95 protein-coding genes and 1 pseudogene (1 of these 96 cut by a window edge) are annotated in these 115,343 nt (G+C 72.6%); 57 read left to right on the plus strand and 39 right to left on the minus strand.

The genetic code is table 11. From position 1 onward, the window contains the following. Positions 1-158 precede the first annotated feature (158 nt). Positions 159-1,004: an inositol monophosphatase family protein gene (locus tag GTY67_RS29990; RefSeq protein WP_161281104.1), complete on the plus strand. Its 846-nt coding sequence runs from the start codon at positions 159-161 to the stop codon at positions 1,002-1,004. 204 nt (positions 1,005-1,208) lie between these two features. Further along, a complete protein-coding gene (locus tag GTY67_RS29995) occupies positions 1,209-2,627 on the plus strand; it encodes an NAD(P)/FAD-dependent oxidoreductase (RefSeq protein ID WP_161281105.1) in 1,419 nt (472 codons plus the stop codon). 16 nt (positions 2,628-2,643) lie between these two features. Here GTY67_RS29995 and GTY67_RS35385 read toward each other — a convergent pair whose 3' ends face one another. Beyond that, the gene (locus GTY67_RS35385) at positions 2,644-4,074 is read right to left on the minus strand and encodes a threonine/serine exporter family protein (RefSeq protein ID WP_343238789.1); all 1,431 of its coding nucleotides are present in this window, start codon (positions 4,072-4,074) and stop codon (positions 2,644-2,646) included. Between the two features lie 268 nt (positions 4,075-4,342). On the opposite strand from GTY67_RS35385, the gene GTY67_RS30005 reads away from it, so the two are divergent. The 3 genes from GTY67_RS30005 (at position 4,343) to GTY67_RS30015 (ending at position 6,995) form a co-directional block, all read left to right on the plus strand. Beyond that, positions 4,343-4,879, plus strand: coding sequence for an O-acetyl-ADP-ribose deacetylase (locus GTY67_RS30005; protein WP_093693832.1), 537 nt, complete (start codon positions 4,343-4,345; stop codon positions 4,877-4,879). A 117-nt stretch (positions 4,880-4,996) separates the two neighbouring features. Further along, positions 4,997-6,469, plus strand: coding sequence for an AlkA N-terminal domain-containing protein (locus GTY67_RS30010; RefSeq protein ID WP_161281106.1), 1,473 nt, complete (start codon positions 4,997-4,999; stop codon positions 6,467-6,469). Positions 6,470-6,485: 16 nt separating this feature from the next. Continuing rightward, positions 6,486-6,995: a methylated-DNA--[protein]-cysteine S-methyltransferase gene (locus tag GTY67_RS30015; protein WP_093693830.1), complete on the plus strand. Its 510-nt coding sequence runs from the start codon at positions 6,486-6,488 to the stop codon at positions 6,993-6,995. An 83-nt stretch (positions 6,996-7,078) separates the two neighbouring features. Here the strand turns inward: GTY67_RS30015 and GTY67_RS30020 are convergent, their stop codons facing one another. Beyond that, on the minus strand, positions 7,079-7,663 hold the full coding sequence (locus GTY67_RS30020) for a TMEM165/GDT1 family protein (RefSeq protein ID WP_093693829.1): 585 nt from the start codon (positions 7,661-7,663) through the stop codon (positions 7,079-7,081). Positions 7,664-8,092: 429 nt separating this feature from the next. On the opposite strand from GTY67_RS30020, the gene GTY67_RS30025 reads away from it, so the two are divergent. Beyond that, positions 8,093-8,500, plus strand: coding sequence for a (2Fe-2S) ferredoxin domain-containing protein (locus GTY67_RS30025; protein WP_093693828.1), 408 nt, complete (start codon positions 8,093-8,095; stop codon positions 8,498-8,500). A gap of 51 nt (positions 8,501-8,551) precedes the next feature. On the opposite strand, the gene GTY67_RS30030 is transcribed toward GTY67_RS30025, so the two are convergent. Together GTY67_RS30030 and GTY67_RS30035 are read right to left on the minus strand one after the other, a co-directional pair. Then, the gene (locus tag GTY67_RS30030; RefSeq protein ID WP_093693827.1) at positions 8,552-9,283 is read right to left on the minus strand and encodes a Sir2 family NAD-dependent protein deacetylase; all 732 of its coding nucleotides are present in this window, start codon (positions 9,281-9,283) and stop codon (positions 8,552-8,554) included. A gap of 73 nt (positions 9,284-9,356) precedes the next feature. Continuing rightward, positions 9,357-9,854, minus strand: coding sequence for an NUDIX hydrolase (locus tag GTY67_RS30035; protein WP_161281107.1), 498 nt, complete (start codon positions 9,852-9,854; stop codon positions 9,357-9,359). Positions 9,855-9,994: 140 nt separating this feature from the next. On the opposite strand from GTY67_RS30035, the gene GTY67_RS30040 reads away from it, so the two are divergent. Beyond that, positions 9,995-11,110, plus strand: coding sequence for a glycerate kinase (locus GTY67_RS30040; RefSeq protein WP_161281642.1), 1,116 nt, complete (start codon positions 9,995-9,997; stop codon positions 11,108-11,110). A gap of 93 nt (positions 11,111-11,203) precedes the next feature. On the opposite strand, the pseudogene GTY67_RS30045 reads toward GTY67_RS30040, so the two are convergent. Beyond that, positions 11,204-11,545 (minus strand): annotated as a pseudogene (locus GTY67_RS30045) (helix-turn-helix domain-containing protein); the annotation flags it as partial. A gap of 382 nt (positions 11,546-11,927) precedes the next feature. Between GTY67_RS30045 and GTY67_RS30050 the strand changes: the two are divergent. Genes GTY67_RS30050 through GTY67_RS30070 form a run of 5 tightly spaced genes read left to right on the plus strand, consistent with a single transcriptional unit; the run spans position 11,928 to position 16,815 of the window. Continuing rightward, complete coding sequence (locus GTY67_RS30050; RefSeq protein WP_161281108.1) at positions 11,928-12,725, plus strand: ABC transporter ATP-binding protein; 798 nt, start codon at positions 11,928-11,930, stop codon at positions 12,723-12,725. Then, positions 12,713-13,528, plus strand: a complete 816-nt coding sequence (locus GTY67_RS30055; protein WP_176727600.1) for an ABC transporter ATP-binding protein — start codon at positions 12,713-12,715, stop codon at positions 13,526-13,528. Before GTY67_RS30050 ends, GTY67_RS30055 begins: the two co-directional genes overlap by 13 nt. Then, a complete protein-coding gene (locus GTY67_RS30060; RefSeq protein WP_093693822.1) occupies positions 13,525-14,415 on the plus strand; it encodes a branched-chain amino acid ABC transporter permease in 891 nt (296 codons plus the stop codon). Before GTY67_RS30055 ends, GTY67_RS30060 begins: the two co-directional genes overlap by 4 nt. Further along, positions 14,408-15,568 carry a branched-chain amino acid ABC transporter permease gene (locus GTY67_RS30065; RefSeq protein ID WP_161281109.1) on the plus strand — a complete coding sequence of 387 codons (1,161 nt, stop codon included), beginning with the start codon at positions 14,408-14,410 and terminating at the stop codon, positions 15,566-15,568. The genes GTY67_RS30060 and GTY67_RS30065 overlap by 8 nt, the downstream gene beginning before the upstream one ends. Beyond that, positions 15,565-16,815, plus strand: a complete 1,251-nt coding sequence (locus GTY67_RS30070; protein WP_093693821.1) for an ABC transporter substrate-binding protein — start codon at positions 15,565-15,567, stop codon at positions 16,813-16,815. Before GTY67_RS30065 ends, GTY67_RS30070 begins: the two co-directional genes overlap by 4 nt. A gap of 68 nt (positions 16,816-16,883) precedes the next feature. Here the strand turns inward: GTY67_RS30070 and GTY67_RS30075 are convergent, their stop codons facing one another. The 3 genes from GTY67_RS30075 to GTY67_RS30085 form a co-directional block, all read right to left on the minus strand. Further along, positions 16,884-19,247, minus strand: coding sequence for a discoidin domain-containing protein (locus GTY67_RS30075; protein ID WP_161281110.1), 2,364 nt, complete (start codon positions 19,245-19,247; stop codon positions 16,884-16,886). Between the two features lie 185 nt (positions 19,248-19,432). Further along, entirely contained in the window at positions 19,433-21,592 is a 2,160-nt protein-coding gene (locus GTY67_RS30080; RefSeq protein ID WP_161281111.1) for a bifunctional serine/threonine-protein kinase/ABC transporter substrate-binding protein, read from the minus strand. Between the two features lie 68 nt (positions 21,593-21,660). Then, positions 21,661-22,503: a hypothetical protein gene (locus tag GTY67_RS30085; RefSeq protein ID WP_161281112.1), complete on the minus strand. Its 843-nt coding sequence runs from the start codon at positions 22,501-22,503 to the stop codon at positions 21,661-21,663. A gap of 440 nt (positions 22,504-22,943) precedes the next feature. On the opposite strand from GTY67_RS30085, the gene GTY67_RS30090 reads away from it, so the two are divergent. Genes GTY67_RS30090 through GTY67_RS30100 form a run of 3 tightly spaced genes read left to right on the plus strand, consistent with a single transcriptional unit; the run spans position 22,944 to position 25,531 of the window. Continuing rightward, a complete protein-coding gene (locus tag GTY67_RS30090; protein WP_161281113.1) occupies positions 22,944-24,128 on the plus strand; it encodes a hypothetical protein in 1,185 nt (394 codons plus the stop codon). Positions 24,129-24,139: 11 nt separating this feature from the next. After that, entirely contained in the window at positions 24,140-24,760 is a 621-nt protein-coding gene (locus tag GTY67_RS30095) for a DUF1796 family putative cysteine peptidase (RefSeq protein WP_161281114.1), read from the plus strand. A gap of 30 nt (positions 24,761-24,790) precedes the next feature. Then, positions 24,791-25,531: a PIG-L family deacetylase gene (locus GTY67_RS30100; protein WP_161281115.1), complete on the plus strand. Its 741-nt coding sequence runs from the start codon at positions 24,791-24,793 to the stop codon at positions 25,529-25,531. 73 nt (positions 25,532-25,604) lie between these two features. Here the strand turns inward: GTY67_RS30100 and pssA are convergent, their stop codons facing one another. The 8 genes from pssA to GTY67_RS30140 form a co-directional block, all read right to left on the minus strand. Next, entirely contained in the window at positions 25,605-26,465 is an 861-nt protein-coding gene (gene pssA / locus GTY67_RS30105; RefSeq protein WP_030571980.1) for a CDP-diacylglycerol--serine O-phosphatidyltransferase, read from the minus strand. Continuing rightward, positions 26,452-27,099, minus strand: coding sequence for a phosphatidylserine decarboxylase (locus GTY67_RS30110; RefSeq protein ID WP_018513492.1), 648 nt, complete (start codon positions 27,097-27,099; stop codon positions 26,452-26,454). Before GTY67_RS30110 ends, pssA begins: the two co-directional genes overlap by 14 nt. A 180-nt stretch (positions 27,100-27,279) precedes the next feature. Continuing rightward, the gene (locus tag GTY67_RS30115) at positions 27,280-28,494 is read right to left on the minus strand and encodes an acyl-CoA dehydrogenase family protein (protein ID WP_161281116.1); all 1,215 of its coding nucleotides are present in this window, start codon (positions 28,492-28,494) and stop codon (positions 27,280-27,282) included. A 46-nt stretch (positions 28,495-28,540) separates the two neighbouring features. Beyond that, positions 28,541-29,044 carry a MaoC family dehydratase gene (locus GTY67_RS30120; RefSeq protein WP_161281117.1) on the minus strand — a complete coding sequence of 168 codons (504 nt, stop codon included), beginning with the start codon at positions 29,042-29,044 and terminating at the stop codon, positions 28,541-28,543. 2 nt (positions 29,045-29,046) lie between these two features. Continuing rightward, a complete protein-coding gene (locus GTY67_RS30125; RefSeq protein WP_093812564.1) occupies positions 29,047-30,021 on the minus strand; it encodes a CoA ester lyase in 975 nt (324 codons plus the stop codon). Further along, entirely contained in the window at positions 30,018-32,030 is a 2,013-nt protein-coding gene (locus GTY67_RS30130) for a protein meaA (RefSeq protein ID WP_161281118.1), read from the minus strand. Before GTY67_RS30130 ends, GTY67_RS30125 begins: the two co-directional genes overlap by 4 nt. A gap of 9 nt (positions 32,031-32,039) precedes the next feature. Then, entirely contained in the window at positions 32,040-33,377 is a 1,338-nt protein-coding gene (gene ccrA / locus GTY67_RS30135) for a crotonyl-CoA carboxylase/reductase (RefSeq protein WP_093693809.1), read from the minus strand. A 357-nt stretch (positions 33,378-33,734) separates the two neighbouring features. After that, the gene (locus GTY67_RS30140) at positions 33,735-34,541 is read right to left on the minus strand and encodes a GNAT family N-acetyltransferase (protein WP_161281119.1); all 807 of its coding nucleotides are present in this window, start codon (positions 34,539-34,541) and stop codon (positions 33,735-33,737) included. 157 nt (positions 34,542-34,698) lie between these two features. Here GTY67_RS30140 and GTY67_RS30145 point away from each other — a divergent pair, with 157 nt between their 5' ends. Next, positions 34,699-35,454 carry a restriction endonuclease gene (locus GTY67_RS30145; RefSeq protein ID WP_161281120.1) on the plus strand — a complete coding sequence of 252 codons (756 nt, stop codon included), beginning with the start codon at positions 34,699-34,701 and terminating at the stop codon, positions 35,452-35,454. Here GTY67_RS30145 and GTY67_RS30150 read toward each other — a convergent pair. Together GTY67_RS30150 and GTY67_RS30155 are read right to left on the minus strand one after the other, a co-directional pair. Next, the gene (locus GTY67_RS30150; protein WP_093693806.1) at positions 35,441-36,256 is read right to left on the minus strand and encodes a TetR family transcriptional regulator; all 816 of its coding nucleotides are present in this window, start codon (positions 36,254-36,256) and stop codon (positions 35,441-35,443) included. The genes GTY67_RS30145 and GTY67_RS30150 overlap by 14 nt on opposite strands. A gap of 91 nt (positions 36,257-36,347) precedes the next feature. Further along, positions 36,348-38,129, minus strand: coding sequence for a 3-hydroxyacyl-CoA dehydrogenase (locus GTY67_RS30155; protein WP_093693805.1), 1,782 nt, complete (start codon positions 38,127-38,129; stop codon positions 36,348-36,350). A 338-nt stretch (positions 38,130-38,467) separates the two neighbouring features. Between GTY67_RS30155 and GTY67_RS30160 the strand changes: the two genes are divergently transcribed. After that, positions 38,468-39,058, plus strand: coding sequence for an adenylosuccinate lyase (locus GTY67_RS30160; protein ID WP_093693804.1), 591 nt, complete (start codon positions 38,468-38,470; stop codon positions 39,056-39,058). A gap of 19 nt (positions 39,059-39,077) precedes the next feature. Here the strand turns inward: GTY67_RS30160 and GTY67_RS30165 are convergent, their stop codons facing one another. Beyond that, positions 39,078-40,673 carry an alpha/beta hydrolase gene (locus GTY67_RS30165; RefSeq protein WP_161281121.1) on the minus strand — a complete coding sequence of 532 codons (1,596 nt, stop codon included), beginning with the start codon at positions 40,671-40,673 and terminating at the stop codon, positions 39,078-39,080. Positions 40,674-40,829: 156 nt separating this feature from the next. Next, positions 40,830-41,864, minus strand: a complete 1,035-nt coding sequence (locus tag GTY67_RS30170) for an Rv2578c family radical SAM protein (protein WP_161281122.1) — start codon at positions 41,862-41,864, stop codon at positions 40,830-40,832. Between the two features lie 185 nt (positions 41,865-42,049). Between GTY67_RS30170 and GTY67_RS30175 the strand changes: the two genes are divergently transcribed. Continuing rightward, on the plus strand, positions 42,050-42,493 hold the full coding sequence (locus tag GTY67_RS30175; protein WP_161281123.1) for an SRPBCC family protein: 444 nt from the start codon (positions 42,050-42,052) through the stop codon (positions 42,491-42,493). Between the two features lie 222 nt (positions 42,494-42,715). Then, complete coding sequence (locus GTY67_RS30180; protein WP_161281124.1) at positions 42,716-45,136, plus strand: MFS transporter; 2,421 nt, start codon at positions 42,716-42,718, stop codon at positions 45,134-45,136. A gap of 66 nt (positions 45,137-45,202) precedes the next feature. On the opposite strand, the gene GTY67_RS30185 is transcribed toward GTY67_RS30180, so the two are convergent. Further along, positions 45,203-46,114, minus strand: a complete 912-nt coding sequence (locus GTY67_RS30185; protein ID WP_161281125.1) for a LysR family transcriptional regulator — start codon at positions 46,112-46,114, stop codon at positions 45,203-45,205. Between the two features lie 112 nt (positions 46,115-46,226). Between GTY67_RS30185 and GTY67_RS30190 the strand changes: the two genes are divergently transcribed. The 3 genes from GTY67_RS30190 to GTY67_RS30200 all read left to right on the plus strand — a co-directional run bounded on the left by GTY67_RS30190 (position 46,227) and on the right by GTY67_RS30200 (position 50,017). Then, entirely contained in the window at positions 46,227-47,228 is a 1,002-nt protein-coding gene (locus tag GTY67_RS30190; protein ID WP_161281126.1) for an aldo/keto reductase, read from the plus strand. 253 nt (positions 47,229-47,481) lie between these two features. Then, positions 47,482-48,663 (plus strand): ABC transporter substrate-binding protein, encoded by a 1,182-nt coding sequence (locus tag GTY67_RS30195; protein WP_161281127.1) that lies wholly within the window; start codon positions 47,482-47,484, stop codon positions 48,661-48,663. Between the two features lie 151 nt (positions 48,664-48,814). After that, a complete protein-coding gene (locus GTY67_RS30200) occupies positions 48,815-50,017 on the plus strand; it encodes a fumarylacetoacetate hydrolase family protein (RefSeq protein WP_161281128.1) in 1,203 nt (400 codons plus the stop codon). A gap of 98 nt (positions 50,018-50,115) precedes the next feature. Here the strand turns inward: GTY67_RS30200 and GTY67_RS30205 are convergent, their stop codons facing one another. After that, the gene (locus tag GTY67_RS30205) at positions 50,116-51,171 is read right to left on the minus strand and encodes a LacI family DNA-binding transcriptional regulator (protein WP_161281129.1); all 1,056 of its coding nucleotides are present in this window, start codon (positions 51,169-51,171) and stop codon (positions 50,116-50,118) included. Positions 51,172-51,431: 260 nt separating this feature from the next. Between GTY67_RS30205 and GTY67_RS30210 the strand changes: the two genes are divergently transcribed. The 4 genes from GTY67_RS30210 (at position 51,432) to GTY67_RS30225 (ending at position 56,236) form a co-directional block, all read left to right on the plus strand. After that, positions 51,432-52,628 (plus strand): CoA transferase, encoded by a 1,197-nt coding sequence (locus GTY67_RS30210; protein WP_161281130.1) that lies wholly within the window; start codon positions 51,432-51,434, stop codon positions 52,626-52,628. A 101-nt stretch (positions 52,629-52,729) separates the two neighbouring features. Continuing rightward, positions 52,730-54,115 carry an MFS transporter gene (locus GTY67_RS30215; RefSeq protein ID WP_161281131.1) on the plus strand — a complete coding sequence of 462 codons (1,386 nt, stop codon included), beginning with the start codon at positions 52,730-52,732 and terminating at the stop codon, positions 54,113-54,115. Positions 54,116-54,117: 2 nt separating this feature from the next. Further along, positions 54,118-54,555, plus strand: coding sequence for a MaoC family dehydratase (locus tag GTY67_RS30220; protein ID WP_093693793.1), 438 nt, complete (start codon positions 54,118-54,120; stop codon positions 54,553-54,555). 91 nt (positions 54,556-54,646) lie between these two features. Further along, positions 54,647-56,236, plus strand: coding sequence for an aldehyde dehydrogenase (NADP(+)) (locus GTY67_RS30225; RefSeq protein WP_161281132.1), 1,590 nt, complete (start codon positions 54,647-54,649; stop codon positions 56,234-56,236). Between the two features lie 56 nt (positions 56,237-56,292). On the opposite strand, the gene GTY67_RS30230 is transcribed toward GTY67_RS30225, so the two are convergent. Further along, on the minus strand, positions 56,293-57,720 hold the full coding sequence (locus GTY67_RS30230; protein WP_161281643.1) for a hypothetical protein: 1,428 nt from the start codon (positions 57,718-57,720) through the stop codon (positions 56,293-56,295). Between the two features lie 272 nt (positions 57,721-57,992). Between GTY67_RS30230 and GTY67_RS30235 the strand changes: the two genes are divergently transcribed. The 8 genes from GTY67_RS30235 (at position 57,993) to GTY67_RS30270 (ending at position 67,170) form a co-directional block, all read left to right on the plus strand. Then, positions 57,993-58,826 carry a M55 family metallopeptidase gene (locus GTY67_RS30235; RefSeq protein ID WP_093693791.1) on the plus strand — a complete coding sequence of 278 codons (834 nt, stop codon included), beginning with the start codon at positions 57,993-57,995 and terminating at the stop codon, positions 58,824-58,826. After that, positions 58,819-60,162 carry a M20/M25/M40 family metallo-hydrolase gene (locus GTY67_RS30240; protein ID WP_161281133.1) on the plus strand — a complete coding sequence of 448 codons (1,344 nt, stop codon included), beginning with the start codon at positions 58,819-58,821 and terminating at the stop codon, positions 60,160-60,162. The genes GTY67_RS30235 and GTY67_RS30240 overlap by 8 nt, the downstream gene beginning before the upstream one ends. 93 nt (positions 60,163-60,255) lie before the next feature. Continuing rightward, positions 60,256-62,271, plus strand: a complete 2,016-nt coding sequence (locus GTY67_RS30245; protein ID WP_161281644.1) for a prolyl oligopeptidase family serine peptidase — start codon at positions 60,256-60,258, stop codon at positions 62,269-62,271. 17 nt (positions 62,272-62,288) lie between these two features. Then, entirely contained in the window at positions 62,289-63,215 is a 927-nt protein-coding gene (locus GTY67_RS30250) for an LD-carboxypeptidase (RefSeq protein ID WP_161281134.1), read from the plus strand. A gap of 219 nt (positions 63,216-63,434) precedes the next feature. Next, positions 63,435-65,192, plus strand: coding sequence for a CocE/NonD family hydrolase (locus tag GTY67_RS30255; protein WP_161281645.1), 1,758 nt, complete (start codon positions 63,435-63,437; stop codon positions 65,190-65,192). A gap of 137 nt (positions 65,193-65,329) precedes the next feature. Continuing rightward, positions 65,330-65,569, plus strand: coding sequence for a LapA family protein (locus GTY67_RS30260; RefSeq protein ID WP_161281135.1), 240 nt, complete (start codon positions 65,330-65,332; stop codon positions 65,567-65,569). 59 nt (positions 65,570-65,628) lie between these two features. Beyond that, positions 65,629-66,228, plus strand: a complete 600-nt coding sequence (locus tag GTY67_RS30265) for a GNAT family protein (protein WP_161281136.1) — start codon at positions 65,629-65,631, stop codon at positions 66,226-66,228. A 42-nt stretch (positions 66,229-66,270) separates the two neighbouring features. After that, complete coding sequence (locus GTY67_RS30270; protein ID WP_161281137.1) at positions 66,271-67,170, plus strand: arginase family protein; 900 nt, start codon at positions 66,271-66,273, stop codon at positions 67,168-67,170. A gap of 22 nt (positions 67,171-67,192) precedes the next feature. Here GTY67_RS30270 and GTY67_RS30275 read toward each other — a convergent pair whose 3' ends face one another. From GTY67_RS30275 to GTY67_RS30285, 3 genes are all read right to left on the minus strand, one after another. After that, on the minus strand, positions 67,193-67,546 hold the full coding sequence (locus tag GTY67_RS30275) for a VOC family protein (RefSeq protein ID WP_093693784.1): 354 nt from the start codon (positions 67,544-67,546) through the stop codon (positions 67,193-67,195). A 111-nt stretch (positions 67,547-67,657) separates the two neighbouring features. Then, complete coding sequence (locus GTY67_RS30280; protein WP_093693783.1) at positions 67,658-68,467, minus strand: methyltransferase domain-containing protein; 810 nt, start codon at positions 68,465-68,467, stop codon at positions 67,658-67,660. A 105-nt stretch (positions 68,468-68,572) separates the two neighbouring features. Beyond that, the gene (locus tag GTY67_RS30285) at positions 68,573-70,078 is read right to left on the minus strand and encodes a bifunctional phosphatase PAP2/diacylglycerol kinase family protein (protein WP_093693782.1); all 1,506 of its coding nucleotides are present in this window, start codon (positions 70,076-70,078) and stop codon (positions 68,573-68,575) included. Positions 70,079-70,344: 266 nt separating this feature from the next. Between GTY67_RS30285 and GTY67_RS30290 the strand changes: the two genes are divergently transcribed. Beyond that, positions 70,345-71,550, plus strand: coding sequence for an aminotransferase class I/II-fold pyridoxal phosphate-dependent enzyme (locus GTY67_RS30290; protein ID WP_161281138.1), 1,206 nt, complete (start codon positions 70,345-70,347; stop codon positions 71,548-71,550). A gap of 13 nt (positions 71,551-71,563) precedes the next feature. Here the strand turns inward: GTY67_RS30290 and GTY67_RS30295 are convergent, their stop codons facing one another. Together GTY67_RS30295 and GTY67_RS30300 are read right to left on the minus strand one after the other, a co-directional pair. Next, on the minus strand, positions 71,564-72,214 hold the full coding sequence (locus GTY67_RS30295) for a DedA family protein (RefSeq protein ID WP_161281139.1): 651 nt from the start codon (positions 72,212-72,214) through the stop codon (positions 71,564-71,566). After that, positions 72,211-72,993, minus strand: coding sequence for an MBL fold metallo-hydrolase (locus tag GTY67_RS30300; protein WP_176727599.1), 783 nt, complete (start codon positions 72,991-72,993; stop codon positions 72,211-72,213). The genes GTY67_RS30295 and GTY67_RS30300 overlap by 4 nt, the downstream gene beginning before the upstream one ends. Before the next feature lie 275 nt (positions 72,994-73,268). On the opposite strand from GTY67_RS30300, the gene GTY67_RS30305 reads away from it, so the two are divergent. After that, a complete protein-coding gene (locus tag GTY67_RS30305; protein WP_161281646.1) occupies positions 73,269-75,476 on the plus strand; it encodes a phage holin family protein in 2,208 nt (735 codons plus the stop codon). Between the two features lie 144 nt (positions 75,477-75,620). Here the strand turns inward: GTY67_RS30305 and GTY67_RS30310 are convergent, their stop codons facing one another. The 3 genes from GTY67_RS30310 to GTY67_RS30320 form a co-directional block, all read right to left on the minus strand. Continuing rightward, positions 75,621-76,670 (minus strand): LacI family DNA-binding transcriptional regulator, encoded by a 1,050-nt coding sequence (locus tag GTY67_RS30310; RefSeq protein ID WP_093693778.1) that lies wholly within the window; start codon positions 76,668-76,670, stop codon positions 75,621-75,623. Between the two features lie 33 nt (positions 76,671-76,703). Then, positions 76,704-77,309: a DUF305 domain-containing protein gene (locus GTY67_RS30315; RefSeq protein WP_161281140.1), complete on the minus strand. Its 606-nt coding sequence runs from the start codon at positions 77,307-77,309 to the stop codon at positions 76,704-76,706. Between the two features lie 84 nt (positions 77,310-77,393). After that, positions 77,394-78,332, minus strand: a complete 939-nt coding sequence (locus tag GTY67_RS30320; RefSeq protein WP_093693776.1) for a DUF1996 domain-containing protein — start codon at positions 78,330-78,332, stop codon at positions 77,394-77,396. A 256-nt stretch (positions 78,333-78,588) separates the two neighbouring features. Here GTY67_RS30320 and ligA point away from each other — a divergent pair, with 256 nt between their 5' ends. From ligA to secD, 4 genes are all read left to right on the plus strand, one after another. Beyond that, the gene (ligA, locus tag GTY67_RS30325) at positions 78,589-80,883 is read left to right on the plus strand and encodes an NAD-dependent DNA ligase LigA (protein ID WP_237502953.1); all 2,295 of its coding nucleotides are present in this window, start codon (positions 78,589-78,591) and stop codon (positions 80,881-80,883) included. Positions 80,884-81,303: 420 nt separating this feature from the next. Continuing rightward, positions 81,304-82,083 (plus strand): rod shape-determining protein, encoded by a 780-nt coding sequence (locus GTY67_RS30330; protein ID WP_343238814.1) that lies wholly within the window; start codon positions 81,304-81,306, stop codon positions 82,081-82,083. Between the two features lie 602 nt (positions 82,084-82,685). Then, positions 82,686-83,312 carry a hypothetical protein gene (locus tag GTY67_RS30335; protein ID WP_161281141.1) on the plus strand — a complete coding sequence of 209 codons (627 nt, stop codon included), beginning with the start codon at positions 82,686-82,688 and terminating at the stop codon, positions 83,310-83,312. A 35-nt stretch (positions 83,313-83,347) separates the two neighbouring features. Beyond that, a complete protein-coding gene (secD, locus tag GTY67_RS30340) occupies positions 83,348-85,678 on the plus strand; it encodes a protein translocase subunit SecD (RefSeq protein WP_161281142.1) in 2,331 nt (776 codons plus the stop codon). A 63-nt stretch (positions 85,679-85,741) separates the two neighbouring features. On the opposite strand, the gene GTY67_RS30345 is transcribed toward secD, so the two are convergent. Next, the gene (locus GTY67_RS30345) at positions 85,742-86,542 is read right to left on the minus strand and encodes a helix-turn-helix transcriptional regulator (protein WP_161281143.1); all 801 of its coding nucleotides are present in this window, start codon (positions 86,540-86,542) and stop codon (positions 85,742-85,744) included. Between the two features lie 64 nt (positions 86,543-86,606). On the opposite strand from GTY67_RS30345, the gene GTY67_RS30350 reads away from it, so the two are divergent. After that, positions 86,607-86,912, plus strand: coding sequence for a 4a-hydroxytetrahydrobiopterin dehydratase (locus GTY67_RS30350; protein ID WP_093693739.1), 306 nt, complete (start codon positions 86,607-86,609; stop codon positions 86,910-86,912). A 39-nt stretch (positions 86,913-86,951) separates the two neighbouring features. On the opposite strand, the gene GTY67_RS30355 is transcribed toward GTY67_RS30350, so the two are convergent. Together GTY67_RS30355 and GTY67_RS30360 are read right to left on the minus strand one after the other, a co-directional pair. After that, positions 86,952-87,914, minus strand: coding sequence for a LysR family transcriptional regulator (locus GTY67_RS30355; protein WP_161281144.1), 963 nt, complete (start codon positions 87,912-87,914; stop codon positions 86,952-86,954). A 127-nt stretch (positions 87,915-88,041) separates the two neighbouring features. Next, complete coding sequence (locus GTY67_RS30360; protein WP_237502955.1) at positions 88,042-88,986, minus strand: NAD(P)H-binding protein; 945 nt, start codon at positions 88,984-88,986, stop codon at positions 88,042-88,044. 192 nt (positions 88,987-89,178) lie between these two features. Between GTY67_RS30360 and GTY67_RS30365 the strand changes: the two genes are divergently transcribed. Both GTY67_RS30365 and GTY67_RS30370 read left to right on the plus strand, forming a co-directional pair. After that, positions 89,179-90,144: an AraC family transcriptional regulator gene (locus tag GTY67_RS30365; protein WP_161281146.1), complete on the plus strand. Its 966-nt coding sequence runs from the start codon at positions 89,179-89,181 to the stop codon at positions 90,142-90,144. Positions 90,145-90,164: 20 nt separating this feature from the next. Continuing rightward, positions 90,165-91,106 (plus strand): class I SAM-dependent methyltransferase, encoded by a 942-nt coding sequence (locus GTY67_RS30370; protein WP_161281147.1) that lies wholly within the window; start codon positions 90,165-90,167, stop codon positions 91,104-91,106. A gap of 26 nt (positions 91,107-91,132) precedes the next feature. On the opposite strand, the gene GTY67_RS30375 is transcribed toward GTY67_RS30370, so the two are convergent. From GTY67_RS30375 to GTY67_RS30390, 4 genes are all read right to left on the minus strand, one after another. Then, entirely contained in the window at positions 91,133-91,606 is a 474-nt protein-coding gene (locus GTY67_RS30375) for an RICIN domain-containing protein (protein ID WP_161281148.1), read from the minus strand. Between the two features lie 79 nt (positions 91,607-91,685). Beyond that, positions 91,686-92,522, minus strand: coding sequence for an aldo/keto reductase (locus tag GTY67_RS30380; RefSeq protein WP_161281149.1), 837 nt, complete (start codon positions 92,520-92,522; stop codon positions 91,686-91,688). A 98-nt stretch (positions 92,523-92,620) separates the two neighbouring features. Then, positions 92,621-94,420 carry an AMP-dependent synthetase/ligase gene (locus GTY67_RS30385; protein WP_161281648.1) on the minus strand — a complete coding sequence of 600 codons (1,800 nt, stop codon included), beginning with the start codon at positions 94,418-94,420 and terminating at the stop codon, positions 92,621-92,623. A 292-nt stretch (positions 94,421-94,712) separates the two neighbouring features. After that, a complete protein-coding gene (locus tag GTY67_RS30390; RefSeq protein WP_161281150.1) occupies positions 94,713-95,594 on the minus strand; it encodes a LysR substrate-binding domain-containing protein in 882 nt (293 codons plus the stop codon). A 127-nt stretch (positions 95,595-95,721) separates the two neighbouring features. Between GTY67_RS30390 and GTY67_RS30395 the strand changes: the two genes are divergently transcribed. Continuing rightward, positions 95,722-96,756 carry a bile acid:sodium symporter family protein gene (locus tag GTY67_RS30395; RefSeq protein WP_161281151.1) on the plus strand — a complete coding sequence of 345 codons (1,035 nt, stop codon included), beginning with the start codon at positions 95,722-95,724 and terminating at the stop codon, positions 96,754-96,756. A 13-nt stretch (positions 96,757-96,769) separates the two neighbouring features. Here the strand turns inward: GTY67_RS30395 and fdhD are convergent, their stop codons facing one another. Continuing rightward, entirely contained in the window at positions 96,770-97,618 is an 849-nt protein-coding gene (gene fdhD / locus GTY67_RS30400; protein ID WP_161281152.1) for a formate dehydrogenase accessory sulfurtransferase FdhD, read from the minus strand. A gap of 266 nt (positions 97,619-97,884) precedes the next feature. On the opposite strand from fdhD, the gene GTY67_RS30405 reads away from it, so the two are divergent. From GTY67_RS30405 to GTY67_RS30465, 13 genes are all read left to right on the plus strand, one after another. Continuing rightward, positions 97,885-98,844, plus strand: coding sequence for a beta-ketoacyl-ACP synthase III (locus GTY67_RS30405; RefSeq protein ID WP_093693748.1), 960 nt, complete (start codon positions 97,885-97,887; stop codon positions 98,842-98,844). A 159-nt stretch (positions 98,845-99,003) separates the two neighbouring features. Next, a complete protein-coding gene (locus GTY67_RS30410) occupies positions 99,004-100,185 on the plus strand; it encodes an ROK family transcriptional regulator (RefSeq protein ID WP_015612553.1) in 1,182 nt (393 codons plus the stop codon). Between the two features lie 279 nt (positions 100,186-100,464). Beyond that, positions 100,465-101,988 (plus strand): sugar ABC transporter ATP-binding protein, encoded by a 1,524-nt coding sequence (locus GTY67_RS30415; protein ID WP_161281153.1) that lies wholly within the window; start codon positions 100,465-100,467, stop codon positions 101,986-101,988. Continuing rightward, a complete protein-coding gene (locus tag GTY67_RS30420; RefSeq protein WP_093693750.1) occupies positions 101,985-103,040 on the plus strand; it encodes an ABC transporter permease in 1,056 nt (351 codons plus the stop codon). The genes GTY67_RS30415 and GTY67_RS30420 overlap by 4 nt, the downstream gene beginning before the upstream one ends. Positions 103,041-103,122: 82 nt before the next feature. Then, positions 103,123-104,160, plus strand: a complete 1,038-nt coding sequence (locus tag GTY67_RS30425; RefSeq protein WP_093693773.1) for a substrate-binding domain-containing protein — start codon at positions 103,123-103,125, stop codon at positions 104,158-104,160. Positions 104,161-104,231: 71 nt separating this feature from the next. Further along, positions 104,232-105,458 (plus strand): Gfo/Idh/MocA family oxidoreductase, encoded by a 1,227-nt coding sequence (locus GTY67_RS30430; RefSeq protein ID WP_161281154.1) that lies wholly within the window; start codon positions 104,232-104,234, stop codon positions 105,456-105,458. A gap of 13 nt (positions 105,459-105,471) precedes the next feature. Beyond that, a complete protein-coding gene (locus GTY67_RS30435) occupies positions 105,472-106,476 on the plus strand; it encodes a sugar phosphate isomerase/epimerase family protein (RefSeq protein WP_093693752.1) in 1,005 nt (334 codons plus the stop codon). Positions 106,477-106,759: 283 nt separating this feature from the next. After that, positions 106,760-110,479 (plus strand): ThuA domain-containing protein, encoded by a 3,720-nt coding sequence (locus GTY67_RS30440; protein WP_161281155.1) that lies wholly within the window; start codon positions 106,760-106,762, stop codon positions 110,477-110,479. A gap of 92 nt (positions 110,480-110,571) precedes the next feature. Next, positions 110,572-111,744 carry an inositol-3-phosphate synthase gene (locus GTY67_RS30445; RefSeq protein ID WP_343238791.1) on the plus strand — a complete coding sequence of 391 codons (1,173 nt, stop codon included), beginning with the start codon at positions 110,572-110,574 and terminating at the stop codon, positions 111,742-111,744. Between the two features lie 68 nt (positions 111,745-111,812). Then, entirely contained in the window at positions 111,813-113,072 is a 1,260-nt protein-coding gene (locus GTY67_RS30450; RefSeq protein ID WP_237503039.1) for an SCO3242 family prenyltransferase, read from the plus strand. After that, positions 113,069-113,941, plus strand: a complete 873-nt coding sequence (locus GTY67_RS30455) for a sugar phosphate isomerase/epimerase family protein (protein ID WP_161281156.1) — start codon at positions 113,069-113,071, stop codon at positions 113,939-113,941. Before GTY67_RS30450 ends, GTY67_RS30455 begins: the two co-directional genes overlap by 4 nt. Then, positions 113,935-114,588, plus strand: coding sequence for an EboA domain-containing protein (locus tag GTY67_RS30460; RefSeq protein WP_161281157.1), 654 nt, complete (start codon positions 113,935-113,937; stop codon positions 114,586-114,588). Before GTY67_RS30455 ends, GTY67_RS30460 begins: the two co-directional genes overlap by 7 nt. Further along, positions 114,588-115,343 carry the 5' portion of a TatD family hydrolase gene (locus tag GTY67_RS30465; RefSeq protein WP_161281158.1) on the plus strand. It continues 93 nt past the right edge of the window, so 756 of the gene's 849 nt are visible here — the first part of the coding sequence; it begins with the start codon at positions 114,588-114,590; its stop codon lies beyond the right edge, outside the window. The genes GTY67_RS30460 and GTY67_RS30465 overlap by 1 nt, the downstream gene beginning before the upstream one ends.

A 115,343-nucleotide genomic window follows, 5' to 3' on the forward strand; every position in this document is an offset into this window, starting at 1 on the left:
CGGATTTATAAGCCGCTGTCGAGAATATGCTGAAGAATTGACGCAGTCTTTGTTCCGGGTCGGACTTTGCGGTTCCTGTCCGGCATCCGACCGTGAGTCGCAGATGTCCGGGTTCACCCGGGGCGTGGGGGCCCGGCGGGCCGTGCTTAGCTGGAGCCATGATCCATGACTTCCTGTACGGGACCGCCGGGCGCACCGGACCGCCGGCCGAGGTCGAGGCGGCCGTGCGCGCCGCGGCGGCGGCCGAGATCATGCCCCGCCACCGGAAGCTCGCCGCCCACGAGATCATCGAGAAGAGCGGCCCGCACGACCTGGTCACCGCCGCGGACCGGCTGGCCGAGGAGCACCTCACCGCCGCCCTCACCGAGCTGCTGCCCGGCTCGGTCGTCGTCGGCGAGGAGTCCGTGCACGCCGACCCGGCGGTCTACGACGCCCTCGGCGGCGACGCCCCCGTCTGGATCGTCGACCCGGTCGACGGCACCCGCCAGTTCGTCCGGGGCGAGGCCGGCTTCTGCACCCTGGTCGCCCTCGCCCACCACGGCGAGGTCCACGCCTCCTGGACGTACGCACCGGTCCTGGGCCAGATGGCCGTCGCCGTACGCGGCCGGGGCGCCACCCTGAACGGCATGCCGATACGTTCCGGCGCGCCCGCCCCCGGCGCCGTGCTGAGCGTGGCGATGTCGCACCCCGACTACACCACCGAGGCCCAGAAGCGGGCCCTGCTCGGCCTGCGCACCGAAGGCATCGCCTCCCGCCCCTGCGGCTCGGCCGGGCTCGAATACCTCGCCGTCGCCCGCGGCACCCAGGACGCCGTCGCCTTCAACTGGGAGCTGGCCTGGGACCACGCGGCGGGCCTCCTCCTGGTCACCGAGGCGGGCGGCGCCGAGTCGACCCTGTCCGGCGTCCCGTACCGGATCGCGGGCGGCAACGACCTGCCGTTCACGGCGGCCCGCGACGAGGCCACCGCCCAGCGCATCCTGACCGCCCTGCGCACGGGCGGCTGACACACGCCCAGGCCGTGGGGCGGCCCGCGCGTCCGGCCGCCCCCGGATCGCCGAAGGGTTACGGACAGTCCGCCCGCCCCGGATCGCCGAAAGGCTCCGGACAGTCCGCCCGCCCGACCGGCTGCCCGGGGTCCCCGCGTCCGCGCTGTCGGTGCGCCCGAATATCCTGGGTCTCCGCCTGCCGGCCGACGAAGGAGTCCCAAGGTGCCGTCGATGCTTGATGCGGTGGTCGTGGGGGCCGGGCCCAACGGGCTGACGGCCGCGGCCGAACTGGCCCGCAGGGGCTTCGCGGTGGAGGTCCACGAGGCGCACGGCACCGTCGGCGGCGGCGCCCGCACCGAGGAGCTGACGCTGCCGGGGTTCCGGCACGACCCCTGCTCCGCCGTGCACCCGCTCGGCATCGGCTCGCCCGCCTTCCGGGCGATGCCCCTGGCCCGGCACGGCCTGGAGTGGCTGCACCCCGAGGTCGACCTCGCCCACCCCTTCCCGGACGGCACCGCCGCCGCGCTCACCCGCTCCGTCGGCGAGAGCGCGATGACGCTGGGCGCCGCCGACGCGGGCGCCTACCGCCGCCTGGTCGCCCCCTTCGTCGGCCGCTGGGACACCCTGGCCGCCGACTTCCTGCGCACCCCCTGGGACGGGCTGCCCCGCGACCCGTACCGGCTGGCCCGCTTCGGTCTGCTCGGCCTCCAGCCCGCCACCTGGGTCTCCCGGCGCTTCCGGGGCGAGAAGGCCCGCGGCCTCTTCGCCGGGCTCGCCGCCCACGCCATCGCCCCCACCAGCGGCTTCGCCACCTCGGCGATCGCCCTCGTCTTCGCGCTCGCCGCCCACGAGAACGGCTGGCCGGTGCCGCGCGGCGGCTCGCAGGCCATCGCGGACGCCCTCGCCTCCTACGTACGCGAGCAGGGCGGCACCATCCGCACCGGCAGCGAGGTCAAGCGGCTGGACGAACTCCCGCCCGCCCGCGCCTACATCTTCGACACCTCACCCTCCGCGCTCGCCCGCATCGCCGGCCTCGGATCCGCCTACAGCCACTACCGCTACGGCGCCTCCGCCTTCAAGATCGACTACGCGCTCTCCGGGCCCGTCCCCTGGACCGCCGAGGCCGCCCGCCGCGCCGGCACCGTCCACATCGGCCCCGACGCCCGCACCATCGACACCGCGCTCAGGGCCGCCGTCGAGGGCCGCGACCCCTCCGCCCCCTTCCTCATCACCGCCCAGCCCAGCCTCACCGACCCCACCCGCGCCCCCGAAGGACGCCATGTCTTCTGGGTGTACGGGCACGTCCCGGCCGGCTGGGAGGGCGACGCCACCGACGTCATCGAACGCCAACTGGAGCGCTTCGCCCCCGGGTTCCGCGACCTCGTGCTCGCCCGCGCCACCTCCGGACCGCCCCAACTCGCCGAGCGCAACGCCAACTACATCGGCGGTGACATCGCCTGCGGAGCCTTCTCGGGCCTCCAGACCCTGATCCGCCCCAAGCTCGTCCGCGTCCCGTACGCCACCGCGCACCCCGCCGTCTTCCTCTGCTCCTCCGCCACCCCGCCCGGACCAGGCGTGCACGGCATGTCCGGCCACCACGCCGCCAAGGCCGTATGGCGACAGCTGCGCGCGTCCTCCTGAACCCTCGGGTGCCGAATCAGCCGGTGCCGGCCGCCGGAGCCCAACGCCGCTGCGCCGCACCGCCGATGTGGTTGCCCAGCACGGTGCCCACCCCGATCGCGGCCGTCGTGACGAACGCCAGCACCGCGTAACCGCCCGCCCCCGGCACATGCAGCCCGTACTGGAGCAGGCTGCGGTACACATCCGGGCCGGGCAGCAGGGCCCCCGCGATACCCGGTACCACCAGCGAGCGCGACGGGATCCGCAGGACCGGCGCCGCCGCGCCCGCCGCCGCGCCCAGCACCGCCGCCGCCCCCAGGACCGCCAGCGGCGTCGGCTGCCCCAGCTCCTGGTGCAGGACGCCGTTGACCAGCCCGGCCAGCACACCCGCCCCCATCGCCCACGGCAGCAGACGCGGCGGCCCGCCCATGAAGATGGCGTTGCCGAGCGCCCCGACCGCCGAGGTCACCAGGGAGAGCACCAACGGCAGCGCGCGGAAAGCCGTGTTGCGGGCATCCACATCGGCGTCCCGCAGCAGGAACGCCACCAGGGAGATCCCGCCGACCATCGACGCCAGGAACATGCCCACGCTGATCAGCCGCCCGGCCGCCATCGCCCGGAACCCCGAGATGGCGTCCTCCGCGAGGCTCACCACCGACAGGATCGGCAGGAGCAGCACCATGTTGGCCGCGGCCACGCTCGCCGCCTCGCCCCCGGTCAGCACATGCGTGTCGGCCAGCAGCATGGTCAGCCCGATGACGGCGGCGGTCTGGAGCCCGGTGACGTAGAACGAGGGCAGGCCGTTGGTCGACAGCGCCCAGCCGAACCGGTTGCCCACCAGGAACACCAGGGGAGCGGCCACCGCCGCCTTCGGCGTCCCCGACGCCAGCACACAGAGCATCGCCGCCAGCAGCGCCCCGCCCAGCACCTTGGTCCACCAGGGCCAGTAGCCCTTCAGCGAGATGATGCGGGTCAGTTCACGCTCGGCGGCCAGCGGCTCCAGCCCCTCGTCCAGCACCCGGTGCGTCAGCGCGCTCAGATCGTCCAGCTGCCGCAGGTCCCGGCTGTCCTCCGAACCCGTCTCCATCATCATCGTCAGCGGCCGGGCGCCCGGCGGCGCGTACTGGGCCTGGACGGTCCGCGCCGTGACGTCGACCGTCATATGGTCCATGCCCCAGCGCGCCGTGACCGCGACGATCGCCGACTCGATGGCCCGGGTCTCCGCCCCGGCGAGGAACAGCTCCCGCCCGTGGCGCAGCGCGAACCGCATGCACGCGACGGCGGTGCGCCCGTCCACGTCGTGCGGCTCGGGGAAGGCGTACCCCTCGAACTCCGTTCCGTACAGCCGGTCCAGCAGCGTCGACTCGTTGTCCCGCAACCTGGCCAGCTGCTCCCGCCGCGCCCGGCGCCGGGAGAGGAGCGTGGCGCCGGGCCGCCGGCCGCCGGTGGACGCATCGTACGAGGACACGGACGCGCCCCTCCCCTGGGTAGCCACCGCCGACAGCGCGGGGAATGTTGATGTACCGGGACATTCTGCCCGTCGGGCGGGCGGCGTGGCGGCAACGAGGCGCCGCGCGTCACCGCACGGCGACGGCCCGCCGCATCCCACCGGACCGGGGCACTCCCGCTGCCCGGACCGGATCACTCCGGGCCCGCGGCCCGGGCGCGTACGAGTGACCGGACCCGGTCCCTCCGAGCGGGCGGCACGGGCGCCCCGGGCGCGGCATGATGTCCGCATGAGCACCTCCGTCACCCCCGCAATCCGCCTGGTCCGAGGGGACATCACCGACCAGTCCGCCGACGTCGTCGTCAACGCCGCGAACTCCTCGCTCCTCGGCGGCGGCGGCGTCGACGGCGCCATCCACCGGCGCGGCGGCCCCGAGATCCTCGCCGCCTGCCGGGAGCTGCGCGCCTCGCAGTACGGCAAGGGCCTGGCCACCGGCCGGGCCGTCGCCACCACCGCGGGACGCCTGTCGGCCCGCTGGGTGATCCACACGGTCGGCCCTGTCTTCTCCGGAGCCCAGGACCGCTCCGCGCTGCTCGCCTCCTGTTACCGCGAATCGCTGCGCCTGGCCGCCCAGTTGGGAGCCAGGACCATCGCCTTCCCGGCGATCTCGACGGGCATCTACGGCTGGCCGATGGACGACGGCGCGCGGATCGCCGTGCGCACGGTGCTCGCGGAGACGGTGGCGCCCGTCGAGGAGGTGCGGTTCGTGCTCTTCGACGCGCACGCGTACGTGGAGTTCGAGGAGGTCCTCGCGATGCGCGGCTGACGCCCGGGGGACGCCAGGGCCCCGGAGCGTGGCGGCCGACACGGTCCCTCGCCGCCCCCGAGGCCCATGTCGGATTTCCGCCAGCCAGGCCCCTGACCGGTGGCCCATCCTGGAACCATGCACACCGACACCGAGCGCTGCGTGCGGGCCGTCCACTCCAAGGACGCCCGTTTCGACGGCTGGTTCTTCACCGCGGTCCTCACCACCCGGATCTACTGCCGCCCCAGCTGCCCCGTCGTGCCGCCCAGGGTCCGCAACATGACCTTCTACCCGAGCGCCGCCGCCTGCCAGCAGGCCGGATTCCGGGCCTGCAAACGGTGCCGCCCCGACACCAGCCCCGGTTCCCCCGAGTGGAACGCCCGGGCCGACTCGGTGGCCCGCGCCATGCGGCTCATCCGGGACGGCGTCGTCGACCGGGAGGGCGTCCCGGGCCTCGCCGCCCGCCTCGGCTACTCGGCCCGTCAGATCGAACGCCAGCTCCTGGCCGAACTCGGCGCGGGCCCCCTGGCCCTGGCCCGCGCCCAACGGGCCCAGACCGCCCGCCTCCTCATCGAGACCACCACCCTGCCCCTGGCGGAGGTGGCGTTCGCCGCCGGGTTCTCCTCCGTCCGCACCTTCAACGAGACCGTCCGCGAGGTCTTCGCCCTGGCCCCCGGCGAGCTGCGCACCCGCGCCGCCCGCGGCCCCCTGGCCCCCGCCACCCCCGGCGTGATCGCGCTCCGCCTCCCGTACCGCGCCCCGCTCAACCCCGGCAACCTCTTCGGCCACCTCGCCGCGACCGCCGTCCCCGGCGTCGAGGAGTGGCGGGACGGCGCCTACCGCCGCACGCTGACCCTCCCGTACGGGCACGGCACCGTCGCCCTCACCCCGCAGCCCGACCACATCGCCTGCCGGCTCTCCCTCACCGACCCCCGCGACCTCACCCAGGCGATCAGCCGGTGCCGCTGGCTCCTCGACCTGGACGCGGACCCGGTCGCCGTGGACGCCCAGCTGCGGACCGATCCGTTGCTGGCCCGGCTCGTCGACGCCGGGCCCGGCCGCCGGGTGCCGCGTACGGTGGACGGCGCCGAGTTCGCCGTACGCGCGGTCCTCGGCCAGCAGGTCTCCACCGCCGCCGCCCGCACCCACGCGGCCCGCCTCGTCACCGCGTACGGGGTGGAGGCCGAGGACCCCGAGGGCGGGCTCACCCACCTCTTCCCGACCCCGCAGGCCCTGGCGGAGCTGGACCCGGAGTCCCTGGCCCTGCCCCGGAGCCGCCGCACCACGCTCACCACCCTGGTCGCCGCCCTCGCCGACGGGACGCTCCGCCTGGGCACCGACACCGACTGGGAGCGAGCGCGCGCCGAACTCTCCGCGCTCCCCGGATTCGGCCCCTGGACGGTCGAGGTCATCGCCATGCGCGCCCTCGGCGACCCCGACGCCTTCCTCCCCACCGACCTCGGCATCCGCCGGGCGGCCGAACGCCTCGGCCTCCCGGCCACCCCGGCCGCCCTCACCGCACGGGCCGCCGACTGGCGTCCCTGGCGCGCGTACGCCGTCCAGTACCTCTGGACCGTGGACGACCACCCCATCAACCACCTGCCCGCCTGACGAAGGAAGCCCCCCCATGCCTGCCAAGCAGCACACGGTCGTCGACAGCCCCTACGGCCCGCTGACGCTCGTCGCCACCGACGGCGTTCTCTCGTCCCTCTACATGACCGACCAGCGCCACCGCCCACCCGAGGAGACCTTCGGCGTCCCCGACCCGGAGCCTTTCCCCGAGGTGATCCGCCAGCTCACGGCGTACTTCGCAGGCGAGCTCACCACCTTCGACCTCCCGCTCCACCTGCACGGCACCCCGTTCCAGCGGAGCGTCTGGGAGGAGCTGCGGAAGATCCCGTACGGCGAGACGCGTACGTACGGTGAACTGGCCGAGCAGCTCGGCAGGCCGGGCGCGTCCAGGGCGGTCGGCCTGGCCAACGGCAGGAACCCGGTCGGCATCATCGTGCCGTGCCACCGGGTCATCGGCGCCTCGGGCAGCCTCACCGGATACGGCGGCGGCCTGGACCGCAAGCAGCGGCTGCTGGCCTTCGAGGGCGCCGGCCGGCGGAGCGACGGGGTGCAGGCGCTGTTCTGAACGGGAAGAGGGGCTGGGGTCGTACCGGCACTGCTCCGGTACGCCCCCAGCCCCTTGGTCCCATCTCCCTCAGCCGGTGAAGATCAGCCGGTGAAGATCTCCACGGCCGTCCAGACCGCCAGACCCAGCATGCAGATCCCGCCGATGCGCTGCACGGTCTTCAGCGGTACGCGCTTGGCGATGAACTTCCCCGCCAGCAGCGCCAGGGCCGAGACGGACATCAGGGCGGCGGCCGAACCGATCGCGGTGGACCAGGTGCCGTTGCTCGCCGCCAGGTTGGCGGTGGTGATCTGGGTCAGGTCGCCCCACTCACTGATGAAGACCGCCATGAACGCGGTCGAGTAGACCGGCCAGAAGCCGGTCACGGTCTTCACCTCGGTCTCGTCATCGTCGTCCCCGCCGCTGCCGCGCAGCAGGATGAACGCGCCGAACGCGAACAGCGAGGCCGAGACGAGCTTGACGGTCCAGTCGGGCAGCAGCCCGATCAGGCTGCCCGCGCCCACGGCGATGGCGACATGCACGATGAACGCGGACGACGTGCCGAACCACACGTAGAGCGGGCGCATCCGCGTGCCCATGGCCAGCGACGCGAACATCGTCTTGTCGGGGAGCTCCGCGAGGAAGATCAGCCCGAAGGCGGTGATGATCGCCAGGGGGTCGAGGTGCATTCCGGGTGGCTTTCTGTGCGAGCCGGGCCCCGGATCTTCGCGAAGCGCCGCTCGGGCTTTTCGGAGGACCACTCGGCCCGGCATGACGGCGGCGCCCACAGGGCGTGGACGTGTCATACAGGACCGAAGGTCTCGCCCGCCCGTGGGATGAACCCGATCAAGGTTCCACGAGCCCGGCCACCGGGAACCCGGGGGCTCCAGTGTGTCGACGACCGGTTTGCGGGGCTACTCCCCTTCGCAGCCGTCAACGATACCGCACCGGGCTCGGAAGGGGCGCGGGTGTTCGAGGCGGGGGAGCCTCGGTAGAGTCGCGGTGATCACCGTCGCCCCTACCGCGACCAGCGATGGCCGTGTCACCGTTCCCCCTCCGCGACCAGCGATGGCCGTGGTCCCGTCCTCGTTCCCCTCGCGCCGACCCGGAGTGCCCGCATGAGCCGCCGCCCCCGCAAGGACGTGCCCGCCCAGGGCGTCCCCCGGCCCACCGTGAGCGTCTGCCGGGGCTGCTGCTGCGGCACGGAGAAGATCCCGGGCGTCGACCACGCCGCCCAGCTCGCCCGGCTCCGCGCCGGGCTGGAGGGCGCCGCCACCGTACGGGCCGTCGAGTGCCTGGACGCCTGCGAGCAGGGCAACGTGATCGTCGTCCAGCCCTCGCCGGAGGGCCGCCGCGCCGGGGGCCGCCCGGTCTGGCTGGGCCTGGTCAACGACGAGCACGCCGAGCAGGACGTGATCACCTGGGCGACGGCCGGCGGCCCGGGCCTCGCGGACGCCCCGGACATCCTCGACCTGTACGTGTTCCAGCCCTCGCGCCGGGTCCGGGCGGGGCTGGACACCCCGTAGGGGCGTAGGGCTGGACCGCTGATCACCCCCCGTCGCCCAGCTGCCTGCCGCTCAGTCGCCCCGGCCGCCGCCCAGGGCACGCAGCAGCCTCGGCAGCGCCGTACCGATCGGTTCCCGGACGACCTCGTCCGCGAGTGCGTCGTACGGGGTCGGCTCCGCGTTCACCACGACCAGCCGCGCCCCGTGCTCGGCCGCGATCCCGGCGAGCGAGGCGGCGGGCTGCACCTGGAGCGTCGAGCCGACGGCGACGAAGACCTCGCACGCCTTGGCGACCGTCATCGCGTCGGCCAGCACCCGCGGGTCCAGCGGTTCGCCGAACATCACCGTCGCCGACTTCAGGATGCCGCCGCAGACGGTGCACGCCGGGTCGTCCTCGCCCGCCTCGACGCGCTCCAGGGCCTCGCCCATGGTGGAGCGGGCGTGGCAGCGGGTGCAGGTCACCTCGCGCGCGGTGCCGTGGAGTTCGAGGACCTTGCGGGCGGGCAGGCCGGCCAGCTGGTGCAGCCCGTCGACGTTCTGGGTGATCACCCGGACCGGGGTGCCGGACCGCTCCAGCTCCGCCACCGCCCGGTGGGCCGCGTTCGGCTCGGCGTTCCAGGCTGAGCTGGAGCGGCGCATCTGCCAGGAACGGCGGCGGATCTCCGGATCGGCCATGTAGAAGTCGTACGTGACGAGCTTCTCGGCCTCCGGATCCTTGCGCCACACCCCGCTCGGCCCCCGGTAGTCGGGGATGCCCGAGTCCGTGGAGATACCGGCGCCACTGAGGATCGCGACAAGCGTCATACGCCGAGCGTACGGAGGTGGGAACACGCCCCGCGAACGCATTTCGCCCGATGACTCCCCCCACGCGCCTGCCCTACGCGACCGGCTTCCCGTCCTCCAGCTCCGCCGTGCCGCCACCGGACTCCAGCACGTCCAGTGCTGCCCGCACCCTCGACTCCAGCGGTCCCAGCAGATGGCCGCCCAGGTCGGCCGGGGCGACCAGCTTCCAGGAGAGCAGCTCCTCCTCCTGGAGCCGGATCGCCGCGAACTGCTCCGGGGTGAGCACCCCGCCGTCGTACAGGTACGCCACGATCGGCGGTCGGCCGACGCCCCGCGCCCAGTCGACGGCCAGCAGTCGGCCCGGCGCCAGGTCCAGCCCGATCTCCTCCACCGTCTCGCGCCGGGCGCCCTGCCGGGGGCCTTCGCCCGTCTGCGACTCGACCGTCCCGCCGGGCAGCGCCCAGCCCTTGCGGTAGTTCGGCTCCACGAGCAGGACCCGTCCCTCCGCGTCCCGGAAGAGGCACGCGGCGGCGGCCAGGACCCGGGGGAGCCCGGCGATGTACGTGGCGTAGTCGGCATCGGTTGTCGTCACGGCCGACAGCGTAGTGAGTGGGGGAGGGGGCGGGCGGCGGTTCCGGACGGCCATGGGCAGATCAGGGGGCGTGCGGATAGGGTCGGGGCGGCGCGACTCTGTTCGAAGGCAAGGGATGCAAGGTGACGGACGGAGCAGATGTGGAGACCGCCCGCGTGCTCGTCGCGGCGGACAAGTTCAAGGGCTCGCTCACGGCCGTACAGGTCGCGGAGCGGGTGACGGCCGGGCTGCGGCGCGTCGGGCCCGGCGTACGGGTGGAGACCCTGCCCGTCGCGGACGGCGGCGACGGCACGGTCGCGGCGGCGGTGGCCGCCGGGTTCGAGCGCCGCGAGGCGCGGGTGACCGGACCCGTCGGGGAGCCGGTGACGGCGGCGTACGCGCTGCGTGACGGAACCGCCGTGGTGGAGATGGCCGAGGCCTCGGGCCTCCAGCACCTGCCCGACGGGGTGTTCGCCCCGCTCACGGCCACCACGTACGGCTCGGGCGAGCTGCTGAAGGCCGCCCTGGACGCCGGGGCGACGACGATCGTGTTCGGGGTCGGCGGCAGCGCCACCACGGACGGCGGCGCGGGCATGCTCGCCGCGCTCGGGGCCCGCTTCCTGGACGCGGACGGCAAGCCCGTCGGCCCCGGTGGGGGAGGGCTCGCCGAACTGGCCGAGGCCGACCTGTCCGGGCTGGACCCGCGCCTGAAGGACGTCGATCTGATCCTGGCCAGCGACGTGGACAACCCGCTGACCGGGCCCAAGGGGGCTCCCGAGGTGTACGGGCGGCAGAAGGGCGCGAGCGAGGAGGACATCGCGGTCCTCGACGCGGCCCTGGCGCACTACGCCTCGATCCTGGGGCCCGAGACCGCGGCCCTGCCGGGCGCCGGAGCGGCCGGAGGCATCGGCTACGGGGCGCTCGTCGCCCTCGGCGCCCGCTTCCGGCCCGGCATCGAGGTCATGCTGGACGTCCTCGGCTTCGCCCCCGCGCTCGCCCGCGCCACCCTGGTCATCACCGGCGAGGGCTCGCTGGACGAGCAGACCCTGCACGGCAAGGCCCCGGCCGGGGTCGCCGCGGCGGCCCGGGAGGCCGGGATCGAGGTCGTCGCGGTCTGCGGCCGCCTCGCCCTGTCCCAGGAGGCCCTGAACGGGGCGGGCATCGCGCGCGCCTACGCCCTGGCCGAGCTGGAACCGGACCCGGCCGTCTCGATGGCCCAGGCCGGACCCCTGCTGGAACGGGCGGCCGAGTCGATCGCGCGGGACTTCCTGAGCTGAGCGACGGATCAGGGCCGGTCGTACGGAACGTACGACCGGCCCTGCCGCCTCCCGCGCTGCGGGCAGACGCTCCAGAGAGCCACCGGTCGCTCATCACCCCCGCGTCGCCCGCAGCCGCAGCGCCTCCAGCGCCAGCACCGTCTCGACCAGCTCGCACGGGTGCGACAGCGACCGTGAGGTCAGCCGTTCCAGCCGCCGCAGCCGGTTGAACACCGTGTTCCGGTGGCACCGCAGCCGCACCGCCGCCCGCCCCACCGAACCCCCGCACTCCAGCCACGCCTCCAACGTCCCGACCAGCAGCGCCCGTTCCGCCGGGGCCAGCGCCAGCAGCGGGCCGAACACCTCCGCGAGCAGGCGCGCGGAGAGCTCCGGCGCGCTCGCCACCAGGACGGCCGGCCACCGGTCGTCCGGCGTCACGACCTCCCGCGCCCCCGGATCTCCGCCCGGCGGCCGCACCTCGGCCGGCGTCCGCTCCCCGGCCCGCGTCTCCCGCCGCATCCCCGCCTCCGTCCGCCGGACCGGCGACCGGCCCCCTCCCAACCGCTGCCGGGACAGCCGACGCCACACCGCCACGGAGGCGGTCACCGGGGCCGGTCCAGCCGGTGACCGACGAGGATGCCACCGGCCGCGCGGGCGGGAGCCCGCCCGTCGCCGCCTCTGTGCGCGTGCACAACGAGGCCCTTCGATCGCTGGTCACCCGCATCGAGTCCGCCCCGTGCCGTGGACGCGCGCTCCGCCCGGTGCTGGTCTGTGGCACCACACGACGCCACACCCCCACAGATGAGCACGACACGAGAAGGCGGAAGGAGGAGGACGCATGGCAACGCTGGAGATCCGCGCACTGTCCGTCGGCTACGGCCCCGTCCGCGCCCTGCGCGACATCTCGGTCGATGTCCCGGACGGCGCGATCACCGCCGTACTCGGCGGCAACGGCGCGGGCAAGACCACGCTGCTGCGGGCCGTATCGCGGACCCTCGGCTTCCACCGAGGTACGGGCACCGGCACCATCCGGTTCGACGGCCGCTCCCTGGAGGGGCTGCGGCCCGCCCAGGTGGTGGCCGCGGGAGTGGTCCAGGTACCGGAGGGCCGGCAGGTCTTCGCCCGGATGACGGTGGCCGACAACCTGCGCGCGGGCGCACTCGGGGCGCGCGGCGGGCGCAAGCAGACGACCGCCGCCCTGGCCCGCGTCCACGAACTGTTCCCGGTCCTCTCCGACCGGGCCCACCAGCGCGCCGGTCTCCTCTCCGGCGGCGAGCAGCAGATGCTGGCGATGGGCCGCGCCCTGATGGCGGGACCCCGGCTGCTCCTGCTGGACGAGCCCTCGCTCGGCCTCGCCCCGCTGATGGCGGCGAGGATCGCGGAGACCGTGCAGGAGATCAACGCGGGCGGCACCTCCGTCATGCTCGTGGAGCAGAACGCGGCCATCGCGCTGCGCCTCGCCTCGACCGCGTACGTCCTGGACGTCGGCGAGGTCGCCCTGCACGGGCCCGCCGCCGAACTGGCCGCCTCCGACGAGGTGCGCCGCCGCTATCTCGGCGTGGTCGACGAGGAGGCCGCCGCCGATGCCGACGTGGCGTCCCGCAACCGGCGCACCCTGAGCAGGTGGTCCGCGTGAAGACCGCACCGGCACCCCCGACCGGCGCCGACAACGCCACGGCCGCCCTCACCGTCTCCGGCGTGACCGTACGCTTCGCCGGGCTCACCGCCCTGGACGCGGTCTCCTTCACCGTCGAACCCGGCAGCGTGCACGCCGTCATCGGCCCCAACGGCGCGGGCAAGTCCACCTGCTTCAACGTCCTCTCCGGCGTCTACCGCGCCTCCGCCGGCACCGTCCACCTCGGCACCACCGAACTCACCGGACTCGCGCCGCACGCCATCGCCGCCCTGGGCGTCGCCCGGACCTTCCAGAACATCGCACTCCCGCCGCACGCGACCGTCGCCGACAGCCTGCTGCTCGGCCGCCACCGGCTCACCCGCTCCGGCTTCATCGCCACCGGCCTGCGGCTGCCGTCCGCGGCCCGCGAGGAGCGGCGCCATCTGGACCGGGTCCGCGAGATCGCCGCGTTCATCGGCCTGGAGAAGGAGTTGGGCCGCCCGGCGGGCTCGCTCCCGTACGGACAGCAGAAGCTCGTCGAGTTGGGCCGGGCCCTGTGCATGGAGCCCCGGGTCCTGCTCCTGGACGAGCCGATCGCCGGGATGACCGCCGACGAACGCCGCCGTACGGCAGCGGTCGTGGCCGATGTCCGCGACAGCCTCGGCATCTCCATCGTGCTGGTGGAGCACGACATGGGGGTGGTCATGCGGCTGGCGGACGCGGTGACCGTACTCGACTTCGGACGCAGGATCGCGGGCGGCACCCCCGCCGAGGTCCAGAACGACCCGGCCGTCGTCCAGGCCTACTTGGGAGCACAGGAATGACCACGTTCATCGAACTCCTCCTCGGCGGCCTGTCGATCGGTTCGGTCTACGCACTGATCGCCCTCGGCTTCGTCGTCATCTTCAAGGCCACCGAGGTCGTCAACTTCGCCCACGCCTCACTGCTGTTGGCGGGCGGCTACGTCACCGCCGTCCTCCACGACGACATCGGCTTCTGGCCCGCGCTGCTCGTCGGGATCGCCGGGGCCGCGACCGTCGGCGCGGCCATCGAGTTCTTCGTGATGCGCCGCTACCGGGGCAGCGACCACAGCGTCCTGGCCATCGTCACCATCGGCGTCGACATCCTCCTCATCACCGAACTCACCCGCCGCATGGGCACGGACGTCCTCGCGCTCGGCGACCCGTGGGGCAACGAGGTCGTCCAGATCGGCGGGGTCACCCTCGCCCAGACCAGGATCGCCGCGTTCCTCGCCGCCGGGCTCCTCATCACCGTCTTCCTGCTCGCCTTCCGCTACACCTCGTGGGGCGTGTCGATGCGGGCCGCCGCCGAGAACCCGCAGACCGCCGCCCTCATGGGCATCAAGCTCGGCAGGGTCTCGCTCGCCGCCTGGGCCGTCGCCGGAGCCCTCGCCGCCGTCGCCGCCCTCTTCCTCACCGTCTTCCCCACCCCCGGCCTGGAGCGCGCCACCTCGCTCGCCGCGCTCAAGGCGTTCCCCGCCGCGATCCTCGGCGGACTCGACTCCACCACCGGGGCGCTCGCAGGCGGGCTCATCGTCGGCGTCACCGAGTCGCTCGCCACCGGCTACCAGAGCGACCTCTCCTTCCTCGGCCGGGGCATCGGCGATCTGGCGCCCTACCTGGTGATGGTCGCGGTGCTGCTCATCCGGCCGGCCGGACTCTTCGGCACGAAGGAGCTGGCCCGTGTCTGACACCACCGCCGAAGCCGCCCCCGAAGCTACAACCACGCCCGCTGCCAACACTGTTGGCGCTTCGAGCCTCACCGACCGGCTGCGCCGACCCCGTACGTACGCCGTCCTCATCGCCTCCGTCCTGCTCCTGGCCCTCCCCTTCTACCTGGACCGCTTCTGGCTCCAGGCCGGACTGTTCGCGATGGCGGCGGCGATCGGTGCCATCGGGCTCAACATGCTCACCGGCGCCACCGGCCAGCTCTCCATGGGCCACGCCTTCTTCCTCGCCGTCGGCGCGTACAGCTACTGCATCCTGGCGGGGGAGTCCAGTACCGAGAACGGCCACGCACTGACCGGTCTCGGCCTGCCCACCTGGCTGGCCGCGGTCCTCGCCGTCCTGATCGCGGGTGGAGCCGGTGGGCTGTTCAGCCCGATCGCGGGGCGGTTGCGCGGGGCGTACCTCGGTATCGCCACCCTCGCGCTGATCTTCATCGGGCAGCACGTCCTGTTCAACGCGGGCTCCCTGACCGGGGGTTACAACGGCCGGGCCGTACCGCCGCTCTCCCTCTTCGGGTTCACCTTCGACGACACCGAAGTCGTCATCGCGGCCGTGCCGTTCGGCTCCTCGGAGAAGCTCTGGTACGTGGGCCTGGCCGCCCTGCTGCTCAGTGCCCTGTTCGCCCGCGGAATCCTGCGGGGCAGGCCGGGCCGGGCGATGAACGCCATCCGCGACCATCGGATCGCGGCGGGCGTCATGGGCGTACCGGTGGCGCGCTACCGGGCCGGGGTCTTCGTCCTGTCCTCGATGTACGCGGGCCTCGCGGGCGTCCTGCTCGCGCTGGTCTTCCAGCGGACCGTGCCCGAGTACTTCGGCATGATCCTCTCCCTCGAATACCTCGCCATGATCGTCATCGGCGGGCTCGGCAGCGTCGCGGGGGCCGTCGTCGGCGCCTTCTTCGTCTCCCTGCTCCCGCAGGTGCTCACGCACTACAGCGACTCCCTCCCGCTGGTCTCCGCGCCCGGTACGGGCGGTCTGGCACCCGGTGAGGCGTCCCGCTATCTGTACGGCGCCGCGGTGGTCGCGGTGGTCCTCTTCCTGCCCGGCGGCCTGGCCCGCCTCGGCATCGCACTTCCGCGCGTCACCCGTCCGAAGAAACCAGGGGAGAAGAAATGAAACTCAGAGCGCTCACGGCCGTGGTCGCGGCTCTCGCCGTCACCCTCGTCGGGTGCAGCGGCAAGGCGACCGAAGGGAAGGGCGACGACCAGGACAAGGCCGGGATCAAGACGGGTCCCGGGGTCTCCTCCTCGACGATCTCGCTCGGTGTCCTCACCGACATGACCGGGGTGTACGCCTCGCTCGGCAAGAGCGTCACCCAGGCCCAGCAGCTGTGGGCGAAGCAGATCAACGCCAAGGGCGGCATCTGCGACCGGAAGATCGAACTCACGGTACGGGACCACGGCTACGATCCGCAGAAGGCCATCGCGGGCTACACGGAGCTGGAGCCGAAGGTGCTCGGCTTCGCCCAGTTCATCGGCTCGCCGTTCGTCGCCGCCGTGGAGCAGCGCATCGACGGCAAGGACAAGGGGCTCGTGCTGCCGCAGGCCTGGTCGGCGAACCTGCTGGGCTCCCCGTACATCCGCGTCGTCGGCGCCACGTACGACATCGAGACCATCAACCTGATCGACCACCTGCTCAAGGAGAAGCGGATCGCCGAGGGCGACAAGATCGGTCACGTCTACTTCGAGGGCGACTACGGCGAGAACGCGCTCACCGGCTCCAAGCACGCTGCCAAGGAAGCCGGGTTGACGGTCGTGGAGCAGAAGATCAAGCCGACCGACAACGACATGACGGCCCAGGTCGCCGCCCTCAAGCAGGCCGGGGTGAAGGCCGTCGTCGTCAGTGCCGGTCCGCGCCAGGCGGCCTCGCTGGTCGGCGTGGCGGCGGCCACCGGCTTCAACGTCCCCGTCGTCGGCAACAACTCGGCCTACGCGCCACAGCTGTTGAAGACCCAGGCGGGCCCGGCCCTGCTGAAGGACTACTACATCGCCTCCTCCACCCTGCCCATCGGCGACCCGGGCGACGGGCCGTCGCTGCTGGCCAAGGAGTACGCCTCGCAGTACCCCGACGATGTCCTCGACAACGGCGTCGTCGCGGGCTGGACGGCGGCCTCCATCTTCGGCGAGGCGCTGGACAAGGCGTGCGACGACAAGGACCTCACCCGCGAGGGCGTCGACAAGGCGCTGCTCACGATCAAGGGGTACGGAACCGAGTTCGGGGTCACCCACGACTTCTCCGACCCGGCGGCGCCGTCCACCCGGGAGAGCGTCATCATGAAGCCGGACGCCACGGTCCCCGGCGGACTGAAGGTCATCAGCCCGGCGTCGGTCTCCGATGCGGCGAAGTCCTTCACCGTGAAGTGACGCGCTGAGCAACGGGGTCGGGCCCGGCCGCCGTCCCGCGCGGCCGGGCCCGACCCCCGTACGGCTGCTCAGCTCGTGTACGCCTCCACCTCGGAGAGCTGGGCGGCCGGCCAGCCGGTGTTGCCGGTGAACGTCAGCCGCAGATAGCGGGCCGAGGTGCCGGGCAGCGTGACGGTGGCCGTGTTGCCGTTCGACGGGTTGAAGGTGTAACCCGCCGACGCCTTCAGGGTGTTGTACGTGGTGTTGTCAATGGACCCCAGCACGCTCAGGGTCTGGGTGCGCGTCGCCCAGGCGGCCGCCGGGGGCAGCTTCAGCACCACCCGCTTCACCGCCTTCGCCGAGCCCAGGTCGACGGTGATCGACTGCGGGAAGGCGTTGTTACGGCTCTCCCAGTACGAGTTCGGGTTCCCGTCCACCGCGTTGCCCGCGCCGTACACATCGACGTGGCTGGTCGCGGTCACCGCACGCCCCTGCGCGAGGTTGCCGGTCTCCTCCGGCGGGTCGGTCGGCCCGGGCGGGTCCGTCGGACCGCCGGAGCCGCCTCCCGGGACGCCGCCGTTGGTCCACACCGGGTCCGGCCAGACGCCCGTGCAGGCGGGCGGATCGGCGTACCAGCCGGAGTTGCCGGAGCCCCGGGTGATCTGGAAGCCCGCGCCGACACAGTTGTGGATCGGGTTGGACTGGGCGATGTGGGTGGCGACGACATCGGTGAACGTGGCCCGGCCCGGCGACTGGATCTGGAGCGCGTAGGTCCCCGCCCCGTCGATCTTCACCCGGTTGAAGTTCAGCCCGTTGCTCGCTCCCTCGATGAGGTGGATCGCGGCGTAGGAGCTGTCCAGGATCTCGGTGTCGGTGACGTTGACGGTCGCGCCCTGGATCGGTTCGTTGAGGCCGCTGAACCAGACCGCGCCGACACCGAACTTCCAGTTGTAGTCGTTGTTCCCGGTCCGGATGAGGGTGTTGCGGGCGGCGGTGTGCGTACCCGAAACGGCGGTGCCACGGCCGGAGTTGACCCCTGGGTAGCGGTTGGCGATGTGCAGGCCGCCGCCGTTGGTGATGGTGTCCGACATGACGTTGTCGGAGATCGTGATGTCCTTGCCGCCGTACGTCACGATGTTGTTCGCCAGGATCGGCAGGATGACGGTGTTGAAGGTGAACTTGTTGTTCACGTTCGGGATGTTCTCCGCCCACATGGCGAGCCCGTCGTCACCGCTGTTGCGGACGAAGGTGTTGGTGACGGTGGAGTTGGTGACGCCGTAGTGGAAGTTCACCCCGTCGGCCGTCTGGTCCAGGATCCGGGTGTTCTTCATGGTGAAGTTGTTCATCGGGCCGGTCAGCCAGGCGCCGCACTTGGTGTGCTGGAGCCAGAGGTTGTCGACCACCGAGTCCGACAGGGCGCCGCCGATGGCGTTGACCTGGTCGTCGTCGATCCGCTCGCGGATGTCACCGATGATCGCGAAGTCCCGCAGCGTCACATGCGAACTGCCTCCCTGGGACGCGTACTTGCCGTAGACGCCGACAGCCTTCGAGCGGTCGGTGGGGTGCCGGCCGGTCAGCACGCTGTACCAGGGGCCCGCCCCGCGCAGCGTCACCTTGTCGACGATGATGTGGTCCTGGACCTTGAACGTGCCCTGCGGGATGTACACCTCCCGGCCCTGCGTGCGGCCCGCGTCCACCGCCGCCTGGATCTTCGCCGTGGCGTCCGCCGCACCCGTCGGGTCGGCGCCGAAGTCGCTCACCACGTCCAGCGCCCCGGAGGGCCTGCCGATCGGCGCGGCCACGTGCTCGAAGTCGGCCAGGTCGATGGTGAACGCGGGCGACTGGGCGGTGGAGGAGACCTGGAGGCGGATTTTGGTGCCGGTCGGCAGGGTGGAGCCGAACATGGTCCGGGTCTCGTCGTAGAAGTGGTGCGGGTCGGTGTCACCGGGGTTGTTGTTGAACGGGTAACCCCCGTAGAACCAGCCGTACTTCGAGGTCACGGGCACGCTCTTGAGCTGTGTCCCGTCGACCCGCACGTCGATCGAGGCGTCCCGGCCCGTCCCGGCGGCGTTGTCCGGCAGTGAGTAGCGGAAGGTCATCGCGTTCGCCGGTGCGGTGAGCGTGAACTCCACGTACTCACCGACGGCGTCGAGGGTGACGGCCTGGCGGCCCGATGCCTCCGAGGGCAGCGTGCCGTAGAGCCGGTCGGGGCCGATGAGGGTGCCGTTGGTCGCGGCGTACTCGGCCTCGTGCTCCTTGAACGGGACACTCGCCCCGCGTCCGGGGACGTTCAGCGGGGAGGGCGCGGGGACGGCGGCGGCAGCGGCGGGCGGCGCACCGGCCACGACGAGCGTGGTGGCGGCTGCCAGCGCGGTGAGGGCCAGCGCCAGGGAGGCGGACAGGGAGCGCCGCAGGATGCGGCCGGGGCGTGGGGGTGGTGGGGGAGGGGTCACGGGAGGTCCGTCCTTGCGGCTCGGGGGCTCTGCGGACGCCCTGAGGCTAGGAGAGACCCCGCAAGGAAGTCTATGGTGCTGCGCAAAATACTGCCTTGAGTGCTCAAATTAGCGACTCAGGGCGGGATATGGCAGGTCGTCACACCGGACGGGCCCCCAACAGCCCTCCGGAACGGCCGACGTGATCAGACCTCGCGCCCGTCCATCCCGATGTACCGGAAACGGCCCCGCTCCACGCGGTAGATGAAGACCCCGGTGCCCGCGTACATCCCGTTGGCGGGCTCGAACGCATAGCTCTTCGACACGCCCTTGTACCGCGTCGTCCGCAGCACCGGCAGCATGTCCTGCCGCGTCACGCTCTCCCGGCCCAGCCCCTCCGCACAGGCCGCGATCAGCCCGACCGCGTCGTACGCCTCGGCGGCCAGCAGCGGCGGCGCACCGTCGAAGCGCTTGCGGTACGCGGCGGCGAAGGCGTGCACGGACGGTACGGAGGCGGGGTCGGCGGCCGTCGACACGACCAGCCACCCCGCCGCGGCCTCGCCCGCCTCCGCCAGGAACCGGGGATCGTGCACGGCCTGGGTGCCGATCCTCGGCCCCAGGAACCCCGCCTTCGTCAGCGCCCGGGCGAACCGGCCGGCATCCCGCCACCCGCCCCCGTACACCACCGCCCCCGGCTTCTTCGCGACGATCCGCTCCGCCTCGGCGTCCAGGTCACGGGTGCCCTCCCGCACCGTCTCCGCGAGGACCGTCCGCCCGTTGCCCCGCAGCCCCGCGTCCAGGAACCGCGTGGTCTGGCGGCCGTACTCGGTCCCGTCGTCCACCAGGGCCACGGTGTCGATCTCGTGCGCCCCCAGGAACTGCGCCACCGGCAGCATCTGCATGTCGTTGCGCGGCCGGGCGCAGAGGAAGATCCGGTTCAGGTTCCTGGTGTCCCCGTCGACCACGCTGAGCAGCGGCAGCGCCGCCTCGTCGTACGCCACCAGCGCCTCGCGCGCCGCGTCCGCGCCGGTCGCCCCGATCGCCGCCACCAGCAGCGGATCCTCGGCGAACCGCCGCACCGCCGCCTTCGCCTTCCCCTCGTCGCCGCCGTCGTCGGCCGTGACCAGGCGCAGCGTGAACGGCGCGTCCTTGCGGGCGTTGTGCTCCTCGACCGCCAGCAGCGCCGCCCGCTCCTGGCCCTTGCCGATCGCCGCCGAGGGGCCGCTGAGGTCGGCCTGCAACCCGATGTGCAGCTCCGGCCGGCCGGTCGCCGTCTTGTCGCCGTCCCCCTCGCCGTCGCCGTCCGGGTCCTTCTCGCCCCCGAACGCCGTGGCCAGCCAGGCGGTGGTCCCGCCCGCCGCGAGGACCGCGCCCCCGGTGACGTACGCGAGGAACCGCCGGCGCCCGGGGGCCGGCACGGCCGTGGTGTCCCGGCTCCCGGCGCCCGTCTCCACCGTGGCACCGGCGTCCAGGCTGGTCGCCTCGATGTCGGGCAGGGCCAGCATCCGCGCCGAGCGCTCGGCGATCAGATGGGTCACCGGAGCGGGCAGCCAGCTGCCGCCCGACGCGTCCTCGGCGAACGCCCGCCGGATCTCCCCGGCGGTCGGCCGCCCCGCCGGGTCCTTCGCCAGGCACCCCTCCACCACGGGCCGCAGCCCCGGCGGCAGCGCGCCCAGATCCGCCGGGTCGTGCACCGTACGGAAGAGCATCGCCTCGACCGGGCCGCTGCCGAACGGGCGCCCGCCGGTCGCCGCGTACACCAGGACACAGCCCAGCGAGAAGATGTCGCTCGGCGGGCCGATCCGCCGCCCCTGCGCCTGCTCCGGCGAGAGGAAGCCGGGCGAGCCGACGATCGCGTCCGTCGCCGTGAGGACCGTGTCGTCCAGAGCCCGCGCGATCCCGAAGTCGATCAGCCGGGGTCCGTCCAGACCCAGCAGAACGTTGCCGGGTTTCACGTCGCGGTGGACGAGCCCCGCCCCGTGGACGGCCTCCAGCGCCTCCGCCAGCATGGAGCCGAGCGCCCGCACACTGCGCTCGGGCAGCGGCGCCCCGCCCCCCACCGCCTCGCTCAGCGGCGGCCCCGGCACGAACTCGGTGGCCAGCCACGGCGCGGCCGCCTCGGTGTCGGCGTCGACCACGGGCACCGCCCACCGGTTGCGCACCTGCCGGGCGATCGCCACCTCGCGCCGGAACCGGGTGCGGAACCCGGCGTCGTCCGCGTACTCGGCCCGGATCAGCTTGATGGCCACCAGCGCGCCGCCGGGCGACCGGCCCAGCAGGACCACGCCCATGCCCCCGGCGCCGAGCCGGCCGAGGATGCGGTACCCGGCGATCCGCGCCGGGTCGGTGGAGCGGAGCGGTTCCATGAGGGGTTACGTCCTCGCGTCGTGTCGTGCGCCCGAGGACGCTTCCTTCAACAGGACCGGCCCGAAGGTCACTTCAGTTCCAACTCGACGCGGTAGAGCACCTTGGCGCCGCCCTCGGCGGCGATCCGCAGCAGGTCGGCGTTCTGGTAGCCCTCGGCGCCCTTGACCGAGACGGCCGTGGTGACCGGGCCGATCCGGGACTTGGACCAGACGTAGTCCTGCGTCCCGCCCGAGCCGGGGCCGGTGAACTTCCCGGCCTCGAAGAGCGAGGCGTCCGCGTTGCGCACGTCCTTCTGGTCGAACTGGAGCGACATCAGCCCGCTGAGCCGCTGCCCGCCGCCCAGCTCCTGCGACGGGCAGCGGAAGCTCTCCTGGACGGTGTCCTTGATCTCCCGGTCGGCATCCTCGACGGTCTTGTGCACCGTGACGGTCACCGCCCCCCGGACCCGCCCCTTGCCGTCCTGCGCCGGGATGTCGAGTCGCCGGGTGAAGGAGTCCAGTACCCCGTCGGGCAGCGCGCTCCGGCTCCAGACACAGGAATCGGCCAGTACGGTCCAGGTCCCTGCGGTCTCGTACGGTGTGCCGCGCACCATGCCCGCCGTCCAGTCGGCCTCCCCGAGCGCGGCGTTACGCGTCAGCCTGCGGGCCTCGGCCGCCGTCTTCGGCACCCGGGCCGGGTCCGGAGTGAACTCGTACGCGCTCGGCAGCGCGCCCGGCTCCTTGGTCTCCCCGGGCTTCTTCGGCTCCGGCGTCCCGGACGGGTCCACCGGCTCCCCGGCCTGCCGCACGGAGTTCGACGGCTTCGGATCCTCCCCGGACTTCGTCCCCGCGTTTCCGCAGCCCGCCAGCAGGACCCCCGCCGCCGCGACCGCCACCACACGTACCCCGTTGCGCCTGTGCTTCGTCATCATCGGACCCCCGTCGTCCCCCTGCCCCGCGCCCCGCCCGAGTCGTCGGGGCGTCGGATGCGAGGTGATTCTAGAAGCCCGGCGCGCCGGTTTGACGGCAACCCGGTACTCATGCGGCTTCCGGAACTTCTCAGCCACCGGGAGGGGTTCGCCTCTGGCGCGAGGGGGCGGGCCGTGGTATGCGCTGCCGTCAGAGGGCCCCCTTGGCTGAAATCAGGCCCTGGCGGGCGGACGGAACTCCCCTACGGCAGGGGCGGCAGCGGGGGCCCGGACATCCCGTAACCACCCTGTACGGGTTCCGTGTTCGGCGGAAAATTGGTCTGGACCACCTGTGGTGGCGGTGGTTAGCTCAACTCCGGACCCGGGGCTCCCGGGCTGCGGGCCGTCCCGTTCCGGCCCGCGTTTCCGCCGCCTGCCCGCGTCCTGCTGAGGGGATCCATCCCGTGATCGACATCGTGGCCGTGCTCCGGGCCGAGGACGCCGTACTGGACTTCCTCTCCGTGCTCACCGCCCCCGAGTCCGTCCACCGGCAGGACGAGGGCCACGAGGTCCATGTCCTGCTCGGCGACACCGGCGAGCACCTGGTGCTCCCGGCGGGCCTGCCGCTCGCCGACCGCCTCGCCGCCCTCGCCCGGCACATCCGGCCCGTCGACGAGAGCGCCGCATCACCGGGGCCACAGGCGCTGGCCGCCCTGATCGAGGCCGCGGCCCAGGGAGCGGAGGCCGCCCGGCTCTGGACCCACTCGCCCGCCGACACCCGCCGCAGCCGGGGCCGCCTCGGCCGGGACACCGCCGCTGCCGTCGCCCCGGGCGGGCCGCCCGTGCTGCACGCCGTAGGCCACTCCCCGTACCTCCAGTTCATCAGCGACCTCGACCGGCCGCTGAGCCGCGCCGAGGCCGGGGCCAAGCTCGCCTTCGTCAACCGGCACTGCGGCCACCTGCTGGGCACCGAATCGGCCGAGTACGTCGTCCGGACCGGCCGGGTCCATGCCAGCGAGCGGTTCTTCGCCGCAGGACCGGCGGAGGAGCGCGAGCGGCTCTTCGCGCTGCTGGCCAGCCTCGACGAGGACGCGGCCACGGTGCCGGACCCGTGGGAGTTCGCGACCTCCGCGTACGAGGCGGAGCGGCTGGACTCCACCGTCGCCTGGATCGCCGGGCACTGTCCGCCAGGCGGCGGCCCCCTCATCGAGGTCGGCGCCTGCGAAGGGGCGCTCACCACCCGGCTCGCGGAGAAGGGCTTCACCGTCCACGCGACCGAACCCAACCCCGTCTTCCGCCGACGGCTCACCGAGGCCGTCGGTGACACCGCCCAGGTCCATGCGGCGTCCCTGGAGGAGCTGGCCGCCCGGCCGGAGCTCCCGGGCGCGGCGTACCTCCTGATCGAGATGCTCTACTACGGCCAGGACCTCGCCCTGCTGGACCGGCTCCCGGCCGACCTGGTCTTCGTCGCCCTCGAACCCGAGACGCTCGCCACCCGGCTGACCCCCTGGCTGGAGAGCGCCCCGGACTGGGAGAAGGCGGACGAGACCCCGCTCGTGGCCCCGGCCCTGGAGACGGTCTGCGGCGGCCGCGCCTACCTCAGCAAACGCGGCAGCGTCGGCGTCCTGCTCCGCCGCACCGGCGCCTGACGGAGTCCGCCATGTACGACGTCTGCGTCGGGCTCGGCTACCACTGCGAGTCGACCTACCAGCTCCGCCGCATCACCGGCCAGGACCGGGCCCACTTCTTCGACTGGCTGGACCTCGACCTCGTCGCCGTACGGGAGGTCATCGCGGCCGACTTCGCCAACGTGCTCCGCCCCGGCCTGAGCGAACCCTTCAGCAACGGCCTCTGCGTACGGGACCGGGGCTCGAACATCCGCTTCTTCCACGACTTCCACGCCCCGGACGGCACCCCGCTGACCCCCGCCCTCATCGCGGAGCAGCATCCGGGGGTCCGGGAGAAGTTCGCCTACCTCGCCGACCGCTGGCGGGCCCTGACGGCCTCCCGCTCCCGGGTCCTGTACGTCCACCAGGACGCGTTCGACGAGAGCGGCCCCGGCGACCTGGCGGCCCTGCACGGGCTCCTGCGCTCCCGCTACCCGGACCACGATTTCGATCTGCTCTGGCTGCGCCGTACGCCCCCGGAGGACGCCGCCGCCCTCCCGCCCGGGATCACCTGGTCCACGGTCGCCGCCCAGCCCGGCCGCTGGCAGGGCAGCGACGCGGCCTGGGACGCCGCCCTGGCCCCGCTGGACATCCCCCGGGCCCCCGCGCCCTGAGTACCTGCTTCTGCCCCCTCCGGAGGAACCGTGCCCGTACCGCCCCCCTGGCGCACCCTCGTCGTCTCCCCGCACTTCGACGACGCCGCGCTCTCCCTCGCCGGGCTCCTGCCCACCCTGCCCGGCCCCCTCGCCGTCGTCACCGTCCACGGCGGACCCCCGCCGCCCGGTTCCCCCGTCTCCTGGTGGGACAGCGTCTGCGGCTTCACCACCGCCGCCGAGGCCCACCGGGTCCGCAGCGCCGAGGACGCCCGCGCCTGCGAGCTGCTCGGCGCCGAGCAGCTCCTGATCGACCACCCCGACGGGCCGTACGTCACCGAGGGCGAGGGCCCCGCCGCGCTGGACGCCCTCCTGAGCACCCTCGCCCCCACCATCCGGGTCCTTCTCCCGCTCGGCACCAACCAGCCCGACCACGAGGCCGTACGCCTCCGCGCCCAACGCGCCCTCGCCGCGGCCGGCGCCCCCGCCCCCTGGGTCTACGCCGACCTGCCCTACACCGGGCACCTGCCGGAGTGGGGCACCCCCGAGGCCTCCGGGGCGCTCGCCGCCAGCCAGAAGTGGGGGACCGCCTACCAGGAGCTCACCCGCCGCCACCGGGTCACCGTCCGGCACGAGCTGGTGCTCTCCGACGAGCAGTGGGCGGCCAAGCGGGCGGCGGTCCTCAGCCACGCCTCCCAGCTCGCCGCCCTCGCCCCCGACCACGGCAACTTCCTCGCCCGCTCCGGCCCCCTGCGCGCCGAGCTGATCTGGAGCCTGGAGCCGCACGGCTGAGCGCGCCCGGAACGCACGAAGGCCCGGATGCCGGGGAGCATCCGGGCCTTCGCCCTGTTCTGTGTCCGTACCGCTACGGCAGCTGCGCCGCCCGCGCCTCGCGCCGGTTGTCACGGAAGGTGTTGACCCGTCGCGCCGTGGCGAAGAGCGGGATCACCGCACCGAGGACGACCTGGAGCGCACAGCCGGTCTGGAGCAGCAGCTGACCGCCCGGCGCGTCGAACGCCCAAGCGGCGAGAAGCCCCATCGCACCGACGATCCAGCTGAGCATCGCCACCGCGAGGATGCCCCGCGGCTTGGGGTACTCGACCCGGCTCACCATCAGCCACGCCACCCCGATGATCGCGAGCAGCGTCGGGACGAAGGGCAGCTCCAGGAGCACGATCGAGACGACCGTCAGCGCTCCGAAGGGGCTCGGCATGCCCTGGAACATGCCGTCCTTCAAGGTCACACAGGAGAATCTGGCCAGCCTGAGCACCACCGCCAGCAGCACGACGATCGCCGCCAGCGCCGACACCCGCTGGTGGGCGTCGTCCGCGACCATCCCGTACACGAGCACGAAGTAGGCCGGGGCGAGCCCGAAGCTGATGAGGTCGGACAGGTTGTCCAGCTCGGCCCCCATCGGCGAGGAGCGCAGCTTGCGTGCCACGAGCCCGTCGAAGAGGTCGAAGATCGCCGCCATCAGCATGAGGATGACCGCGGTGGCCGCCGAGTGGCGGGCCATCCCCGTCTCCTCGCTGCCCGTGAGGTGCGGGATGAGGATCCCGGTGGTGGTGAAGTACACCGCCATGAATCCACACGTGGCGTTACCGAGGGTGAGCGTGTCCGCTATCGACAGCCGCATCGAGAGCGGCATGTCCTCCGCGTCCGTGTCGCTCGCCTCGCCGGCCTCCGGAACCCAGTCGGCCTGGGTATCGGGATCAACTACGGTCAATTCGAGTCACCCCCGCGGTGGTGGCCTGGCCGACCTCGACCGCGACATCGATACCTTCCGGAAGGTAGATGTCGACGCGCGAGCCGAAGCGGATCAGGCCGATGCGCTCGCCCTGCTCCACCTTCGTGCCCTGGGGGAGGTACGGCACGATCCGACGGGCGACCGCTCCCGCGATCTGCACCATCTCGATGTCGCCGAGCTCGGTGTCGAAGTGCCAGACGACGCGCTCGTTGTTCTCGCTCTCCTTGTTGAACGCCGGAACGAAGCCGCCGGGGATGTGCTCGACCGACGTCACGGTGCCCGCCAGCGGCGCGCGGTTCACGTGGACGTTGAGCGGGCTCATGAAGATGGCGACCCGGGTGCGCCCGTCCTTCCACGGCATGATGCTCTGCACCACACCGTCGGCCGGGGAGATGACCCGGCCCTCGGCGATCTCGCGCTCGGGGTCACGGAAGAACCACAGCATGCCCGCCGCGAGCGCGGTGGTGGGCACGGCCGCTGCTGCCCAGCGCCCGGACTTACGGGCGCGGGCGAGGCTGAGGGCCGCGGTGGCGACGGTCGGGAGGAGCCACGGCGATGCTCCGCGTGCGATGCGGACCCCGCCGCGGTTTGCGGAGGTAGGGCTGTCGGGCATGGATGACCTTCGTAGCGGATGATGCCGCGCTGGCAACGGGGGACGGCGGCTTTCCGGCGATGCTATCGGTTGCCGGGCGCAACTGGGCAAGCCAGCAGCCGAGTCGGACTGCCGAATGGCACCCGCCGAGGGTGACCCGGTGTGATGTTCTTCGCCACCAAATCACCTCGAAAGGGACAATCAGCCCTGGAATCGGTACTCCTCCAGGAGGCGCCGGCCAATGATCATTTTCTGGATCTCGGCGGTACCTTCACCGATCAGCAGCATCGGGGCCTCGCGGTAGAGGCGCTCGATCTCGTACTCCTTGGAGAAGCCGTAACCGCCGTGGATACGGAAGGCGTCCTCGACGACTTCCTTGCAGTATTCGGAGGCGAGGTACTTCGCCATCCCTGCCTCCAGGTCGTTACGTTCCCCGGAGTCCTTTTTGCGTGCCGCGTTCACCATCATCGCATGGGCGGCCTCGACCTTGGTGGCCATTTCGGCCAATTTGAACTGGATCGCCTGGTGCTGGGCGATCGGTTTGCCGAAGGTGTGGCGCTGCTGGGCGTACGAAACACCCAGCTCGAATGCACGCTGAGCGACGCCGCAGCCACGCGCGGCGACATTTACCCGGCCGACCTCGACACCGTCCATCATTTGGTAAAACCCTCGGCCGGTCGTGCCCCCGAGGACTCGATTGGCCGGAATGCGCAGGTCGTCCATGATGAGCTCGGTCGTGTCGACGCCCTTGTAGCCCATCTTGTCGATCTTCCCGGGGATGGTCAGGCCGGGCCGGACCTCTCCGAAGCCGGGCTCCTTCTCGATCAGGAAGGCCGTCATCGACTTATGGGGCGCGGTGGCTGTTTCCTGGCTGGAGTGGCCTTCGTCACTTCGGCAGAGAACGGCCACCAGCGTCGACGTTCCGCCGTTCGTCAGCCACATCTTCTGGCCGTTGAGAACGTACTCGTCGCCGTCCCTGACGCCCTTCGACGTGATCGCCGAGACGTCGGAGCCGAGCGCCGGCTCCGACATCGAGAACGCGCCCCGCACCTCACCGAGCGCCATCCGCGGCAGGAACGTGTCCTTCTGCTCCTGGGTGCCGTGCTGCTTGAGCATGTAGGCCACGATGAAATGCGTGTTGATGATGCCGGACACGCTCATCCAGCCGCGCGCGATCTCCTCCACGCACAGCGCGTAGGTGAGCAGCGACTCACCCAGACCCCCGTACTCCTCGGGGATCATCAGCCCGAACAGGCCGAGTTCCTTGAGCCCCTCCACGATTTCCGTTGGGTACTCGTCGCGGTGCTCCAGCTGGGTCGCGACCGGAATGATCTCCTTGTCGACGAAATCCCGGACGGTGGAAAGGATTTCCCGCTGGATGTCGTTCAGACCGGCTGTCTGGGCGAGTCGCGTCATGGCTGCTTCTCCTGTGGCTTCACGCGGTTTAGGTGGGGCGACGCGGCTAGTTGGCGGGCGTCGGGCGGCCCGGCTGCTCGCCGCCGCGCTCCTTGATGTACGTCTCGGTGGGGACCATCACCTTGCGGCGGAACACGCAGACCACGGTGCCGTCCTGCTTGTAGCCCCTGGTCTCCACGTACACGATCCCGCGGTCGTTCTTGGACTTCGACGGGGTCTTGTCCAGCACGGTCGTCTCGCCGTAGATCGTGTCGCCGTGGAAGGTCGGCGCGATGTGCTTGAGCGATTCGACCTCCAGATTGGCGATGGCCTTTCCGGAGACGTCCGGCACCGACATGCCGAGCAGCAGCGAGTAGATGTAGTTGCCGACGACGACGTTCTTCCCGAAGTCGGTCGTCTTCTCGGCGTAGTTGCTGTCCATGTGCAGCGGGTGGTGATTCATGGTCAGCAGGCAGAAGAGGTGGTCGTCGTATTCCGTGACCGTCTTTCCGGGCCAGTGCTTGTAGACGGCACCGACCTCGAACTCCTCAAATGTGCGTCCGAACTGCATGATCAGGCCTCCGGGGCTTCGAACTTGGAGGTGCGCTGCATTCCGGCGGCCCGGCCCTTGCCCGCGATGACCAGGGCCATCTTGCGGCTGGCCTCGTCGATCATCTCGTCGCCGAGCATCGCCGAGCCCTTCTTGCCGCCCTCCTCGGAGGTGCACCAGTCGTAGGCGTCGAGGATCAGCTCGGCGTGGTCGTAGTCCTCCTGCGAGGGCGAGAACACCTCGTTGGCCGCGTCGACCTGGCCGGGGTGCAGCACCCACTTGCCGTCGAAGCCGAGGGCGGCGGCCCGGCCGGCCACCTCGCGGTAGGCGTCCACGTCACGGATCTGGAGGAACGGGCCGTCGATCGCCTGGAGGTCGTGGGTACGGGCCGCCATCAGGATGCGCATCAGGATGTAGTGGTACGCGTCCGCCGGGTAGCCGGGCGGCTGCTGGCCGACCACCAGGGTCTTCATGTTGATCGACGCCATGAAGTCGGCCGGGCCGAAGATCAGCGTCTCCAGGCGGGGCGAGGCGGCGGCGATCTCGTCGATGTTCACCAGGCCCTTGGCGTTCTCGATCTGCGCCTCGATGCCGATCTTCCCGACCTCGAAGCCCATCGTCTTCTCGATCTGGGTCAGCAGCAGGTCCAGCGCCACGACCTGCTGGGCGTCCTGGACCTTCGGCAGCATGATGCAGTCGAGGTTGGGGCCGGCGCCCTCGACGACCGTGATGACGTCCCGGTACGTCCAGTGCGTCGTCCAGTCGTTGACCCGCACGACCCGGGTCTTGCCGCTCCAGTCACCGTTGTTCAGCGCGTCCACGATGGTGTGGCGGGCGCCCTCCTTGGCGAGCGGCGCGCAGGCGTCCTCCAGGTCCAGGAAGACCTGGTCCGCCGGGAGGCCCTGGGCCTTCTCCAGGAAGCGCGGGTTGGAGCCCGGCACGGCCAGACACGAACGCCGGGGGCGCAGCCGGTTCACGGGGGTGGTGGGCGTGGTCATGCGGAGACCTCCAGAGGGTCGAGCTTGTTCGCTTTCCGGATCTCGTCGACGATACGGCCGATGATCTCCGTGATGCCGAAGTCCTTCGGGGTGAAGACGGCGGCCACACCGGCTTCGATGAGCGCCGCGGCGTCCGCCGGCGGGATGATGCCGCCCGCGATCACCGGGATGTCCGGCGCCCCGGCCTCCCGCAGCCGGTGCAGGACGTCGGGGACCAGCTCCGCGTGCGAGCCGGAGAGGATGGAGAGCCCCACGCAGTGCACGTCCTCGGCGAGCGCCGCGTCGGTGATCTGCTCGGGGGTCAGCCGGATCCCCTGGTAGACCACCTCGAACCCGGCGTCCCGGGCTCGTACGGCGATCTGCTCGGCCCCGTTGGAGTGCCCGTCAAGACCCGGCTTGCCGACCAGCAGGCGCAGCCGTCCCACGCCCAGGTCGGCAGCGGTCCGGGTGACCTTCTCGCGGACCAGCGAGAGCGTGCTGCCCGGCTCGGCGGTGACCGCGACCGGGGCCGAGGAGACCCCGGTGGGCGCCCGGAACTCGCCGAAGACGTCCCGCAGCGCCCAGGACCATTCGCCGGTGGTGACACCCGCGCGGGCGCACTCGACGGTGGCCTCCATCATGTTCTCGGTGCCCGCGGCGGCCTTCTTCAGCGCGGCCAGCGCCTCCGTCGCCCGGGCCTCGTCGCGGTTGTCCCGCCACTCGTGCAGGGCGGCGACGACCCGGGCCTCGTTCTCGGGGTCGACGGTCATGATCGCGCCGTCGAGGTCGGAGGTGAGCGGGTTGGGCTCGGTCGTCTCGTAGATGTTGACGCCGACGATCTTCTCCTCGCCGCCCTCGATCCGGGCCCGCCGCGCCGCGTGCGAGGAGACCAGCTCCGACTTCAGGTAGCCGGACTCGACGGCCGCCATCGCGCCGCCCATCTGCTGGATCCGGTCGATCTCCGCCAGCGACTCCTCGACCAGGGACTCGACCTTGGCCTCGATGACGTGGGAACCGGCGAAGATGTCCTCGTACTCCAGCAGATCGCTCTCGTGCGCCAGCACCTGCTGGATACGGAGCGACCACTGCTGGTCCCAGGGGCGGGGCAGCCCCAGCGCCTCGTTCCAGGCCGGGAGCTGCACAGCGCGGGCGCGGGCGTCCTTGGAGAGGGTGACGGCCAGCATCTCCAGGACGATGCGCTGGACGTTGTTCTCCGGCTGCGCCTCGGTCAGACCGAGGGAGTTGACCTGGACGCCGTAGCGGAAGCGGCGCTGCTTGGGGTCGGTGATGCCGTACCGCTCGCGGGTGACGCGGTCCCAGATGCGGCCGAAGGCGCGCATCTTGCACATCTCCTCGATGAAGCGGACGCCCGCGTTCACGAAGAACGAGATCCGGGCGACCACATCACCGAACTTCTCCTCGGGCACCTGGCCCGAGTCGCGGACCGCGTCGAGTACCGCGATGGCGGTCGACATGGCGTACGCGATCTCCTGGACCGGGGTGGCCCCCGCCTCCTGGAGGTGGTAGCTGCAGATGTTGATCGGGTTCCACTTGGGGATGCGGTTGACCGTGTACGTGATCATGTCGGTGGTCAGCCGCAGCGAGGGCACCGGCGGGAAGACGTGCGTCCCGCGCGAGAGGTACTCCTTCACGATGTCGTTCTGCGTGGTCCCCTGGAGCTTGGCGGGGTCGGCCCCCTGCTCCTCCGCGACCACCTGGTAGAGCGCCAGCAGCCACATGGCGGTCGCGTTGATCGTCATCGAGGTGTTCATCTGCTCCAGGGGGATGTCCTGGAACAGCCGGCGCATGTCTCCGAGGTGCGAGACGGGAACACCGACGCGGCCCACCTCGCCGCGGGCGAGAATGTGGTCCGGGTCGTATCCGGTCTGCGTCGGCAGATCGAAGGCGACCGAGAGACCGGTCTGGCCCTTGGCGAGGTTGCGGCGGTACAGCTCGTTGGACGCCTCGGCGGTCGAGTGACCGGCGTACGTCCGCATGAGCCAGGGCCGGTCCTTCTGACGTTCGGTCATGGGAGAACCTCAGACGTTGCGGAAGCGGTTGATGGCGTCGATGTGCTGCTCGCGCATTTCCTGGTCGCGCACGCCCAGACCCTCGCGGGGTGCCAGTGCCAGGACGCCGACCTTGCCCTGGTGGGCGTTGCGGTGGACGTCGTGGGCGGCCTGGCCCGTCTCCTCCAGGGTGTACGTCTTGGAGAGCGTCGGGTGGATCTTGCCCTTGGCGATGAGGCGGTTGGCCTCCCACGCCTCGCGGTAGTTGGCGAAGTGGGAGCCGATGATCCGCTTGAGGGACATCCACAGGTAGCGGTTGTCGTACTCGTGCATGTAGCCCGAGGTGGAGGCGCAGGTCGTGATCGTGCCGCCCTTGCGGGTGACGTAGACCGAGGCGCCGAAGGTCTCGCGGCCCGGGTGCTCGAAGACGATGTCGATGTCCTCGCCGCCGGTGTACTCGCGGATGCGCTTGCCGAAGCGCTTCCACTCCTTCGGGTCCTGGGTGCGCTCGTCCTTCCAGAACTTGTAGCCGTCGGCGTTGCGGTCGATGACCGCCTCGGCGCCCATCTTCCGGCAGATGTCGGCCTTCTCCGGGGAGGAGACGACACAGATCGGGTTGGCGCCGCCGGCCAGCGCGAACTGGGTGGCGTAGGAGCCGAGTCCGCCGCTGGCGCCCCAGATCAGCACGTTGTCGCCCTGCTTCATGCCGGCGCCGTTGCGCGAGACGAGCTGGCGGTACGCGGTCGAGTTGACCAGGCCCGGAGCCGCCGCCTCCTCCCAGCTGAGGTGCTTGGGCTTGGGCATCAGCTGGTTGGACTTGACGAGCGCGATCTCCGCCAGGCCGCCGAAGTTGGTCTCGAAGCCCCAGATGCGCTGCTCGGGGTCGAGCATCGTGTCGTTGTGGCCGTCGGAGGACTCCAGCTCCACGGAGAGGCAGTGCGCGACGACCTCGTCGCCCGGGTTCCAGGCGTTCACGCCGGGGCCGGTGCGCAGGACGACGCCCGCGAGGTCGGAGCCGATGACGTGGTACGGCAGGTCGTGGCGCTTGGTGAGCTCGCTGAGCCGTCCGTACCGCTCCAGGAAGCCGAAGGTGGAGACCGGCTCGAAGATGGAGGTCCACACGGAGTTGTAATTCACCGAACTGGCCATCACGGCGACGAGGGCCTCGCCGGGGCCGAGTTCGGGGACCGGGACCTCGTCCAGGTGGAGCGACTTGCGGGGGTCCTTGTCGCGGGAGTCGAGTCCCGCGAACATCTCCGCCTCGTCCTTGTGCACGGTGATCGCGCGGTAGGACTCGGGGAGGGACAGGGCCGCGAAGTCCGCGGCCGTGCTGTCCTGCGATTGGATCGCGTCCAGGATTTCCTTCACGGTGTTGCCTCCGGTGATGCGGCGTCGAGGGAACGCTTGAGGGGCCCTGCTGGCAGGGGAGCGGTGCGGTGTGGAGGTGTATTGCCGTCGGTTCGGCGGGTGGAGCTTCGGCTTTGCTCGGGTGGAGCGGAAGGGTGCCTGTGACGCAGGCGTCCGGGCGCGCAGCACGGTGGTTGCGGGGACAGCCGGCGTACGTGAGATCCCAGCACGCCGGCCGCCCGGACACCTTCAACGTATGGCACTCCGTGACACCTGACAAGGCACCCAGTGCCAACAATTTCTCTCACTTGTCATCTCGTAGGCACGCATGAGCAACACGATGGGCGTTACGAGCCGTTCTGTCCTGCTGGCAGGCGGTTACCGCCCCGGTCGGTACACATACGGCGTCGTCGTCCCCAGCTCCGTGAAGCCCAGCCGGGCCAGGATCGGGGCGGACATGTCGGTCGCGTCGACCTGGAGGTACCGGTAGCCGCGCTCGGCGGCGATCCGCGCCCGGTGGGCCACCAGCGCCCGGTAGATCCCCTTCCCCCGCCAGGCGGCCACCGTCCCGCCGCCCCAGAGCCCGGCGAAGCCCGTACCCGGGTACAGCTCCATCCGCCCGGAGCAGACCGGCTCCCCGCCCCCGTCCACCGCCATCACCGCCACGAAGTCCTCGGGGGCCTCCTCCAGCCGCTTCACGACCTGGTGGAGTAGCCGGGTCCCGTCCGTCCCGAACGCCCGCTCATGGGCCCGGGCCATCAGCTCGGCCCCCGCCGCATCGGTCACCGGCCGCAGGGTGATCCCCTCGGGCAGCTCCACCGGCCCGGCCAGCAGCCCGGCAGGCGCCACCAGCAGGGTCTCCGGCTCCTCCGGCACGAATCCGGCCGCCCGCAGCCGGTCGCCCAGGTCGGCGGGGCGGTCGTGGGCGTACAGCTTCCACTCGAACTCGGGCAGCCCGAGCGCCGCGCAGTGCGCGACCTGGTCGGCGATCGCCGCGTCCGCCCCCGCCGCGTCCAGCCCCGGGGCCGACCACACCACCCCGTTCCAGTCGTCGGGGCCGCCCACCTGGCGTACGACGGGCCCGGCGCGCTCCACGCGTACGCCGGGCCCGTCCGGGCGGGCATGCTCCCGCATCGCGCGGTCGAACAGGTCACGGATCTCGATGGCGCCCTCACTTGATCGCATCCGCGCACCTCAGCACAGCGGTGATCGGTGAACCAGCGGATTTCGGCCGTCGCTCGGGCGCGATGGCCCGGCCCGTACGCGTCGAAAGGCCAGCTCGGGGCAGGTGTCCGGGACCAAGTGATCTTGAAGGGGTCAGGAAGGCAGGGGTGGGGCACCGATGGGCATACCGATCCGCAGAGGGAGCGTCCGGAAGCGCCGGCGCCCCTTCGACCTCCGCCGCACCACCTTCGGCTTCGCCCTGATCGCGCTGATCCTCGCGGGCGGCGGGATGGCGCTGCGGGCCGCCTGGCGGAGCGCCGGACGCCACCCGGTCGCCGCCGGGGCCCTGATGGTCCTGGCCCTCGCCGCCGCCCTCGTGGTGCTGCGCCGCCGTCGCGCCCGGCGGCTCGCGGAGAGCGTCACGGATGCCGCGTACGGGATCGTCGACGCCGGGCTGGCGGAGCTGGACGCCGCCGAGGCCGCTCGCGCGCAGGCCCGCCCCGAACCCGCCCACCCGGTCGACTACGCGCAGCTGGACCCGTACGCCTTCGAGGAGGCCGTGGCCGAGCTCTGCCGGCGCGACGGCTGCGCGGACGCCGAGGTGGTGGGCGGCGCCGGGGACCTGGGCGCCGACGTCGTGGCCACCACCCCGGACGGCCGCCGCCTGGTCGTCCAGTGCAAGCGGTACGGGCCCGGGAATCGGGCCGGATCGCAGGACCTCCAGCGCTTCGGCGGCACCTGCTACGCGGTCCACGAGGCGGACATCGCGCTCGTCGTCTCCACCGGCGGCTTCACCGAACCCGCCCTCGACTACGCCGAGCAGTGCGCCATCCTCTGCTACGGCCCCGAGGAGCTGGCCGCCTGGAGCGAGGGCGGCGCACCGCCGCCGTGGGTCCCCGCCGAAGAGCCGGCCCCCGGGCTCAGCGCTCCTTGAGGGCCTGCTGGATCGTCCGCATGACCTCGTCCAGCGGGGCGTCCGTACGCGCCACGGCGACGAGCACCTCGCCCTCGGTCGCCACCGTCGCCGCCGGCGCCCTGGCGGGCTCGGCCTGGGCGGTCCTGCCCGCCCCGATGCCGGTGCCGAAGGTGTCGCGCACGATGGCGAACGCCCGGTCCAGCTGGGCCTCCACATCGCCCTGTCCGCCCGCCCGCAGCCAGCGGCGCAGGACGTGGTTGTGCGCGGTGACCACGGCGGACGCGGCCACCTCCGCCAGCAGCGGGTCGTCGTTGCCCACGTGGTGGTCGCGCTCGTCGAAGTGGCCCAGCAGATAGCGGGTGAACAGCCGCTCGTAGCGGGCCACCGACGCGATCTCGGCCTCCCTGAGGGTGGGCACTTCGCGGGTGAGCTTGTAACGGGCCACGGAGACGGCGGGCTTGGCCGCGTACATCTTCATGACTTCCTTGATGCCGCGGCAGACCGTGTCGAGGGGGTGCTCGTGCGCGGGGGCGGCGTTGAGGACGGCCTCGGCCCTGACGAGGGTGTCGTCGTGGTCCGGGAAGATGGCCTCTTCCTTGGAGCGGAAGTGGCGGAAGAAGGTCCGCCGGGCGACGCCCGCGGCGCCCGCGATCTCGTCGACGGTCGTCGCCTCGTACCCCTTCGTGGCGAAGAGTTCCATCGCGGCTGCGGCCAGTTCGCGGCGCATCTTGAGCCGTTGGGCCGCGGCGCGCGTTCCCGCGGCGGTCTCCGGGGCGTCGGGCGCGGCGGTGGCACGGGGTGACTTGGCGGGCTGGGACATGGCATGAACGTAACGCATCGGTGCAGGAGAGCGCGCCTTCGGGGGCGGACCGCCGGAGGGTCCCAGCAGCCCGCCCCACCCGGCTCCCGGGTCAGCGACGGGCATATTCGCGGAAGCCCCGGCCCGTCTTGCGGCCGAGGCAGCCCGCGGCCACCAGGTGCTCCAGCAGCGGCGCCGGAGCGAGCCCCGGGTCGCGGAACTCCTTGTGCAGCACCTTCTCGATGGCGAGGGAGACGTCCAGCCCGACGACGTCCAGCAGTTCGAACGGGCCCATCGGGTAGCCGCCGCCCAGCTTCATCGCCGCGTCGATGTCGTCCAGCGAGGCGTAGTGCTCCTCGACCATCTTGATCGCGTTGTTGAGGTACGGGAACAGCAGCGCGTTCACGATGAACCCGGCCCGGTCCCCGCAGTCCACCGGGTGCTTGCGGATCTTCGTGCAGACGGCGCGGACCGTGGCGTGCACATCGTCGGCGGTCAGGACCGTGCGGACGACCTCGACCAGCTTCATCGCGGGCGCCGGGTTGAAGAAGTGCATCCCGATGACGTCCTGGGGCCGCGCGGTCGCCCGGGCGATGGCGATGACCGGCAGGGACGAGGTGGTGGTGGCGAGGACGGCGCCCGGCCGGCAGACCTTGTCCAGGGTGGCGAACAGCTGCTGCTTGATCTCCAGGTCCTCGGCGACCGCCTCCACGGCGAGGTCGACCTCGGCGAACGCGTCCAGCGATCCGGCGGCCGTGATCCGGCCGAGCGTCTCGTCCCGCGCCTCGGCGGTGAGCCGCCCCTTGCTGACCGAGCGCTCCAGCGACTTGGCGATCCGGCCCTTGGCCAGGTCCGCCTTCTCCTGGCCGCGTGCCGCCAGGACCACGGTGTACCCGGCCTTGGCGAAGACCTCGGCGATGCCGGAGGCCATGGTGCCGGAGCCCGCGACCCCCACGGAGGTGATGGAGCGGCCGCCACCGGCCGCCGCTTCCGGGGACGGGGTCAGGGTGTCGGGCACGACCTCCTGGCCGCCCGGTCCGTCGTACGTGTAGAAGCCGCGCCCGGCCTTGCGCCCGGTCAGGCCCGCGCTGCTGAGCTGCCCGAGGACGGGGGCCGGGGCGTGCAGCCGGTCGCGGGACTCGGCGTACATGGCCTCCAGGACCGTGCGGGCGGTGTCGATGCCGATCAGGTCCAGCAGGGCGAGGGGGCCCATCGGCAGGCCGCAGCCCAGCTTCATCGCCGCGTCGATGTCCTCACGCGAGGCGTAGTTCGCCTCGTACATCGCGGCGGCCTGGTTCAGATAGCCGAAGAGCAGCCCGTCCGCGACGAACCCGGGCCGGTCGCCGACCGCGACGGGCTCCTTGCCCAGCTCCCGGGCCAGCTTGGTGACGGCCTCCACGGCGGGCGGCGCGGTGAGCACCGAGGAGACCACCTCGACCAGCTTCATCGCGGGCGCGGGGTTGAAGAAGTGCAGGCCGAGCACGCGCTCGGGGTGGAGCGACTCGGCGGCGAGCCGGGTCACCGACAGGGCGTTCGTCCCGGTGGCGAGGATCGCGGTGGGGGAGACGACGGCGTCCAGCTCCCGGAACACCTGCTGCTTGATCTCGTACGTCTCCGGCACGACCTCGATGACCAGCTCGGCCTCGGCGGCGGCCTGGAGGGCGTCGGAGGTACGGAACCGGGCGAGCGCGTCGGCCCGCTCCTGCTCGGTGATCCGCCCGCGCCCGACGGCCCGTGCGGTGGAGGCTTCGAGGGAGGTGACGGCCTGCCGGGCGGCCGCCTCGCTGATGTCGATACCGATGACCTCGCGGCCCGCGAGGGCCAGGACCTCGGCGATGCCGGTGCCCATGGTGCCGAGGCCGACGACGGCAATGGTGGAGAGCGGGGTGTCCATCACGGGACTCCAGGGTGAGTGACGACTGTGGGGAGCAGGCGGCGCGCGGCGATGAGGGAGCGGCGCGTGTGCGTGCGCGGATGCGTGTCGTGAAGCGCGGTGGCGGGGCGCTGGAAGCACGCCCGGCCGGGGAGGGTGACGGACTCTGTCCCGGAGTCGCGTCGCACTGGAACTGCCGAACCGACAAGCACTCCGGGTGGCTGCGTCACCAGGCCACCGGAGTCGCGGGGAAGTGTGTTCCCGCTCAGATGAGATTAACCGGCGAGTAACGAGCGCGCCACCCCTGAGTCTTTGTGCGCTGGACCACATCGGCTCTCCCGGCCCGGCCCCCACGCAGCGTGTTCATCGATACGCTGAGCGTCATGGATGAGGAACTCCGTTCGCTCCTGGACCGGTTACGGGACGAGGCGGCCGGGTCCGCCGCGTACGACCTGCTGGCGGCGACCGACGACAACGAGGTGCTGGCCCGGGTCCTGGTGGAGCCCGGACGTCCGCTGTGGGCCCGCGAGATCGCCGCGTTCCGGCTGGGCTGCGCCGGCGACCGGCGGGCGTTCGAGGCGCTGGTGCTCCTGCTCAACCACCGCGACCCCGAACGCTGCGTCTCCGCCTGCCACGCCCTGGCCGAGCTGAACGACCCCCGCACCTCCCGGGCCGCCGCCGCGCTCGCCACCAACGCGCTGCGCACCGCGTACGCCGTGCACCCGGTGCGCCTGCTCACCATCCTGCGGACCCCGGAGGCGGTGCCCGCGCTGGTCGCCACCCTCCACCGGCTGCTGGCCCCGGGGGAGCCGCACTGGAGGGTGGCGCTCGCCTGTGTGGAGGGGCTCGGCCAGCTCGGCGACCGGCGGGCCCGCACCGTCCTCACGGCGGCCCTTCCGCACCCGCGCCTGGGCACGGCGGCCTCGGAGGCGCTGGGGCGGCTGCGGTAAGGGCCCCCGGGGCGGGCTGTCAGTGGCGCGGCCCCAGCAGCCCGTGCAGACGGCTGCCCGCGCTGTTGTCCACCGACTGGGCCGCCGCCTTCGCGGCCGGCAGCGGCTTCGGGTCCGGGAGCGCCGCGCAGACCGCGTCCGCCTCGCCCTCGCCCCGGCCGCGCGGGACGGTCCCGTCGGTCAGATAGGCCGTCAGGTGCTTGTCCAGGCAGGGGTTGCCGCTGAGCGTGATGCCGTGGTTGCCGCCGCCCTCCTCCACCACGAAGCTGGAGCCCTTCAGCTTGCGGTGCATGGAGACCGCGCCCGCGTACGGGGTCGCCGCGTCGTCGGTGGCCTGGAGGATCAGGGTCGCCGGGAGGCGGTGGTTGGTGACCTGGACCGGGGTGAGCGGTGCCACCGGCCAGCTCGCGCACGGCGCGTTGTACCAGGTGTTGTTCCAGGCCATGAAGGGCGCCTTGTCGTGGATGCGGCGCGTGTCGTTGCGCCAGTCGCTCCAGTGCCGGGGCCAGCCGGCGTCGCGGCACTGGACGGCGGTGTAGACGGAGTAGCTGTTGTCGCCGCCCGCGCCGGTGGCGCCGAAGTTCTCGTACGCCGTCACCAGCGCCTCGGTGTCCTGGCCGTTCACGTACGCGGCGAACGCCTCGGCGAGGTAGGGCCAGTAGCCGTTGTAGTACCCGCCGGGCAGGAACGTGTCCTCCAGCTCGCTCGCCCCGACCTTGCCGCCCGCAGGCTCCGCCGCGACGGCCGCCCGCATCCGGTACCAGGCGGCCTCGACCCCGGCCGGGTCGGTGCCCAGCCCGTACGTCGCGTCGTGCTTCGCCACCCAGGCCGCGAACGCCTTGTGGCGGTCGTCGAAGGCGTAGTCCTGGTTCAGGTTGCCCTCGTACCAGACGTCGTCGGGCCCGACCACCGAGTCCAGGACGAGGCGCCGCACCCGCTCCGGGTGCAGCTTCGCGTAGACCGCGCCGAGGTAGGTGCCGTACGAGTAGCCGAAGTAGTTGATCTGCTCCGAGCCCAGCGCCCGGCGGATCACATCGAGGTCCTTCGCCGCACTGACGGTGTCCATGTACGGCAGCACGTCGCCGTGCTTCTCGCCGCAGGCGCGGGCGAAGGCGGCGGCCCGGTCGCGGTTGATCCGCTCGTCCCGCAAGGAGGCGGGCACCGAGTCCGGGCGCACCGGGTCGGAGTGGCCGGGCAGGCAGTTCAGCTTCGGGGTGCTCCTGCCGACCCCGCGCGGGTCGAACCCGATCACGTCGTACTGGGACGCCACCTTCTTCGGCAGCGCCGACGCCACGAACCCGGCCATCGACAGGCCGCTGCCGCCCGGCCCGCCCGGGTTGACCAGCAGCGGGCCCTGGAACGTCTTCGCGGTGTGCGGGATCCGGGACAGGGCGAGGGTGACCCGGCGGCCCGAGGGGTCGGAGTGGTCCAGCGGGGCGTCGACCTTGGCGCACTGGAGCGTCGGATGGTTCTCCGTCGGACAGTCGGTCCACGCGAGCTCCGGGGCGGGCGGCGCGCCCGTCCCGGAGGAGGCGGCGGCCGGGGCCGGAGCGGCGGCCAGCAGACCGGCGACCGTCGCACCGGCGGCGACCAGAATTCCTGCACGTTTCGTCATGGGGCCTCCCGAGGTGGAGGGGACGCGGCGGCGGTCGGCCGGTCCCCGCCGCATGGTCCCCGAGATCCACGGGCCGGGGGCCGATTCCGCGCGGAGTTGACCCGTACGGTCACGCGATCGGGTCTGCGGGAGGCCTACAGGGGCGTGTCTACTGCGTCAGAGCAGGGTGAGCTGTGTGGGCCCCGGCTCCGGCTCCTCCGGTGTCCGTACCGGGGTGATCCGGCGGGCCTCGCCCCGGTGCGCCGGGCCGATCCCGAACTCGTCCGCCAGCTCGTGCACCTGACGGGTGATCCGGCGCTGGTACCAGGTGGGGGCATACGCCCCGTCCGCGTACATCCGCTCGTACCTCGGTACCAGGTGCGGATGGTGGAGCCCGAGCCACCGCAGGTACCACTCGCGCGCGCCGGGGCGCAGATGAAGCACCAGCGGGGTCACCGAGGTCGCCCCGGCCGCCGCGATGGCGGAGACGGTGGCGCGCAGCTGCTCGGGGCTGTCGCCGAGGAACGGGATCACCGGGGCCATCAGGACCGAGCAGCCGATCCCGCTCTCGGTGAGGGCGTGGACGACGTCGAGGCGGCGGCCGGGGGAGGGGGTGCCGGGTTCGACCGTGCGCCACAGCTCGCGGTCGGTGAAGCCGACGGAGACCGAGACGCCGACCTCGGTCACCTCGGCGGCCTGCCGCAGCAGCTCCAGGTCGCGCAGGATCAGGGTGCCCTTCGTCAGGATCGAGAAGGGGTTCGCCCGGTCGCGCAGGGCGGTGATGATGCCCGGCATGAGCCGGTAGCGGCCCTCCGCCCGCTGGTAGCAGTCGACGTTGGTGCCCATCGCGATGTGCTCGCCCTGCCAGTGCCGCGAGGCCAGCTCCCGCTGGAGCAGCTCGGCGGCGTTGATCTTGACGACGATCTGGGAGTCGAACCCGATGCCGGTGTCCAGGTCCAGATAGCTGTGGGTCTTGCGGGCGAAGCAGTACACGCAGGCGTGCGAGCAGCCCCGGTAGGGGTTCACCGTCCATTCGAACGGCATCCGCGAGGCCCCGGGCACCCGGTTCAGGATCGAACGGGCCCGGATCTCGTGGAACGTGATGCCCCGGAATTCCGGGGTGTCGAAGGTGCGCGTGGTCACCGCGTCCGCGGCGAAGAGCGCGCTGTTGCCGGTCACGGGGCGGTTTTCGACCAGATTGTCCCAGCGCATGGACGCCTCCTCGGTAGCACTGGCCACAGAATAGAACACTTGTTCCCTTGGTCGTGCGGACCGCACCCCGGGCGCCCCGCCGACCCCGATTTTGAGCGGCTGTACCCGAGGTGGTTGGCTCAGCCCGGAACACCCCCCCAACTCCCTGAATCACCCCGGACAACCGAAGTGCTGGAGGAACAGCCATGGCGCAGGTCGAGGCCACCACGGAGCGGATCATCGCGGCGGACCCAGAGGCGGTGTTCGACGCGCTGGCCGACTACAAGGACGTCCGCGGCAAGGTGCTGACCCCGCACTTCAGCGAGTACGAGGTCCGGGAGGGCGGCGACGGCGAGGGCACCCTCGTCCACTGGAAGCTCCAGGCGACCAGCAAGCGGGTCCGCGACTGCCTGCTGGAGGTCACCGAGCCGACCGACGGCCGGCTCGTCGAGAAGGACCGCAACTCCTCCATGGTCACCACCTGGACCGTCACCCCGGCCGGCGAGGGGAAGTCCAAGGCCGTCGTCACCACCGTCTGGGACGGCGCGGGCGGCATCGGCGGCTTCTTCGAGCGGACCTTCGCCCCCAAGGGCCTCGGCCGGATCTACGACGAGCTGCTCCAGAACCTCGCCACCGAGGTCGAGAAGTAGGACGCGCACACGGACGCCGGGCCCTCGGACGGCCCGGCTCCCGCAGGCCGGCCGGCCTCACCGGAACGGGTGGTTCTCCGGGGTGGCCGGTTGTGCGCCGTAGCGGCTCCCACCGGCGCATAAGCCCTTCGTACGCGCCCTGCGCGCCCCTCATCCCGTTTGCCCCGCCTTGCCACGCGATGCGAGAAAGGGCGACGCAGGTGCGACGAAGGGGAGCGTTACGTGGTGGGCGGTATCACGCTGGTGAAGGACGAGCCCGAGGGCAGTGCCGCTCCCCTGGAGGAGCCACCGCCGCCACCGGCCGACCCGGGACCGCCGGTGGCGGCCGAGGAGATCGGCCCGCGCCAGGTCCGCATGGTCTTCCTCGGGCTGATGCTCACCCTGCTGCTCGCGGCCCTCGACCAGATGATCGTCGCGACCGCCCTGCCGAGAATCGTCGGTGAGCTGCACGGCCTGGAGAAGATGTCCTGGGCGGTCACCGCCTATCTGCTCGCCTCCACCATCGTCCTGCCGCTCTACGGCAAGCTCGGCGACCTCTTCGGCCGCAAGGGCGTCTTCCAGTTCGCGATCGTCGTCTTCGTCATCGGCTCCGCACTGGCCGGCTGGTCGCGGACCATGGACGAGCTGATCGCCTTCCGCGCGATCCAGGGCATCGGCGGCGGCGGTCTCATGATCGGCGTCCAGGCGATCATCGCGGACATCGTCCCGCCCCGGGAGCGCGGCCGCTACATGGGCCTGATCGGCGCGGTCTTCGGCCTCGCCTCGGTGGCCGGACCGCTGCTCGGCGGCTTCTTCACCGACCACGCCTCCTGGCGCTGGTGCTTCTACATCAACGTGCCGTTCGGCCTGGTCACGTTCGCCGTGATCGCCGTCGTGCTGAAGCTCCCCAAGCCTGCCGTACGTCCCCGACTCGACGTCCTGGGTGCCGTGTTGCTGGCCGCCGCCTCCACCTGCCTGGTGCTGGTGACCAGTTGGGGCGGCACGGAGTACGCGTGGGGTTCGCGCACCATCCTGGGCCTGTCGGCGGGGGCCGTCGTCACGACGCTGCTCTTCGTCGCGGTGGAGCACCGCGCGGCCGAACCGATCATCCCGCCAAGGCTGTTCCGCGACTCCGTCTTCAACATCACCGGCCTGGTCGGCGCGGTCATCGGCATCGCACTCTTCGGCGCCGCCAGCTATCTGCCCACCTATCTCCAGATGGTGGACGGGGCCAGCGCCACCGAGTCCGGGCTGCTGATGCTCCCGATGATGCTCGGCATCGTCGGCGGCTCCATCGTCTCCGGCCAGCTCATCACCCGTACCGGCCGCTACCGCATCTACCCCATCGTCGGCAGCGCCGTCTCCGTCGTCGGCATGTGGCTGCTCTCGGGCCTTGAACGGGGCACCTCCCGCCTGGAGTACAGCCTCTGGCAGGCCGTCCTCGGCACCGGCATCGGCCTGGTCATGTCGGTGCTCGTCCTCGCCGTGCAGAACTCCGTACGCCCCGCCGACCTCGGCACCGCCACCAGCGCCAACAACTACTTCCGGCAGATCGGCGGCAGCGTCGGCGCCGCCATCTTCGGCACGCTCTTCGCCGGGCGGCTCTCCGACGCCCTCGGCCTCCGCCTGCCCACCGGCGTGGAGCTGCCCGCCCCCGAGTCGATCACCCCGCAGATCGTCCACGCGATGGAGCCCGCGCTGCGCGACGCCTACATCCAGGCGTACGTCGACGCGATGCCGCGCATCTTCCTCTACCTCGTGCCGGTGCTCGTCGTCGGCCTGGTCCTCGCCTTCTTCCTCAAGGAGAAACCGCTGGTGTCCCACCACAGCCCCGAAGCGGCCACCGAGCCCTCGCCGATCCCCGCCGCCCGCACCGACTCCGGCCGGACCACCGGGGGCCACCTCTCCGGCGTGCCCGTCCGCGGCAGCGTCCAGCACCCGGACGGTACGAAGGTGGACCGGGCCGCCCTCACGCTCATCGACGTCCAGGGTCAGCAGGTCGGGCGCGGGGCCAGCGGCGAGGACGGGCGGTACGCGCTGAGCGTCCCGGGCGCCGGATCGTACGTCCTCATCGCGGCGGCGGGCGGCCACCAGCCGCAGGCCGTCAGCGTCACCGTGGGCGACCGCCCCGTGGAGCTGGACGTGGTCCTCGGCGGCGCCGGACGCCTCGCCGGGTCCGTCCTGACCGCCGACGGTGTGCCGGTCCGGGACGCGGCCGTCACCCTCACCGACGTACGCGGCGAGGTCGTCGCCTCCACCCGCACCGGGCGCGAGGGCGGCTACGTCATCACCGAGCTGGTCGCGGGCGAGTACACCCTCGCCGCCAGCGCCCCCGCCTACCGCCCCGCCGCCCTCCCGGTCAGCGTCCAGGCGGCCCGCGAGACCCGGCAGGACATCGAGTTGGCGGGCGGTGCCGTGCTGCGCGGCGTGGTCCGGGCCACCGGCGGCCGTCCGGTGGAGGACGCCCGGGTCACGCTGCTGGACGCGGCGGGCAACGTGGTGGACACCCTCACCACGGGGGCCGACGGCTCGTTCCGGTTCGTGGACCTGTCCTCCGGTGAGTACACGGTGATCGCCGCCGGATACCCGCCGGTCGCGACGGTGCTCCAGGTGGCGGGCGGCGGCCGCACGGAACGGGACCTCCAGCTGGGCCACGAGGACTGAGGCGTACGGGGGTGAGCTGAGCCCCGCGAGTCCCGCGAGGCCCCGAGGGCACGGGACCCCGAAGACTCAGCGCACCCCCGCCTCCCGCACCGCGTCCTCCCGCACCAGCCGCATCAGCGCCCGCGCCCCCGGGCTCAGGCTCCGGGCCGCCGGAAGCACCACCACGCTCTCGTACGCCGGCTGCCGCCCGCCCACCGGCGCCGCCTCCACCGCGATCAGCCGGGCCGCCTCCGGCTTGCGGGAGAAGTGGTGCGGCACCACCGCGATCCCCAGCCCCTCCTGCACCAGCTCCAGCAGGCTGTGCACGTCGTTCACCTCAAGGCCCACCATGCGCCGGACCCCCGCCGCCGCGAACGCCTCGTCCGCCGCACGCCGAGGCCCCCAGTCCGGGTGGAAGTCGATGAACGACTCACCCGGCAGCTCCTCCCACGCCACCCGCTCCCGCCCGGCGAACCGGTGGTCCGCCGCACACAGCACCACCATCTCCTCCCGCGCCAGCGGCATCAGCTCCCCGCGCCACTCCGCCGGGCTGACCGTGGCCGCGAACGCGAGGTCCAGCCGCCCCCCGGCCACCCCGTCCAGCAGACTGCTCGTCCCCTCCTGCCGCAGCCGCAGCTCCAGCTGCGGGTGCTCCCGGTGGAACGCGGCCAGCAGCCGGGCCGGGCTCACCCCCGCCACGCACTGTTCGACGCCCAGCGTCAGGGTCCCGCGCAGCAGCCCCCGTACGGCATCGACCGCGTCCCGCGCCGCCCGCGCACCCGCCAGCGTGCGCTCCGCCTCCACCAGCAGCGCCCGCCCCGCCTCGGTGAGCCGCACCGTCCGCGTGGTGCGGGAGAACAGCGGGGTCCGCAGCTCCTGCTCCAGGGCCCGCACCGAGGCGGAGAGCCCGGACTGCGAGACGGCGAGGCGCTCGGCGGCGCGGGTGAAGTGCTGCTCCTCGGCGACGGCGACGAAGTGCTCCAGCTGACGCAGTTCCATGATTGAGGACTGTAGGTGATGAATCCGAGCGGAATCTCCTGTTGGACTGCTGGATCCATCTGCGGAAACCTGGGCCGTGTCCCCCGGCCCTCTCCCTGCGGAGCCCTCTCCCATGTATCTGCCGTCCGCCGACCGCTACTCCGCCATGCCCTACCGGCGCACCGGCCGCAGCGGCCTCCTGCTGCCCGCACTCTCCCTCGGCCTCTGGCACAACTTCGGAGGCGACCGCACCCCCGACGAGCAGGGCCGCATCCTGCGCCGCGCCTTCGACCTGGGCATCACCCACTTCGACCTCGCCAACAACTACGGCCCGCCGCCCGGCTCCGCCGAACTCACCCTGGGTCGCGCGCTCGCCGGTGACTTCGCGAAGCTGCGCGACGAGATCGTCATCTCCACCAAGGCTGGCTACCACATGTGGGACGGCCCGTACGGGGAGTGGGGCTCGCGGAAGTATCTGCGCTCCTCCCTGGACCGGAGCCTGAAGCGCCTGGGCGTCGAGTACGTCGACATCTTCTACTCCCACCGCCCCGACCCCGACACCCCGCTCGAAGAGACGATGGGCGCCCTCGACACCGCCGTACGCCAGGGCAAGGCCCTCTACGTCGGCCTCTCCAACTACTCCGCCAAGCAGACCCGTGAGGCCGCCGCGATCCTCCAGGACCTCGGCACGCCCCTGCTCATCCACCAGCCCCGCTACTCGATGCTGGACCGCCGCCCCGAGGACGGGCTGCTCACCGCGCTGGACGAGCTGGGCGTCGGCTCCATCGCCTACTCCCCGCTGGAGCAGGGCATCCTCACCGACCGCTACCTGAACGGCATCCCGGCCGGCTCCCGGGCGGCGGGCGACAGCCCGTTCCTGACGGCCGACGCCCTCACCCCCCAGCTGGTGGAGCGGCTGCGCGCCCTGGACGCCCTGGCGAAGGAGCGCGGCCAGTCCCTCGCCCAGCTGGCCCTGGCGTGGGTCCTGCGCGGCGGCCGCCTCACCTCGGCTGTGGTCGGCGCGAGCAGCGTCACCCAGCTGGAGAACAGCGTGGCGGCCGTCGCGAACCTGGAGTTCACGGCGGACGAGCTGGAGCGGATCGAGGAGCTGCTCGGGAACGGGCCGTCCGCCTGACCGGCCCGGCACCTGACCCGGCACCGGCGGGGTGGACCCGAGCCGTTCGCCGGGCCGGTGCCGCCGACGGTCAGTGGCCGTCGCTCAGCCGCCGAGCCGTACCGGCAGGGTCGATGAGGCTGCCATCAGCTCCTGGCCCCGGCTCGGGGCAGCGGGGGTGTCGCCGGAAACACGCCTGTAGTAAGTTAGCGCTAACGGTAGCGCTAACTTAATGTCGGCGGCTGCCTCCACCCACTCGCTTGAAGGTGTCCGTATGACCGACTACCGAGGGCTCACCTGGGAACACCCCCGAGGCACGGTCGCCCTGCGTGCCGCCGCCTCGCACTTCTCCGCAGAGGCCCACGAGCACACCCTCACCTGGGACAGCCAGCCGCTGGAGGGGTTCGAGTCGCACCCCATCGGGGAGCTGTGCGAGCGGTACGACCTCGTCGTGCTCGACCACCCGCACCTGGGGGACGCGCTGGAGGCCGACGCCCTCCGGCCGCTGGACGAGCTGCTGCCCCCGGCCGTTCTCCAGGAATGGCGGACAGCCGTCGTCGGCTCCGCGGCCCGCTCGTACACCGTCGACGGACGGTTGTGGGCCGCGCCCCTGGACGTGGCGACGCAGGTCGCGGCCCTGCACCGGGCATCGGGGCTCGAACCGCCGCGGACCTGGCCCCAGGCCCTGGAAGCGGCGGGCACGGTGCCCAGCGCCCTGTCCCTCGCCGGACCGCACGCCCTGCTGACCTACTTCTCGCTCTGCGTGGCTCTCGGCGACGCCCCGGACAGCCGGGGCACCGCCGCCCCGCTGACCACCGCGGCGACCGGAGTCGAGGCGCTGGAGATGATGCGCGCGTTCCTCGACCGCTGTGATCCGGCCACGGCCACCCTCAACCCGATCGCGCTGCTGGAACAGGTCGCGGACGGGCGGATCGCCTACTGCCCGTTCGTATACGGCTACGTCAACTACGCGTCGGCCGAGGGCAGCCCCGTACGCTTCGCCGACGTGCCCCGCTGCCGCCCCGGCGGACGGCTGGGCTCCGTCCTGGGGGGGACCGGGCTGGCCGTATCGCGCCGGACTCCCGTCACCGAGGAGCTGGCAGGGCACATCGCCTGGCTGCTGTCGGACGAGGCCCAGCGGGACCACCTGCCCCGGTACGAGGGCCAGCCCGCCCGACGCGAGGCCTGGACCGACCCCGGTGTGAACGAGCGCGCCGGGCACTTCTACACCGACACCCTCGCCACCACCGAGAGCGCCTGGGTGCGTCCCCGGCACCCCGGCTACACGCGGTTCCAGCAGGCGGCTTCGGAGCTGCTCCGGAGCGGGCTGCTGCTCGGCCGGCCGGCCGTCGAACTGTACGGCGACCTGGAGGACCTCCATCGCGGCACGGTGCTGCGCGACGGAGGCGTGGCCGCGACGGCGGGCGGCGCCGTCGCCCGCAAGGCCGTCTCGTGAGCGGCGCCGACGAAGAGCCGTACGTGTGACACCCGCCGGTCCCCGACCGGCCGCACCGCCGTGACCACCCCCCCCGGCCGTCCGGGCGGACGGCGGCCGGAAGCCGCGCCGCTCTCCCCGGCCGTCCGGCCCTACACCGAAAGCAGGCCCCATGACCCCCGACAACCCCCATGCCGCCGTGGCGCTGGAGCTCACCGCCGGCAGCACCCTCCCCCAGGACGGCACGGCAGGAAGCCTCCTTGCCAGAATCTGGAACCCTGAGGTGGCCGGACCCTCGCCGGCCGTCGTCCGGGAGGACGGCGTCCACGACATCTCCGGCACCTTCCCCACCGTCTCCCTGCTGTGTGAGGAGGAGCAGCCGGCCGCTGCCCTTCGTGAGGCGGACGGGCCACGGATCGGCGGCCTCGACGAACTGCTGGCGCAGACCGTACGCAACCCCGACGACCCTTCGGTGGCACGCTTCCTGGCCCCGGTGGACCTCCAGCCGGTGAAGGCCGCCGGGGTCACCTTCGCGGCCTCCATGGTGGAACGGCTGATCGAGGAGCGGGCCAAGGGCGACCCGGCCGCCGCCGCGGGCATCCGCGCGGAGCTGGCCGAGGTGCTCGGGGGCGATCTGCACGGTCTGCGCCCGGGTACGCCCGAGGCGGCCGAGGTCAAGCGGCGCCTGGTCGCCCGCGGCGACTGGAGCCAGTACCTGGAGGTCGGCATCGGGCCCGACGCGGAGATCTTCACCAAGGCCCTGCCGCTCTCGGCGGTCGGCCCGGGGAGCCGCGCCGGGGTGCTGCGCGAATCGGAGTGGAACAACCCCGAGCCGGAAGTCGCGCTGGTGGTCTCCTCCCGGGGCGCGATCGTCGGCGCGACCCTGGGTAATGACATCAACCTCCGCGACTACGAAGGGCGTTCGGCCCTCCTGCTGCCCAAGGCGAAGGACAACAACGCCTCCTGCGTACTGGGCCCCTTCCTCAGGCTGTTCGACGACACCTTCGGCCTCGACGCCATCCGGTCGACGACCGTACGTCTGGAGGTGTACGGGCGGGACGGCTACGTCCTGTGCGGCAAGTCGTCGCAGGGGCGGTCCAGCCGGGCGCCGGAGGATCTGGTCCGGCAGCTCATGGGGGAGCACCACCAGTACCCGGACGGGGTGGTCCTGCTGCTCGGCACGATGTTCGCCCCGGTCAACGACCGGGACGAGCCCGGCCGGGGCTTCACCCACCACCCCGGAGACGTCGTACGCGTCTCGACGCCGGAGCTGGGCACCCTGGCCCACGAGATCCGGTACTCCCAGGAGTGCGCGCCGTGGACGTACGGGGTTCGGGCGCTGATGACGGGCCTCGCGCGCCGGGGACTGCTCTGATCCGGCCGCTGTGACGCGGCGGTGGCGCCCGGCCCCGTGGCTCATGCGGCGGGTTCCCGCCGCGGCTGCCGGGCCGCCCGGTGCGCGTGCCCCGGGCGTCAGGCGCTCTCGCGGCGGCGGATCTCGAAGCCCATGTCCACCTTCGCGGTCTCCGGCTTCTCGCCCCGCATCCTCGTCAGCAGCATGCGGGCCGCCTCCTGGCCGATGGTGGTGTTGGGCAGGGACACCGTGGTCAGACCGGGCCGCAGCAGCCGGGACAGCTCGAAGTCACCGAACCCGGACACCGCGATCTCGTCCGGCACAGCGATGGAGCGCGCGGCCGCCGCGAGCAGCGCCCCGTTGGCGTAGATGTCGGTGGAGAAGACGAGCACGTCGCTGTCGGGGTGCGCCTGGCGGGCGACCTCCAGCAGCTGTCCGCCCGACTCCAGGTTCAGCGGATAGGCAGAGGCGTCGACCACCCGAGGCTCCCGGCCCGGCCAGTACGTGTTCACCGCGCGCCGGTACCCGTCCAGCCGCCGCAGCGACCGGTGGTCGCCCTCCAGCAGTGAGCCGACGAAGCAGGGGGCGCGGTAGCCCGACTGGTGGAGGCAGGTGACCATCGCGTGCATGGCGTCCTCGTTCGAGAAGCCGACGAGGGTGTCCAGCGGGGTGTCGGTCCAGTCCCAGGTCTCCACGACGGGCACGCGCGCCGCCTTGAGCATCTTGATCACCGCGGGGCTGTGCAGGGCTCCCGTCATGAAGAACCCGTCGGGGCGGCGGCCGAGCAGGGAGCGGATCAGCTCCTCCTCGCGCTTGTCATCGTAGTCCGTGTAGCCGAGCAGGAGCTGGTAGCCCTCCGGGGCCAGCACCGAGGACAGGCCGGTCAGGGTCTCGGAGAAGATGGAGGCCGAGACCGACGGGATCACCGTGGCGACGATCTTGCTGCGGTTCGACGCCAGATTGCGCGCCGACAGGTTGGGCACATAACCGGCCTCGCGCAGTGCGGCCAGCACCCGGTCCCGGGTCGCGGGGCTGACCTCGTCAGGTATCCGCAGGACCCGGGAGACGGTCTGGGCCGATACTCCGGCGATCGCGGCGACGTCCTGAAGCGTCACGGACCGGGTGCCCGAGCGGCGCCGGCGAACCGGTTCCGCCGCGGCGTCGCGGCTGCTCATGCTGGGTGGTGCCCCTCTGTGCTGACGGACGATCACGGATGGCCTCGCGCACACAACTCTACGCAGTCACCGGCCCTGCTCCGCCCCGGCACCCGGGTCGTCACCGGGGCGGGTGGCGACGCTCCGTATTGCTAACGGCCGATGTCCGTCATGTTTCTCCCCAGCTCTTCTGTTAGCGCTGCCGATAGCGCTAACATTCCTCGTGTGGGCAAGGGTTTCCTGCTTTTGCCCCCTTTCAGCACTATATGAAGAGGCTGCTCATGAAGGTTCTCGAAGGGATTCGCGTACTCGATCTCTCGATCGCGATGTCCGGACCGTTCGCCGCCATGAAGCTGGCGGACCTCGGGGCCGACGTGATCAAGGTCGAGCCCACCACGGGGGAGTGGCAGCGTCACGCGGCGGCCGGAGGGGCCCAGGGCAACGAGGTCAACGCCTCGTTCCTCTCGCTCAACCGCAACAAGCGCAGCCTGTCCGTGGACCTCAAGTCGCCGGAGGGCAGCCGGCTGGTGCGCGAGCTGGTGGCCACCGCGGACGTGTTCCTCCAGAACTACCGCCCCGGCGTCGCGCAGCGCCTCGGCGTGGACTACGAGACGCTCCGCGCGATCAAACCGGACCTCGTGTACGTCTCCGTCTCCGGGTACGGGGAGAGCGGACCGTACGCCAAGCGGCCGGGGCAGGATCTCCTCCTACAGGCCATGAGCGGGGCCCTGTTCAGCGCCGGCGAGCCCGGCGCCGCGCCGCTCGCGGCCCCGTTCTTCCTGGTCGACGCCTTCGCCGCCTACTCCGCGTTCGAAGGGGCCCTCGCCGCGCTCTTCCACCGCCAGCGCACCGGCCAGGGGCAGCTGGTCGAGGTCAACATGCTCGACGCGATCATCGCCGCCCAGATGCAGGAGATCACCGTGCGTACGGTGGGCGGGGTGCGCCAGAGCCGCAGTGAACACATCCACGCCCACAGCTACATCCGGGCCCCGTACGGGATCTACCCCACCCGCGACGGACATGTGGCGCTCTCCTTCGCCGAGCCCGCCACCCTGGCCGAGGTGATGGGCGATCCCCGGCTGGCCGGTTACGAGGCGGAGCGCGACGGCTTCACGGAACGCGACGCGATCTCCGCGCTCGTCGAGGAGAACCTGCGCCGGGAGACCACCGGCCACTGGCTGGAGACCCTGGAGGCGGCCGGAGTGTGGTGCGGCCCCGTCTACGACTACGACCAGTTGCTCACCGACCCCCAGGTCGTGCACAACGGGTCCTTCCTCACCTACGAGCACCCCACCGAAGGGACCGTGACCACCCCCGGGTTCCCCTTCAGGCTCGCCGCCAGCCCGCAGACCGTGGAGCGCCCCGCTCCCGTCAACGGCCAGCACAGCCGGGAAGTGCTGAGCGAGCTCGGACTTCCCGACGACGCCATCGGCCGCCTGGCCGAGGACGGCGTCGTCTTCTGCGCCCCCACCGAGTAGCCGCGGCCCCCCGCTCTTTCCCGCGCGCACCCACCCCGCACAGCCGGAGGGCTGAGCACACCCCTTTCAGCGAGATGGTCCATCACAGCAATGGAGCAGACATGGATACGTCCCCAGTCCCCGTCACCCGCGAGGCCACGGTCCGGGCCCGCCGGGCCTCGATGGCCTCGGCGGTGGGCAGCCTCGTCGAGTGGTACGACTTCGGCCTCTACGGTGCCGCGGCGACCCTGATCTTCAAGGACTACTTCTTCGGGACCGACGACCCGTTCGTCGGCCTGATGGCCTCGTTCGCCACCTTCGCGGTCGGCTACTTCGCCCGCCCCTTCGGCGGCATGGTGTTCGGGCACCTCGGCGACCGGATCGGCCGCAAACCGGTCATGGTGGTCACCCTCGCGCTGATGGGCATCAGCACCGCACTGATCGGCGTGCTCCCCGGACACGACAGCGTGGGATTCCTCGCACCGCTGCTGCTGGTCGTCCTGCGACTGGCCCAGGGGCTCGGCGCCGGGGCGGAGTACGCCGGTGCCGTGGTCCTGTCCTCCGAGTCGGCCCCGCCCTCCCGACGGGGCTTCTACGCCTCGTGGTCGGGCGCGGGCGTGTGGATCGGCTCGGCGCTGGGGCTCTCCGTCTTCCAGGGTGTCCTGGCACTCACCGGGGACGACTTCTACACCTGGGGATGGCGGCTGCCCTTCCTGCTCAGCCTGCTGCTCCTGGCGGTCTCCTTTTACATCCGCCGCAAGGTGGCGGAGACGGACTCCTTCGAAGCGGTCAAGGAGTCCGAGGAGGCACCGAAGGTCCCGCTCGCCCAACTGCTGCGCACGGAGAAGCGACGCCTGCTGGTGGCGCTGGGCTCCAACGTCATCCTGAGCGGATACTCCTACATCCCCCAGGTGTGGATTCTGAGCTACCTCACGGACAACGTGGGGCTGGCGGCCGGTCTCGCCCTGGCGGTCAACGCGGTGGTCCTGGTATCGGGAGCCCTCTTCATGCCGTTCTTCGGCGCCCTGGGCGACCGCATCGGGCGCCGCAGGCTCTTCCTCTACGGAACGGCCTTCGGCATCGCGTGGCCCTTCCCGATGTTCGCGCTGATCGACACCCACAGGACTCCGCTGATCATCGCCGCCCTGGTGATCTGCTTCGTCTGCTCCGTCGCGGTCTGCTACGCCGCCCAGGCCGCCTTCCTCCCGGAGATGTTCCCGCCCGCACTGCGCTACTCGGGCGTGGCGTTCGCCCGCGAGACCAGCGGCGCCATCCTCGCCGGCACGACCCCCCTGGTGGCGACGGCGCTCTACCGGGCGGCGGACAGCTGGTGGCCCATCGCGGTCTGCATGGTCGTCTACGCCTCCATCGCGCTCGTCTCCGTCCACTACTCGAAGTTCTTCCGGTCGGACGCCCGCCAGGGCGACGACGCGGCCTTCGCCTCCGAGGACACCTGGAACTCCTCCGACCCGGGCGGCGCGGCCCCGACCGCGAAGGCGGTGGTCTGACCATGCGCCTCGTGGAGCGCTACTTCGAGGACTACACGGTGGGAGAGGCCCAGGAGGGCGGCTCCCGGACCCTGGACCAGGGCGACATCAGCACCTTCGCCGGGCTGACCATGGACTTCCACCCGGCCCATATGGACCGCGCCTTCGCCGAGGAGCGGTTCGGCGGCCGGCTCGTCCACGGCGTGCTGACCTTCGGCCTGGTCGTGGGACTCACCGTCGAGTACAACCCGCGCGCGGTGGCGTACGGCTACGAACGGATCAGGTTTCCCCGGCCCGTCCTCGCAGGTGACACCGTGTCGGCCACCAGCGTGGTGACCGAGGTGCGCGAGCACCGAAAGCCCGGAATCGGGCTCGTGACCAAGCAGTACACCGGCACCAACCAGCACGGCGAGACCGTCCTGTCCTGCCTGCACATCCTGGCCGTCGACCGGCGGAGCTGACCGCCCCACGGGGCGCGGCCTCCCGGCCGCGCCCCGTCACTCCGCGGACCCCGACATGACCTCCCGGTCCCCGACATGAAGAGGTACCACCATGCCCCTCGAAGGAGCCATGTTCATCGGCGCGGAACGGCGCCGCGGAACCGGTCCCGCCATCCGCTCGTCCGACCCCCGGACCGACACCCCTCTGGAACCGGCCTACCCCTCGGGCGGCGCGCCGGACGTCCGCGACGCCTGCGAGCGCGCGGCCCGTGCCGCCGTACGCTACCGCTCCCTGCCGCCCGCCGACCGGGCCGCGTTCCTGGAGCGGATCGCGGACCGCGTCGAGGAGCTGGGGGACGAGCTCATCGACCGGGCCGTCGCCGAGAGCGGCCTGCCCAGGGGCCGGATCAGCGGAGAACGCGACCGCACCACCGGGCAGTTGCGCCTCTTCGCCGAAGAGATCCGCACCGGGGAGTGGGCCGAGGTCCACATCGACCCGGCCCCGCCCGCCGGCCGCCGTCCGGCGGGGCCCGATCTGCGCCGGCGGCACATCGCGGTCGGGCCGGTGGCGGTTTTCGGCGCGAGCAACTTCCCGCTCGCCTTCTCCGTGGCCGGAGGGGACACCGCGGCGGCACTGGCGGCGGGCTGCCCGGTCGTGGTGAAGGGCCACCAGGCCCACCTGGGCACCTCCGAGCTGGTCGGCTCCGCCGTGGCGGCGGCCGTCCGGGACTGCGGGCTGCCCGAAGGCGTGTTCTCCCTCCTCTTCGGGGCCGGCAACGACCTCGGGCAGGCCCTGGTGGCGGACCCCCGGATTCGCGCGGTCGGGTTCACCGGCTCGCAGGCCGGCGGCCTCGCCCTGCTGCGTACGGCCGCGGCCCGCCCGGTCCCGATCCCGGTCCACGCCGAGATGAGCAGCGTCAACCCGGTCTTCCTGCTGCCGGGCGCGCTCAGGGAGCGGGTCGAAGAGCTGGCCGAGGGCTTCACCGGATCACTGACGCTCGGCGCGGGGCAGTTCTGCACCAACCCCGGCCTGGTGATCGCGGTGGCCGGAGAGGACCTCGACCGCTTCCTCGCCTCCGCGTCGGCCGCCATCGGCCGCGGGGCCGCACAGACCATGCTGACAGCGGGCATCCACCGGGCCTACGAGGAGGCGGCGGAGAGGCTGCGGGACGAGGCGGGGGTCCAGGAGATCGCCACCGGCCTGCCGGGGGAGGGCGAGAACACGGCGGTGGCCAGACTGTTCACCGTCACCGCCCAGGACTTCCTGGAGAATCCCGGACTCCAGGAGGAGGCGTTCGGCGCGGCGTCGACCGTGGTCGTCTGCCGGGACCCGGACCAGCTCACGGAGGTGGCCGACGCCCTGCGGGGACAGCTCACCGCGACCGTCCACCACGGGGAGGGCGACGGTCCGGTGGCCGCGGAGCTGCTGCCGGTACTTGAGGACACGGCCGGCCGGGTCCTGTTCGACGGCTGGCCGACCGGGGTGGAGGTGAGCCACGCGATGGTGCATGGCGGGCCCTTCCCCGCCACATCGGACGGCCGCACCACTTCGGTGGGGACGCTCGCGCTGCGGAGGTTCCTGCGCCCCGTCTGCTACCAGAACCTCCCTGCCGGCCTCCTTCCGCCCGAGCTCTCCGACGCCAACCCCTACGGTCTGCCCCGCCGCACCGACGGCGTCCGGGAGTGTGCTCCCCGCACCTGAGGGACGCGGCACGCGGACGGCGGGCGTCACCGGCCTCCCCGGCCCGCCCGCGCGGATCAGGGCGCGATGCCCACCCCGTCGATCCGGCTCCACGCCCGCTCCTGCCCGGCGGTCATGGCGGGCCAGTGGTGGCCGCCCGGCCGGGGCAGGACCCGGGAGGCGTACGGGGCCGGGCGGAACGCCGGGTCGTAGAAGCAGCCCGTGCCGTACGTCCGGTCGAAGGCGGCGCACGAGGCGGCCAGCGAGCGCGGGGTGGGCTTGCTCCCGGTGTGCGTCCAGTGGTCCAGAGCGGCGATGGAGTTGGCGTACTCCGCGTCGCTCAGCCCGCTGTGCTCGCTCTCGCGCGTGAAGCTCTGCACGAGGTGGTGTGCCCGGCCCGCACCCCGGAGCGTGGACCGGTAGGCCGCCTCGTGCTCCACGAAGGCCGTCGGGTCGTCGATCGCGTGCAGGGTGAGGACCGGCAGGGAGACCCGGCCGGTGAGGTCGCTGTCCCAGGAGAGGTCCCGGCGGGCGGCGGGGTCGGCCGCGAACCGCTCCACGCCCGCGTTGAGCGCCCGGTCGTCATGCGAACCGGCGTACCGCACACCCTGGTTGGAGAACGGGTTACGGCCGCCGAGCCGCGTCGAGACGATGTCGCGGAACGTGAACGTCGCGAACCGCAGATGCGACTCCAGGGTGCGTTCCGGGATGCCGGTGACGGCGAGGATGTCGTCGAGGTTGCGCTGCTGGAGCGCGGTCCGCTCGGAGGGCTCGGCGTCGAACCCGGTGCACTCCCGCAGCCGGGCGCGCAGCCCGGCGGCCGTCATCGTGGAGTCCGGGCGGAGCCCCTGCCAGAGCGGGTACTGCGGCTCGGTGGGGCGCGGGTGGTTGCCGCAGTAGAACTGGTAGACCACGCGCAGGTCGACGCGGTAGTCGTAGCCGCGCGAGCCGCCCCCGAGGACGCCGTTGGTCAGCAGCACCCCGTCGTACGCGCCCGGCTTGTGCCCGTACGTCTCCGCCACCTTCGCGGCCACGTCGCCGCCCCAGGACTGGCCGTGCACGAAGGTCCGCCCCGGCCTCCCGAACCGGTCGACGAACACCCGGCGCACGCTCTCGGTGTCGGCAGCCGCCATCCGTGTCCCGTAGCCGCCGCGCCGGTAGGAGGAGCCGGCCCAGGCGTACCCCTCCTTCACCATGACGGCCCAGCGTTCCAGGTCTTCGGTGGAGCGGGACGGGTCGGAGGCCTCGCCCAGGTCGGGGCCGCCGTGGGCGTGCACGACCAGGGAGCCGTTCCAGCGGGTGGGGACGGCGATGGCGTAGTGCGCCCCCTTGGTGTCCTGCCCGGTGTAGCAACGTGCCTGGCCGGCCAGCACGGCCGGGCAGCCGGCGGGGGCGGGGGCGGCCGTCTCCGCCCGGGCCAGGGGAGCGTGCCCGGCCGTGGCGAGGAACGCCGCAGCGAGGAGGGCCGCCAGCGCGGCGGTCCGGCGCCGGCCGCGGCGGTACATCGGGGCGGGGCGGACGGGGACGTGGGGGGTGGTGGTGTGCACGGGCGGGGCTCCTGGCTCTCTGCACGGCGCTGACGTGTGCCGCGATGCCGGGGATGCTAGAAAGCGGCCGGGCGGCGGGAGAACCCCCGTGCGCGTTGCGTTCATAGTGTTCGCGCGGCGTGTTCGCACGCCCCCTCAGGAGCCCACCGGAGGGACCTTCGGCCGGTCGGAGCGGTGACAAGGGCACCCTCCCTGGCTCAGCCCGCCGCCGGGGCGTACGGTGTGGCGGCATGAAGATCCTCATCAGCGCCGACATGGAGGGCGCCACCGGAGTGACCTGGCCGGCCGACGTGCTGCCGGGCACCCCGCAGTGGGAGCGCTGCCGGCCGATGTTCACCTCCGACGTGAACGCGGCCGCCCTCGGGTTCTACGACGGCGGCGCCGACGAGGTCCTCATCAACGAGGCCCACTGGTCCATGCGGAACCTGCTCCTCGAGCAGCTGGACGACCGGGTCCAGATGCTCACCGGCCGGCACAAGTCGCTCTCGATGGTGGAGGGCATCCAGCACGGGGACGTCGACGGCATCGCCTTCGTCGGCTACCACACCGGCGCCGGTACGGAGGGGGTCCTCGCCCACACCTACCTGGCCAACTCCATCACCGGCGTCTGGCTCAACGGCGACCGCGCCAGTGAGGGCCTCCTCAACGCCCATGTCGCCGCCGAGTACGGCGTCCCCGTCGTCCTCGTCACCGGCGACGACCTGACCTGCGTGGACGCCGGGGGATATGCCCCCGAGGCCCGCAAGGTCGCCGTGAAGGACTACGTATCGCGGTACGCGGCCGTGTGCCGCACCCCGGCCCGTACCGCCGCAGACATCCGGACGGCCGCGCGGGACGCCGCCGCGCTCGCCGTCCGCCAGACCCCCGTCACCGGCGGGACGTACACCGTGGAGCTGGAGTTCGACGCCGAGCATCTGGCTGCCGCGGCGACCGTGGTGCCCGGCGTCGCGCCCAGCGGTGAGAGGCGCGTCGCCTACACCAGCGGGACGATGTACGAAGGTATCCGCACGTTCAAGGCGGTGACGACCATCGTGTCGTCCGCCGTGGAGGAACAATATGGCTGACGCCCCCGGCCCGCTCGGCCCCGTGGACGAGCAGGCCCTCGACGAAGTGGTCGCGTTCACGTCCGAACTGATCCGGATCGACACGACCAACCGGGGCGGCGGCGAGTGCCGGGAGCGCCCGGCCGCCGAGTACACCGCCGAGCGGCTCGCCGGGGCCGGTCTGGATCCGGTGCTCCTGGAGCGCACCCCGGGCCGGACCAACGTCGTCGCCCGGATCCCCGGCACCGACCCGTCGGCCGACGCGCTGCTCGTCCACGGCCACCTGGACGTGGTGCCCGCCGAGCCCGCCGACTGGTCCGTGCACCCCTTCTCCGGCGAGGTCCGCGACGGGGTGGTGTGGGGGCGCGGGGCCGTCGACATGAAGAACATGGACGCGATGGTCCTCGCCGTCGTCCGGGGCTGGGCGCGCGAGGGGTTCCGCCCCCGCCGCGACATCGTCATCGCGTACACCGCCGACGAGGAGGACAGCGCCGCCGACGGCGCGGGCTTCCTCGCCGAGCAGCACCCCGGACTCTTCGAAGGGTGTACGGAAGGCATCAGCGAGTCCGGTGCGTTCACCTTCCACGCCGGGCACGGCCTCTCCCTCTACCCGATCGGGGCGGGCGAGCGCGGCACCGCCTGGCTGAAGCTGACCGCCGAGGGCCGGGCCGGGCACGGCTCCAAGGTCAACCGGGAGAACGCGGTGACCGCCGTGGCGGCCGCCGCCGCCCGGATCGGCGAGCACGAGTGGCCCATCCGCCTCACCCCGACCGTACGCTCCGCGATCACCGAGATCGCCGCCCTGCACGGCATCACCGCCGACCTGGACGACCCCGGCTTCGACGTCGCCGAGCTCCTCGCCAAGCTCGGCCCGGCCGCCACGCTCGTGCAGAACACCATCCGCAACAGCAGCAACCCGACGATGCTGGACGCCGGTTACAAGGTCAACGTCATCCCCGGCCACGCCACCGCCCTCATCGACGGCCGTACGGTCCCCGGCGGGGACGAGGAGTTCCGCGAGACCCTGGACCGGCTCACCGGCCCCCACGTCTCGTGGGACTTCTACCACCGCGAGCAGGCCCTCCAGGCCCCGGTCGACTCACCGACGTACGCCAAACTCCGCGCCGCCGTGGAGCGGTTCGACCCCGGCGCGCACACCGTCCCGTACTGCATGTCGGGCGGCACGGACGCCAAGCAGTTCGCGAAGCTGGGCATCACCGGCTACGGCTTCTCGCCGCTCAAGATGCCCCCGGGCCTCGACTACCAGGCGCTCTTCCACGGCGTCGACGAGCGCGTCCCCGTCGACGCCCTCCACTTCGGCGTCCGCGTCCTGGACCACTACCTGCGCACCGCCTGATCCGTCTGGCTTGACCAGCACCCTGACCAGCACCGCCTGACCAGCACTGTTCGACCGATGTCGTTCGACCGGACCCTGGGGGGGACCTCCACCGTGAACACCGTGCCCGAAGCCCCGTACGGCTCCTGGCCGTCGCCGATCGACGCGGCCCTCGCCGCCTCGCACGACGGCCGCCCCGACCACCTCTCCACCGTCGGCGACGAGGTGTGGTGGACCGAGCCGCGCCCGGCCGAAGGCGGGCGCCGGGCCCTGGTGCGCCGGCGCCCTGACGGCACCACGGCCTCCGTGCTGCCCGCCCCGTGGAACCCGCGCAGCCGGGTGATCGAGTACGGCGGACAGCCCTGGGCGGGCGCGGTGCGCGAGGAGGGCGGGCCGCTCGTCGTCTTCGTCCACTTCGCCGACCAGCGGCTGTACGTGTACGCCCCCGACGGGCCGGACGCGCCCCGGCCGCTGACCCCGCTCTCGGACGTCGGCGGCGGGCTGCGCTGGGTGGACCCGCAGGTGTGCCTGGACCGGGGCGAGCAGGGCGAAGTCTGGTGCGTCCTCGAGGAGTTCACCGGTCCCGGGCCGACCGATGTACGCCGGGTGGTCGCCGCCGTACCGCTGGACGGCTCGGCCGCCGAGGACCGCTCCGCCGTACGGGAACTCTCCAACGGCAGCCACCGGTTCGTCACCGGCCCCCGGGTCTCGCACGACGGGCGGCGGGCCGCCTGGATCGCCTGGGACCACCCCCGGATGCCGTGGGACGGCACGGTGGTGATGCTGGCGGACATCACGGAGACCGGTGAATTCACCGGTGTACGGCCCCTGGTGGGCGATGTCGACGAGTCGGTCTGCCAGATCGAGTGGGACCGCGACGGCAGCCTCCTGTTCGTCTCCGACCTCGCCGACTGGTGGGAGCTCCAGCGCATCCGCCCCGACGCCGTGGCCGGGGGAGTGGTGCCCAGCAGCCGTCTGCTCCCGCCCCGGGGCGAGGAGTTCGGCGGGCCGCTGTGGAAGATCGGGCTGCGCTGGTTCCACCCGCTGGAGAACGGGCTCATCGCCGTCCTGCATGGCCGGGGCTCCCAGCGGCTCGGCATCCTCGACCCGGAGACCGGCGAACTCGCCGACGTCCCCGGACACCGGTCCACCTGGGCCGACACCCTCGCCGTGCACGGCAGCCGGGTCGTCGGCGTCGCGGCGGGGCCGCGCACCGGCTACGAGGTGGTGGAGCTGGACACAGCGACCGGGCGCACCCGCGTCATCGGATCGGCCCACCACGACGCCGTCGACCCGGCCTACCTCCCCGTACCGCAGGACCGGACGTTCACGGGCTCCGACGGCCGCGAGATCCACGCCCACATCTATCCGCCGCACAGCCCCGAACGCACCGCGCCCGAGGGGGAACTGCCCCCGTACCTCGTCGCCGTGCACGGGGGCCCCACCGGACACGCACCGCTCGTCCTCGACCTGGAGATCGCCTACTTCACCTCGCGCGGCATCGGGGTCGCCGTCGTGAACTACGGCGGCTCCACCGGCTACGGCCGCCGCTACCGCGAACGGCTCCGCGAACAGTGGGGAGTTGTCGACGTGGCGGACTGCGCGGCCGTCGTCGACGCCCTGGTCGCGGAGGGCGCGGCCGACCCCGGCCGGCTCGCGGTCCGGGGCGGCAGCGCGGGCGGCTGGACCGCCGCCTCCTCGCTCATCTCCACCGACCGCTACGCCTGCGGCACGATCCTCTACCCGGTCCTGGACCTGAAGGGCTGGTCGACGGAGGGCACGCACGACTTCGAGTCGCAGTACCTGGAGTCCCTGATCGGACCGGCCGCCGAGGTGCCCGAGCGGTACCGCGAACGCGCGCCGATCAACGGCACCGACCGGCTCACCGCCCCGTTCCTGCTGCTCCAGGGGCTGGACGACCTGGTCTGCCCGCCCTCCCAGTGCGACCGGTTCCTGGCCGCCGTCGCGGGGCGGGGCGTGCCGCACGCGTACATCGCCTTCGAGGGGGAGGGGCACGGGTTCCGGCGGGCGGAGACCCTGATCCGGGCACTGGAGGCCGAACTCTCCCTCTACGTACAGACGTTCGGTATCGACCGGAGTGATGTGGCGCCGCTGGAGCTGAAGAAGTGACGCCGGTTCCTTCGCGGATGGCTCCCTTGATCCGCTCGTCCCGGCTGCGCCCCGGCGCGCGGGTCGCCGTCGTCGCGCCCAGCGGGCCCGTCCCCGCCGACCGGCTGGAGGAGGGGCTCGGGACGCTGCGCGACTGGGGCCTGGAACCGGTCGTGGCACCTCATGTCCTCCACGTACACCCGGAGTTGGACTATCTGGCGGGGGCCGACGCGGACCGGGCGGCCGATCTCCAGGCGGCCTGGTGCGATCCGTCCGTGGACGCGGTGTTCTGCGCCCGGGGCGGGTACGGCGCCCACCGGATGGTGGACCTGGTCGACTGGGCGGCCATCCGGGACGCCGGGCCCAAGGTGTTCGTCGGCTACAGCGACATCACCGCCCTGCACGAGGCGTTCGCCCTGCGGGCCGGATTCGCCACCCTGCACGGACCGATGGTGGCCACCGAGGCGTTCCTGAAGGACGCGGCCACCCGTGAGCACCTGCGCGCCACACTCTTCGAGCCGGAGAAGGTCCTGACCCTCGGCCTGGACACGGCCACCGCCCTGATCCCGGGGCGGGCACACGGGATTCTGTACGGGGGCTGCGTCAGCCTGCTCGCCGCCGCCACCGGCACCCCGCACGCCCGGGGCGGCCTCCTCGTCATCGAGGACACCGGGGAGGAGCCCTACCGCCTCGACGGCATCCTCACCCGGCTGCTGCGCTCCGGCGCCCTGGAGGGGGTCTCCGGGGTGGTCTGCGGCTCCTGGCAGGAGTGCGGACCGTACGAGAAGATCCGCGCCGTGCTGGCCGACCGGCTCGGCCCGCTCGGGATACCCGTGATCGAGGAGCTGGGGTTCGGCCACGGCCCGACCGCGCTGACGGTCCCGCTGGGGGTGCCCGCGGTACTCGACGCCCCCGCGGACGGCGGCCGTTGCACGCTGACCGCCGAGGTCCCAGCGCTCCTCTAGGGGGTGTCCGGCGGACCCGGTCAAGATCCGCCGGACACCCCCTGGGCCCGGGCGCTCCAAGTCCGCCCCGGGCCTCCTTGTGTGAAGGTCCGTCAACAACCGCTGTCCTGACCGTTGACACGGCTATGACACGTGTCACAGCATGAGCGCGACCCAATACTTACCGGTCGGTAAGGTGTCCTCGGTGTGGAGGTCTTCGTGTCAGGTGCTGTTTCCAGCTTGCGCAACCCGCTCGTCGCGGTCGCGGCGGCTGCCCTCGCCGCCCCCCTCGTCCTCTCCGGCCCGGCCCACGCCGAGGCCGCCCCGTACACCGTCACCCCGCTCAAGTTCACCGTCCAGGCGGGCGGCCGCTCCTGCGTGGTCGACGCCGACCTCTACCGCCCCGCCGGCGTCGACGCGGAGAGCCCCGCCCCCGCCGTCCTCGCCACCAACGGCTTCGGCGGCAGCAAGTCCGACGGATCGACCGACGCCATCGGCAAGGCCGTCGCCGCCCGGGGCTACGTCGGCCTCGTCTACTCCGGCCTCGGCTTCGGCAAGTCCGGCTGCCTGATCACCCTGGACGACCCCGCCATCGACGGAAAGGCCGCGAGCGGGCTCCTCGACTTCCTCGGCGGCACCCGCGCGGCCGACGACGGCACCCGCGCGGACTACGTCGTCCGGGACGACGAGGGCGACCCGCGCGTCGGCATGATCGGCGGCTCCTACGGCGGCGCCATCCAACTGGCCACCGCCTCCACCGACCCCCGCGTCGACGCCCTCGTCCCGCTCATCACCTGGAACGACCTCGCCTACGCGCTCGCCCCCAACAACACCGGGGCGCGCACCGGTGTCACCTCCGACACCCCCGGCGTCTTCAAGTGGCAGTGGACCAACGGGTTCTACCTGATCGGCGAGGGGCAGCCGCTCCTCAATCCGAGCCTGGACCCCTCCCGTTTCAACCGGCTGGACTGCCTGCACTTCGCCGCCCAGGCCTGCGAGACCATCCGCCTCCTCAACTCCGGCCGCTACCCGGCCGACAAGGCCGACGCCATGCTCGCCTACGCGCGCAGCGTCTCGCCCGTCTCCTACCTCGACCGGGTCAAGGCCCCCACCCTGATCGTCCAGGGCCAGGCCGACAGCCTCTTCAACCTCAACGAGGCCACCGCCACCTACGACACCCTCAAGGCGCAGGGCACCACGGCCAAGATGATCTGGCAGTCCTGGGGCCACAGCGGCGGCCAGGTCCCCGGCGAACTCGACCTGAGCGAAGGCAATCTGGAGACCAGCTACGTCGGTCAGCGGGTGCTCGCCTGGTTCGACCGGTACCTCCAGAAGAAGACGGAGACCGACACCGGACCCGAGTTCGCCTACTACCGCTCCTGGCAGAGCGGTTACGGCACGGCCGCCGAACTGCCCGCTCTCTCGCAGAAGATGTACCTCTCGGGCGACGGCAAGCTCGTCGACAACCGCTCCAAGGTGGTCCGCGGCAGCCGCCAGTACACCAACTGGCTTGTGCCGAGCAGCCATTCGGAGAGCTCCATCGCCCCGCTGATCGGACTGCCCGACCCGAAGCCGTACGACACCAAGGGCACCTACCTCGGCTGGCGCACCGCCCCGCTCACCGCACCGGTCGACGTGGTCGGCGCCCCGAAGGCCACGCTGAAGGTGGTCTCCCCGAAGGCGGAGCGGGTCCAGAACAGCGGAGACGCCTCCGACAAGCTCGTCCTCTTCGCCAAGGTGTACGACGTCGCCCCCGACGGCACCAGGACCCTGGTCAACCGGCTCGTCTCACCGGTCAGGGTTCCCGATGTCACCCGGCCCTTCACGGTGGAGCTGCCCGGCATCGTCCACCGGTACGAGAAGGGGCACCGGCTGGAGTTCGTGATCGCCGCCAGCGACACCGCGTACTTCGGCAACCGGGGCATCAAGCCCGTCACCGTGGTGAGCGCCCCCGAGGACACCGGCGTACTGGAACTCCCGGTGGTCCCGGCCGGCTGAGACCGCCCCCTTCACCCGAACGGTCCAACACCACCGCCCCCCGGACCCGGCAGCGAGCCATGCTGGGGACCCCGGGGGGCGGCCGCGTGGCACGACGGACGGGCCGGACGCGAGTGGCGAGCGGAAGGACCGGACCCATGAGCCCCAAGGACGTCACGAGCGGCGGCAGGCGCGGCACCGGGCTGTGGACCCCGGGGCGCATCGCCGTCGGCGTGCTGGTCGTACTGGTCATCGTGTTCATCTGCGTGAACACCAGGACGGTCACCATCCGGGTGCTGATCCCCGAAGTGACCATGCCGCTCTGGCTCGCCCTGCTCGCGATGTTCCTCATCGGGCTGGTCTGCGGCGGCTACCTGTTCCGCCGCAAGGGCCGGTGACGCCGGAGGCCGGGGGGACCCCGCCCGCCGGCCGTCCGTACCCGTCGTACGCTGGGACGATGCCCGATCCGAACGGTCACAGGACGCCGACGTCCCCGTATCTCGCCGAAGGCCCGCGCACGGGTCTGCGCCGCTTCACCGAGGCCGACGCGGCGGAGTTCACGGCCCGCGCCCGGGAGAGCCGCACCCTCCACCGCCCCTGGCTCTTCCCGCCGGAGCGGGCCGACACCTACGCCGCGTACGCCGAGACCCTCGCCCGGGACCCGGCCCGCGAGGGTTTCCTGATCTGCGAGCGAGGCGAAGGCGGCGAGGGTGGTGAAGGCCGGGCTGAGGGGGCCATCGCCGGGTTCATCAACATCAACAACATCGTCCTCGGCGGCTTCCGCTGCGGCGCCCTCGGCTACGGGGCCTTCGCCCACGCGGCCGGGCGCGGTCTGATGGGCGAAGCGCTCGGCCTCGTCATGGACCTGGCCTTCGGGCCGCTCGGCCTGCACCGCCTGGAGGCCAACATCCAGCCCGGCAACGCGGCCTCCATCGCGCTGGTCCGGCGCGCCGGATTCCGGCTGGAGGGGTTCTCGCCCGATTTCCTCCACATCGACGGAGCCTGGCGGGACCACGAACGCTGGGCGATCACCGCACCGGCCGCCGAAGCCTCGTAACCCCCTTGAGGGCATGTGGGACCGGCGGCGAGGATGGGGCGCATGCGTACCATCGTGGTTCTCGACGCTCCCTCCAACCTGGGCCTCCGGCCTCCCGCCCCCGGCACCGTCCCGGGCTGCTACAAGCTGGCGGGCGCCCTGCGCGAGCAGCGGATCGTGCAGCGGACCGGCGCGCTGGAAGGCGGAGTGGTGGTGCCGCCCCGCTACGACCGAGGGGACTGGCAGGAGGGCGACGGGGTCTTCAACGCCGCCGCCATCGCCCGGTACACCCGCACCCTCGCCGACCGCATCGAAGGACACGTACGGGCAGGGGAGTTCGCCCTCGTCCTCGGCGGCGACTGCTCCATCCAGCTCGGCGCCACCCTCGCCCTGCGCCGCCTCGGCCGGTACGGGCTCGCCGCCGTCGACGGGTCCGCCGACTTCCGGCACCTGGGCAACAGCGACCGGATCGGGGCGGCGGGCGGGGAGGAGCTGGCCATCGCCACCGGGCGCGGTCAGGCGGACCTCAGCGACCTCGAAGGGCTCCGGCCCTACCTCAAGGACGAGGACGTCCGCCTCTTCGGCATGCGGGACGAGGACGGGGACCAGGCCGAGCTGGCCGCGCTGAAGATCCCCCACGCGACCGTCGGCCAGATCCGGGAGTGGGGCGCCGCCGAGCTGGCCCGCGCCGCTGTGGAGAGCCTGGAGACCCCCGCCCTCGACGGCTACTGGGTCCACCTGGACGCCGACGTCCTCGACCCGAGCGTCATGCCCGCCGTCGACAGCCCCGACGACGGCGGCCTCATGCCCGACGAACTCGCCCCGCTGCTGCGTACGTTGGTCTCATCCCCGCGCTGCGTCGGGCTCAACGTCACCATCTACGACCCGGACCTCGACCCGGACGGCACCGCGGGCGCCCTGCTCGCCGACCTCGTCGTCGGAGCGCTCGCACCACCTGCCTGACGTGCCGTCCCGGGCCGGTAGGTCAGACGGCCACGTTCCGGTCGACGTACTCGAAGACCGAGCCGTCCGGGTGCAGCGCGATCAGGTTGCGGCCCGCCGGGGTCGGCACCGGCCCCGCCACGATCCGCGCACCCGCCCGGGTCAGCGCCGCGTTCGCCTCGTCGACGTTCTTCACGGCGATGGTCGCGCTCACCTTGCGCAGCACCTCCAGCTCCGACTCGGGCCCGCTCATCAGCAGGAAGCAGCCGATCGCGGCGACCGACACCCCGCCGCGCTCGAAGCGCTGGGCCGGGGTGCCTGTCAGTCCCTGGTAGAAGGCGACCGCGGCCTCCAGGTCGTCGACGCAGATACGCAGCGTGGTTCCGAGGATCTCCATGCGTACGAGGGTAGTTGGCGCCCGCCGCGCGTGTGATCGATTCGGGTCCGATCCGGCCCTGTTCCGGTCCGCCGGAATCCGGGGGCGCAGCGCCGGGGGCTGCCCCGCCGCTCACCCCCGGCAGAGCACCTCGCCGTGCGGGACCATGAACCAGCCGTCGCCCTCCTCGCCCCAGCCGCGCCAGGTGTCCGCGATGGCCGTCAGCTGCTCGGTGCTCGCATGGCCGCCCCGTACCGCCAGTTCGGCGTAGACCGAGTCCGTCGTACGGTCCGCCCACAGCCCGCTCCACCAGGCGCGGGTCTCCGGGGTGGCGAAACACCAGGCGGCGGCGGTCGGGGTGATGTCGGTGAACCCGGCCTCCCGCGCCCAGGAGAGCAGCATCCGCCCGGCGTCCGGCTCGCCGCCGTTGGCGCGGGCCACCCGCCGGTACACCTCCTGCCACTCCGTAAGCCCGGGCGTCTCCGGGTACCAGGCCATCGCCGCGTAGTCGCTGTCGCGCGCCGCGACCACCCCGCCGGGCCGGCAGACGCGCCGCATCTCGCGCAGCGCCTGGACCGGGTCGCCCACATGCTGGAGCACCTGGTGGGCGTGGACGACGTCGAAGGAGTCGTCGGGGAAGTCCAGTGCGTGGACATCGGCGACCGCGAACTCGACGTTCTCCAGGCCGCGTTCGGCGGCCACCGCGGCTGCCTGCTCCAGGATCCCGGTCCCGGTGTCGACGGCCGTCACCCGGCCCGGCGCGACCAGCGCCGCCAGGTCGGCGGTGATGGTGCCGGGCCCGCAGCCGACGTCCAACACCGCCATGCCGGGGCGGAGTTCACCGAGCAGATAGCCCGCCGAGTTGGCGGCGGTCCGCCAGCGGTGCGAGCGCAGCACCGACTCGTGGTGGCCGTGGGTGTAGACGGCGGTCTCTTTCGGCATGGCGGCGTCCTTTCTCGGAACGGCGGTTGCGCGCTCCGACCACCGTACGCCGCCATGTCGGATGGTGAGATGGGTGTCTTGCGATGCGGACGGCGGGGGTGGTGGTCAGACGTGCATCGGGCAGTAGACCGTCAGCGCCTCCGGCAGCTTGTCGATGAGCAACTCGGTCCCGGAGTGGGCCACTTCACCGTCGTACGCGTACGGAGTCCCCGGAGCCAGCCCGGCGATCCGCACCCGGCGCCGCCGCACCGCCGCGTGGGCGGGGGAGCGGGTCAGCGGGCCGGCCACCGCCGCCGCCAGCAGGCGGAGCGCCGGGCCCCGGCCGCCGTGCACCACCCTCACGTCCAGCAGCCCGTCCGCCAGGTTGTGGCGCCGGCCGGGTGCCGGGCCGACCCGCTGGAAGAGGCCGTTGCCGACGAAGAGCAGCCACAACGGGCGCTTGCGGCCCTGGAGTTCGGCTTCCAGGGGGCGCTGGCCGCGCAGTACGTGGAGGGCGGCGAGCACCCCGGCCGGCCAGCCGCCGATCCGGGGCGACCAGTGTTCCCGGGTCCGCACGAGCTCCGGATAGGCGCCCAGGCTGAACGCGTTGAGGAAGTAGCCGTCGGCCCCGTCGGGTCCCTTCGGGCCCGGGCGGAACCTGCCCAGGTCGACCTGTATGGCGTCGCCCGCCGTGAGCGCGGCCGCCGCCTCCTGGACCGTCTCGATGCCCAGGTCGTAGGCGAAGTGGTTGAGCGTCCCGCCGGGGAAGACCGCCAGCGGCATCCCGTGCGTCGCCGCGACGGAGGCCGCCAGATTCACCGTGCCGTCGCCCCCGCAGACGCCCAGGGCCTGGCCCCGGCCCGCTGCCTTCTCCATGGCGGTGGAGAGGTCGGCGGGCGCGCACTCGACCACCTCGGCCAGCGGCAGCACCTCGCGCACCATCGACGCGGTCGCCGTCGCCGTGCCGGAGGCCTCGTTCACCACCACCACGAGCCCTTTGCCGCCGGGCAGCGCGGGCGCCTCACCGGGCGGGCGGCCGGGAGCCGGGAGCTGACCCCGGGTGGGGACGACCCCGCGCAGGGCGAACGCGGCTCCTATGCCGAGGGCGGCCCCGGCCAGCACATCGCTCGGGTAGTGGACGCCCGTGTAGACGCGGGAGGCGGCCACCGCCACCGCCACGGGGGCGACGACCGCGCCCCAGCCCCTCGACTCCAGGGCGACGCCGGTGGCGAAGGCCGCGGCGGAGGCCGCGTGGCCGGAGGGGAAGGACGTGGTGATCGGCTGCCGCTTGAGCTGCCGCATGACCGGCACCTGATCGAGTATCGGCCGCTGCCGCCGGACCGCGCCCTTGCCGACGGTGTTGATCGCCGCCGAGGCCACGGCCAGCGACGCGACCCCGCGCAGCGCGGCCCGGCGGGAGCGCGCGCTGGAGCCGAGGGCCGCGATACCGACCGCCGTCCCGAACCAGAGCAGCCCGTGGTTGGCGCTCCGGCTCAGCTTGGGCAGCAGGGGGTCGGCGCCCGGCCAGTGCCGGTCGGCGACGCTGTGGAAGACGGCGAGGTCCCGTCCTTGCAGCCAGTTCCGTACCTTTCCCACGGCAGGGGAGGAGGAGGACGTGTTCGGTGACGACATGGGCGACATGGCTCAGCGAATACCCGGCCTCGGGCCGATGAACCAGCAGGCGCGCTGAGAGCCTCGCCACGCGTCGCCGGTCACCGGCACAACGGCCCGGCCTCGCCCGGGTGCGCAATTGGGCGGGCGGCCCGGTCCGAACCTCCGTATAAAGGGCCCAAGAGCGCCCCGGACGCAGAAAGGGTGCCAAGAGCGCCCCGGAGCACAACGGGCCCGGAGAGCGCCCCGGAGCCGTAGAAGCGGCGGTGGCGGCGGAGGAGGCCGGAATGCACGAGGACCACGGGCCCGTCCGCTACGGGCCTCCCGCCCCCGACCCCGGCCTCCCGGTCCTCCCCGGACTGGCCGCCGTCCTGGCCGCCGCGGCGGACCGCACCCGCCCCGAGCCGCCCGGCGGCGGCCACGGCCTGCGCGAGGCGGCCTGCGCCTACTGGGCCCGGCGCGGGCTCCACGGCGGCCCGGAGAACATCGTCGCCGCCCCCGGCGGCCAGCCGCTCCTCCTCGCCCTGATCGCCGCCCACGGCGGCGACGTCCTGATGCCCCGCCCCTGCCCGGCCACCTGGATGCCGCAGGCCCGGCTGCTCGGGCGGCCCGCCTACCAGGTGCCGACGCCCGCCGAGTGCGGGGGCGTCCCCGACCCGTACGCCCTGCTGGAGACCGTGCGCCGGGTACGGGCCGAGGGCGGGCGGCCGAAACTGCTGGTGCTCTCCGTCGCCGACGACCCCACCGCCACCGTCGCCCCGCCCGAGCTGGTGCGGGAGGCCTGCGAGGCGGCGGTCGGCGAGGGGATGCACATCATCAGCGACGAGACCTGGCGCGACACCGTGCACCGGCCCCGCGACACCGTCCTGCTCAGCCCCGCCGAGATGTGCCCCGACGACGTCACCGTGATCAGCGACCTCTCCGGCGCGCTCACCCCCGCCGCCTGGCCGGTCGCCGTCGCCCGCTTCCCCGACACCGCGCGGGCGGCCGTACGCCGGGCCCGCACGCTGGACATCCTCACCGCGCTGGGCGCCCTGGTCGCCGGTCCCCTCGCGCCCGCCGCCGCCCACGCACTCGGCGAGCCGGAGGCCGTACGGGAACGGATCCGGCAGGCCGCCGGGCTCCAGGCACACGTGGCCGCCGCCGCCCACCGCGCCGTCCTCACCTCGGGCGCTCTGGCCCGCCCCCCGCAGGCGGGCCGCCACCTCTACGCGGACCTCGGCCCGCTCCGCCCCCGGCTGGCGGAGCTCGGCGTCACGGACTCCATGGAGCTGGAGGAGTACCTCACCGACCGGCTCGGCGCCCCCACCCCGGGGGGCCACCGCTTCGGGGACGAGCTGGGCGCCCTGCGCGTACGCCTGGGCACCGGACCCCTGCTGGGGACCACGCCCGAGGAGCAGCGGGTGTCCCTGACGGCGGCGGAACCGCTGGAGCTGCCGCATGTGGAGCGGGCGCTGAGCGCGTTCGCGGCGGCCTTCGGGGAGCTGCGGTGAGCCTCCGGCGACGTCAGCTTGTCGCGTCGCCCGTCCCGTGCCCGAACCGCCCGCGCACCCTCCGCCACACCGCCGGAGCCCCGCTGATCACCAGGGTCAGCGCCACCGCCGCCACCACGCCCTGCCACGGCTCCGGGAAGAGCGAACCGCCCAGGATCCCGATCAGCTGGTACGTCGCCGCCCACGCCAGACACGCCGGCACATCGCCCCGGGCGAACGTCTTGAGCGGCATCTTCCCCAGCAGGCAGGCCAGCATCACCGGGATCCGCCCGGCCGGCACCAGCCGGGACAGGATCAGCACCGTCCCGCCGTGCTCGTCCAGCTTCTCCCGCGCCTGCGCGAGCCGCTCCGGCGCGGCCCGGCGCGTGAGCGCCTCCAGCCACTTCGAACCGTTCTTCGAGCGCACCCCGCGCTGCCCCAGCCAGTAGAGGCAGACATCGCCCAGGAACGCCGCCCCCGAGGCCACCAGGAAGACGAAGAGCAGCGAGAACGGCGACGACTGGTGGAGCGCCACCACCCCCGCCGAACTCACCAGCGCCCCCGTCGGGATCACCGGCACCAGCGACCCCAGCGCCACCATCAGGAACAGCGTCGGGTAGCCCACGGCCTGCTGGGTCGACTCGGTGGGCAGCGCCCCCACCACCGTTTCGAGCTCCGGGATCACCGGCCGCCCTCCGGCCGGACCCGCTCGCCGTGGGACAACAGGTGCACCGCCACCTCGGGCGCCCGCATGCCCGCCTGCCGGACGAACTCGTCGCCCGGCCCGTGGAACTCGTGCGGCCGCACCCCGTCCAGACCGATCGGCCAGTACGTGCCGAAGTGCACCGGCACCGCCGAGCGCGGCTCCAGCAGCCGCAGCGCCTCGGCGGCCCGGGACGCGTCCAGATGGCCGTGGCCGAGGTACGGGCCCCAGCCGCCCACCGGCAGCAGCGCCACATCCACCGCGCCCACCGCGTCCGCCATCTCGTCGTAGAGCCCGGTGTCCCCGGCGAAGTACGTACGGGCCTCGCCCTCGACCACGTAACCGAGCGCGGGCACCTTGCGCGGCCCGACCGGCAGCCGCCGCCCGTCGTGGAGCGCCGGGACCGCCCGCACCCGCACCTCACCGACCCGGACCTCGTCGCCCGCCCGGACCTCCGTGACGGCGAGTTCCCGCTTCCGGCACAGGGCCCTCAGCCCGGGTACGGCCGCGACCGCGCCGCTCGGCACGATCAGCCGGGTGCCGGGGGCCAGCCGGGAGAGCGAGGGCAGATGCAGATGGTCGGAGTGCAGATGCGAGACCAGCACCACCTCGGCGAGCGCGGCCTGCGGCGGCGGCACCTCGCCCCGGCGGCGGCGCAGATGCGCGAAGCGCCGTACGAAGAGGGGGTCGGTCAACACACGTACCCCGGAGTCCTCGATCGTGCAGGTGGCATGACCCCACCAGGTGACCTCCACCGGCACGTCCCGCCTCCTCGCTCGGCCTCCGCGACCCCATGCCCCGGAGCGGCCCCGCCCACACCCGTACGGAACAGGCGCGGCCCCTACGAGCCTATGCGCCCCCCGGCCTCCACCACGACGGCCCCTGACCGGGGCCGACGCTGTGAAAAGCTGGGGAGCGGGCTCCTGACGTACGGGTCCGCAGTGGAGAAGGCGTGAGGTGGACCGGCGTGGACGAGCGGAGACGGCGTACGCCGGGGTGGCGTACGGCGCGATGGCGTACGGCGGGCGGCGCGCTGATGCGGGTCGTCGCGGTCTGGGCGGTCTCCACCCTCACCATGCTCGCGCTCGCCGGCATCCTGCCCGACTTCCAGCTCCAGTCCGACGACGGCGACACCATCACCCGTACCGCGTTCACGGCGGCCTGGGGCGCGGGCGCGTTCGGCCTGCTCTCCGCGCTGGTGTGGCCCGTCCTCGTCCGGGCCCTGCTCATCGTCCCCGCGCTCGTCCTCGGCGCGCTGGTCTTCTTCCTCAACGGCTCGCTGCTGCTGATCGCGCTGCGCCTCATCCCGGACGGGCGCGGGGACGCCGCCCCGGAGACCGCGGTGGTCGTCGCCGCCGTGATGTCCGCCGTCGCTTCCGCCACCTCCACCGCGCTCGCGGTCCGCGACGACGAGGCCTACCGCCGCAGGCTCTCCCGCCTCGCCGACCGGCGCCGCCGACGCGGCTCCCCGGACATCCTGGGACCCGAGCGCGACGGACCGCCCGGCACGGTCTTCCTCCAGCTGGACGGCGTCGGCCACGACGTCCTGGTGAAGGCGGCGGCCGACGGGCTCATGCCGACCGTCGCGGGCTGGCTCGCCGACTCCTCCGGACACCGCCTCACCCCCTGGCGCACCGACTGGTCCAGCCAGACCGGCGCCAGCCAGCTCGCCATCCTGCACGGCTCCAACCACGACGTCCCCGCCTTCCGCTGGTACGAGAAGGAGACCGGCACCGTCATGGTCTCCAGCCGCCCCGCCAGCGCCTTGGAGATGCAGCGCCGCGCCATCGCCCGCACCCGGGACAGCGGCCTGCTCACCATCGACGGCGCCAGCCGCGGCAACCTCTTCAGCGGCGGCGCCGGACAGCTCGCCCTGGTCCTCTCCATGGCCGCCCGGCGCGGCAAGGGCCGGCGCTCCCGCTCCGGATACTTCGCCTACTTCTCCGACCCGGCCAACGCCGTCCGTACCGCGCTCTCGTTCGCCGCCGAGGTGGGCCGTGAGATCGGCCAGTCGACCCGGGCCCGCCTCCGGCACGTCACCCCACGCGTCAAGCGCGGCGGCCTCTACCCCTTCATCCGGGCCTTCGCCACCGTCGTGGAGCGCGATGTGGTCGTCTCCGCCGTCCTCGGCGACATGTTCGCCGGACGCACCGCCGTCTACGCCGACCTGGTCGCCTACGACGAGGTCGCCCACCACTCCGGACCGCACAGCCGCGACGCCGAGAAGGTCCTCCAGCGCCTCGACCGCTCGCTCGCGCTGATCGCCAAGATCGCCGACCACACCCCGCGTACGTACCGGATCGTGCTCCTCTCCGACCACGGCCAGAGCCCCGGCGAGACGTTCGCCGGAAGGTACGGGCTGACGCTCAAGGACCTGGTACGGGCGGGGTGCGGGCTCCCCGTACCGCGCCGGGCCCGTGGCACGCACAGCGCCTCCGAGGCACGGGACGCGGTCCGCATCGCCCTGCACCGCCCGCCCGCCGAGGTGGAACCGGAGGCGGAGCAGGCGGCCAAGCGCTCCGAACCGATCGTGCTGGCCTCCGGCAACCTCGGCCTGATCTCGTTCCCCGACATCGAGGGGCGCGCCTCGCGCGAACAGATCGACCGCCGCAACCCGGCTCTCCTCTCCACGCTCGCGAACCATCCGGGGGTCGGCTTCCTCCTCGTACGCAGTAAGGAACACGGCTCCGTGGTGCTCGGGCCGGGCGGGACGGAGGTCCCCGTCGCCGAACTGGCCGACGGCGAGGGGCCGCTCGCCGTCTTCGGTACCGGCGCGGCCGCCGCCGTACGGCGCACCGACACCTTCCCGCACGTCGCCGACATCATGGTCAACTCGATGTACGACCCCGAGACCGGCACCGTGCACGCCTTCGAGGAGCAGATCGGTTCGCACGGCGGGCTGGGCGGTGAGCAGTCCCGGCCGTTCCTGCTCTGGCCGCGCGGGATGACGGACCCGCTGGACATCGTGGCCGCGGAGACCGCCGAGGGCGCGCCGATGCCGCCTGGCGGCGGGCTGGTGGGCGCGGAGGCGGTGCACCGGGTGCTGACCCGCTGGCTGCTGGAGTTCTCCGGGCCCCAGGTGCCGGTGCGGGCGGAGGGGTTCACGGGGGCCGCCCGGGCGGACGAGCCGTTCCCGGGGGAGGGGGCCGCCGACGGTCAGGGGCGGGTCGATGTTCCGAGTCCGGACGCGCGGAAACCACCACCGGTGCTCCGCGAGATCCCGCTTCCGGAGTCACGGGGCTGAACGCGCGGCCCTCGGCTCGGCGTCCCCTGGATCAGCAGCCTCGGCTCAGGGCCCTTCGGCTCAACGACCCTGGCTCAGCGTCCCCCGGCTGACCGCCCCGGCTGAGCGACTCCCGGTTCAGGGGCCCGGCTCAGCGTTCTCGGCTCAGGCCGACTGCCGTCGTACCAGCGTCGGCGGGAAGACCACGGAGGGCGAGGGGCCGCCGGGACCGCCGATCTGCTTCAGCAGCAGCCGGGCCATCTCCGCCGCCATCTCCTCCACGGGCTGGCGCACCGTGGTCAGCGGCGGATCGCAGGCGGCGGCCGCGCTGCTGTCGTCGAAACCGACCACGGCCACATCGGACGGTACGTCGCGCCCGGCCCGCTGGAGCACCGGGAGCGCGCCCAGAGCCATCAGGTCCGAGGCGATGAACACCCCGTCCAGACCGGGCTGTTCCGCCAGCAGCCGGCGCATCGCCGCCGCCCCGCCCAGATGCGTGAAGTCACCCTCGGCGCAGGCCACGTCCTCGATGCCGTGCGCGGCGAGGGCCTCCAGGAACCCCGCGAGCCGGACCTGCCCCGCGGGCCGGTCCTGCGGACCCGAGATGGTCCCGATACGGCGCCGCCCCAGCGCGGCCAGATGGTCGGCCGCGAGCCGCGCCCCGGCCTGCTGGTCGACCTCCACATAGGCGAGCGACGACGGCTGCGGCGGGCGGCCCGCGAGCACGGCGGGCAGCCGGGTCTCCTGAAGCAGGCCGGGCAGCGGGTCGTCCGCGTGCGAGGTGACCAGGACGACGCCGTCGACGTGGCCGTGGCGCAGGTAGGAGAGCAGCTGGGTGCGGGACGGCTCGTCGTCCGCCAGCATCAGTACCATCTGGATGCCCGCGGGACGCAGCACTTCGAGGAGCCCGCTGACGACCCGGCCGAAGTAGGGGTCGGAGAACATCCGCCCGGCGAACGGCTCGGAGACCGGACGCCGTTCACGCTCCGAGATCACCAGCGCCACGGAGTCGGTACGCCGGGTCACCAGGGAGCGCGCCGCGCGGTTGGGCACGTACCCGGTGGTCGCCACCGCCTCCTCGACCACGGTGCGCAGGGCGGGGTCCACCGTGGTGGCTCCGTTGATCACCCGCGACACGGTGGCCCGTGAGACACCGGCCACGGCCGCCACGTCCTCCAAGGTCGGGCGTACGGGCGGCTCCACTTCGGCTGTCATGCAGCCCTTTATACCCGCAGCCCAGGGCGCCGGTCAGCCGAGGGCCCGCGCAGCCTCCGGGAGCCCTTCCAGCTCGGTGAGCGCGGCCTCGCGCGCGGTGACCAGGGCGGCGGCCAGCCGCTTGGCGTCGGCCCGGGCGCCCGCGGTGACCTCGGACCGCGACACCTGTGCGGAGTGGCGCAGATGGTCGCGGATCTGGGTCAGGAACAGCCGGTCGAATGCGGCTCCTTCGGCTGCCTTCGCCGCTTCGAGGTCCCGTTCCGTCACCATGCCGGGCATGTCGTGGCCCGCGTGCACATCGGTGTCGGGAAGCCCCATCCGGGCCAGCAGGGGCCGCAGGCGGCCGAGTTCGGCTTCCTGGCCGTCGCGCAGCCGGGTGGCGAAGGCCCGCAGCCGGGGCTCGGTGGCCCGGTCGGCGGCGAGGGTGAGCAGCGCCACCGCCTTCTCGTTCATCGGGGTCATCAACTGGAGCCAGGCGGCGTCGGTGGGGGCGGGGGTGGCCGACGCCGAGGCGGCGGGGCGGGGCGGGGGCTTCGGCGGGGCCTCCGTCGCGGAGGAGCAGCCGGCCGTCGCGGTCAGCCCCAGCACGGCGAGCAGGGTCAGCGCGGCGAGGGGCCTGGCGGGGGTGGAACGGTTCATGGGGTGTCCTGGGCCGGGCGGAGGGCGCCACCCCGGGGCCTGGGCCCCGGGGCGGACACCGGGTGGGAGGCGGGTGACGTCGGATCAGGGAGTGCCGTCGAAGCCGCACTTCACGATGGCGTTGATGCAGTCACGTACGCGCTGCGCCAGCTCCTGTTCCGGCCATACGTTGAAGAAGTCGCCGTGCATCGTGTAGCCGGGGCCCGACGCCAGCCGGAAGCGGGCCGGGTCGCCGTTGACCGGATAGCGCAGCACCTGACGGAGCTTGGGCACCGGCACCGGGTGGGTCGACGGGCACTCGCCGGCCACCGGGTAGGCCATGTGGCTCTTGTGGTTGGGCGAGTCGAGATCCGTACCGTTCCAGCACTGCGGGAAGTCCAGGTAGGACTCAAGCATCGTGCCGGCCGGACAGTTCACGAAGTCCTGCGAGGGGTCGACGTGACCGGCGTGCAGGCAGGACCAGCGGGCGATGGTGTTGTCCGCGGGGCCGGTGGCGACGGCGTTGCCCGCGACGATGCGCAGGCCCTTGGGGAAGGGCTGGATCTGCCGGATGACGTCGTCGCGGACCCCTTCGCCCAGGTAGTAGAAGGTGGTCCCGGTGGGCTCCACCTCCCGGTCGCCGTCGTACAGGGTGGGCACCCAGTACGAGGAGAGGTCGGTGTCGGGCGAGCAGGTCGTGCGGCCTTTCTCCAGGGACTCCAGGTTCGAGTTCCCGTTGGTGGTGTCGTTGCCGAAGAAGCTGTGCATGTGGGAGGCGCCCGGCAGGCCCGGGAAGACGATCGGGTCGTCGGGGGCCCGGTGGGTGTAGGGGCACTCGGCCAGGAACTCGGCCACCCGCACCACGTCGGCGGCCGCCTTGGGGGCGACCTCGGCGGCGGCCCGGTCGGCCGCGGCGTTGCCGACATTGGCCTGGACGAGGGAGACGGCAAGAGCTGCGGCGGCGAGCCCGGCGACTCTGTAGCGCCAGGTGCGGGGGGATCGTCGGCGGCGGTGTTCGCTGCTGTTTCGGTTACGGAAGAGCACGGCACTCCTGTTCGGAAGTGGGGGGAGGTTCCTTGATCGTGAGGTAGAGAGCGCTCTCTCGTTGGAACGTAAGAGCGCCGCCTGTGCATGTCAAGAGAATGCGCAAGCACTGCAACGGGCGGGCCAGTAAGGGTACTTGGGGGTCAGATGGATGGGAGAGCGCTCTCCCTCAAGGCCTCCGGAGTCTGTCGTTCCACTCCGTGGCGGGGAGGCGGTGGCGGGGGCGTTGTCAGTGGTGGACGGCAGGATGGTCACCATGACGAACTCAGCCGCTGTGCTCGCCGATGCCGCCGCCTACGCCGCCGCGGTCGAAGAGGCCTCCCAGGCCGCCGCCGCGTACTACGCCACGGGCGAGAGCACCCTCGACGACGACGCGTACGACCGGCTGGCGCGGGGAATCGCGGCGTACGAGGCGGACCATCCCGACGAGATACTCGAGTCATCACCGACCGGCAAGGTCGCGGGCGGGGCCGCCGTCGGCGACGTTCCGCACACGGTGCCGATGCTCTCGCTGGACAACGTGTTCTCGGCCGAGCAGTTCGTGACGTGGACCGTTTCGCTGGAGCGGCGGATCGGCAGACCGGTCGAAGCCTGGAGCGTGGAGCCGAAGCTGGACGGCCTGGCGGTCGCCGCCCGCTATCGGGAGGGCCGCCTGGAGCAGCTGATCACCCGTGGCGACGGCACGGCGGGCGAGGACGTCTCGCACGCGGCCCCGGCGGTCGTCGGACTGCCCGAGCGGCTGGACGCGCCGGTGACCATCGAGGTGCGCGGCGAAATCCTCATGACGAACGAGCAGTTCGAGCAGGGCAACGCGATCCGCACGGAGCACGGCGGAGCCCCCTTCGCCAACCCGCGCAACGGGGCGGCGGGCACGCTCCGCGCCAAGGACCGGGCGTACCGGGTGGAGACGACCTTCTTCGCCTACGGCGCCCTCCCGCTCGCCGACTCGGGCGAGCTCGCCGCGACCCTGACCGAGCTGCCCCACAGCGAACTTCTCGCGTACGTCGCCGGGCTCGGCGTGCACACGGCCGCGGCCACGGAGGTGGCGCCGCTCCGGGTGACCACCGCGGCGGAGGTGCAGGCGCGGGTGGAGGAGATAGGCGCCCGGCGCGCCGCGCTGCCGTTCGGCATCGACGGCATCGTGATCAAGGCGGACCTCGCGGCCGACCGGCACGAGGCCGGTTCCGGCACCCGGGCGCCGCGCTGGGCCATCGCCTACAAGCTCCCCGCCGTGGAGAAGATCACCCGCCTGCTCGCCGTCGAGTGGAACGTGGGCCGCACCGGCATCATCGCGCCGCGCGCCGTCCTGGAGCCCGTCGAGATCGACGGATCCACCGTCAGCTACGCCACGCTGCACAACCCGGCCGACATCACCCGCCGCGATCTTCGCCTGGGCGACCAGGTCATGGTCTACAAGGCGGGCGACATCATCCCGCGCATCGAGGCCCCCGTCGCCCATCTGCGTACGGGTGACGAGACGCCGATCGAGTTCCCGGCGAGCTGCCCGCAGTGCGGGTCCGAGATCGACACGAGCGAGCAGCGCTGGCGCTGCACGCGCGGCCGCAACTGCCGCCTGGTCGCCTCCGTGTCGTACGCCGCCGGCCGCGACCAGCTGGACATCGAAGGCCTCGGGGCCACCCGGGTCGTCCAGCTCGTCGACGCGGGCCTCGTCACGGACTTCGCCGACCTGTTCACCCTGGAGCGGGAGCAGCTGCTCGCCTTGGACCGGATGGGCGAGACCTCCACCGACAATCTCCTCGCCGCCATCGAGACCGCCCGCACCCGCCCGCTGTCCCGGGTCTTCTGCGCCCTGGGTGTACGGGGGACGGGGCGCTCCATGTCCCGCAGGATCGCGCGGTACTTCGCGACCATGGACCACATCGTCGCCGCCGACGCCGAGTCGCTCCAGCGGGTCGACGGCATCGGCAAGGAGAAGGCCACGGCGGTCGTCGCCGAGCTGGAGGAGCTGGCCCCGCTGATCGAGAAGCTCGTCCGGGCCGGGGTGACGATGACGGAGCCGGGGGCCACGCCGCCGCCGGAGCCCGGCACGGAGGAGGAGGCGGCGGGGACCGGCGCCGAACTGCCGCTGGCGGGGATGAAGGTGGTGGTCACGGGGGCGATGACCGGGGCGCTGGAGAAGCTGTCGCGCAACCAGATGAACGAGCTGATCGAGAGGGCGGGCGGCAAGTCGTCCTCCAGCGTCTCGGCGCGCACCAGCTTGCTGGTCGCGGGGGAGAAGGCCGGCTCGAAGCGGACGAAGGCGGAGGGGCTGGGGATCCGGATCGCGGGGCCGGAGGAGTTCGCGGAGCTGGTCGCGGAGTTCTTGGTGGGGGAGAGCGGGGAGGCTTCGGTGGTTGGGGTGGCCGGGGAGTTGGGTGAGGCCGCTGAGGATGCTGAGTCCGGGAAGGCCGTGGGCGCCGAGGGCGCCGACGACGCCGAGGCCGCCGAGACCGCCGAGACCGTGGAGGCGGGGGAGAAGCCGACCGAGACGGTGAACGGGACGGCCGAGAGCGCGGGCACCGTGGTGGTCGCCGAGGCCGTGGAGGTCTGAGACGGTTCGGCGCCTTCGAATCGGGAGGGAAGTGGCTTTCCCTCACCCGGTATTGCATAGTGATGGCTTGGTCATGCCTCGCTATCAGCGGGCCGATGGGTGCGTGGGCGGCTGCGGGTGGCCGGCCGGGGGTGAGGGGCGATGCGTTCTCCGTACGACGGACAGCGACGCGGTCGTGCCGTCCCCCTGTCAGGTCGGCCCGGTGGCGGGCTCCCCGGCCCGGCGCACCATGACCCTTCGGCCATGCGCGGGACCGTACGGTCCGGCGACGGGCGCGGGCCGCTCGGCGAAGGACCCCGCCCCTCCGGCGAGGGTCCCGGACCGCTTCGTGACGGAAGCGGGGCCGAGGGGCTCGGAACCGGGCGTGGGCCCGGGGCGCTCCGGGTGCGCCACGGACACCGCCGGCTCGGCGGCAGGACCGTGGCCGCCCGGGGACTCGCCCTCGACCTCGGCAGCTCCCGCACCCGGGCCTGGGTGCCCGGCCACGGCCTGGTCACCGGCACCCTCCTCGACAGCGGCGGCCCCTTCGACGGCCCGGACGGGGAGGCCGGGCGGCCCGTCCGGCGCGGGCGCATCGTCGACCCCGAGTCCTGCGGACGGCTGCTCGGCCGCATCGCCGACGCGGCCCTGGGCCCCGACCGCACGGACAGCGTGATCGTCCTCAGCCACCCCGTCCTCGCCGGGGCCGTCCACCGCAACGCCGCGCGGGAGCTGCTCGCCGGGCTGGGGCCCACGCGCGTCCTCGTCCTGAGCAGCGCCCGGGCCGCCGCCGCGTACGCCGGGCCGCACGACGCCGGGCCGCTGCTCGTCGTCGACATGGGCGCCGAGCTGACCGAGGTGACGCTCCTCGTCGGCGGCCGGATCGCCGACGCCCGGCAGGCCGAGAGCGGGCTGAGCGACCTGGACCCGGCGACGCTGCCCGCCACCCTGGTGGCCACGGTCCTCGACATGGTGAAGTCCATGTGGCGGCAGGACCGGAACGGCGCGATCCGCGGCGCCCTGCGCAAGGGCCCGGTGCTCGCGGGCGGTGGGGCGCTGCGCCCCGACGTCACCGATCGCCTCGCCCGGTGCCTCGGCACGCGCGTGCGGCTGGCCGAGGACCCGTCGACCGCCGTCGTCCGTGGCGCCGGACAGATCCTCAGCTCCGTGCTCCGCCACGGAGTGACACCCACCGCCTCCCTGCCCGGCCGACCGAGGTGACCCCGCACCCGGGGCCGCCCCGGGGTACCGCGCTCCGGCCGTGGCAGACCGGCCCGGCGGGGAACTCCCGGAGCGAGCCGATGCTTTCGGCACCTGGCTCCGGGCGCGCGCCGACTGTCCCGACGCACCGGACACCGAGCGTGCCGACCAGCCCGGCGCACGGGGCACCGACCGTGCCGCCCGGTTCGGTGGGTGGGTCCCGGAGCGAGCCGACTCTTTCGGCACCTGGCCGCGGCAGCGTGCCGACCTGCCCGGAGCAGCGGGCACCGGGCGTGCCGACCGCTTCGGCGCACGGGGCACCGGGCGTGCCGACTTTTTCGGTGGGCGGCTTCCCGGGCGCGCCGACTGTCCCGGCGCGTGGCTCCCAGAGTGCGCCGACCCGTTCAGCACCTGGCTCCCAAAGGACGCCGACCGTCCCGACGCACCGGGCACCGACCGTGCTGCCCCGCTCGGTGGGTGGCTCCCGGAGCACGCCGACCGTCCCGACGCACCGGGCACCGAGCGTGCCGCCCCGTTCGTTGGGTGGCTTCCGGAGCACTCCGATCGTCCCGACGCACCGGACACCGAGCGCGCCGACCGGCCCGGCGCACCGCGCCCGGAGCGTGCTGGCCGCGCTGGTGCTCGCCGTCCTCGCCCTGGTCGGTGGCGCCCCCGCCGCAGGCGCCGCGCTGCCCGCCGCCCTCAACAGCCTCGCCTCCATCGCCGCGTACGCGCCGAAGGCCCCGGCGCCCACCCCGCAGACCGACCGCACCGCCCACCCCGGCGGCCCGCACCAGGACCTGCGGCGCACCCGCCCGGCCCCGAGCCCCACCGGCCCCGGAACCGGCGGACGCAACGCCCGCGACCAGCGGCCCGGCCCCAGCCACTCCCACATCCGGCCCGCCCCCAGCCACCCCCACCTCCGCACCAGCCCCGCCCAGCCGCGCGCCCAAGCCCTCCACGAGCGGTCACCGGTCGCCGATCCGAGCCACCAGGCCCCCCGGGCGGGCATCGGGCGCGCTCACCTCATCGGCCACGCGCCCCCGCCGTCCTACGAAGGGCTGCTGACCCGCCCGCCCGGGCCCATCGTGCCGTGCGGCCGGGCCGAGCGAGTCTCCGACGCATCCTTCGCCACGCCCTCCGGCCGCCGGGGTGCCCTGCCCGGTGTCCGTGGTCCTCCGGGCACGAGTGCCGGTCACCCGGCCGGCCACCGGCCCTGCTCTGCCGATCCGGCGTCGCGTCCTCGCTGAGGTGAGGGCGGCCGACGCCCCACCGGAGGATTTCCATGACTCGCGCCACCACGGTGCGAGCGGTTCTGGCTGCCGCCGTGCTGCTCGTCTCCGTCTTCATCACGCTGACCATGTCACCCAGACTCGGCCTCGACCTCCAGGGCGGCACCCGTATGGTGCTCCAGGCCAAGGACTCCGCCACCGTCGAGGCGAACCGGGAGACCACCGACCGCACGCTGGAGGTCCTGCGCCAGCGCATCGACTCCCTCGGGGTCGCCGAACCCGTCCTCACCCGCTCCGGCGAGGACCGCATCATCGTCGAACTGCCCGACGTCCAGGACCCGCGCCGGGCCGCCGCCGTCATCGGCCGTACCGCCCAGCTCAGCTTCCACGCCGTCCAGGGCGCCATGCCTCCGGGCACCGACCCCGAGGCCCAGCCCGAGGCCGGGTCCGGGTCCGAGAAGAGGACCGACCGGCTGGTCCTCCCCGATGAACAGGGGACGCAACTCGACCTCGGCCCCGCCCGCCTCTCCGGTGCGGGCGTCAAGGACGCCACCGCCTCCTTCGAGGCCCAGCAGGCGGCCGGCTGGACCGTGAAGCTGGACTTCCACAAGGACGCCGGGAAGGACTGGACGGAGCTCACCGGTGAGGCCGCCTGCCACCCCGCCGGGGACGAACGGCGGCGCGTCGCGATCGTCCTGGACGAGAAGGTCATCTCCTCGCCCCAGGTCGACCCCTCGGTCGGCTGCCAGGCCGGACTGCCCTCCGGCGGTACGCAGATCACCGGCTCCTTCAGCGCGAAGGAGGCCCGCGACCTGGCCCTGCTCATCAAGGGCGGCGCCCTGCCCGTACCCGTCGAGATCGTCGAACAGCGGACCGTCGGCCCGACGCTCGGGGCCGCCGCCATCGACGCCAGCGCACAGGCGGCGCTCATCGGCGCCGCGCTCACCGCGCTCTTCATCACCATCGTCTACCGGCTCTTCGGCGCGCTGGCCGCCGTCGCCCTCGCCGCGTACGGAGTCATCTCGTACGCCGCACTCGTCGGCCTCGGTGTCACCCTCACGCTCCCCGGGCTCGCCGGGTTCGTCCTGGCCATCGGGATGGCGGTCGACGCGAACGTCCTGGTCTTCGAACGGGCCAGGGAGGAGTGCCAGGACCGGCCGTCACGTTCTCTCCGCTCGGCGCTGACCACCGGTTTCCAGAAGGCGTTCAGCGCCGTCGCCGACTCGAACATCACCACGCTCCTCGCGGCCGGGCTGCTGTTCTTCCTCGGCTCTGGCCCGGTCAAGGGCTTCGGCGTCACCCTGGCCATCGGCGTCATCGCCTCGATGTTCTCCGCGCTGGTCATCGCCCGCGCGCTCACCGAGATCGCGGCGGGCTCCCGCTTCGTCAGCGACTACCGGGGCGTCAACGGCATCGCGCGCCCCGGCAGCGTACGGACCTGGCTGACCCGCAAGGACCCCCAGCTCTTCCGGAAGCCGGTCCAGTGGCTCGTCATCTCCACGGCCCTGGTCGCCGTCGCCGTGGCCGGGATCGTGGTGCGCGGGGTCGACCTCGGGGTGGAGTTCACCGGGGGCCGGCTGGTGGAGTATTCGACCAGCCGCCCGGTCGACGTCGAGACCGCCCGCTCCACGCTCGCCGAGGCCGGCTTCGGTGACGCCGAGGTCACCACGGCGGGCGACGGCGACATCTCCGTACGCACCGGAAAGCTGGACAACGACGGGGAGTACGCCCTGCGGACGGCCCTGGCCACCGAGGGCGGTGAGACCAGGAAGGTACGGGACGAGCTGATCGGCCCCAGCCTCGGCGACGAACTGCGGCGCAACGCGCTGATCGCCCTGGCCGTTGCCGTGTTCGTGCAGCTCGCCTATCTGGCGGTCCGGTTCCGCTGGACGTTCGCCGTGGGGTCGGTGGCCGCGATGGTGCACGACGTGATCATCGTGGTGGGCGCCTTCGCCTGGCTGGGGCGCCCCGTGGACGGCATCTTCCTGGCCGCCCTGCTCACCGTCATCGGCTACTCGGTCAACGACTCGGTGGTGGTCTTCGACCGGGTGCGGGAGCTGTGGGCCGGGGACCGGAAGGCGCCCCTGGCCACCATCGCGCGCCGGGCGGTGCTCCAGACCGTCCCCCGTACGGTCAACACCGGGATGGGCGCCCTCTTCATCCTGGTCGCCCTCGCGGTGCTCGGCGGTGACTCGCTGACCGACTTCGCGCTCGCCCTGCTCATCGGCATCTGCGTGGGCACCTGGTCCTCGGTCTTCACCGCCGTTCCAGGCGCCCTCGTCCTGGAACGCACCACCAGCGCACCACCGCCCGTACCGGGCAGGTCCGCCAAGCGCGCCCGCGCACCCCGGCGCGACCCCCTCGACAACGGGGCCCGCGTCTGACCCCGTACGCGAGGAAACGCCCGTCCCCCTGCCCCCAGCTCCGGGGCAGGGGGACGGCGACGGCTACGGCAGGCGGTCGCGCAGATAGGCCGCGGTCTCCCGGTCGGCGGGCAGGAACGTCTCGATGGCCAGCTCCGCCACGGTCACGTCCATCGGCGTGTTGAACGTGGCGATCGAGGCGATGAACGACAGCACCCGGTCCCCGTGTTCGATGACCAGGGGCAGCGCGAACGACGGCGTACGCTCCCCGCCCCGGTCACCGTCGCCCCGGCCCGCCACGGGGTAGGCGGCCACCTCCTCGTACAGCGCGCGCAGTTCCGGTGACCGTACGAGCGCGATCTGGCGCTCCATCTGCGCCAGCAGATCCGCCCGCCACTCCGGCAGGTTGAGGATGCGCGGCGCGAGCCCCGCCGGGTGGAGGGTGATCCGCATGGCGTTGAGCGGCGGGGTGAGCAGCTCCTCGGCGACCCCCTCCATGAGCAGGGCGATGCCCCGGTTGGCCGCCACCACGGTGTACGTGCCGTCGACGACGAGCGCGGGGTAGGGGTTGTACCCCGCCAGCAGCCGGTCCAGCCCCTCGTGCACCGCCGCCATCGCGGGGTCGTCGAGGGGGGTCTGCGGGTAGCGGGGCGCGTAACCGGCCACCACCAGCAGGGCGTTGCGTTCCCGGACGGGGATGTCCAGCTGCTCGGCCAGGCGCAGGACCATGTCCTCGCTGGGGCGCGAGCGGCCCGTCTCGATGAAGGAGATGTGGCGGGCCGAGGAGTCCGCGCGCAGCGCCAGATCCAGCTGGCTGATGCGCCGTTGCTCCCGCCAGCCGCGCAGCAGCGGCCCCACGCCCGTGTCGGGGGAGACAGTCGTCATGGGAAGACCGTAACGTCACATGTCCGGTCGCACACCGACATCCGAGACCCACGGGAGCCGTTGCATGTCCGCCGAACCGCTGTCGAAGACCGAGACCGAACACCGGCTGGAGTCGCTGCCCGGCTGGGCGCTGGAAGGGGACCGGATCACCCGGACCTACCGGCTGCCGTCGCACTTCGCCGCCGCCGCACTCACCGTCCACATCGCGCAGATCCAGGAGGAGCTGAACCACCACTCCGATCTGACGCTCGGCTACAACACCGTGGCCCTGTCCGTCCATACGCACGACGCGGGCGGCAAGGTCACGGAGAAGGACCTGGAGCTGGCCGCCCGCGTCGCGGCCGCCGCACCGGCCCACGGCGCGGAGTAGCGCGCCCACCGCGGAGGCCGGCCCACCGGGCGGGGCGGCTCAGCTCACCAGCCCGAACCGCGGATTCCCGGCGAGCCACCGGGCGTAGACGGGACTGCGGGAGACGGCCTCCGCGTACGCCGCCCGGGTCTGCCCGGCCACCGTCACCGCCGCGGCGTCCGCGGCGGGGGAGTGCGGGTGCCAGCCCAGCAGGTGCCGCCAGCTGAGCGGCGCACCGGCGAGCGGCCGGGTCACCACGCCGGGAACCGGCGGGAACGTCGCCCGGCAGAGCCCGATGGCCCGCCCGACCTGCACCAGATGGACGACGGACGAGGTGTCCGTCTCGTACACGGACACCGGGGTGAAACCGGCCCGTGCGCAGGCCGTGGCGAAACAGTCGGCGAAACAGCCGTCCCCCGGCACATCGGCCCAGCACTGGTCCGCCAGCGCGGCGAGGTCCAGCTCCCGCTCCCGGGCCAGCGGATGGCCCTCCGGCAGCATCACGAAGACCGGGTCCACCCCCACCACCTCCCAGACCAGCCGCTCGGCCAGCGGGGGCGGGCTCTCGCCGCAGGTGCCGATCAGCGCGAAGTCGAGGCGCCCGTCGATCGTCAGGGCGGCGATCTCGTCCACCGACCACGAGGTGTACGTGGAGACGGGCGCGGCCGGGTGCGCCGTGGCGATCCGGTCGACCAGCCCGCCGAGCAGCGGGCCGTGCGTACCGCCGAGCCGGAACCGTTCCAGCGGCCCGGTGGCGTTGGCGAAGCGCACCGCCTCCGCCTGGAGTTCGCTCACCGCGGGCAGCACCACCCGGGCCCGCTCCAGCACCAGCTCGCCGAGCGGAGTGGCGCGGGCACCTGTGTGGTCACGCTCGAAGAGCGTGCCGCCCAGGGCCTTCTCGATCCGCCGCAGCTGGGCGCTGAGAGCGGGCTGGGCGAGGCCCAGCGTGGCGGCGGCCTTGGTGAGGCTTCCGGTGTCGGCGATGGCACGGATGGTTCTCAGATGGCGCAACTCCAGCTCCATAAAGGCAAGTTATGGCCACCGGCCCGCCCGGGCAATATGCCGGTCACTCTTCTGTTGAACCAATGTTTCCGGGGTGTACCGCCGGTGTGCCCTCCGGCCCGCAGGTGCCGGAGGGCTCCGTTCCAGTTCAGCCCTGCGCGACACCGTGTGGGACGTCCTGCGCGACACCGTGCCGGACGTCGTCCGGGACATGGTGCCAGGCGCCGCCCCGGGCGGCCTCACGGGCGAACACGGTGAAGTCCTTCGCCTCCCGCCCCAGCACTCGCCGCACATCGTCGGTGGGGGCGGAGTTGTGGCCGTCCAGCAGCGTCGCGAACAGCTCGGCCAGGAACCCCGCCTCGGGACCGGACACCCCGAACCCCTCCAGCGCCTGCGCGTACGCCGCCCCGCTCACCGGCACGTACCGCACCGGCCGCCCCGCCGCCCGCCCCAGCTCCGCCGCCGCCTCCCCGAACGTCATGCTCCGGGGCCCCGTCAGCTCGTACACCGCCCCCGCGTGCCCCTCCCCGGTCAGCGCCGCCACCACCACATCGGCCAGGTCGTCCAGGTCCACGAACGGCTCCGCCGTCGAGGCGGCCGGGAAGACCAGCTCACCCCCGAGCACGCCGTCCAGCAGGGCGCCCTCGCTGAAGTTCTGCGCGAAGAACGCCGACCGTACGACCGTCAGCCCGACGCCCCCGGCCGCACCCCGCAGCGCCTCCTCGGCGACGGCCGCCCGAGGCTCGCCGCGCCCCGACAGGAGCACCACCCGGCGCACCCCGCCCGCCGCCGCGACCCGCCCGAACTCCGCCATCGCCTCGGCCGCACCGGGCACCGCCAGATCCGGGTAGTACGCGGCATAGGCGGCTTCCGCACCGTCCAGCGCGGCCGCCCACCCCGACGGGTCCTGCCAGTCGAAGCGCACCCCACCGCTCCGGGCGCCCGCCTGCGGACCGGCGGACGGCCCGTTCCGCGAACCGGCCGGCGATCCGCTCCGCGAGCCCGCGCGGACCGGCACCCCCCGTGAAGCCAGCCGCTCCACCACCCGGCGGCCGGTCTTGCCGGTGCCGCTCGTCACCAGAACCGTTCCCATGGCCTCCGCCCCTCTCCGCGCGTCCTCGGACCGCTTCGTATACGTCTTTTCCTTCGCGCTTCCCGTGCCCGCCGTCGTGTTTCCCGTGCTTGTCGTCGCGCTTTCCGTCATGGCTCCAGACTTCCGGGCCCCGGCCGCCGAGGACATCGTCCAGACGCTCAGCTCCCTCCGTCCGCGTCTACGCTGTCGGCCATGGACCCTCTCGCCGGACTCCTGGACGGACCGCGGGCCCGGGGCGCCTTCCTGCTGCGCATGGTGATGGAGCCGCCCTGGGCGGTACGGGTCGCCGACCGCGCCCCGATCTGCCTGATGTCGGTCATCCGGGGCGTGGCGTGGATCGTCCCTTCCGAGGGGGCCGGGCCGGTGCGCCTGGAGCCCGGTGAGGTCGCGGTGGTACGAGGCCCCCACCCGTACACCGTCGCGGACGGGCCCACCACCGAGCCGCACGCGCTGGTCGGCCCCGGCGGTCACTGCACCACCCTGCACGGGGAGCCGCTCTCCCAGGAGATGGTGCTGGGGGTACGGACCTGGGGCAACGCCGCCCATGGCTCCACGGCGGTCCTCGTCGGCACCTATCTGATGGACGGCGAGATCAGCCGCCGTCTGCTCGGCGCCCTGCCCCCGCTGCTCCGGCTCCCCGCCGACACCCGGACCGAACCGCTGCTGCGGCTGCTGGACACGGAGATCGCGAGGGACGAACCGGGGCAGCGCGTGGTGCTGGACCGGCTCCTCGACCTGCTGCTCATCGCCGTGCTGCGCGCCTGGTTCGCCCGGCCGGGCGCGGAGGCCCCCGCCTGGTACCGGGCCATGGGCGACCCGGTCGTCGGGGTGGCCCTCCGGCTGCTCCAGGACGATCCGGCGCACCCCTGGACCGTCGCCTCGCTCGCCGCCCGGGCCGGTGTGTCGCGGGCCGGGCTCGCCCGCCGGTTCACCGAGCTGGTGGGCGAGCCCCCGATGGCGTACCTCACCGGCTGGCGGCTCGCGCTCGCCGCCGATCTGCTCCGGGAGAGCGATGCGACCGTGGAGGCCGTGGGACGGCAGGTCGGCTACGGCGCCCCGTTCGCGTTCAGTACGGCGTTCAAGCGGGTGAGGGGGGTGAGCCCGCAGGAGTACCGCGGAAACTTGCCGGAGCGGCAACAGAACTTGCCCGGACGCTGACCTCCGGTGAGGGTGGCGCCATGAGCAGCCACGCCGGACACGGCCACCACGACCAGCACGGAGCGCACGCCCACGGAGTGCACGCCCACACCCATGGATCAGGCGCCGCGGGCGCGGGTACGGAGTTCGACTGGGACGTCATGGGGCCGATGCTGGAGCAGGAGGCCGAACTCAACAGCGGCACCTACGAGGAGGCCGCCCGCTGGATCGCCGCCCTGCCGACCGCGCCGACGGTGCGGCGGGTGCTGGACGTCGGCAGCGGCCCCGGTGTCGTCAGCTGCCTGCTGGCCGAGGTGTTCCCCGAGGCCGAGGTCGTCGCCGTGGACCCCACGCCCGCCCTGCTGGAGCGGACCAAGAACCGCGCCCGGCGGCTCGGCGTCAGCGACCGCGTACGGACGGTGGAGGCCGAACTCCCGCAGGACGCGCACCGGTTGGGTGAGGCCGACCTCATCTGGGCCGGTAACTCCCTGCACCACATGGGCGACCAGCGCGCCGCCCTCGCCGGATTCGCGGAACTCCTGCGTCCCGGCGGGACCGTGGCCCTCCTGGAGGGCGGGCTCCCCACCCGGCGGCTGCCCCGTGACCTCGGCATCGGACGGCCCGGTCTGGAGGCCCGGATGGGCGCGGCCTCCGCCGCCCGGTTCGACCGGATGCGGACCGAACTCCCGGACGCCAAGCGGGAGGCCGAGGACTGGAGCGCCCTGATCGCGGCGGTCGGCCTGACCCCGCAGGGCACGCGCAGCTTCCTGCTGGACCTGCCGGCCCCGCTCTCCGCGCCCGCCCGCGAGCATGTGGTCACCAAGTTGACCCGGGAGTACGAGGTCTTCGGCGAACTCCTCGACGCCGATGACCGCGCCGTACTGGAACGGCTGCTGGACCCCGAGGACCCGGCAGCGGTCCACCACCGGCCCGATGTCTTCCTGCTCACCGCCCGCACGGTCCACCTCGGCCGCCGCGACTGAGACCTCCCCGCGCCCCGCGACCACCGTCAGGACGACGGCACCGGCTCCAACTGCCACCACTGGAAAGGGGAGTCGGTGTCCTCCCACTGCTGGACCGTCCCGCCCTCCTCCGTCGAACCGTCGGCGACCTCCATGACGAGCCCGCTGATGAAGCTCACCAGCGTCACCGTCCCCGGCGCCTCCGGATGCTGTTCGATCAGCCACTCCTGGGCGCCGAAGTTGTTGGCCTTCCACTGCTGGATACGGACACCGTTCTCCGTGTCGGCGTTCGCGACGTCCAGCCGCTTCCCGCTGTGCGCGTTGACCAGGTGGTAGAGGGCCGCGCCCTCGTGGACCGGGGACAGCTGCCACCGCTGGGCCGCCGTCCCGTCGTCCTTGCCCTGCTGCACCCGGGCACCACTGCCCTTGGCGGCGCCGTACACCTCCAGCACCAGGCCGCTGCCGACATTGCGCAGACGGTACGTGCCCGCCTCGACGACGGGCGCCGGATCGCTGCTCATCCTGCTTGTTCCCCCGGGAGTCGATGACCGAAGGCGCCCCCACCGACGGGACGGTGGGGGCGCCGGACGAAGCTGACGCTCAGGCGCCGAGGTTGAACTCCGCCGGGTCCGGGCCGAGCCGCTTGCCCTCGTCCAGCGCCGCGAAGGCGGCGAGGTCGTCGGCGTCCAGCTCGAAACCGAACACGTCGATGTTCTCCTCGATCCGCGCCGGGGTCACGGACTTCGGGATCACGATGTTGCCGGTCTGCAAGTGCCAGCGCAGGACTGCCTGGGCGGGGGTGCGGCCGTGCTTCTGGGCGATGGCGACGACCGTCGGCACCTCCAGGAGGCCCTTGCCCTGGCCCAGCGGCGACCAGGCCTCGGTGGCGATGCCGTGCTCCGCGTGGAAGGCGCGCGCCTCGGCCTGCTGGAGCTGGGGGTGCAACTCGATCTGGTTGAGGACGGGGACCACGGAGGTCTCGTCCAGCAGCCGCTTCAGGTGCTCGGGGTGGAAGTTCGACACACCGATCGCCTTGGCCCGGCCGTCGGCGTAGATCTTCTCGAACGCCCTGTACGTCTCGGTGTACGCGTCCTTGGCCGGGACGGGCCAGTGGATGAGATACAGGTCGACGTAGTCCAGACCGAGCTTGTCCAGCGAGGCGTCGAAGGCGCGCAGCGTGCTGTCGTGGCCCTGCTCGCTGTTCCACAGCTTCGTGGTGACGAAGAGCTCGTCACGGGCGACCCCGGAGGCGGCGATGGCCTTGCCGGTGCCCACCTCGTTCTCGTAGATCGCGGCGGTGTCGATGGACCGGTACCCGGATTCGATGGCCTTCGCGACCGCCTTCGCCGCCTCGTCGTCCGGCACCTGCCAGACACCGAAACCGAGCTGCGGCATTTCGAGGCCGTTGTTGAGGGTGATGGAGGGGACCTGGCTCACGAGCGGTCGATCCTAACGTCGTCGGTTGGTACTCCCCACGACAACGAGCGGGTGCCCGCAGGCATTCCCGTTCCATGATCCGGAATCGCGCGGGCCGGTCAGTGGTAGAGCGCGTCCACCTCGACCTCGTACGCCGTCTCGATCGCCTTGCGCTTCAGCTTCAGCGAGGGCGTCAGCAGCCCGTGCTCCTCGGTGAACGGGTGGGCCAGTATCCGGAACGTACGGATCGACTCGGCCTGCGAGACCGCCGTGTTGGCGGCCACCACCGCCCGGCGGACCTCCATCTCCAGGTCCGGATCGCGCACCATCTCGGCGGGGCCCAGCGGCGTGCGCCCCTGCATGGTGAGCCAGTGCTCCACGGCCTCCTGGTCGACGGTGACCAGGGCCGCGATGTACGGGCGGTCGTTGCCGACGACGATGCACTGGGCGACCAGGGGGTGGGCCCGCACCCGCTCCTCCAGGCCGGCCGGCGACACGCTCTTGCCACCGGACGTCACCAAAATCTCCTTCTTCCGCCCGGTGATCGTGAGATAGCCGTCCTCGTCCAGCGAACCGAGGTCCCCGGTGGCCAGCCAGCCGTCCTCCATCGTGGCCCGGGTGGCCGCGGGGTTGCCCAGATAGCCGGAGAAGACGTTGGGGCCGTGCACCCACACCTCACCGTCGTCCGCGATGTGCACCGACGTGCCGGGGATGGGCAGCCCGACCGTGCCGTACCGGGTGCGCTCGGGCGGGTTGGCGGTGGCCGCCGCGGTGGTCTCGGTCAGCCCGTACCCCTCGAAGACGCTCACCCCGGCGCCCGCGAAGAACAGGCCGAGCCGGCGGTTCATGCCCGAGCCGCCCGACATCGCGTGGCGCACCCGGCCGCCCATCGCGTCGCGGACCTTCTTGTAGACGACCTTGTCGAAGAACTGGTGCTGAACCCGCAGCCCGGCCGACGGCCCGGGACCGAGGCCGAACGCCTTCTGCTCCAGCGCCTCCGCGTACTTCACCGCGATGTCGACCGCCTTGTCGAACGGCCCGGCCCTGCCCTCCGCCTCGGCCTTGCGCCGGGCGCCGTTGAAGACCTTCTCGAAGATGTACGGCACCGCCAGGATGAAGGTGGGCCGGAACGTCACCAGGTCCGGCATCAGGGCCTGGGCCGACAGCTCCGGCTGGTGGCCGAGCTTGACCCGGCCGCGTACCGCCGCGATCTCCACCATCCGGCCGAAGACGTGCGCCAGCGGGAGGAAGAGCAGGGTGGCCGCCTCGTCGCCGGGCCGGGAGTGGAACACCGGCTCCCAGCGGGCGACCATCGTGTCGCTCTCGAACATGAAGCTCGCATGCGTGATCACGCACCCCTTGGGGCGGCCCGTCGTGCCCGAGGTGTAGATCACCGTCGCCACGGACTCGGGCGTCACCGCCCGCCGGTGCCGGTGCACCACCTCGTCGTCGACCATCCCGCCCGCGCCGACCAGCTCGTCCACCGCACCGGCGTCCAGCTGCCACAGCCGCTTGAGGTGCGGCAGCCGGTCGATCACCGAACCGACGGTCATCGCGTGGTCCTCGTGCTCCACCATCACCGCCACCACCTCGGCGTCGTGCAGCATCCAGTGGACCTGCTCGGCCGACGACGTCGGGTAGACGGGCACCGACTGCGCGCCCACCGACCAGATCGCGAAGTCGAAGAGCGTCCACTCGTACCGGGTACGGGACATGAGGGCGACCCGGTCGCCGAACCGGATGCCGTGCGCGATCAGCCCTTTGGCCAGCGCCAGCACCTCGTCGCGGAACGCCTCCGACGTCACATCCCGCCACTGCCCGCCCGCGTCCTTGCGGCCGAACGCGACCCGCTGAGGATCGTCCTCCGCGTACTCGAAGACCGCATCGGCCAAACCGCCGACTTGGGGCGCCGCGGCCAGGGGTGGGACAGTGAATTCACGCAATGACCTGCTCCTCGGGGCGCTCCGCACAGCGCCGCGACGCTACCCCAACCGGGGGCCGGGCGGGAGGGTCCGAACCCCGCGTAAAACGTGGCATTCGCAGAGGTCAACCGTCGAAATCCGGCCAGATGGGCAAGGCTCGGGCGCACTTCTGACGGAGGAGTAAGCGGCTCGCGGCCAAATCTCCACCGAATCCGACCGTGGTGATCACTCCGGATTCGAGTGGATGTGAGGTGCTCTGTTCCGCTGTCGAACGCTCTGCGCCGGTCGGTCAGTCGCCGATGCCCCGGTGCAGCCGGTCCCCGCCCGCCAGGATCGCCCCCGCCAGTGCGTCCGCAGCCTCCAGCGCCCCGCCCCGGCGGTCCCCGTGCAGCAGGACGAAGTCGACACCGCCCGGCTCCGGCAGCCCCGCCCTGGCCGGAACCGGTACGAGCCCCGGCGGGATCAGCCCCCGCGAGTGCACCATCACCCCGAGCCCCGCCCGCGCCGCCGCGACCAGGGCGCTCAGGCTCGTACTCGTACACGCGATCCGCCAGGACCGCCCGTGCTCCTCCAGCACCTCCAGGGCGCGGGCCCGGGTGATGCCCGGCGGCGGGAAGACGATGAGCGGCACCGGGCGTTCCGGGTCGATCCGCAGCCGGGGCGCGCCGATCCAGTCCAGGGCGTCCTGCCACACCAGCTCGCCGTGGGTGTCGCCGGTCCTCCGCTTCGCCAGCACCAGGTCCAGCCTGCCCGCCTCCAGCTGCCGGTGCAGCGTCCCGGACAGCTCCACCGTGAGTTCCAGTTCGACCTCCGGATGGTCGCGGCGGAAGGACTCCAGGATCTCCGGCAGCCGGGTCAGTACGAAGTCCTCCGAGGCGCCGAAGCGGAGCCGGCCGCGCAGCCGGGTGCCCGCGAAGAACGCCGCCGCCCGCTCGTGCGCCGCGAGGATCGTCCGGGCGAAGCCGAGCATCGCCTCGCCGGCCTCGGTCAGGTCGACCCGGTGGGTGTCCCGGGCGAACAGCTGCCGCCCGGTCGCCTCCTCCAGCCGCCGCACGTGCTGGCTGACCGTGGACTGCCGGATGCCGAGGCGGCGGGCGGCCTGGGTGAAGCTCAGGGTCTGGGCGACGGCGAGGAAGGTACGGAGCTGGGCGGGGTCGTAGGAGGTGTCCACGGCCACCACGCTAGACCTTCCTATCGCGTTACGTGATGACAGTCAGAGCGGTATGAGGGATTCCCGATCGCCGGAGTCCGGGCAGGATGGTGGGGCACGACAGCGAGCCGAAGAGAACGTGGAGCCCATGAGCAGCCGCCGCCGCACCCTCTCCCTGCCGTCCTGGCTGCCGGTCGACGCGTACATCCTGGCGCTGGTCGGCACGGTCGTCCTCGCCGCGCTGCTGCCCGCGCGCGGCACGGCCGCCGACGTGGCGGGCGGGGCCTCCACCGGGGCGGTCGCCCTGCTCTTCTTCCTCTACGGCGCCCGGCTCTCCACCACCGAGGCACTCGACGGGCTGAAGCACTGGCGGCTCCACCTCACCGTCCTGGCCTGCACGTTCCTCGTCTTCCCGCTCCTCGGGCTGGCGAGCGGGGGGCTGGTGCCGTACGTGCTGACGCCCGAGCTCCAGGCGGGCTTCCTCTTCCTCTGCCTCGTACCGTCGACGATCCAGTCCTCGATCGCCTTCACCTCGATGGCCCGGGGGAACGTGCCCGCCGCGATGTGCGCCGGTTCCTTCTCCAGCCTCGCCGGGATCTTCCTCACGCCACTGCTCGCCGCGCTCCTGCTCGGCTCCACCGGCGGCGGGTTCTCGGCGGACTCGCTGCTGAAGATCGTGCTCCAGCTGCTCGTGCCGTTCCTCGCCGGGCAGTTCCTGCGCCGCTGGGTCGGCGGATTCCTGACCCGCCACAAGAAGGTGCTCGGGCTGGTGGACCGCGGATCGATCCTGCTGGTCGTCTACACCGCGTTCAGCGAGGGCATGGTCGCCGGGGTCTGGAGCCAGGTCACCCCCGCCCGGCTCGGTGCCCTGCTCGGGGCCGAGGCGGTCCTGCTGGTCGTGATGCTCACGCTGACCTGGTACGGGTCACGGCGGCTCGGCTTCGACCGGGAGGACCGGATCGCCATCCAGTTCGCCGGGTCCAAGAAGAGCCTGGCGGCGGGACTGCCGATGGCGAGCGTGCTGTTCGGGGCGCACGCGAGCCTGGCCGTGCTGCCGCTGATGCTCTTCCACCAGATGCAGCTGATGGTCTGCGCGGTCATCGCCAAGCGCCGCTCGCGGGACCCGGAGGAGGGGCGGGACAGGGAGGGCTCCGCGTCACGGGCGCCGGCCACGGTGACCTGAGCCCGCAGAAGCCTCACCCCCGGGGGACCTCCGCCTCCAACGCGATCCGGTGCTCACCGGCGTACACGTTCATCGAGGGCCCCCGCAGGAACCCCACCAGGGTCAGCCCGCTCTCCGCCGCCAGGTCCACCGCCAGCGAGGACGGCGCCGAGACCGCCGCGAGCACCGGGATCCCGGCCATCACCGCCTTCTGCGCCAGCTCGAACGAGGCCCGCCCCGACACCAGCAGCACCGCCCGCGACAGCGGCAGCCGCCCGTCCGTCAGCGCCCGCCCGACCAGCTTGTCGACCGCGTTGTGGCGGCCCACGTCCTCCCGTACGTCCAGCAGCTCGCCCTCCTCGGAGAAGAGGGCCGCCGCGTGCAGTCCACCGGTCCGGTCGAAGACCTTCTGCGCGGCCCTCAGCCGGTCCGGGAGGGCGGAGAGCAGCTCGGGCGTGACGCGGACCGGGGGAGTGTCGCCGACCGGATGGCGGGTGGTCGTGCGGACGGCGTCCAGGCTGGCCTTGCCGCACAGGCCGCACGAGGAGGTGGTGTAGACGTTCCGCTCCAGCGTGATGTCGGGGACGACCACGCCGGGCGCGAGCTTCACGTCCACCACGTTGTACGTGTTCACGCCGTCGGCGGTCGCCCCGGCGCAGTAGACGATGGACTGCACCTCACCGCCCTCGGCGATCACACCCTCACTCACCAGGAACCCGGCGGCGAGCGCGAAGTCGTCACCCGGTGTGCGCATCGTGATGGCCAGCGGCTTCCCGTTCAGCCGGATCTCCAGGGGCTCCTCCGCGACGAGCGTGTCGGCGCGGGAGGAGACGGCCCCGTCCCGGATGCGGAGGGTGCGGCGGCGCTCGGTGACCCGTCCCATGAGGCTGAACCCGATTCTGTCGGTGTGCGGAGCTCCCGGCCGTGGGTCGGGCCGAAGCCTGGCCCTGTCATTGTCCTGCACACGCGGTACGGCGTCGCCGCCGCGTGGGCGGGCCCCCCGAACGGACGGTCGGGGGAGCATGCAGGTGAGGCTGTTGTCAATGCTCCAACGTGTGGGCCGGTTTCCTGTGGGATCACGTGCCCCCGTACCGGACGGTAGCCACCAAGACTGGATGTTTCCTGCCCTACGTAACGATGGGAACCCGTATGACCGGCTCACGTGTCGTGGCGCTCGGCCACTATCAGCCCGCCAAGGTGCTCACCAACGACGATCTGGCGGCCCTGGTCGACACGAGCGACGAGTGGATCACGAGCCGGGTCGGCATCAAGACCCGGCACGTGGGCGGCCCCGACGAGCCGGTCGACGAACTGGCCGCGCACGCCGGCGCCAAGGCGCTGGCCGCCGCCGGTCTCCAGCCCTCCGACATCGATCTGGTACTGGTGGCCACTTCCACCGCCATCGACCGCTCCCCGAGCATGTCGGCCCGGGTCGCGGCGCGGCTCTCCATGGGGTCACCCGCCGTGATGGACATCAACGTGGTCTGCTCGGGCTTCACCCACGCCCTGGCCGTCGCCGACCACACGATCCGGGCCGGTGCGGCGACCCGCGCGCTGGTCATCGGCGCCGACAAGATGGCCGACATCGCGGACTGGACCGACCGCACCACCTGCGTCCTGCTCGGCGACGGCGCGGGCGCCGCCGTCGTCACCGCCGACCCGTCCGCCCCCGACGCCCCGGGCGGCCCCGGGATCGGTCCGGTGCTGTGGGGATCGGTGCCGGAGATGGGCAACGCCGTACGGATCGAGGGCACGCCGCCGCGCTTCGCGCAGGAGGGCCAGTCCGTCTACCGCTGGGCCACCACCCAGCTGCCCCCGATCGCCCGCAAGGTCTGCGAGAAGGCGGGCGTCGCCCCCGAGGACCTGGCCGCCGTCGTCCTGCACCAGGCCAATCTGCGGATCATCGAACCGGTCGCCCGGAAGATCGGCGCGGTCAACGCGGTCATCGCGCGGGACGTGGTCGACTCCGGCAACACCTCCGCCGCCTCCATCCCGATGGCGCTCTCCAAGCTCGTGGAGCGCGGCGAGGTCGCCTCCGGGGCGCCCGTGCTGCTCTTCGGTTTCGGCGGAAACCTCTCGTACGCCGGACAGGTCATCCGCTGCCCCTGAGCCCCTCCGGAGCCGCCCCGCCCGGGCTTTGTCCTGAGTGTGGAGAAAGTTGGGGCCGATTCCTGCGCAACTTCTTCCCACTCCGGGAAAGCGCTGCTACGTTCCCCTCGAAAGCCCGACGGACTGGCCGGATGTGGCGGGGAGGGACGCGTGAGACGTATGACGGCACGACCCGCGAACGCGCATCAGGCACGGCTGCTCCGACTGCTGCGCGACGGGGGGCCCAACTCCCGTGCCCAGCTGGGTGACCAGGTCGATCTCTCGCGCTCCAAGCTCGCCGTCGAGGTGGACCGGCTGCTGGAGACCGGCCTGGTGGTCGCCGACGGGCTCGCCGCATCCCGTGGCGGGCGCCGCTCGCACAACATCCGGCTCGCCCCCGAACTGCGGTTCCTCGGGGTCGACATCGGCGCCACCTCCATCGATGTGGCCGTCACCAACGCGGAGTTGGAGGTCCTGGGCCACCTCAACCAGCCGATGGACGTGCGCGAGGGCCCGGTCGCGGTCTTCGAGCAGGTCCTGGCGATGGCGGCCAAGCTCCGGGCCTCCGGCCTCGCCGAGGGCTTCGACGGCGCGGGCATCGGGGTCCCCGGACCTGTCCGCTTCCCCGAGGGCGTGCCGGTCGCGCCGCCGATCATGCCCGGCTGGGACGGTTTCCCGGTCCGCGAGGCGCTCAGCCAGGATCTGGGCTGCCCCGTCATGGTCGACAACGACGTGAACCTGATGGCGATGGGGGAGCAGCACGCGGGCGTCGCCCGCTCCGTGGGCGACTTCCTCTGCGTCAAGATCGGTACGGGTATCGGCTGCGGGATCGTCGTCGGCGGTGAGGTCTACCGGGGGACGACGGGCAGCGCCGGGGACATCGGGCACATCCAGGTGGAACCGGACGGCCGGGCCTGCGCCTGCGGCAACAAGGGCTGCCTGGAAGCCCACTTCAGCGGGGCCGCCCTGGCCCGCGACGCGGAGGACGCCGCCCGTGAGGGCCGCTCGCCCGAGCTCGCGGCCCGGCTGGAGGCGGCCGGACGCCTCACCGCCGCCGATGTGGCCGCCGCCGCGGCGGCCGGGGACGCGGCCGCACTCGACCTGATCCGCGAGGGCGGCAACCGGGTCGGGCAGGTCATCGCCGGTCTCGTCAGCTTCTTCAATCCCGGTCTGGTGGTGATCGGCGGCGGGGTCACCGGCCTCGGTCACAACCTCCTCGCCAGTGTCCGCACCCAGGTCTACCGGCAGTCCCTGCCCCTGGCCACCGGCAACCTCCCCATCGTGCTGGGCGAGTTGGGCCCCACCGCCGGAGTGATCGGCGCGGCCCGCCTCATCAGCGACCACCTCTTCTCACCGGCCTGACCCCGGGGCCGGTGAGCAGCGCCCCGCGCCGCCGCCGGCACCGTACGCACCACCGTTCCGTGTCCCGTACGCCCCACCGATCCGTACGCCCCACCGTTCCGCGCTCCGTACCACCCCGCTTTGGTCAGGTACTCGTCAGGTACCCCTGGTCAGCAGCCGCTCGCGGTGCCGCCGGCTCCACGGCACCTCCAGCCCTGCGCCCCGCCCGCTCACCGGCCCTCCCGAACGCCCGGCACCCCGCCGGGGCAGGGGAGACCCCATTCGCCGAGGGGATTCGTCATGGCACCAGAACCACCCCTGCTCACCATGTCCGGCATCACCAAGTCCTTCCCCGGCGTACGCGCCCTGGACGGCGTCGACCTGGAGGTACAGGCCGGCGAGGTCCACTGCCTCCTCGGCCAGAACGGCGCGGGCAAGTCCACCCTCATCAAGGTGCTCGCCGGAGCCCACCAGCCCGACGACGGCGAGATCACCTGGCGCGGCGTGGCGGTCCGGCTCAAGTCCCCGATCGCCGCCATGCGCCTGGGAATTGCCACGATCTACCAGGAACTCGACCTGGTGGAAGGGCTGTCGGTCGCCGAGAACGTCTTCCTCGGCCATGAGCCGACCAGCGCGGGATTCATCGTCCGTACGGGGGAGGGGCGTTCGGCCGCGAAGGCGCTGCTGGCCCGCCTCGGCCACCCGGAGATCGACCCCGGCCGCCCGGTCGGCTCCCTCTCCGCCGCCCAGCAGCAGATCGTCTCCATGGCGCGGGCGCTCTCCCACGACGTACGGCTCATCGTGATGGACGAGCCCTCCGCCGCACTCGACCCCGACGAGGTCGACAACCTCTTCCGCATCGTCGACGGCCTGACCGCCGACGGGGTCGCCGTCGTCTACATCTCGCACCGGCTGGAGGAGATCCGCCGCATCGGCGACCGGGTCACCGTGCTGAAGGACGGCCGGGCGGTCGCGGTGGGCCTCCCCGCAGCGGACACCCCGACACGCGACATCGTTGCCATGATGACCGGCCGCGATGTCGAGTACGTCTTCCCGCCGCGCCCGGACGAGGCCCAGGTCAACACCGCCGAACCCGTCCTCCGGGTCCAAAACCTCTCCCGTCAGGGCGAGTTCGCGCCCGTCGACCTCGAACTGCGGCCTGGCGAGATCGTCGGCCTCGCCGGTCTCGTCGGCTCCGGCCGCTCGGAGATCCTGGAGACGATCTACGGCGCCCGCAAGGCGAGCACCGGGACCGTCACCGTCGGCGGGAAGCAGCTCAGGCCCGGCAGCGTCCGCGCCGCCGTCGCCGCCGGGATCGGCCTCGCCCCCGAGGAGCGCAAGGCCCAGGCCCTGCTGATGACCGAGTCCGTGACCCGTAACGTCTCCGTCTCCTCGCTCTCCCGGTTCGCCCGGGTGGGCTGGATCGACCGGGGCGGCGAGCGGCGGTCCGCGCGGCAGGCCACCCGCGAACTCTCCCTGCGGCCGGACAACCCGGACACACCGATCCGCACCCTCTCCGGCGGCAACCAGCAGAAGGCGGTCCTGGCCCGCTGGCTGCTGCGCGGCTGCCGGGTCCTGCTGCTGGACGAACCCACCCGTGGCGTCGACGTCGGCGCCCGCGCCGAGCTCTATGCCGTGATCCGCCGGCTGGCCGACGAAGGCCTCGCCGTCCTGCTCGTCTCCAGCGAAGTGCCCGAAGTCCTGGGCCTCGCCGACCGGGTGCTGGTGCTCCGGGAGGGACAGGTCGTGCACACGGCCCCCGCCCAGGAGCTGGACGAGCACCGCGTACTCGACCTCGTGATGGAAGGGAGCCCGACGCCATGACACAGCCCGCCCCGTCGGCGCAGCACAACGGGCCGGACAAGGGGGCCCTCACCGGCCCCGCCGACACGCCCCCCTCGAAGACGGGCGGTGGCGGCCGGCCCGCGCTCGGTCTTCGGCCGGACGTCCGGATCCTGTCCCTGCTCGGTGTCCTCGCCGCACTCGTCCTGGTCGGCGGCATCACCGAACCGGACGCGTTCCTGGACACCGGGAACCTCCAGCTGATCCTGACCCAGGCCTCCGTCATCGGGGTCGTCACCGTCGGCATGACCTTCGTCATCACCAGCGGCGGCATCGACCTCTCCGTCGGGGCGATGGTCGCCCTCGCCTCGGTCTGGGCCACCACTCTGGCCACCCAGGAGTACGGCTTCGCGGGCATCGCCTTCACCGCCGTGGTCGTCGGCCTGGCCGCAGGACTGGTGAACGGCGTCCTCATCGCGTACGGGGGAATGGTCCCGTTCATCGCGACGCTGGCCATGCTCGCCTCGGCGCGCGGCCTCGCCCTCATGATCACCGACGGCAAGACCCAGATCGTCACCGTCGACTCGGTCCTCAGCCTCGGCCTGCCGGACTCCTACTTCCTGGGGATTCCGCCGCTGGTCATCATGTTCGCCGCGGTCACCGTCATCGGCTGGCTGATCCTCAACCGCACCACCTTCGGCCGCCGCACGGTCGCCGTCGGCGGCAACGCGGAGGCCGCCCGGCTCGCCGGGATCGACGTCCGCCGCCAGCGCCTCTACCTCTATCTGCTCTCCGGGCTCTGCTGCGGCATCGCCGCCTTCATGCTGATCGTGCTCTCCGGCTCCGGCCAGAACACCAACGGCAACCTGTACGAACTCGACGCCATCGCCGCCGCGATCATCGGCGGCACCCTGCTCAGCGGCGGCCGCGGCACCATCGTCGGCTCCGTACTCGGCGTCCTGATCTTCACCACCATCACCAACATCTTCGCGCTCAACAACCTCCAGAGCGATGTCCAGCAGATCGCCAAGGGCGCCATCATCGTCGCCGCCGTCCTCGTCCAGCGCCGCACCCTGCGCGGCGGCGAAACCTGAGCAACCCGCCCCGCCTGAACCGTACTTCCCCGTCCTGAGCCGCATTTCGCACGTCACCCACCGGATGAAGGGTCAGACCGCCATGCCAGAAACCAGCCGCAGAGGGCTGCTGTTCGGAGCCGCAGCCGTCTCCACGGGCGCCCTCCTCACCGCCTGCACCAGCAACGAGCCGAAGAACGCGGAGCCCGCCGGCAACAGCCAGCCCGCCGCCGACGACAAGCCGGGCAAGCCCGTCACCATCGGATTCGCCGGACCGCAGGCCGACCACGGCTGGCTCAACGCCATCAACGTGAACGCCAAGTCCCGGGCGGAGAAGTACAGCGAGGTGACGCTGGAGATCACCGAGGGCTCCAACGACACCGCCGCCCAGATCGGCCAGGTCAAGACCCTCATCAACAAGAAGGTCGACGTCCTCGTCATCCTCCCCGCCGACGGCAAGGCGCTGACCCAGGTCGGCCTGGAGGCGATGCGGGCGGGCATCCCCGTCGTCAACCTGGACCGCATCTTCGCCTCCCCGCAGGCCTACCGCTGCTGGGTCGGCGGCGACAACTACGGCATGGGCCTCAACGCCGGGCACTACATCGGCGAACAGCTCAAGGGCAAGGCCGACGCCAAGGTCGTGGAGCTGGCGGGCATCGACAACCTGGAGCTGACCAAGCAGCGCAGCCAGGGCTTCGCCGACGCGCTCAAGAACTACTCCAACATCAAGCTGGTGGCCCGTCAGGCCGCCGACTTCACCGTCGAGTCCGGCCAGGCGAAGATGGCCCAACTCCTCCAGGCACAGAAGCAGTTCGACGCCCTGTGGAACCACGACGACGACCAGGGCGTGGGCGCGCTCCGCGCCATCCAGCAGGCGGGCCGCGACGAGTTCATCATGGTCGGCGGCGCGGGCGCCAAGTCCGCGATGGACGCCATCAAGGCCGACAACTCGGTCATCAAGGCGACCGTCCTCTACCCGCCGACGATGGCCGCGTCCGCCATCGACCTGGCGCGCGCCCTGGGCCAGAGCAAGGGCATCAGCGGCCTCTCCGAGATGGAGATCCCGACCTCCCTGACCCTGTACTCGGCCGTGGTCACCAAGGACAACATCGACCAGTACCTGCCGACGGGCTTCAACTGACCGGGTCCGCGGGGGATGCGGCGAGCGCATCCCCCGGCCCGTTACCGCACACCGATGAGGAGGAAGTCCGCATGGCCCGTAGTCAAGAGACGGAAGCGCAGACCGCAGCACCGCCGCAGGCGCGAGCAACGCTCGGGGTCGGCATGGTCGGATACGCGTTCATGGGCGCCGCCCACTCCCAGGGGTGGCGCACCGCCGGACACGTCTTCGACCTGCCGGTGCGGCCCTCTCTCGCCGCGATCTGCGGACGCGACCGTGCGGCGGTCGACGCCGCCGCCGCCCGGCACGGCTGGGCGGCGGCCGAGACCGACTGGCGGGCGCTGATCGCCCGGGACGATGTGCAGCTGATCGACATCTGCACCCCGGGCGACAGCCATGCGGAGATCGCCATCGCCGCCCTGGAGGCGGGCAAGCACGTGCTGTGCGAGAAGCCGCTCGCCAACACGGTCGCCGAGGCGGAGGCGATGGTCCGCGCCGCCGAGGCGGCCGAGGCGCGCGGCCAGGTGGCGATCGTGGGCTTCAACTACCGCAAGGTGCCCGCCATCACCTTCGCCCGGCAGCTCATCGCGGACGGCCGCCTCGGCCCCCTGCGCCACGTACGCGCCAGCTACCTCCAGGACTGGCTCGTCGACCCGGCCTCCCCGCTCACCTGGCGGCTCAAGCGCGAACACGCCGGATCGGGTGCGCTGGGCGACCTGGGGGCGCACATCGTCGACCTCGCCCAGTACCTGGCGGGGGAGCTGCTGACCGGGGTGTCGGCGGTGGCCGAGACCTTCGTACGGGAGCGGCCCCTGCTCTCCGGGGCCTCGGCCGGGCTCTCCGGCAGCGCCGACGCGGTCGAGCGGGGTGAGGTGACAGTGGACGACGCGGCGATCTTCACCGGGCGCCTCGCCTCCGGTGCGCTGGCCTCCTTCGAGGCGACCCGGATGGCGGCCGGGCGCAAGAACGCGCTGCGGCTGGAGATCAACGGGGAGCTGGGCTCGCTCGCCTTCGACCTGGAACGGCTCAACGAGCTCTCCTTCCACGACCACACCGAGCCCGCCGCCACCGCCGGCTTCCGCCGCATCCTGGTCACCGAGCCCGAACACCCCTACCTGGAGGCCTGGTGGCCGCCGGGCCACGCCCTCGGGTACGAGCACACCTTCGTCCACCAGGCCCGTGACGTGGTCCGCACGATCGCCGAAGGCCTCCCGCCCCGGCCCTCGTTCGCGGACGGCCTCCAGGTCCAGCGGGTGCTCGCCGCCGTAGAGGAGAGCGCCGCCAAGAACTCCGTACACACTCCGGTCCCCTCGTCCTAGGAGGCAGTCGCCCATGCCCCGCCCCTTCACCCTGTTCACCGGCCAGTGGGCCGACCTTCCGCTGGAGGAGGTCTGCAAGCACGCCCGCGACTTCGGTTACGACGGTCTCGAACTCGCCTGCTGGGGCGACCACTTCGAGGTCGACAAGGCGCTCGCCGACCCCGGCTACCTGGACAGCAGGCACCAATTGCTGGACAGGTACGGGCTGAAGTGCTTCGCCATCTCCAACCACCTGGTGGGCCAGGCCGTCTGCGACCACCCGATCGACGAACGCCACCAGGGCATCGTGCCCGCCCGCATCTGGGGCGACGGCGAGGCCGAAGGCGTACGGCAGCGGGCCGCCGCCGAGATCGCGGACACCGCCCGGGCGGCCGCCGCCTTCGGGGTGGACACGGTCATCGGGTTCACCGGCTCCTCGATCTGGCACCTGGTCGCGATGTTCCCGCCGGTCCCGCCGCACATGATCGACCGGGGGTACGAGGACTTCGCGGAGCGCTGGAACCCGATCCTGGACGTCTTCGACGCGGAGGGGGTGCGCTTCGCCCACGAGGTGCACCCGAGCGAGATCGCGTACGACTACTGGACCACCAAGCGCGCCCTGGAAGCGGTGGACCACCGGCCCGCGTTCGGGCTGAACTTCGACCCGAGCCACTTCGTCTGGCAGGACCTCGACCCGGTCGGCTTCCTCTACGACTTCCGGGACCGGATCTACCACGTGGACTGCAAGGAGGCCCGCAAGCGCCTCGACGGCCGCAACGGCCGCCTCGGCTCGCACCTGCCGTGGGGAGACCCCCGGCGCGGCTGGGACTTCGTCTCCGCCGGCCACGGTGACGTGCCGTGGGAGGACGTGTTCCGGATGCTGAGGTCCATCGGCTACGAGGGCCCCATCTCGGTGGAGTGGGAGGACGCGGGCATGGACCGGCTGACCGGCGCTCCGGAAGCGCTTGCCAGCCTCAAGCGGTTCGACTTCGACCCGCCGTCGGCCTCCTTCGACGCGGCCTTCGGCGGCGGCGAGTAGCACCACCGGGCGGGGCAGGCCCCGGGGCGAGGCCTTCGTGAAGGCCCCCGGGGCTGCCTCGCCCTGCCCGGAATCCTCTTTGTCCTGGCGGAAGCAGAAGTTCAACTCAACCGTTGCACAAGGGCTTTCCGTCCCGGACGAACAGGTCTACCGTCCACCACGTGTACACGACATGACTCGCGTCACCGGGGTCGCTCCCGTCTCCGGTGACGCACGCGCGGCAGTCCCCGCGCGGCACGGCAGCTCCACCCGCCCGTACAACCGGCACTCCCCGGAGGACCACGTGCACAGAACCAGAAAGCGGCTCCTGGCCAGGACCCGCGTCCGTAAATCGCTCGCGCTGTTCACCGGCGGCCTCCTCGCCGCCGCGACCCTGACCCTCGGCTCCGCCCCCGGTGCCACCGCCCACCCCGGCCACCCGGTCCACGAGGAGCCCGTGGCGGAGGACTTCCAGCAGGTCACCCTCGCCAAGGGCGTGGAGGAGACCGGCGAGCCCATGTCGCTCGCGGTCCTCCCCGACCGCAGCGTGCTGCACACCTCGCGCGGCGGCGAGCTGCGGATCACCGACAGCGCCGGCAACACCAAGGTCTCCGGCACCCTCCCCGTGTACACGCACGACGAGGAAGGCCTCCAAGGCGTCGGCGTCGACCCGGACTTCGCCGAGAACCGGGCCATCTACCTGTTCTACGCGCCCCCGTTGGACACCCCGGCGGGCGACGCCCCGGAGACCGGGACCGCCGCCGACTTCGCGAAGTTCGAAGGCGTCAACCGGCTCTCGCGCTTCGTCCTCAACGAGGACGGCACCCTCGACACCGCCAGTGAGAAGAAGGTCCTGGACGTCCCCACCTCGCGTGGCATCTGCTGCCACGTCGGCGGTGACATCGACTTCGACAAGGACGGCAACCTCTACCTCTCCACCGGCGACGACACCAACCCCTTCGCCTCCGACGGCTACACGCCGATCGACGAACGCACCGAACGCAACCCGGCGTTCGACGCCCAGCGGACCTCCGGCAACACCAACGACCTGCGCGGCAAGATCCTGCGCATCAAGGTCGCCGAGGACGGCTCGTACACCGTCCCCGAGGGCAACCTCTTCGAGCCCGGCACGGACAAGACCCGCCCCGAGATCTACGCGATGGGCTTCCGCAACCCGTTCCGCTTCTCCGTCGACCGGGCCACCGGCATCGTGTACGTCGGTGACTACGGCCCCGACGCCGGTGCGGCCGACCCGAAGCGCGGGCCCTCGGGCAAGGTCGAGTTCGCCCGGGTGACCAAGGCCGGCAACTTCGGCTGGCCGTACTGCGTCGGCGACAACGAGCCGTACATCGACTACGACTTCGCCACCAAGGCCTCCGGCGCCGCCTTCGACTGCGCCGACCTGAAGAACGACTCGCCGCACAACACCGGCCTCGTCGACCTCCCGCCGGCCGAGGCCGCCTGGATCCCGTACGACGGCGGCTCGCTGCCCGAGTTCGGCAGCGGCTCCGAGTCCCCGATGGGCGGACCGGTCTACCGCTACGACGCGGACCTCGACTCCCCGGTCAAGTTCCCCGAGGCCTACGACGGCGACTTCTTCGCCGGTGAGTTCGGCCGCCAGTGGATCAAGCGCATCGAGCAGGACGCCGACGGCGCCGTCCAGTCCATCAACGACGTGCCGTGGTCCGGCACGCAGATCATGGACATGGCCTTCGGCCCGGACGGGGCGCTCTACGTCCTGGACTACGGCCTCGCCTGGTTCGGCGGCGACGAGAACTCCGCGCTCTACCGCATCGAGAACGCCACCGGAGGCCGCTCGCCCATCGCCGAGGCCTCGGCGAACAAGACCTCCGGCACCGCACCGCTGAAGGTCAAGTTCTCCTCGGCCGGCACGTCGGACGGCGACGGCGACCCGTTGACGTACTCCTGGGACTTCGGCGACGGCGGAACCTCGACGGCCGCCGACCCGACGTACACGTACAAGAAGAACGGCACCTACGTCGCCACCCTCACCGCCGAGGACCCGACCGGGCGCACCGGCTCCGCCAGCGTCCACGTGACCGTCGGCAACACCGCCCCGACCGTGGAGCTGGTGCTCCCCGAGGACGGGCAGCTCTTCGAGTTCGGTGACTCCGTGCCGTTCAAGGTGAACGTCAGCGACCCGGAGGACGGGACCATCGACTGCACCAAGGTCGAGGTCAAATTCACCCTGGGCCACGACAGCCACGGCCACGACATCACCACCGAGCACGGCTGCGAAGGCACCATCAAGACCGCCATGGAAGGCGGCCACGACCCCAACGCCAATATCTACGGCGGCATTTCGGCCTCCTACACCGACAACGGCGGTGGCGGCCAGGCCAAGCTGACCGGCAAGGACACCTCCCGGCTCCAGCCCAGGCACCGCCAGGCCGAGCACTTCGACAACTCGTCCGGCGTCACCACGCCGAGCAAGTCCAGTGCCCACGGCGGAAAGACCGTCGGTGACATCCACAACGACGACTGGATCTCCTTCAAGACCTACGTCCTCGGTGGCACCACCAAGCTCACCGCCCGTATCTCGTCGGCCGGTTCGGGCGGCTTCCTCGAAGTGCGCACCGGATCGCCCACCGGCAAGATCCTCGGCTCCGGCCCGGTCCCGGTGACCGGCAGCTGGGACACCTTCCAGGACATCGACATCCCGCTGCGCGGAGCGCCCAAGAAGCAGACCGAACTCTTCCTCGTCTTCAAGGGCGGCGACGGCGCGCTCTACGACATCGACGACTTCGAACTCTCCAACAGCCCGGTCGACAAGACCGCCAAGCGCGTCCTGGTCTTCTCCAAGACCGCCGGCTTCCGCCACGACTCCATCCCGGACGGCATCGCCGCACTGAAGGAGATCGGCAAGGACACCAACATCACGGTCGACTCCACCGAGTCCGCCGCCCAGTTCACCACCAGCAACCTCGCCCGCTACGACGCCGTCGCCTTCCTCTCCACCACCGGCGACGTCCTCAACGCCGACCAGCAGAAGGCGTTCGAGAACTACGTGGCCACCGGCGGCGGTTACGTCGGCATCCATGCGGCCGCCGACACCGAGTACGACTGGGAGTTCTACGGCGGCCTCGTCGGCGCCTACTTCGACTCCCACCCGCAGATCCAGCCCGCCACCGTCCGCGTCGAGGACCACGACCATCCGGCCACCGCGCACCTGGACGAGGAGTGGGAGCGCACCGACGAGTGGTACAACTACCGCACCAACCCCCGTGACAAGGCGAAGGTGTTGGCCACGCTGGACGAGACCACCTACACCGGCGGCAATATGAAGGGCGACCACCCGATCTCCTGGTGCCAGACCTACCAGGGCGGCCGCTCCTTCTACACCGGCCTCGGCCACACCAAGGAGTCCTACGCCGAACCGGCCTTCCGCCAGCACGTGTCGGGCGGCCTGCGCTACGCCACCGGCCAGGTCAAGGCCGACTGCAAGCCCAACAAGGACTACCGGCCCATCTTCAACGGCAAGACGCTGGAAGGCTGGAAGCAGGCCGGCCCCGGCAAGTTCTCCATCAGCGACGGAGCCCTGCACTCCGAGGGCGGCATGGGCCTGCTCACCTACCAGGCCAAGGAGCTGAAGGCGTACTCGCTCAAACTCGACTGGAAGATGGCCGGCGACGACAACTCCGGTGTCTTCGTGGGCTTCCCGGAGTCCGACGACCCCTGGTCGGCGGTGAACAACGGCTACGAGATCCAGATCGACGCCACCGATGCCGCCGACCGCACCACGGGCGCCGTCTACGGGTTCAAGTCGGCCGACATCAAGGCCCGTGACCGCGTCCTGCGGCCGCCGGGCCAGTGGAACAGCTACGAGATCAAGGTCCAGGGCGAACGTCTCCAGGTCTTCCTCAACGGAGCGAAGATCAACGACTTCACCAACACCGACCCGGCCCGCAGCCTGAAGGACGGCTACATCGGCCTCCAGAACCACGGAGCCGACGACCAGGTGTCCTTCCGCAACATCCAGCTGAAGGAGCTGCCCTCGACGTAGGGCGGCCACCTCTGCCGACGGCGGGCGGGGGAGGAACCGACCCCTTCCCCGCCCGCCGTCCTCCACCTCTTCATCCCCCAGGGAGGCAGCCCGTGACCGCACATGCCGATCGTGAAGGCCGTACGGCAAGTCCACACCGTGGAGCCGACAGCCCAGGCCCCCGTACCGGCGTCTGGTTCATCGGAGCGCGCGGCTCCGTCGCCACCACCGCCACCGCGGGGTGCGCCGCCATCGCCGCGGGCCTCCACCCGCCGACCGGCATGGTCACCGAGACGCCCCCCTTCGCCGACAGCGGCCTGCCGCCCCTGACCTCGCTGGTCTTCGGCGGCCACGACACCCTGGACTGCCCCCTCGCCAAACGGGCCGAGGCGCTCGCCGAGGGCGGCGTGCTGCCCTACCGCCTCCCCACCGCCGTACGCGCCGAACTCGACGCGGCCGACGCCGAGATACGCCCCGGCGGACCGCTCCCCGGCGAGACCCGCACCGACCAGGAACTCATCGCCGCGTTCGCCGCCGACCTCACCGACTTCGCCCACCGCCACGACCTGGCCCGCACGGTCGTCATCAACGTCTCCTCCACGGAACCCGCCCCCGGCCCCGACGACCCCCGACTTCCCGCCAGCTCGCTCTACGCCGCGGCCGCCCTCCGCGCCGGCTGCTCCTACGCCAACTTCACCCCCTCGACCGGCCTGCGCACCCCCGCGCTCGCCGAAGCCGTCGCCGACAGCGGACTTCCCCACGCCGGACGCGACGGCAAGACCGGCCAGACGCTGCTCCGCTCCGTGCTCGCCCCGATGTTCCTCCAGCGCGCCCTGCCCGTACGGGCCTGGTCCGGGTCGAACCTGCTCGGCGGCGGGGACGGGGCAGCGCTGGCCGACCCGGCCGCGGCCGCCGCCAAGAACGCGGGCAAGGAACGCGTCCTGGCCGACACGTTCGGCACCGCGCCCGAGGGCGAGGTCCACATCGACGACGTGCCCGCGATGGGGGACTGGAAGACGGCCTGGGACCACATCGCCTTCGACGGCTTCCTCGGCTCCCGCATGGTCCTCCAGACCATCTGGCAGGGCTGCGACTCGGCCCTCGCCGCCCCGCTCGTCCTGGACCTGGCCCGGCTGCTGGCCCGCTCGCACGAGCTGGGCCTGAGCGGCCCCCGGCCGGAGCTGGGCTTCTACTTCAAGGACCCGGACGGCGGCACCTCGGCGGCGCTCGCCGAGCAGTACGCCGCCTTGCTGGCCTTCGCCGAGCGGCTGCGGGGCCAGGCGTGAGGTGGCGGCTGCGGCTCCTGTCCGCGCTCGGGGCGCTCCCCGCAGGGCTGCGGACGGCACCGGCCGGGCTGAACGGCCACGCCGTACGGGGCGGGGCACCGGCCGCCGCCCCCGAAGACGGCCTGTCCGGTACGGGTGGGACTGCGCCCGCACCGGACAGGCACCCGCCGTCCCCCGGTCGCGGGAGAGGGGACACGGTGCGCGCCTGGACCGAACTGTTCCGGGTCTCCGCACTGTTCTCCGTGCCGGGTGACGCACTGGCCGGGGCCGCGGCGGTGGGCCGCAGCCCCGGCCGGGGTACCGCACTCGCGATCGGCGCCTCGCTCTGCCTGTACGAGGCGGGGATGGCGCTCAACGACTGGGCGGACCGCGAGGAGGACGCCGTGGACCGCCCGCACCGGCCGATCCCCTCGGGCCGCATCAGCCCGCAGGCCGCCCTGGGCGCGGCCGGGGTCCTCACGGCGGCGGGCCTGGCCCTCGCGGCACGGGCCGGCCGCCCGGCGCTGGCGGTCGCCACGGGCCTGGCCGCCACGGTCTGGGCGTACGACCTGCACCTCAAGCACACGAAGGCGGGCCCGGCGGCGATGGCGGCGGCGCGCTCGCTGGATCTGCTGCTGGGGGCTACGGCGACTGTGACCGCGACGGCGCCTGGCAGGGGGCCGGGTCCCGGACCGCGCACCGCGCATCCGGTGCGCGGCCGGTCCGTACGGCTCACCGCCGCGCCCGACAACGTTGCCGCGCCGCTACGTCCGGCGCTCGGCCCCTTGGCCGCCGTCCCCGCAGCCCTGGTGCTCGGGGCGCACACCTACGGCGTCACCGCCGTATCCCGCCACGAGGCGCAGGGCGGCTCCACCGCCGTACCGCTCGCGGTCCTCGCCACGACGGCGACGCTGGGCGTGGCGGTGCTCGCGGCGTACCGGGACTGGCCGGGACGGGCGGCCCCGCCTGGGTTCGGGACGGGCGGGCTGGGGGCCGCCGCCATGGCACACCCGGGCCGAACCGCTGTACCGGGGCCCGGCACGAACGGGCTTGCCACAACGGATCTCGACACAAAGGCCCTTGTCCCAAACGGCCTCACCACCCCCACCGCCCTCCTGCTCACCGCGTTCACCGGCGCCTACCTCCGTACCGCCGGACCACCCCTCCTGCACGCCGCACTCAACCCCTCCCCGCCCCTCACCCAGCGGGCGGTCGGCGGCGGGATCCGGGCCATGATCCCGCTCCAGGCCGCCCTGGCCACTCGCGCCGGAGCACCCGGCTCCGGTCTCGCCGTCATGGCGCTCGTCCCGCTGGCCCGCACCCTCGCCCGGAAGGTGAGCCCCACATGACCCTCCACCTCGGCTACGGCACCAACGGGCTCACCGACCTCCGCCTCGACGACGCCCTCGGGCTCCTCGCCGACCTCGGCTACGAGGGCGTCGGCCTGACCCTCGACCACATGCACCTGGACCCCCTCGCCCCCGACCTCGCCGAACGCACCCGCGAGGTCCGGCGCAGGCTCTCCTCCCTCGGGCTCCGGGTCACCGTGGAGACCGGCGCCCGCTATGTCCTGGACCCGCGCCGCAAGCACGGCCCCTCCCTTCTCGACCCGGACCCCGACGCCCGGGCCGCGCGCACCGCGCTGCTCGTCCGTGCCGTGGACGTGGCCGCCGAACTCGGCGCGCACGCCGTCCACTGCTTCAGCGGCATCACCTCGCCCGGCACCGCGCCGGACACCGCCTGGAAGCGCCTGACCGAGGCGATCACCCCCGTACTCGAAGCCGCCGACCGATCGGGCGTCCCCCTCGCCATCGAACCCGAGCCCGGTCACCTCCTCGCCACCCTCGCCGACTTCCACCACCTCCGCTCCCTTCTCGGCGACCCGACCCCCCTCGGGCTCACCCTCGACATCGGCCACTGCCAGTGCCTGGAAGAGGCGTCCCCCGTGCAGTGCGTCCAGGACTCCGCCCCCTGGCTCCGGCACGTCCAGATCGAGGACATGCGGCGCGGTGTCCACGAGCACCTTCCGTTCGGCGACGGCGAGATCGACTTCCCGCCCGTGCTCGCCGCCCTCGCCGCCGCCGACTACCAGGGCCTCACCGTCGTCGAACTGCCCCGCCACTCCCACGCGGGCCCCGAACTCGCCCGCACCTCCATCGGCTTCCTGCGCGACGCCATGCAGCAGGCCACGAAGAAGAAGGGGGGCGCACCGTGCTGAAGTCCCGCAAGGAACTCGACGCCGAACTCGACGCGGCCGCCCGCGCCTGGCTCGGTGAAGCCCTGGCCGAGGCCGCCCAGGACGCCGCCGCCCGCGAGATGCCACACGCCGGTGCCGCTGAGGCCGCCCCGTACGCCTCCCCGCCCTGGGAGCTCCGCTACGCCGCCGCCGGCCGCCACTGCGGACCGGCCCACGCCGACTCCGTACGCTCCCTCCTGCTCATCGAGGCGCGCGCCCCGCTGCCCTCCGTCACCCGGCTCTACGAACAGGGCACCGCCGCCGAACGCCGCGCCGTCCTCCTCACCCTGGACCGCCTCGACCTCGGCGCCACGGCCCTCCCGCTCGTCGAGGACGCCCTGCGCACCAACGACACCCGGCTGGTGGCCGCCGCCGTCGGCCCGTACGCCGCGGCCCACCTCGATCCGCACGCCTGGCGCCACGCCGTACTGAAGTGCCTGTTCACCGGGGTGCCGCTGGACGCCGTCGCCCGGCTCGGCGAGAGGGCCCGAGGGGACGCCGAACTCGCGCGCATGCTGCGCGACTTCGCCGCCGAGCGGACCGCCGCCGGCCGTGACGTCCCGGCCGACCTGCACACCGCTCTCGGTCTCGCCCTCACCACCCCTGCCGCCCCCACGGAGGAGTCCTGATGCGCATCTTCGACCCCCACATCCATATGACGTCCAGGACCACGGACGACTATCAGGCGATGTACGACGCGGGCGTCCGCGCCCTCGTCGAACCCTCCTTCTGGCTCGGCCAGCCCCGCACCTCGCCCGCCAGCTTCTTCGACTACTTCGACGCCCTCCTCGGCTGGGAGCCCTTCCGCGCCTCCCAGTACGGCATCGCGCACCACTGCACGCTCGCCCTCAACCCCAAGGAGGCGAACGACCCCCGCTGCACCCCCGTCCTGGACGCCCTGCCGCGCTACCTCGTCAAGGACTCCGTCGTCGCCGTCGGCGAGATCGGCTACGACTCCATGACCCCGGCCGAGGACCACGCCCTCGCCGCCCAGCTCCAGCTCGCCGCCGACCACGGGCTCCCCGCCCTCGTCCACACCCCGCACCGCGACAAGCTCGCCGGTCTCCACCGCACCATCGACGTCATTCGCGAATCGCACCTCCCCCCGGAGCACGTCCTCCTCGACCACCTCAACGAGACCACCGTAAAGGCCGCCACTGACAGCGGCTGCTGGGCCGGGTTCTCCATCTACCCGGACACCAAGATGGACGAGGACCGCATGGTCACCATCCTCAAGAACCACGGCACCGAGAAGATCCTCGTCAACTCCGCCGCCGACTGGGGCAAGAGCGACCCGCTCAAGACCCGCAAGGTCGCCGACGCGATGCTGAAGGCCGGATTCACCGAGGACGACGTCGACCAGGTCCTGTGGCGCAACCCCGTC

The sequence above is a fragment of the Streptomyces sp. SID8374 genome (assembly GCF_009865135.1).
In the GTDB taxonomy this organism is placed as follows: domain Bacteria; phylum Actinomycetota; class Actinomycetes; order Streptomycetales; family Streptomycetaceae; genus Streptomyces.

What these genes read in the sequence shown, in the direction of transcription:
- GTY67_RS29990 (WP_161281104.1), top strand. Translation starts at nt 159, where the DNA reads ATGATCCATGACTTCCTGTACGGGACCGCCGGGCGCACCGGACCGCCG.
- GTY67_RS30005 (WP_093693832.1), top strand. Translation starts at nt 4,343, where the DNA reads ATGAGCACCTCCGTCACCCCCGCAATCCGCCTGGTCCGAGGGGACATC.
- GTY67_RS30010 (WP_161281106.1), top strand. Translation starts at nt 4,997, where the DNA reads ATGCACACCGACACCGAGCGCTGCGTGCGGGCCGTCCACTCCAAGGAC.
- GTY67_RS30015 (WP_093693830.1), top strand. Translation starts at nt 6,486, where the DNA reads ATGCCTGCCAAGCAGCACACGGTCGTCGACAGCCCCTACGGCCCGCTG.
- GTY67_RS30020 (WP_093693829.1), bottom strand. Translation starts at nt 7,663, where the DNA reads ATGCACCTCGACCCCCTGGCGATCATCACCGCCTTCGGGCTGATCTTC.
- GTY67_RS30025 (WP_093693828.1), top strand. Translation starts at nt 8,093, where the DNA reads ATGAGCCGCCGCCCCCGCAAGGACGTGCCCGCCCAGGGCGTCCCCCGG.
- GTY67_RS30030 (WP_093693827.1), bottom strand. Translation starts at nt 9,283, where the DNA reads ATGACGCTTGTCGCGATCCTCAGTGGCGCCGGTATCTCCACGGACTCG.
- GTY67_RS30050 (WP_161281108.1), top strand. Translation starts at nt 11,928, where the DNA reads ATGGCAACGCTGGAGATCCGCGCACTGTCCGTCGGCTACGGCCCCGTC.
- GTY67_RS30060 (WP_093693822.1), top strand. Translation starts at nt 13,525, where the DNA reads ATGACCACGTTCATCGAACTCCTCCTCGGCGGCCTGTCGATCGGTTCG.
- GTY67_RS30070 (WP_093693821.1), top strand. Translation starts at nt 15,565, where the DNA reads ATGAAACTCAGAGCGCTCACGGCCGTGGTCGCGGCTCTCGCCGTCACC.
- GTY67_RS30080 (WP_161281111.1), bottom strand. Translation starts at nt 21,592, where the DNA reads ATGGAACCGCTCCGCTCCACCGACCCGGCGCGGATCGCCGGGTACCGC.
- GTY67_RS30085 (WP_161281112.1), bottom strand. Translation starts at nt 22,503, where the DNA reads ATGATGACGAAGCACAGGCGCAACGGGGTACGTGTGGTGGCGGTCGCG.
- GTY67_RS30095 (WP_161281114.1), top strand. Translation starts at nt 24,140, where the DNA reads ATGTACGACGTCTGCGTCGGGCTCGGCTACCACTGCGAGTCGACCTAC.
- GTY67_RS30110 (WP_018513492.1), bottom strand. Translation starts at nt 27,099, where the DNA reads ATGCCCGACAGCCCTACCTCCGCAAACCGCGGCGGGGTCCGCATCGCA.
- GTY67_RS30115 (WP_161281116.1), bottom strand. Translation starts at nt 28,494, where the DNA reads ATGACGCGACTCGCCCAGACAGCCGGTCTGAACGACATCCAGCGGGAA.
- GTY67_RS30120 (WP_161281117.1), bottom strand. Translation starts at nt 29,044, where the DNA reads ATGCAGTTCGGACGCACATTTGAGGAGTTCGAGGTCGGTGCCGTCTAC.
- GTY67_RS30125 (WP_093812564.1), bottom strand. Translation starts at nt 30,021, where the DNA reads ATGACCACGCCCACCACCCCCGTGAACCGGCTGCGCCCCCGGCGTTCG.
- GTY67_RS30130 (WP_161281118.1), bottom strand. Translation starts at nt 32,030, where the DNA reads ATGACCGAACGTCAGAAGGACCGGCCCTGGCTCATGCGGACGTACGCC.
- GTY67_RS30140 (WP_161281119.1), bottom strand. Translation starts at nt 34,541, where the DNA reads ATGCGATCAAGTGAGGGCGCCATCGAGATCCGTGACCTGTTCGACCGC.
- GTY67_RS30145 (WP_161281120.1), top strand. Translation starts at nt 34,699, where the DNA reads ATGGGCATACCGATCCGCAGAGGGAGCGTCCGGAAGCGCCGGCGCCCC.
- GTY67_RS30150 (WP_093693806.1), bottom strand. Translation starts at nt 36,256, where the DNA reads ATGTCCCAGCCCGCCAAGTCACCCCGTGCCACCGCCGCGCCCGACGCC.
- GTY67_RS30155 (WP_093693805.1), bottom strand. Translation starts at nt 38,129, where the DNA reads ATGGACACCCCGCTCTCCACCATTGCCGTCGTCGGCCTCGGCACCATG.
- GTY67_RS30165 (WP_161281121.1), bottom strand. Translation starts at nt 40,673, where the DNA reads ATGACGAAACGTGCAGGAATTCTGGTCGCCGCCGGTGCGACGGTCGCC.
- GTY67_RS30170 (WP_161281122.1), bottom strand. Translation starts at nt 41,864, where the DNA reads ATGCGCTGGGACAATCTGGTCGAAAACCGCCCCGTGACCGGCAACAGC.
- GTY67_RS30175 (WP_161281123.1), top strand. Translation starts at nt 42,050, where the DNA reads ATGGCGCAGGTCGAGGCCACCACGGAGCGGATCATCGCGGCGGACCCA.
- GTY67_RS30185 (WP_161281125.1), bottom strand. Translation starts at nt 46,114, where the DNA reads ATGGAACTGCGTCAGCTGGAGCACTTCGTCGCCGTCGCCGAGGAGCAG.
- GTY67_RS30190 (WP_161281126.1), top strand. Translation starts at nt 46,227, where the DNA reads ATGTATCTGCCGTCCGCCGACCGCTACTCCGCCATGCCCTACCGGCGC.
- GTY67_RS30195 (WP_161281127.1), top strand. Translation starts at nt 47,482, where the DNA reads ATGACCGACTACCGAGGGCTCACCTGGGAACACCCCCGAGGCACGGTC.
- GTY67_RS30200 (WP_161281128.1), top strand. Translation starts at nt 48,815, where the DNA reads ATGACCCCCGACAACCCCCATGCCGCCGTGGCGCTGGAGCTCACCGCC.
- GTY67_RS30205 (WP_161281129.1), bottom strand. Translation starts at nt 51,171, where the DNA reads ATGAGCAGCCGCGACGCCGCGGCGGAACCGGTTCGCCGGCGCCGCTCG.
- GTY67_RS30210 (WP_161281130.1), top strand. Translation starts at nt 51,432, where the DNA reads ATGAAGGTTCTCGAAGGGATTCGCGTACTCGATCTCTCGATCGCGATG.
- GTY67_RS30215 (WP_161281131.1), top strand. Translation starts at nt 52,730, where the DNA reads ATGGATACGTCCCCAGTCCCCGTCACCCGCGAGGCCACGGTCCGGGCC.
- GTY67_RS30220 (WP_093693793.1), top strand. Translation starts at nt 54,118, where the DNA reads ATGCGCCTCGTGGAGCGCTACTTCGAGGACTACACGGTGGGAGAGGCC.
- GTY67_RS30225 (WP_161281132.1), top strand. Translation starts at nt 54,647, where the DNA reads ATGCCCCTCGAAGGAGCCATGTTCATCGGCGCGGAACGGCGCCGCGGA.
- GTY67_RS30230 (WP_161281643.1), bottom strand. Translation starts at nt 57,720, where the DNA reads ATGTACCGCCGCGGCCGGCGCCGGACCGCCGCGCTGGCGGCCCTCCTC.
- GTY67_RS30235 (WP_093693791.1), top strand. Translation starts at nt 57,993, where the DNA reads ATGAAGATCCTCATCAGCGCCGACATGGAGGGCGCCACCGGAGTGACC.
- GTY67_RS30240 (WP_161281133.1), top strand. Translation starts at nt 58,819, where the DNA reads ATGGCTGACGCCCCCGGCCCGCTCGGCCCCGTGGACGAGCAGGCCCTC.
- GTY67_RS30250 (WP_161281134.1), top strand. Translation starts at nt 62,289, where the DNA reads ATGGCTCCCTTGATCCGCTCGTCCCGGCTGCGCCCCGGCGCGCGGGTC.
- GTY67_RS30260 (WP_161281135.1), top strand. Translation starts at nt 65,330, where the DNA reads ATGAGCCCCAAGGACGTCACGAGCGGCGGCAGGCGCGGCACCGGGCTG.
- GTY67_RS30265 (WP_161281136.1), top strand. Translation starts at nt 65,629, where the DNA reads ATGCCCGATCCGAACGGTCACAGGACGCCGACGTCCCCGTATCTCGCC.
- GTY67_RS30270 (WP_161281137.1), top strand. Translation starts at nt 66,271, where the DNA reads ATGCGTACCATCGTGGTTCTCGACGCTCCCTCCAACCTGGGCCTCCGG.
- GTY67_RS30275 (WP_093693784.1), bottom strand. Translation starts at nt 67,546, where the DNA reads ATGGAGATCCTCGGAACCACGCTGCGTATCTGCGTCGACGACCTGGAG.
- GTY67_RS30280 (WP_093693783.1), bottom strand. Translation starts at nt 68,467, where the DNA reads ATGCCGAAAGAGACCGCCGTCTACACCCACGGCCACCACGAGTCGGTG.
- GTY67_RS30285 (WP_093693782.1), bottom strand. Translation starts at nt 70,078, where the DNA reads ATGTCGTCACCGAACACGTCCTCCTCCTCCCCTGCCGTGGGAAAGGTA.
- GTY67_RS30290 (WP_161281138.1), top strand. Translation starts at nt 70,345, where the DNA reads ATGCACGAGGACCACGGGCCCGTCCGCTACGGGCCTCCCGCCCCCGAC.
- GTY67_RS30305 (WP_161281646.1), top strand. Translation starts at nt 73,269, where the DNA reads ATGCGGGTCGTCGCGGTCTGGGCGGTCTCCACCCTCACCATGCTCGCG.
- GTY67_RS30310 (WP_093693778.1), bottom strand. Translation starts at nt 76,670, where the DNA reads ATGACAGCCGAAGTGGAGCCGCCCGTACGCCCGACCTTGGAGGACGTG.
- GTY67_RS30315 (WP_161281140.1), bottom strand. Translation starts at nt 77,309, where the DNA reads ATGAACCGTTCCACCCCCGCCAGGCCCCTCGCCGCGCTGACCCTGCTC.
- ligA (WP_237502953.1), top strand. Translation starts at nt 78,589, where the DNA reads ATGACGAACTCAGCCGCTGTGCTCGCCGATGCCGCCGCCTACGCCGCC.
- secD (WP_161281142.1), top strand. Translation starts at nt 83,348, where the DNA reads ATGACTCGCGCCACCACGGTGCGAGCGGTTCTGGCTGCCGCCGTGCTG.
- GTY67_RS30345 (WP_161281143.1), bottom strand. Translation starts at nt 86,542, where the DNA reads ATGACGACTGTCTCCCCCGACACGGGCGTGGGGCCGCTGCTGCGCGGC.
- GTY67_RS30350 (WP_093693739.1), top strand. Translation starts at nt 86,607, where the DNA reads ATGTCCGCCGAACCGCTGTCGAAGACCGAGACCGAACACCGGCTGGAG.
- GTY67_RS30355 (WP_161281144.1), bottom strand. Translation starts at nt 87,914, where the DNA reads ATGGAGCTGGAGTTGCGCCATCTGAGAACCATCCGTGCCATCGCCGAC.
- GTY67_RS30360 (WP_237502955.1), bottom strand. Translation starts at nt 88,986, where the DNA reads ATGGGAACGGTTCTGGTGACGAGCGGCACCGGCAAGACCGGCCGCCGG.
- GTY67_RS30365 (WP_161281146.1), top strand. Translation starts at nt 89,179, where the DNA reads ATGGACCCTCTCGCCGGACTCCTGGACGGACCGCGGGCCCGGGGCGCC.
- GTY67_RS30370 (WP_161281147.1), top strand. Translation starts at nt 90,165, where the DNA reads ATGAGCAGCCACGCCGGACACGGCCACCACGACCAGCACGGAGCGCAC.
- GTY67_RS30375 (WP_161281148.1), bottom strand. Translation starts at nt 91,606, where the DNA reads ATGAGCAGCGATCCGGCGCCCGTCGTCGAGGCGGGCACGTACCGTCTG.
- GTY67_RS30395 (WP_161281151.1), top strand. Translation starts at nt 95,722, where the DNA reads ATGAGCAGCCGCCGCCGCACCCTCTCCCTGCCGTCCTGGCTGCCGGTC.
- fdhD (WP_161281152.1), bottom strand. Translation starts at nt 97,618, where the DNA reads ATGGGACGGGTCACCGAGCGCCGCCGCACCCTCCGCATCCGGGACGGG.
- GTY67_RS30405 (WP_093693748.1), top strand. Translation starts at nt 97,885, where the DNA reads ATGACCGGCTCACGTGTCGTGGCGCTCGGCCACTATCAGCCCGCCAAG.
- GTY67_RS30410 (WP_015612553.1), top strand. Translation starts at nt 99,004, where the DNA reads ATGACGGCACGACCCGCGAACGCGCATCAGGCACGGCTGCTCCGACTG.
- GTY67_RS30415 (WP_161281153.1), top strand. Translation starts at nt 100,465, where the DNA reads ATGGCACCAGAACCACCCCTGCTCACCATGTCCGGCATCACCAAGTCC.
- GTY67_RS30420 (WP_093693750.1), top strand. Translation starts at nt 101,985, where the DNA reads ATGACACAGCCCGCCCCGTCGGCGCAGCACAACGGGCCGGACAAGGGG.
- GTY67_RS30425 (WP_093693773.1), top strand. Translation starts at nt 103,123, where the DNA reads ATGCCAGAAACCAGCCGCAGAGGGCTGCTGTTCGGAGCCGCAGCCGTC.
- GTY67_RS30430 (WP_161281154.1), top strand. Translation starts at nt 104,232, where the DNA reads ATGGCCCGTAGTCAAGAGACGGAAGCGCAGACCGCAGCACCGCCGCAG.
- GTY67_RS30435 (WP_093693752.1), top strand. Translation starts at nt 105,472, where the DNA reads ATGCCCCGCCCCTTCACCCTGTTCACCGGCCAGTGGGCCGACCTTCCG.
- GTY67_RS30455 (WP_161281156.1), top strand. Translation starts at nt 113,069, where the DNA reads ATGACCCTCCACCTCGGCTACGGCACCAACGGGCTCACCGACCTCCGC.